A 115,343-nucleotide genomic window follows, 5' to 3' on the forward strand; every position below is an offset into this window, starting at 1 on the left:
CGTCGGGTCCTGCATCACCGCGTCGAGCCAGGCGGACGAGCTGTCGAAGCCGCTGCCCTCGCGCGACATCGACGGCGCGAGGTCGAAGCGGAAGCCGTCCACCTTGCAGACCTCGACCCAGTAGCGCAGCGAATCCATCACCATCTGCATCACCCGCGGATGGGCGACGTTGACGGTGTTCCCGGTGCCGGTGGTGTCGGAATAATACCGCTTGTCTTCGGCGAGCATGTAGTAGCTGGCGTTGTCGATCCCCCGGAAGGAGAGCGTCGGGCCGAGCTGGTTGCCCTCGGCGGTGTGGTTGTAGACCACGTCGAGGATGACCTCGATGCCCGCCTCGTGCAGGCGCCGCACCATGTGCTTGAACTCGTGGTGGCCGGACCCGCGCGAGATGTAGCGCGCGGCGGGCGCGAAGAAGTTCAGCGTGTTGTAGCCCCAGTAGTTATGGAGTCCCTGCTCCAGGAGATGCCGGTCGTCGGGGAAATAGTGGATCGGCATCAGCTCGATCGTCGTGACGCCGAGCCGGGCGAGGTAGTCGATCACCTGCGGGTCGGCGAGACCGGCGAAGGTGCCGCGCATGTGGTCCGGCACGTCCGGATGCATCGCGGTCATGCCCTTGACGTGCGCCTCGTAGATGATGGTGTCCGTCCACGGCACCTGGGGCGCGACGTGGTTGCCCCACGTGAAGGCCTCGTCGACGACGATCGACTTCGGCATCGCCGGACCGGAATCGCGCCGGTCGAACGAGAGGTCCTCGCGGGTGGAGCCGACGCGGTAGCCGAACATGGAGTCCTGCCAGCGCAGCTCCCCCTTGAGCGCCCGCGCGTAGGGGTCGATCAGGAGCTTGTTGGGATTGAAGCGGTGTCCGGCCGACGGCTCGTACGGACCGTGGACACGGTAGCCGTAGAGCTGGCCCGGCCGCACGTCCGGCAGGTAGCAGTGCCAGATGTCGTGGGTGTGCTCCGGCATGTCGATGCGGTCCGTCTCCCGACGTCCGGACCGCTCATAAAGGCAAAGCTCCACCTTGGTGGCATTGGCTGAAAAGAGGGCGAAGTTGGTGCCCGACCCGTCCCACGTCGCCCCGAGCGGCCCGGGGGACCCCGCTTCAATTCGCATTCATGCCCGACCTAATGTGGAACGAAGATCAGCGCGCCGAGCGGCGGCAACGTCAGCTCGGCCGAAAATTGTCGTCCATGGAATGCATGCTCCTGGACGTCGATCGCCCCGGCGTTGCCGACGTTCGACCCGCCGTAGACAGAGGAGTCTGTGTTCATCGCCTCGCGCCACTTGCCTCCGTGAGGGAATCCCACGCGATAATTATAACGTACAACCGGAGTAAAGTTCAGCACAACGACGACGGGCGACCGATCTGCTGCATAACGCACGTAACAATAGACCGAGGACATGTTGTCGGACGCGTCGATCCACTCGAACCCGTCCGGATCGCAGTCCCGCTCGTGGAGCGCGGACGTCGTCTTATAGAGTGTGTTGAGGTCGCGGATGAGGTCCTGGACGCCCTTGTGCAGCGGGTCGACGAGGAGATGCCAGTCGAGCGACTGGTCGTGGTTCCACTCCCGCTCCTGCGCGAACTCGCCGCCCATGAAGAGGAGCTTCTTGCCCGGGTGGGACCACATGAACGCGTAGTAGGCCCGGAGGTTGGCGAACTTCTGCCAGCGGTCGCCGGGCATCTTGCCCAGCATCGAGCCCTTGCCGTGCACCACCTCGTCGTGGCTGAGCGGCAGGATGAAGTCCTCCGAGTAGGCGTAGTGGAGGCCGAAGGTGATGGCGTCGTGATGCCAGCGGCGGTGGATCGGCTCCTCCTGCATGTAATGCAGGGTGTCGTGCATCCAGCCCATGTTCCACTTGAAATTGAAGCCGAGCCCGCCGTCCTTCACCGGGCGTGAGACCTGCGGGAAGGCTGTCGACTCCTCGGCCGCCATCATCGCCCCCTCGCCGACCTCGGCGACGCGTTCGTTGAGCGAGCGCAGGAAGTCGATGGATTCGAGGTTCTCCCGCCCGCCGTAGCGGTTGGGGACCCAGTCGTCGCCGCGCGAGTAGTCGCGGTAGAGCATCGACGCCACCGCATCCACGCGCAGGCCGTCGACGTGGTAGCGGTCGATCCAGAAGAGGCCGTTCGCCTCCAGGAAGTTCGCCACCTCGTTGCGGCCGAGGTTGTAGATCAGCGTGTTCCAGTCCTTGTGGAAGCCTTCGCGCGGGTCGGAGTGCTCGTAGAGCGCCGTGCCGTCGAACTGGCCGAGCCCGTGCTGGTCGGTCGGGAAGTGGGCCGGCACCCAGTCGATGATGACGCCGATCCCCTCCCTGTGCGCCCGGTCGACGAAGCGCGCGAAGCCCTCCGGCGTGCCGAAGCGCGAGGTCGGCGCGTAGAGGCCGATGGGCTGGTAGCCCCACGAGCCGGAGAACGGGTGCTCGGAGATGGGCAGCAGCTCGACGTGGGTGAAGCCGAGCGACTTCACGTACGGGATCAGCTCGTCCGCGAGCGCGTCGTAGCCGAGGTAGGTGTTGCCGTCGCCGCGCCGCCAGGAGCCGAGATGCACCTCGTAGATGGAGATCGGCGCCGAGCGGTCGTTGGCCCCGGCCCGGGTCGAGATCCACGCCCCGTCCGTCCAGTCGTGCTCGACGAGGCCATGGACGACCGACGACGTGTCCGGCGGCACCTCGGTCGCGAAGGCGAGCGGGTCCATCTTCAGCGGCAGCACGTTCCCGTGCGCGCCGATGATCTCGTACTTGTAGTAGAGGCCGCGCGAGATGCCGGGAATGAAGATCTCCCAGACGCCGACCTCCGCCCGCAGGCGCATGACGTGTCGGCGCCCGTCCCAGCCGTTGAAGTCGCCCACGACCGAGACGCGCTTGGCGTTCGGCGCCCAGACGCCGAAGTAGACGCCCTCGACGCCGTTCATGGTGGTGGGGTGGGAGCCGAGGCGCTCGTAGAGCTTCTGGTGGCGCCCCTCGGCCATCAGGTAGACGTCGAGCTCGCCGAGGACCGCGTCGAAGCGGTACGGGTCGTCGGCGGTCCACTCGTGGGCCCCGGAGCGCAGCTTCAGGCGGTATTCGAACGGCTTGGCCTTGTCGAGGACGACCGCGAACAGCCCGTCGGGATGGGTCTTGTCCATGGCCGCGACGGTCTTTCCCTTCGTATCGACGAGGCTGACGGCCTCGGCGTGCGGCGCGAAGGTGCGGACATAGAGGCGGCTGCCGTCTTCCGACGGATGCATCCCCAGAATCGAGAAGGGATCGGAGTGCCGCCCGGTGACGATCGCTTCCGCCGCCGCGGGCATGAGGTCGTCGCGCAGACGGGTATCACTCATCGGGTTTCTCCCCTTGGTTGCTGCCGACCTCCGGAGATTCCGGCGCAGCGTCGGCCCAGGCCGTCACACCGCGGGCATCGGCCAGAACGTCGAGCACTCCATTAAGGGGAATGCGGACCCATGCCGGTCGGTTCGCCAATTCATAGCCGACCTCGTAAATTGCCTTCTGCAGCGTGAAGAGGTCGAGGAGCGCTGCGGTCAGCGGCCCGTCCGGGGCGTTGTCGCCGAGCGTCTCCAGATAGGCGGCGATGAAGTCGCGCCGCGTGTTGTCGCGCCAGGCGAGGGCCTTCGCCTGCGCCTGGGCGGCATTCACCTCGTGCGTGTCGCGCCAGCGCTGCAGCGCCATCGCGGCCGCGTAGTCGAACGAGCGCAGCATCCCGGCCGCGTCGCGCAGCGGCGAGGACTTCTGGCGCCGCTCCTCGAGCGGGCGGGTCGGCTCGCCCTCGAAGTCGATGATGACGAGGTCCCCGCGCGACACCAGCACCTGGCCGAGGTGGTAGTCGCCGTGGATCCGCGTCTTGCTGCCGGACGGCGGGGCCTGGCGCACCGCCGCGAACCGGGCGGCGATCTCGTCCCGCTTCCCGAGCAGCGCGTCGGCGTCGCCGGCGACGTCCTCGGCGAGCCGGGCCTTGGCCGCGGCGAGCTTGGCGAACAGCTCGTCCGCCTCGCGCGTCGCATCGTCCGCCCACTTCGACAGGTCATCGGCGCCGATCGGCTCGGGCCGGAACGCCTCGGACGAGGCGTCCTGCATGAGGGCGAGGTGCAGCTCGGCGGTGCGGCGACCGGCGAGGTCGCCGATGTTCAGCGGGAAGGTGAGGACCGGCTCCTCGGTCTCGGTGGCGGTCTCCGCCTCGATGAGGTCGGCCCCCTCCAGGTAGCGCTCCAGCGCGTCGAGCACCGCGCCCCAGGCGTCGCCCTGGTTCGGCACGAAGTCGAACGCGGCGGCGAGCACGGCCGGCGCCCCCTCGTCCTCCAGCGTGATGGTGCCGACGAGGGCCGGCGTGTTCGGGTAGTGCGCCACGTCGGTCAGGTGGCGGGCGATCTCGACGTCCGGCTGCTCGCCTTCGCGCAGCCGGCGGTAGATCTTCATGATGATCTGGTCGCCGAAGACGATCGACACGTTGGACTGCTCCACCCCCAGCGGGCGCGGCTGGTCCAGCTCCTCGATCTCCTGCAGCATCGGCGAGCCGCGGAAGGTGACGGTCCGGCCGCCGTAGGTGCGCGTCTCGTCCCGCTTCATCATGTCGACCAGCTCGGCGGCGAGGCGCTCGTCGTAGGTCCCGTCGATCAACGCGCCGAGCTTCGGACCGGAGCGCACCTTGGCGAGCGTATAGGAGAGCTTCGGCGCGCCCGGCCGCAGGTTCTCCTCGCCCCAGCGGATCGAGAGCGGCGCGAAATAGCGCTGCGTCCCGGACGGGACGTCCACCCTGAACTCGGCGAGGGCGAACGAACCGGACGAATCCAGCGTCGCCAGCGGCTGGAGCGCGACGGAGCGCACGCGCTCGTCCTTGGCCGCGAACCAGCGCTGCAGCGGGAGGAAGGCGGGCAGCGTCTGTTTCTCGAGCTGCGAGCGCTCGCGCCCCTCGAGCGCATCGCCGATCCGGCCCGACCGCGTCGTCAGCGTGATGAAGTCCGGCAGCGGCTCTGGCATCGGGTCGTGCCAGGTCGGCGCCTCCTCCGCGCCGGCGAGCGCGAACCAGAAGAAGCCGTAGGCCGGCAGGGTCAGCATGTAGGGAAGGTCGCCGACGGGCGGGAACGGGGTGCGGCCGGTCAGCTCGATCGGCACCCTGGTGCGGTGGGCGGAGAGGTCGAGCTCCACCGCCTGGGCCGTGCGCGACAGGTTGGCGACGACGAGGATCACCTCGTCCTCGAACTCACGCAGATAGGCGATGACCTTGCGGTTGCGCGGATAGATGAAGGAGATCGTGCCGCGCCCGAACGCCGGATGCTGCTTGCGCACCATGATGATGCGTCGCATCCAGTTGAGGAGCGAGGACGGGTCGTGCTCCTGCGCCTCCACGTTGATCGCCTGATAGCCGTAGACCGGGTCCATGATCGGCGGCAGGTAGAGCTGCTGCGGGTTGGCGCGGGAGAAGCCGCCGTTGCGGTCCGCCGACCACTGCATCGGCGTGCGCACGCCGTCGCGGTCGCCGAGATAGTAGTTGTCCCCCATGCCGATCTCGTCGCCGTAATAGAGCACAGGGGTCCCAGGCATCGACAGAAGAAAGGCATTCATCAGCTCGATCTTGCGCCGATCATTTTGCAAGAGCGGGGCCAGACGGCGGCGAATACCGAGGTTGATCCGGGCGCGCGCGTCCGCCGCGTAGGTCCGCCAGAGGTAGTCGCGCTCCTCCGCGGTCACCATCTCGAGCGTCAGCTCGTCATGATTGCGCAGGAAGATCGCCCACTGGCACTCGTCCGGGATCTCGGGCGTCTGGCGGATGATGTCGGTGATCGGGTGCCGGTCCTCCTGCGCCAGCGCCATGTACATGCGCGGCATCAGCGGGAAGTGGAACCCCATGTGGCACTCGTCGCCGTCGCCGAAATAGGGCCGCGTGTCCTCCGGCCACTGGTTGGCCTCGGCCAGCAGCATCCGGTCCGAGTAGCGGGTGTCGAGCGCGGCGCGGATCTTCTTCAGGACGTCGTGCGTCTCGGGCAGGTTCTCGTTGTTGGTGCCCTCGCGCTCGACGAGGTACGGGATCGCGTCGAGCCGCAGCCCGTCGACGCCCATGTCGAGCCACTGGTTCATCACCTTCAGCACCTCGTCCAACACCTTCGGATTGTCGAAGTTGAGGTCGGGCTGGTGGCTGTAGAACCGGTGCCAGAAATACATCTCGGCTTCCGGGTCCCAGGTCCAGTTGGACTTCTCGGTGTCCAGGAAGATGATGCGCGTCAGCTCGTACTTGTCGTCCGTGTCGGACCACACGTACATGTCCCGCTCCTCCGGCGTCGCGTCCTTCCTGCGCGCCGCCTGGAACCACGGGTGCTGGTCCGAGGTGTGGTTGATGACGAGCTCGGTGACCACCCGAAGCCCGCGCGCGTGCGCCTCCCGCACGAAGATCTGGAACGCCTCGACGTCGCCGTACTGCGGGTTGACGGTCTCGTAGTCGGCGATGTCGTAGCCGTCGTCGCGCAGCGGGGACGGGTAGAAGGGCAGCAGCCAGATCGCCGTCACGCCCAGCGCCTGGACGTAGTCGAGCTTCTCCATCAGGCCGCGGAAGTCGCCGTACCCGTTGTTGTCGGCGTCGTAGAAGGCCTTGATGTGCAGCTGATAGATGATCGCGTCCTTGTACCAGTCGGTCACGGAGCGATCGATCAGGCCGTCCTTCAGCGTGCCGTCCTCGGGGATGTCCTGTTCGGTGACGGGGGCAACGGCGTCCATAGCGAAATGGGTGCTCCTGGTGTCTACCGCTCGGCAATGCGCCGGCGACGTCCGATGGTCATGGTCTTCGGGCCTGCACATGATGCTAGCGCAGGCGTGGTGGGCGTCGAGCCCAATCGCGGTCCTGCGGGTCTCCGCGGCGCCCTTTTTGCGGGGCGGGGCGCGTCAGCGAACGGCCCGCAGCGCCTCAATATCGCAGCTCGTGATCGCGGCGACGTTGGCCTCGATCAACGCGACCGGCCAATCCCACCAGCGAATGTCGAGCAGGGCCGCGACCGTCGCGTCGTCGAACCGGCGCCGGGCGACGGCCCCGGGGTTGCCGGTGACGACCGAGTAGGCCGGCACGTCGCGCGTCACCACCGCCCGCGCGCCGATGATGGCGCCGTCGCCGATGGTCACGCCCGGCATCACCATCGCCTCCATCCCGAACCACACGTCGTTGCCGACGATCGTGTCGCCCTTCGGCTGCGCCTGCTCGAACATGGCCCGGATGTCCTCGGCGGTGGTCGCCGACGACATCATGAAGTTCTGGAACGGGTACGTCGAGATGCCGCCCATCGCGTGGTTGGCCGAGCTCGTGACGAACCGGACCCCGTGCGCGATCTGGCAGAACCTGCCGATGACCAGCCGCTCGGGGCTGAGCGGAAAGAGGAACGGGGCGAGGTAGGCCGCATGGTCGTCGAGCGGCTCCAGATGCCCGAAATAGGTGAAGTCGCCGATCTCCATGCGCGGGTGCGAGATCGCGCGATTGAGATGCACGACGGTGCGCACCGCCGTCCCGTCGGGCATCACCATCGGGTGGGTCTGCGTCGGGTCGAGGGGTCTCGACATCGTTCGGCGCTCCGGGGTCAGAGGACCCCGTTCGGGTCATGCAGGCGCCAGATGTAGTACGGACGCTGCTGCGGATCGATATGCACGTGCTGGATCTTGCCGGTCCACGTGAAATCGTACTCCGCGACGAGGTCCGTCACCTGGATCGAGGCGTGGTCGGGCAGGCCGAACTCCCACAGCGGCACCTCGAACTCGGCGCCGTGGGCGTGGTGCGGGTCGAGGTTGATCGCGAACAGCAGGAAGGACGACCGGTCCTTCGTCCGCTTGCCGTAGTAGATGATGTTGTCGTTCCACATGTTGTAGAATGCGAGGTTGGTGAACTCCTGCAGCGCCGCGTGGTTCTTGCGCAGGTGGTTCATCAGCCAGACATCGTGGCGGATGTGCCCCGGCCGGTCCCAGTCCCATGCCCGCAGCTCGTACTTCTCGGAGTTGAGGTATTCCTCCTTGCCGGGAACGGGCGTCCCCTCGCACAGCTCGAACCCGTTGTAGACGCCGTAGACGCCCGCCAGCGAGGCGGCCAGCACCAGCCGCACCTGGAAGCCCGGCCGGCCGGAGGTCTGCAGGTAGACCGGGTTGATGTCCGGCGTGTTGACGAAGAAGTTCACGCGCATCGTGTCCTTCTTCACCGTGGTGGTGAGCTCGGTCATGTACTCGGTGAGCTCGGCCTTCGTGTTGCGCCACGTGAAGTACGAGTAGGACTGCGTGAAGCCGATCTTGGCGAGGCGATGCATCACCTTCGGCCGCGTGAAGGCCTCGGCGAGGAAGATCGCGTCCGGATGGTCCTTCTGGACCTCGGCGATCAGCCACTCCCAGAAGGTGAAGGCCTTGGTGTGCGGGTTGTCGACCCGGAAGATCTTCACGCCGTGTGCGATCCAGAAGAGGAAGATGTCCTTCTGCGCGTGCCACAGGGCCGGGATCGGCTCGTCGCCGTCGTAGAAGCGGACGTTGACGATGTCCTCGTACTTCTTCGGCGGGTTCTCGGCGAACTTGATGGAGCCGTCCGGGCGCCAGTCGAACCAGTCCGGGTGCGACTGGATCCACGGGTGGTCGGGCGAACATTGCACCGCGTAGTCGAGCGCGATTTCCAGCCCGTGCTCGGCGGCGGCTTCGACGAGGCGCTCGAAGTCCTCGAAGGTGCCGAGCTCGGGGTGGAGCGCATCGTGCCCGCCCTCCGCCGAGCCGATGGCGTACGGGCTGCCGGGGTCGCCCGGCTCGGCCTTGAGGGAGTTGTTGCGCCCCTTGCGGTTGGTCTTCCCGATAGGGTGGATCGGCGTGAAGTAGAGGACGTCGAAGCCGAGCCCCTGGACGTAGGGAAGCCGCGCGATGACGTCGTCGAAGGTGCCGTGGCGCGTGGCATCGCCCGACATGGAGCGCGGCATCACCTCGTACCACGCGGCGAAGGCGGCGGCCCTGCGGTCCACCGTCAGCGGCAGGATCTTGTAGTGCGAGAGGTTGGCGCGGTGGCCGGCGTGCTGCATCAGCGCCGCCGTGTCGTCGGTCATCAGGACGGCGAAGCGCTCGTTGTCGGAGGCATCGCTCATCCGCTCGGCGAGCGCCTTCAGCGCCGACTGCTGCCCGGCGGTTCCCCGCCCGCATCCGACGGACCTCGCGATCAGCCTGGCGCCCTCCTCCATCTCGAGCGCGAGCGGAAGGCCGGCGTTGTGCTTCTTGGCCGTGTCGGAGCGCCAGGTCTCCCATTCGTCCCGCCAGGCGATGATGCTGTACTCGTGCGCGGCGTTGTCGGTCGGGGTGAAGTGGCCGCGCCAACGGTCGTTGACGAGGAAGCGCAGCGGTGCCTCGGACCAGTTGTCGACGCCCTTGCGCCGCCACAGGATCGCGCAGGCGACCTTGTCGTGCCCGTCGCCGAAGACGTCGGCCTCGACGATGAACGGCTGACCGACGACGGTCTTGGCCGCGAAGCGGCCGCCGTCGATCTCCGGGTCCACGCCCTCGATGGCCACACGGTCGACGGCGATCTCGGCAATGCCGTCATCCAGGGGCAGGACGGGCTCGGCATCGCTCGCCAGACGGGCCGATACCGATGGGGCCTTGGTTGCAACGCTGGTGTCGGTCATGTCGCTCTCGATCTCGGGCGGCCGGGTCCGCCCCATCACGGGGTGAGGCCTGCCGCCTGGCTCCAATGATCGCGCGTTATCTCACGAAACCGGCGTCCCCCTCATGACATGGCTCCACGCCTTACGGATCCACGACATAGGGGCCTCGCGCGGCCTTTCGCGCCCCATAAGGTATGGGCCAGCCGCAACCGGCGGCAACCCTCCCCGGCCACCTTTACGCGCGCCTCCACGCGCGCCGGCCCCACAGACACGCCCCGCAGAGGCGTCCTCGTCGCGCCGACCGGTCAGCGCTCCGCCGCGTGGTAGAGGGCGGCGAACACCACGGCCCAGATCACGTGCCCGATCAGCGCGACCCAGGTGATCCCGGTCCACGCCAGGAAGGCCGGATTCCCGTTGACGAGGTGCGCCATGACGTAGAGCGCGAACACCCACAGCGCGACGCCGTAGACCACCGCGACGACGATTGAGGGCACCCAGGGCGTCACCGCCCGCGCGATCGGCCGCGCGATGAAGACGTAGCCGATGGGATAGAACAGGACCCCGGTCGCCCAGTGGAGGATCGTCCCGCCGGTCGCCGCGCCCTCGAACGGGCCGAAGAGGGTCCGCAGCGTCTGCGTCGCGAGCGGCTCCGGTGCCAGCCTCGCGAAACCCAACGTCGGCGTAAGCCATTGTCCGAAGAGATCGAACGCGGCCGTCGCGACGACGCCACAGATCAGAAGGATGAAAAGTTTGACCGGAGACATCCTGCTCGATGCCGGGGAACTGGCGATCGTCATGGCTCGCACTCCCTTTGCCTTGCCGTGGCACGTTGACTGCACCCGACGCAAAGCTGGCCCCAATTCGGCGAGCGCATAATAAATTCTTCGGGCGCAGTCCGCACGATCGCGTGTGCGGTGCCCGTGTCATCCCTGCGCAACGATCCCATGTTGCAGCCCATATCGCCACGACGGAAAGGAACGCCCTATGAGCGAGGCACCCGAACGCTACCTTGCGGACCAGAGTGCCGTGGTGACCGGCGCGAGCTCGGGGCTCGGCCGCGCCTGCTCCGTCGCCCTCGCCAAGCGGGGCGCCTCCGTCGCGGTCAACTTCTACCACGACGCTGACGGAGCGGCCGAAACGGTGCGCCTGTGCGAGGACGCCGGCGGCAAGGCCTTCCCCATCCAGGGCGACGTCTCCAGCGAGGACGACGTCAAGGCGATGTTCGCCAAAGCGGTGGAGACCTACGGCACGGTCGACATTCTCGTCGCCAATGCCGGACTGCAGATGGACGCCACGTTCACGGAGATGACGCGCAAGGACTGGGACACCGTCATCGCCGTCAACCTCACCGGCGCGTTCCTGTGCATGCAGGAGGCGGTACGCCAGTTCCGCCGGCAGGGGATGCGAAAGTCCCGCGCCCTCGGCAAGATCATCGCCATGAGCTCGGTGCACGACGTCATCCCCTGGGCGGGCCACGTCAACTACGCCGCCTCCAAGGGCGGCCTGTCGCTCCTCATGAAGAGCGCGGCGCAGGAGCTGGCGGTCGAGAAGATCCGCGTCAACGCCATCTCCCCCGGCGCGATCGCCACCGCGATCAACAAGTCCGTCTGGTCGGACCCGGCGCAGATGAAGGAGCTGATGAAGCTGATGCCCTACGGCCGCATCGGTCATCCGGACGATATCGGCGAGGCGGCGGCATGGATGGCCTCCGACTACGCCGACTACATGACCGGCAACACGATGGTGATCGACGGCGGCATGGAACTCTACCCCGAATTCCGCGACAACGGCTGACCCGTCCCCCCTTCCGCCGCTCCGAGGGAGCGGCCGCCGACCCGCTTCCCCGGCCCCCGCCACGGCCGCCCAGCACAGGACCCCAGGACGCGAACATGGATGCACGCCCGGCCGAGCTGACGGCCACGGACTTCCCGGCGATCGAGGACTACGCCGCGGTCGGCAACCTCGAGACCGTGGCGATGATCGGCTGCAACGGCGCGGTCGAGCTCTTCTGCTACCCGCACTTCGACTCGCCCGCGATATTCGCCGCCGCGCTCGACCGCAACGCCGGCAGCTTCGTGCTGCGCCCGACCTTCGCGCGGCGCGGCGTCCAGCGCTACATCGAGAACACCAACGTCCTCGTCACCCGCTACGAGAAGCACGACGCCGTCGTCGAGGTGACGGACTTCATGCCGATCGGCGACCCCGCCGACGCCAACCAGCTGGTCCGCATCGCGACGGTCCTCGAGGGCGAGGCGGAGATCGCGGCCTCCTGCAAGCCGGCGTTCGACTACGCCCGCGGCCCGACCGCGGCGCACAAGTCCGGCGACCACATCGTCTTCGAGGACGGTGGCGTGACCCTGCCGATGCGCCTCGCCGCGACGCATCCGCTGTCGCTGGACGGTGTGGAGGCGACCGCATCGGCCCGGCTCGGGGCGGGCGAGCGTATGGTTCTCGTCCTCGTGATGGACGACGCCAAGCAGCACCTCCTCAACGACGGCGGCGTCGACCGCGCGCTGGAGGAGACCCTCGACTACTGGCGGGGCTGGACGGCGAAGTCGGACTACGACGGGCCGTGGAAGGGCATGGTGATGCGCTCCGCGCTCGCCCTGAAGCTGATGTTCTCCGACCGCCACGGCGCCATCGTCGCGGCCCCGACCTTCGGCCTCCCCGAGGCCATCGGCGGCGAGCGCAACTGGGACTACCGCTACTGCTGGGTGCGGGACTCGGCGTTCACCATCTACGCGATGCTGCGCCTCGGCTTCTACGACGAGGCGGAGAACTACCGCACCTGGATCCGCGACCGCATCGAGGAACGCGAGCACGAGACGATCGCGCTGATGTACCGGGTCGACGGCACCACCAACCTCGACGAGACCACGCTCGACCACCTCTCCGGCCACCGCGGCTCGCAGCCGGTCCGCATCGGCAACGCCGCCTACCGGCAGACCCAGCTCGACATCTTCGGCGAGGTCGTCGACACGCTCTACCTGTCGCAGAAGTTCATCGCGCCGATGGACGAGCGGCTCTGGCGCGACGTCAGCCGCCTCGTCGACGCGGCGGCGAGCACATGGCACCACCCCGGCTCCGGCTTCTGGGAGATGCGCGGCGAGCCCACCCGCTTTCTCGACGCGCACCTCATGTCGTGGGTGGCGCTCGACCGGGCGATCCGCCTCGCCGACCGCACCGGCCTGCCGCAGAACCCCGCCTGGCGCGAGAACCGCTCGCGCATCGTCGACACCATCGAGACCCAGTTCTGGAACCCCAAGGTCGGCGCCTATACGCAGACCCTGGGCGGCGACAAGGTCGACGCGACCGCGCTGCTGATGCCGCTGATGAAGTACACCTCGACGATGTCGGAGCGGTTCCAGTCGACCCTGCACGTGATCGAGAAGCGGCTGGTCTTCGGCCCGCGCGTGCGCCGCTACGAACCGATCGGGGAGGAGCAGGAAGGGCTCGACGGTCCCGCCGAAGGGTCCTTCGTCGCCTGCTCCTTCTGGTACATCGAGGCGCTCGCCCGCTCCGCCCGCGTCGAGGAGGCGAAGACGCGGTTCGAGGAGATGCTCGCCATGGCCTCGCCGACCGGGCTCTTCGCGGAGGAGGTGGACGCGATGGGCCGCCACCTCGGCAACACGCCGCAGGCCCTCTCCCACCTCGCGATGATCAGTGCGGCCGTCGCGCTCGATCGCGCGATTACGAATGGCGGCGAGGCGTTCTGACCGTCGCTGCCATGGCGCGCGTATGCTAGGAGTGGGGACGATCGCACCCCCGGCGGCGCGGTCAGCCTGTCCGCATCGAGGGAGTGCCGCGCCAGCCCGGCCAGCGCCCCTCTTGCCCGTCCGCACCACGTTCGCCGCGCCAGCCCCGTCGCGCCACCAGGGAGACCCGTCATGGACATCAGTCCCGCCCACAACCAGTCACTCGAGGACCTCGCGCGCGAGAACGTCCTGCATCCGTTCACGTCGCCGAAGGGCCTGCTGGAGACGGGTCCGACCGTCATGCTCGAGGGCAAGGGCGCGCGGCTGACGGACGCCAAGGGCAAGGTCTACCTCGACGGCCTCGCCGGACTCTGGTGCGTCAACGCCGGCTACGGGCGGATCGAGATCGCCGAGGCGATCTTCGAGCAGGCCAAGAAGCTGCCCTACTACCACCAGTTCTCGGCGATGGGCACCGAGCCCGGCATCTACACCGCCGACAAGGTGAAGCGCCTCGCCCCGGGCAGGATGGCCCGCGTGCTGTTCGGCTGCTCCGGTTCGGACGCCAACGACACGCAGGTCAAGATCGCCTGGTATTACAACAACCTGAAGGGGCGCCCGCAGAAGAAGAAGATCCTCGCCCGCAACCGCGCCTACCATGGCGTCACTGTCGCGGCAGGGTCGCTGACGGGCCTCGCCTACGTCCACGACGCGTTCGACCTGCCGGTGCTGCCGGTCATCCGCCTCACCTGCCCGCACTACTACCACGAGCAGCAGCCGGGCGAGTCCGAGGACGCCTTCTGCGACCGCCTCGTCGAGGAGCTGAAGACCACCATCGAGCGGGAAGGCGCCGAGACCATCGCCGCCTTCATCGCCGAGCCGGTGATGGGTGCGGGCGGCGTCGTCTTCCCGCCGAAGGGCTATTTCGAGAAGGTCTCCAAGGTCCTGAAGGACAACGACATTCTCTTCATCGCCGACGAGGTCATCTGCGGCTTCGGCCGCCTCGGCACGCCGTTCGGGGCCGACTACTTCGGCTTCGAGCCGGACATGATCTCCGTGGCGAAGGGCATCACCTCCGGCTACCAGCCGCTCTCGGCGGTGCTGGTCGGCGAAGAGGTGTGGGAGACGATCCGCGACGCGTCGGCCCACCTCGGCGTCTTCGGCCATGGCTACACCTACACGGCGCACCCGATCGCCTGCGCCGCGGCCAACGCCAACCTCGACATCATGGAGCGCGAGAAGCTCTTCGACAACGCAGCCGAGACCGGCGCCTACCTGCAGGAGAAGCTGCGCCAGCGCTTCGCCGGCGACCCGCACGTCGGCGAGATCCGCGGCGCCGGCATGATCGCCGCGGTGGAGCTCTCCGCCGACCCCGCGACGCGCAAGACGTTCGACCCCTCCAAGGGCGTCGGCAAGGCGGTCGCGGCCGAGGCAATGAGCCGCGGACTTATTGTGCGTCCGATGATGAACGACGCGCTCGCGATGTCGCCGCCGCTCATCATCACCCGCGCGGATGTGGACGAGATGGTGGATAACCTGGCCGCCTCGATCGACGCCAAGCGCGACATGATCGCAGCCGCCGCGAAGGCCTGACGCGAGAACATGTCCGCCCGGCGGCCTGCCGCCCGGGCGGACACTCCGCACAGGGGCTAGTCCGCGCAGGGACGGTCCGCCGCCCTCGTCGAGATGGAGACCGCGCGGAACCCGCGTTCCCGATCCGGCAGCCCGCCGCACCGCGAGGCCTTGCCTCCGCGGCAGGGCCGGCGGCAAATGCGTCGACCGCCGCCGGCATGCGGCGGAGGGCGAAGGCCATGTGGGCGATGCTCGGATGCCTGGATCCGTGCCGGTCGGCTGGATCGGGGTGACCCGAAGGCCGAAGGGACGCGGTTGTAGCCGATCACGTCGTCCGCGTGATCCAATAGAACCGCGCTGTGCTAGCGCAGCATACCCTTCACCAGGTTGCTGGCCCGGCCGATGTCGAGTTGGTCCGGATAGCGTTTCTTGAGCGCGGTAATCGTCCGCCCGACGTCGCGCAGGCCCGCTGCGCCGATGTCGTTGACCACCTGCGCACAGGCGCTCCGGAGGGTCGGTTCGTCCATCAGCGGCGGCATAAACTCGCGGATCGTCTCGATCTCCGCCTTGGTCTGCCGAACGGTTTCCAGATCGCCGGCCTTGCGGTCCGCCACGATCTGCTCCTCGCGCTGCTTGATCATCTTGGCGAGGAGCGCGGCGATCTCCGCCTGCGTGATCTTCTCGCCGTTGCCGACACAGTGCGCCTGGTCGCGGTCACGAATGGCCGCCTGCATCAGGCGCAGCGTACAAAGTCGTCGCCGCTCATCGTGATGAGCGGCTTCTTTTACGGCGGCTTGCAGTTGTTCTCGTACGTTCATGATCACACCCTGCTGACACGGTCGCTGCGCGTTCTGTGGCGCTTAACACCCTTGAACATCAGCGCCAAGCACGCAACTGGTTCCTTACAATTGCGCCGATCGTTCGCGCAGCACTGCGACCTTCACGCATCGCTGCCATGTCTTCCTGTCGTGCGGCTGACTAAAATGGCGAATTTTCCCAATTTGCCAAGCCTACCTTACCGCGTGTTCACCTTTCCGACCCTTACATATGGTTAACGCCCGAAATGCCGGGGTGTTCAACCGATCCCGTCACGTTTACATCCTGTGGAACCAGAACAGGGAAAAGTGTGGATGGACGGTTGGGTCGAACCGAAGCCTACGGCATGTCTCGCATTGGCCGACGGGCTCGTGTTGCGCGGCATGGGAGCAGGCGCCGTCGGGACGGCGGTCGGCGAAGTGTGCTTCAATACGGCAATGACGGGGTATCAGGAGATCCTGACCGATCCGTCGTACGCCGGGCAGATCGTCACCTTCACCTTCCCCCATATAGGTAACGTCGGCGCCAATGACGACGATATCGAGACGGTTGCGGAGGAGGCGCGGAGCGCAGCGCAGGGTTGCGTCCTGCGCGCGGCTATCACGCGGCCGCAGAGCTGGCGCGCCCGCGAAGGCTTCGACGCCTGGCTGGAGAAGCGCGGCATCGTCGCGATCACCGGCGTCGATACCCGCGCGCTGACGTCGCATATCCGCGAAGGCGGCATGGTCAACGCCGTGATCGCCCACAACCCGGAGGGCGTGTTCGACGAGCCGGCCCTCGTCGAGATGGCGCGAAAGGCCCCGGACATGGCCGGCGCGGAGATCGCCACCACGGTGTCGACCCGCCACGCCGCGCCCTGGCACGGCGGCGCATGGACCTGGCCGGGCTTCTACGGCGAGATCAAGGGCGACGGGCCGCGCATCGTCGCGCTCGATTACGGCATCAAGGGCAACATCCTGCGCCTCCTCGCGGAGCGCGGCGCCAATGTGACCGTGGTCCCGGCGAACGCGACGGCGGAAGAAATCCTCGCGCTCGACCCTGACGGTCTCTTCCTCTCCAACGGCCCCGGCGACCCGGGCGCGACGGGGAAGATCGTCGGCGAGACGCTGAAGACGCTCATCGACCGGCGCCTGCCGACCTTCGGCATCTGCCTCGGCCATCAGCTCCTCGGCCACGCCATCGGCGCCAAGACGAAGAAGATGCGCCACGGCCATCACGGCGCGAACCACCCGGTGCTCGACATCGACACCGGCGCGGTCTCGATCGTGTCCATGAACCACGGCTTCACGGTGGATGCGGCGACGCTGCCGAAGAACGCGCGCGAGACACACCGCTCGCTGTTCGACGGCTCGAACTGCGGCCTCGCGATGACCGACCGCCCGGTCTTCTCGGTGCAGTACCACCCCGAGGCGTCGCCCGGCCCGCACGACAGCTACAACCTGTTCGACCGCTTCTTCGCGATGATCGCCGAAGAAAAGGCGCAGACCGCCCTGTGAGCGGCCCGCTCGTGATGGTCGAGGACGCCCTCGCGGCGGACCTCGAGGCGATCGCGGCGCTCAACAACGCCGCGGTCCCCAACGTCAACGCGCTGACGCCGGACGAAATGGCGGCGATCGCCGCCATGGGCGCGCTGCGGATCACGCGAACCGCGGGCGCCGTCTCCGGCCTGGTCCTCACCATCCCCGAGGGCCGGCCGTACGACAGCGCGAACTACCGCTGGTTCAGCGGGCAGTTCGACACCTTCCTCTACGTCGACCGCGTCGTCGTGGCGCCGGAGGCCCGCGGCCTCGGCGTCGGCCGCGCCCTCTACATGGACACGTTCGCCCGCACCCAGTCGCTCGGCCGGCCGCGCGTGTGCGCCGAAGTCAACGTCGAGCCGCCGAACCCGGGGTCGATGGCCTTCCACGCGGCGATGGGCTTCAACGTCCTCCTCGACCGCTTCAACGAGAGCGCCGGCAAGACGGTCCGGATGATGGAACGCCCCGTCTGACACGCCGCGCGGACCGGGGCGAGACCCCGCCCGCGCCGCACCCGCACACGCCGCGCACTTGACAGCGGCGGGCCCCGCGGTGCGCCGTCTCCCTTGCGCCCGCGACAGAACGGGCGAGAGGAGACGCCATGAAGATCACCGCCGTCCGCAGCCACCGGCTCGGCTACCAACTGCCTGAAACGCTCGGCTACTCGCAGCAGATGTACGACCGACGGTCGGCGCATCTGGTCGAGGTCTCGACCGACGAGGGCATCACCGGCTGGGGCGAGTGCTTCGGCCCCGGCCCGGTCGCCATCGCCAACCAGACCATCGTCGAGCAGGTGATCGCCCCGCTCATCGTCGGCCGCAACCCGATGGACCGGGAGGTGCTCTGGCACGAGGTCTACAACCGGCTGCGCGACCACGGGCAGAAGGGCATGCCGCTGCAGGCGCTCTCCGGCGTGGACATCGCGCTCTGGGACCTCGCCGGAAAGGCTACGGGACAGTCGATCGCGACCATGCTCGGCGGACGCTTCCGCGAGAGCGTCCCGGTCTACGGCTACGGCATGATGCTGCGCCCGGACACGACCGACCTGCCCGCCCGCTTCGCCGAGGAGGCCGCCGCCATCGAGGCCGCCGGCTTCACCGCCACCAAGATGAAGATCGGCCTCGGCGTCGCGCAGGATATCCGCCTGGTGGAGGCGGTCCGCGGCGCGCTGCGCGACGAGACCCGGCTGATGGTGGACGCCAACCACGCCTACCACGTCACCCAGGCCTTCGCGGTGGGACGAGCGCTGGAGCAGCTCGGCGTCTACTGGTTCGAGGAGCCGGTCGCGCCGGAGGACCTCGACGGCTACCGGGAGCTGCGCGCCGGCCTCTCGGTCAACATCGCCGGCGGCGAGGCGGAGTTCACGCGCTGGGGCTGGCGCGCCCTCCTCGAGAAGCGGTGCGTGTCCATCGCGCAGCCGGAGGTATGCGGCCTCGGCGGCATCTCCGAGTTCATGAAGGTGCTGACCCTGTGCCAGACGCACATGGTGCCGGTCGTCAACCACGTCTGGGGTTCCGCGGTCTCGGTCGCGGCGAACCTGCAGCTCCTCGCCGCGCAGCCGCCGCTCCCCGGCGGGCTCCATCCCGACGAGCCGATGCTCGAGTACGACACCACCCACAACGCCTTCATGACCGACCTGCCACTGGAAGGGCTCGGCGTCACGGAAAGCGTGGCTGCGACCGGCCGCGCCGCGATTCCCGACCGGCCCGGCCACGGCGTCGTGCCGGACCCGGAGGTGCTGGAGCGCTACCGCCTCCGCTAGCCGCCACCCGGACACCCGGCACGAAAAAAGGCCGCCGGCATAAGCGGCGGCCAGTTCGGTCGGATCAGAGCGAGACAGAACGGAACGGACGTCAGATGCGCGTGCCGCGCGGCGCGTGGGCGATGCGCTTCTGCATCTGGTTCCAGCGGTGGCGGCCGGCGATCTCGCGCAGCAGTGCGAAGATCTGCGGATCGCCCACGGTGCCGTTGGACGCGGCGAGCGTGAATTCGGCGCACAGCTCGCGGCCCTTGTCGGCGGTCCCGCGGCAGCATTCCTCGACGCTCTGAAGGTAGAAGGCGGAGCGTTCGGCGAGACCTTCCAGCGAGGCGCGGATGTCCTCAAGGTCCATGTCGGTCTCGATGACGACGTGGAAGCCGGTGACGCTGCGCGGCAGGGTACGGATGGCGTCGACGGGGGTCTCGGCGGTCAGGTTCTTGGCGATGACGTTCATCGGACTAGGGTCCTTTCGATGGATGCTGGGGGGCGAGACGGCGCGGCGCCTCGCCGACCGCGCCGGTTATTCGGCGGCGGTCCGGAGGGCGTGACCCTCGTCTTTGAACTGATCGGACTCGGTGGACTCGCCCATGGCGGTGGTCGACGACTGACCGCCCGAGAGGGTCATCGACACGAGGTCGAAGTAGCCGGTGCCCGCCTCGCGCTGGTGGCGCGTCGCGGTGTAGCCGTCGGCCTCGGCCGCGAACTCGGCCTGCTGCAGCTCGGAGTAGGCGCCCATGCCCCGCTTTGCGTAGCCGCGCGCCAGCTCGAACATCGAGTAGTTGATGGCGTGGAAGCCGGCGAGCGTGACGAACTGGAACTTGTAGCCCATCGCCGCGATCTCGCGCTGGAACGTCTCGATGGTCTGCCTGTCGATGTTCGCCAGCCAGTTGAACGACGGCGAGCAGTTGTAGGCCAGCATCTTGCCCGGGAACTCCCTGTGGAGCGCCTCGGCGAACTTGCGCGCCCCCTCGAGGTCAGGCTTGGACGTCTCCCACCAGAGGAGGTCGGCCTTGTCGGCGAAGGCGAGGCCGCGCTTGATGCAGTGCTCGAGGCCCATGCCGGCCTTCAGGCGATAGAAGCCCTCCGGCGTGCGCCCGGCGTCGAAGTCGATGAACTCGTGGTCGCGCTCGTCGATGTCCGACGTGATGAGGCGGGCCGATTCGGCGTCGGTGCGGGCCATGATGAAGGTCGGCACGCCGGCGACGTCCGCCGCGAGACGCGCCGCGGAGAGGTTGCGCTCGTGCGCCTTCGTCGGGATGAGCACCTTGCCGCCGAGGTGGCCGCACTTCTTCTCCGAGGCGAGCTGGTCCTCGAAGTGGACGCCGGCGGCACCCGCCTCGATGTACGCCTTCATGATCTCGTAGCAGTTGAGCGGGCCACCGAAGCCGGCCTCAGCGTCCGCGACGATGGGCGCGAACCAGTCGATCCTTGCGCCGCCCTCGGCATGCTCGATCTGGTCGGCGCGCTGCAGGGCGCGGTTGATGCGCTTGGCGAGCTCGGGTCCGGCGTTGGCCGGGTAGAGCGACTGATCCGGGTAGGTCTGCGCGGCCGTGTTGCCGTCGGCGGCGACCTGCCAACCGGAGAGGTAGATCGCCTTGAGGCCCGCGCGGACCTGCTGCACCGCCTGGTTGCCGGTCACCGCGCCGAGCGAGTTCACGTAGTCGAGTTCGTGAAGGTCGCGCCAGAGGCGGTTCGCGCCGCGCTCGGCCAGCGAATACTTGATCTCGACGGAACCGCGGAGGCGCATGACCTCCTCGGGGGTGTACGCGCGGTTGATCCCGTCGAAGCGGCCATCGGGGGCGGAAGGAACGAGATCGGCAAAGGTGGTCATGGCGTCTTCCTACAAACAGTCAGCGATGTGTGGCTCTGCGCTACGACGCGCGCAGTTGCATTGTAAAAACGCCGAATTGTCATTGAGGTCCAGAGCCTCAGAGCTATGGTAGGGTTGTGTTGTATCAGTTAAGATCGACACATGATGTAATGTTGTAAGGTTTGTCATGTCCGACATCGAGGCGAGGCGGAAGCTCTTTCTCGGGCCGCAGATCCGCAAGCTGCGCCGCTCGCTGAAGCTGACCCAGGCGCAGATGGCGGAGGGGCTCGAGATCTCGGCGAGCTACCTGACGCTGATCGAGCGCAACCAGCGGCCGCTGACGGCGCAGCTCATCCTGCGCCTCGCCGACGCCTACGACATCGACGTTCGCACCCTCGCCCCCTCCACCGACGGCGCGACGCTCCTCGGCCTGCAGGAGGTCGCGGCGGACCCGCACCTTGCCGGCGCCGACCTGTCGCAGCAGGAGCTGCAGGAGATGGCGGAGATGTTTCCGCGCGTGGCGGACGCGATGGTGCGCCTCCACGAGGGGCTGCGCGGCGCGCGGGAGGACGCCGAGGCGCTCGCCGAGTCGGCGGCCGACCGCGCCCACCCCGGCCTCGGCAGCAGCGCCGTGGAGGAGACGCGCGAGGCGCTGCAGGCGCGCGACAACTACTTCCCGGAGCTGGAACAGGTGGCCGTGGACTTCGCCGCCCGGGCCAGGATGCGGCTCGACCTGCCGCAGGTGCTGACGACGAGCCTCGTCAACCACCTGAAGGACGCGCACAACGTCGACACGGTGATCATGCCCTACGACGTGATGCACGGCCTGCTGCGCCGCTTCGACCGCCACCGCAACCGGCTGATGCTGTCGGAGCTGCTCGGCCCGACGAGCCGCACCTTCCAGGTGGCGCATCTCGTCGGCCAGCTCGAGGCGGGGGAACTGATCCGCGCGATGTCGAACGACCCGCGCTGCACCTCCGACTCCTCGCGCGGAATCCTGCGGCTGACGCTGAGCAACTACCTCGCGGGCGCGATCATGTTCCCCTACGACCGCTTCCTCGAGGCAGCGGAGCGGCTTCGCTACGACGTCGAGGTCCTCGCCTCGCGCTTCGGCGCCTCGTTCGAGCAGGTGGCGCACCGCCTGACGACGCTGCGGCGGCCGGGCGCCAAGGGCATCCCCTTCTTCATGATCCGCGTGGACCGGGCGGGCAACATCTCGAAACGCTTCGGCGGCGGCGTCTTCCCGTTCGCGCGGTCGGGCGGCACGTGCCCGCGCTGGCGCCTCTACGAGGCGTTCCGCACGCCGGGGCGGATTGTCGTGGACCTCGTCTCGCTGCCGGAGGGGCAGAGCTTCGTCACCGTGGGCCGGACCACGGAGCGGGCGAGCGTCGGCGCGCACAACCCGGGCCAGGAGCTGGTGGTGGGGCTCGGCGCCGAGGTGACGCACGCGAGCCGGCTGGTCTATGCGGACGGTCTCGACGTCAGCGCCAAGGGCCTCGTGGCCACGGCGTCGCCGATCGGCGTCAACTGTCGGCTCTGCCCGCGCGAGAACTGCAACTGGCGCGCCTTCCCGCCGCTGACGGGCCGTCTGGTGGTGGACCCGACGCGACGCTCGGTCACCCCGTACCACTTCGTGAAGGACTGAACCCGGACCGCATGGCCGCCTCGGCGCAGCCGGGGAGTGTCCGCGACGGCATGCGCAGGCGGGCACCCGACGCGCGGCGGCGGGGTGCGGACGAGGGGCGAGCGGCGCGCGAACCGGGCATCGACGCAGCCGAAGTCGGCGGACTCGAGGATGGGGACGCCCCGCCTTCCGGGCAGGGCGTTTTCGCGGCGTCGCGGCCGAGGTGCGAAGGGGTCAGACCTCCAGCGTGTCGATCCCGCCGTGGGCCGCGCTCCAGGCGAGCGGTGCGCCGAGGAAGTTCTCCACCTCACGGAGGGCCGCGGTGTCGAGGGCCTTGTCGTCGTGGGCGACCTTCATGACGTCGCTCCAGCGGGCGAGGGCGTGGAGCGTCACGCCATGCTTGCCCAGCGCATCGCCGGAGTTGGGGAAGATGTCGTGGTGGAAGATCACGAAGCAGTGGGCGACCTCGGCGCCCGCCGTGCGCAGCGCCTCGGCGAAGCGGACCTTGCTGCCGCCGTCGGTGGCGAGATCCTCGACCAGCAGCGTCCGCTGACCGTCGCGGAAGGCGCCTTCGATCTGGGCGCCGCGGCCGAACCCCTTGGGCGCCTTGCGAACGTACTGCATGGGCAGGCCCATCAGGTCCGCCATCCAGGCCGCGAACGGAATGCCCGCCGTCTCGCCGCCGGCGACGGCGTCGAAGCGCTCGAGGCCGACGTCACGGGCGAGAGAGCCGACCCCGAGCTGCATGAGCGTGGCGCGCAGGCGCGGGTAGCCGATGAGCTTGCGGCAGTCGACGTAGACGGGCGACTTCAGGCCGGAGGTGTAGGTGAAGGGCTCGGAGGGGCGCAGATGGACGGCCTCCACCTCCAGGAGAGCGCGGGCGGTGATGCGCGCGACGTCCTCGCGGGGCAGGATGGTGGCGGCGGTCATTCAGAAGACTTTCTCTTGGACGTCGAGGGCCGGCGAGTTCTCCACGCGCCAGGTCACCTCGAAGCCGGGGTTGAAGAGGGTGATCGGCCCGTCGGCGGTGTCGATCGGATCGAGCGGGACCGGCGCGCCGCGCGTCAGCGTGACCGTGCCGGGGTTCGGCGGCAGGCCGTAGAAGGCGGCCCCGCGCAGGGAGACGAACTCCTCCAGCCTGTCCAGCGCGCCCGCGGCCTCGAACAGGTGGGCGAGGATCGCGAGGGCGAGCGGAGCGGTGAAGCAGCCCGCCGCGCCGCAGGGGCCGAGCTTGCGGGGGTCGGTGTGCGGCGCGCTGTCGGAGCCGAAGAAGAAGGCGGGGTTGTCGCCGGTCGCCGCGGCGACCAGCGCCTCGCGGTCCTCCCGGCGCTTGACGATGGGGAGGCAGTAGTTGTGCGGGCGGATGCCGCCGGCGAGGAGGTCGTTGCGGTCGATGACGAGGTGGTGGGCGGTGATCGTGGCGCCCATGTTGCCCGCCGCCTTGACGAAGTCGATGGCGGTGCGGGTGGAGACGTGCTCCAACACGATCTTCAGCTCCGGCACGCGCTCGCGCATCGGCGCGAGGACGCGCTCCAGGAACACGGCCTCGCGGTCGAAGATGTCCACCTCGTGGTCGGTGACCTCGCCGTGGATGCACAGGACGATGCCGCGCTCGGCCATCCGCTCCAGCACGGGGGTCAGGCCGTCGATGTCGTTGACGCCGGAGGCCGAGTTGGTCGTCGCATGCGCGGGGTAGAGCTTCGCCGCGGTGCAGAGGCCCGCGACCTCGTCGATGGTGGCCGGCGTCGTGTCGTCGGTGAGGTAGAGCGTCATCAGCGGGCCGAACTCGGCGCCGGGCACGCTCTTCTCGACCGCGGTCATGATGCGGTCGCGGTAGGACCGCACCATCGCGGCGTCGACCACCGGGGGGACCAGGTTCGGCATGATGATCGCGCGGGCGAAGTCCAGCGAGCCCCGGGCGACGGCCTCCAGGATGGCACCGTCGCGCAGGTGCAGGTGGAAGTCGTCGGGGCGGCGCAGGGTGATGGTGTCGGTCATGGCTCTGTTGCGGATCAGGCGCGGCGGGTGAGGTCGCGCGCGGCGATGCCCTTGGTTGTGCAGTGCGTGGCGATGGCGTCGATGAGATGGATCATGGCGAGCGGGCGCGTGAAGGTCGCCGAGCCGACGGCGACGGCGGAGGCGCCGGCGGCCATGTAGTCGAGCGCGTCCTGAAGCGTCGCGATGCCGCCGCAGCCGATGACCGGCACCTTCGGCAGCGCCTGCGCCACCTGGTAGGTGCAGCGCAGGTTGACCGGTTTCAGCGGCGTGCCGGAGAGGCCGCCGGTGACGTTGGCGAGCGCGGGCCGCCCGTCGCGACGGAAGGCGATCCCCGTCAGCGTGTTGGCGACGATGAGCGCGTCGGCCCCCGCCTCGACCGCGGCCGAGGCGATGGCGGCGACGTCCTCCGCGTTGGGCGAGAGCTTGGCCCAGAGCGGCAGGGCCGTGTCGCGGCAGGCGGCGACCACCTCGGCCGTCATCGCGGTATCGAGGGCGAAGGAGCGGCCGCCCTCCTCCAGATTGGGGCAGGAGAGGTTGAGCTCGATCGCGTCGACTCCCTGCCCTTCCAGCGTGCGCACCAGCTCGGCGAAGCCGGCCGCCGTGTCGGCCGAGATGGAGACGATCAGGGGCGTGCCCCAGCCCTTGTAGGCGGGCAGCGTCTCGTCGAGGAACGCCTCGACACCGTCGGAGGGAATGCCGACGGCGTTGAGGAGACCGCCGCCGGTCTCGGTCAGGCGATTGGGCGGATGGCCGGGGCGGTAGCCCGGCATCAGCGTCTTGGGCACCAGTCCGCCGAGACGGCCGAGGTCGTAGACGCGCCCGTAGGAGGCGGCGAAGGTGCCCGAGGCGGGGATCACCGGATTGCGCAGGGTGACCGAGCCGATCGGCACCGTGAGGTCGGGCATCGAAGCGGACATCAGAACGCCACCTCCTCGAGGGGGAAGATCGGTCCGTCGCACACCAGGTGGTAGCGGTCGTCGCGGAACTTCTTGATGCACGACTTGCAGGCGCCGATGCCGCAGGGCATCGCGACCTGGAGCGCGGCGTACCCGGTGACGCCCCCGGCCTCGCACCAGGCCTGCACCCTGGCCATCACGTGGTCGAACGCGCCGGCGGCGACGACGCCGGGGTGCCTCGCCTCGAGCGCCTCGATCACGGCATCGCCATTCAGCGCGGTGAGGTCCGCGTAGGGCTCGAACATCGCCATGAGGGCGGCGTCCTGTTCCCCGGCGGTGACGGGGCCGGCGGGCTGCTCGGGCGCGCGGGTCACGAAGAGGACGCGGGTCGCCTCGCCGGCGGCGTGCCGCTCCCGGCAGAGGGCGAGCATGGTGCCGAAGTGGGCCCCTTCCACGACGACCGTGACCTCCGGCCCCAGCGGCGGGAAGGGGTCGCCCAGCGGGCCGAGGAGGTGGAGCTTCTCACCCGGCTCGGCCGCGGCGATGAGGCGGGTACCCTCGCCCTGGTAGCCGAAGGCGATCTCCAGCGGCTCGGTGCCGATGATGCTCATCGGGCGCGCCAGCAGCGGCGCGCCGTCCCGGTTGGAACTCACCATCATGAACTGGCCGGCGCGGGTGCCGTCGAAGGCATGGGGCGTGTCGAACGTCATGACGGTGACGCCGGAACCTTCGGTGATCGAACGGACGGTGACGTCGCCGGCGAAGACGGGCGGTCCGGACGGGGCCGGGCGGGGCGTGTTCGTTGCGGGGGTGGTCCCGCTGGTGTCGACCGCAGTCATGACGAGGCTCCGAGAAAACCGGAGAGGAAGGCCGCGATATTGTCGGTCAGCGGTTCGGAGAGGTAGCCGCCCTCCTGGATGATGGCGGTCGGCAGCCCCGCCCTCCCCATGAGCTCGCCTGCGCGGCCGATCCCCTCGGTGGTGACGCTCATTCCGCCTAGCGGGTCGCTCGCATGGATGTCGAGTCCTAACGACAGCACGAGGCTGTCCGCGCCGAAGCGGGCGATGTGGCCGAGCGCCACGCGGATGGCACCGAGCCACGCCTCGTCGTCGGCGCCGACCGGCAGCGGGAGGTTGATGTTGGCCCCTTCCCCGGCGCCCGCCCCCGTCTCGTGGGCGTACCCCCAGAACCAGGGATAGAAGCTCGACGGGTCGGTGTGGATCGAGACGAACAGGATGTCGCCGCGGTCGTAGGTGATCGCCTGCGTGCCGTTGCCGTGGTGGACGTCGATGTCGAGGATCGCCGGGCGGGCGCCCCTTGCGATCATCACCTCCGCGGCGATGGCGGCGTTGTTGAGGAAGCAGTGCCCGCCGGCCACCTCCCGCGAGGCATGGTGCCCCGGCGGACGGGCCAGCGCATAGGCGGAGGCGCCGGTTGCCGCGACCTCGGCGGCGGCGACCGCGGCATCGGCGGCGCGGGCGACGGCGGGCCACGTGCCCGGGCCGATCGGCACGGCGAGGTCGCCGAGGTGCCACCCGGTGCGGCCGACGATACCCGTCGGGTAGGTCGGGCCGGGCAGGAGCGGGTGGGTGTTCGGGAGGACCTCCTCGCCGGCGCCCGGAAGCTTCGACCAGGCGGCGTAGGCGGTCTCGAGGAACTCGAGGTAGCGGATCGAGTGGACCGTGGAGCGGGTGCCGGCCGGGGCGGCGGGCGGCTCCTCGGCCTTGAGGTCGAGGCGGGCGAGACCGGCGAGCAGACGCTCGGCACGTTCGGCGCGTTCCTCGTTCTGCGCGATTCGACCGCGCAGCATGAATGTCTTCGGAGCGTGTTGCGCGGTCTCGGCCGCGTAGAAAGTGCGCATGAGATTTCCAAGCCGGGGCTGGACGAAAGGCCGCGTCGTCGCGCCACCTGCGCCATCATCCCCGACTGGCCGCGCTCAGGCAAGGTTGCGCGGCTCTCTTACCACCACTCCAGCGCCCGTCCGCCGGCTTCAGACCTTGAAGCGCAGCGCCCACCCGGTGCCGACATTCTGCTCCACGGCCTCCAGCGTGCCGCCGAGTTGCATGACGAGCGCGCGAACGATCCCCCCGCCCGAGCCGTGGCTGCCGCGCGTCTCCGCCTTGGCCCCCTCCTTGCCGACGCCGTTGTCGCGCACGGTGAGCTCGCGCGTGCCGTCCGGGAGCGTGTGCAGCGAGACGCGGACCTCGCCCGCGCGCCCGTCCGGGAAGCCGTGCTTCAGCGCGTTGGTGAGCAGCTCGTTGGTGACGAGGGCGATGGGCGAGCCGATCGCGACCGGCACCTCCACCGCCTCGAGCTGGCAGGAGATGGAGACGCCCTCCGGCGCCAGCGCATCGTCGAGCCCCTCGCAGACGCGGCGCACGAGGTCGTCGGCCCGCAGCGAAGAGGTCTCGCGGTGGGCGTCGAGCACGTCGTGCATGGCGGCGATCGACATCAGCCGGCGCTCGAAGCCCGATATCTCCTCGTCCGCCCCCTCGTCGTGGACGTTGCGGCGCGCGGTGCGCACCAGCGACATGAGCAGCGCCAGGTTGTTCTTCACGCGGTGGATCAGCTCGCGCTGCGCGTCCACCTCACCGCCCTCGGAATCCGGCGGCGGATGGCTGCGCGCCGAGAGTTCGAGCGCCGGCGCGGCGGACGCGAACGCATCGCTGGTGACGAGCAGATAGCGCGAGGGCAGTACCGGGGGCCGCGCGACGAGGATCGGACGCGCCCGGAGCGTGACGGCGGCGCCCTCCTTCCCGTCCTTCGGCGTCAGCGAGAAGCTCCGCCATTCGGTGGCGGCCGCGGCGGCGGCGAGGGTGAGGCGGACGTCCTCGGCATCCTCGGCCCACAGCTCCGCGAACGGCGCGTCGAGCGCGGCCTGGCCGAAGGTCAGGCGCGCACTCTCGTTGGCGTAGGCGATGTCACCCTCGGCGCTGAGGACGAGGACCCCGAGGTCGATCTCCCGCAGGATGTCGGAGGCGATGTCGGCCACGGCGGCGCCGTTCCGGCGCGGAGCCGGCCGGGCGAACAGCGGCGCCTCGTGGGCGTAGGGGAGATGGGCCACCCCGGTCACGAGACGTCCCCCCGGGCGGTGCGGCGGCCGATCACGTCGCGGCCGAAGCCCGTGACAGATGGGCGCAGTGCGCTTCCGGAGCGCATTTCGGAGCGAAGACGGTACTTTGCGGACATGATACGCTGCCCTAAACACGACGCGTTCCGAAACCGGCGCGACACGAACTCAGACACAACACCCTCGCGCCCGACGCGGACTTGAGGACCCTCACGACCGACATTCACGCCGGTCGCCGACGTGTCTATCAAAAGGGGCTGGCGCGTGGCTGAGGCCGGACGGAACCGTCCTCGACCGTGCGCCCGATCGAGACGGTGAGGCTCCGCGACCCCCGGCGCGGCATTGAAGCGGTACGGAGTTGTCTATGGTCGGGATCGCTGTTCGAGGCGCCGTCGTGGCGGCCATCGCGGTCTTCATCGTCGTCGGAGCGATCTACATCCGCACCAAGGGCGAGACGGTCCCGCCGCTCCTCGACGCCGACGGCAACGTCATCGAGAACTCCGGGGACTACACCCAGGTGCCCGGCTTCTTCGACAACGCCGGCCCGCACCAGCTCGTGCGCTACGACCTCCCCGTGCCCAAGACGACGCCGCCGCTGGCGGACGGGGTCGATTCGCTCTCCTTCGTCGACCTCTGGGCGCCGGGCGAGTTCAAGCTGAACGTCCCGCCGGACCAGCGTCTCGGCACGCCGTCGAAGGATTCCTTCGACAGCGGCGTGACGGCCGAGGACATGATGAACTTCTTCCTCGACATGTCGGACATGCGCTCGATGCAGGCGATGACCGGCAGCGTCCGCCGGGAGCTCGACGGCAAGCGGGTGCGCATCGCCGGCTTCGCCAGCCCGGTCGGCTTCGAGGAGGAGGAGCGTCAGTTCCTGCTGGTGCCCGAGCTCGGCGCGTGTGTCCACGTCCCGCCGCCCCCGCCGAACCAGATCGTCTACGTCGACAGCAAGGAGCTGGCGCCGGAGATCGGCGACATGGTGTGGGTCACCGGCACGCTGCGCGCCGACCCGGTCGCCACGATCCTCGCCGACGTCGGCTACCGCCTCGAGGACGTTACCGTCGAGCCCTATCGCTGACCCTGTCCGGGAGCTCGCACCCGCCCGCCCTCTGTTGACTTCACCGCGCGTTTCCTTGCCGTTTGCCGGCAACAACGATCAGAGGAAACGTCCCATGGTGAAGGTCATCGCCGTCCTGACGGCACAAGAGGGCCATGAAGAGAAGCTGTTCGAGGCCCTCAAGTCCGTGATCGAGCCGACGCGGGCCGAGCCGGGCTGCTTCCACTACGACCTATACCGCGACCCCAAGACGCCGACGCGGTTCGTGTTCGACGAGGCCTGGGAGAGCGCCGAGCACCTCGCCGCGCACGCCCGGTCGGCGCACCTGACGGCGATGCGCGAGGCGACGAAGGACATCCTCGCCTCACGCGAGGTCTTCGTTCTGGACCGCGCCAGCTAAGCCGGCCGTCGACAGAGGGGCCGCGATGGTGTCAGCTTCCGGCCTGCCCCGATGAGCGACCGGATCTGACATGGACGTCAACACGCTTCCCCTCTGTTCCGACACGATGCTGGAGGGGTTGCGCCCCTGGATCGAGTGCGAAAGCCCCACCTACGACCCGGTCTCCGTGTCGCGGATGGTGGGGATCGCCTGCGACCGGCTGCGCGCCCTCGGCGCCCGGGTGGAGCACATTCCCGGGCCGCCGGGGCTCGGCGACTGCGCGCGGGCGGTGTTCCCGCACCCGCGTCCCGAAGCGCCGGGCGTCCTGGTGATGGCCCATCTCGACACGGTGCACCCCATCGGCACGCTGGAGAAGCTGCCCTTCCGCCGCAAGGGCGACTTCGCCACCGGTCCCGGCCTCTGCGACATGAAGGGCGGGACCTACGCGGCCTTCGAGGCGGCGCGCGCGCTCGCCGAGGTGGGCCACGAGACGCCGCTGCCGATCCACGTGCTGCTCACCTCGGACGAGGAGATCGGCACGCCCGGCACCCGCGCCCTGATCGAGGCGGAGGCGAGGAAGCACAAGTACGTCCTCGTCCCCGAGCCCGGCCTGATGGGCCGGTCGAGCGTCGTCACGGGCCGCTATGCCATCGCCCGCTACCACCTGACCGCGCACGGCGTCGCGAGCCATGCCGGGATCCGCCTCAGCAAGGGCCGCTCGGCGATCCGCGAGATGGCGGCACGCATCCTCGAGATCGAGGCGATGACGGACGAGGACTGCACCTACTCGGTCGGCGTCGTCCACGGCGGCAAGTGGGTGAACTGCGTTTCGACCGTGTGCCGCGGCGAGGCGCTGTCGATGGCCAAGCGCCAGGACGACCTCGACCGCGGCGTCGCGCGCATGCTGGGCCTCAACCAGCGCGACGAGGACGGCAGCGGCTTCGAGGTGGCGCTCAGCGTGGTGCGGCCGGTGTGGGAGCCGAACGCCGGCACGCTGGACCTCTACGAGCGCACCCGGCGCATCGCCGCCACCATGGGCGTCACCCTCGAGCATGGGAGCGCGGGCGGCGGCTCGGACGCCAACTTCACCGGCGCGCTGGGGATCCCCACCCTCGACGGCCTCGGCCTCGACGGCGAGCTCGTCCATACGCTGCACGAGTATATCGAGGTGGAGAGCCTCGCATACCGCGCCCGCCTGATGGCGGGGCTGATGGCCGAGCTGTCGTGAGGCGGCGTCGGAGCCCCGCGCGGGCGGACGATTGACGTCCGCCGCGGCGCCCGGCGGGCGGCATGTCGGCCGGGGCCTCGACGGCGGGCCGGTTTTCGGCGATTGAGCATGACGGCGCGGCGCCGGACCGTTCCGTCTCCGGGACGGCAGGCGCGCGCCCGGCCGGGGCGATACCGCCGGCGGCCGCTCGAGTGGCGAAGGACAACGGGCGCGGGCCATGGGCCGAACCGATCGCGCCCGAGGACGGGTGATGACGGCGCGCATCGAAGCGGACTACCTGATCGAGACCGCCTACCCCCTCGAGGAGGCGGCACGTGCCCTTGCCCGCGAGCAGTCCTGCGGCGGTTTCGCGGCGCCGCTGCCGGGGCTCGGCGATCCGGCCGCCCGAGAGGCGCGCGCCGCCGCGCGGATCGAGGCGCTGGAGGACCTCGGGCCGGTCGACGGCCCGTCGCTGCCCCACGCCGGGCGCCGGCGGGATCCGCACCGCAGGGCGCACCTCACGCTCTCCTGGCCGCTGGACAATGTCGGCGCCTCGCTCCCCAACCTGATGACGACGGTGGCGGGCAACCTCTTCGAACGCCCCGAATGCTCGGGCCTGAAGCTGACGGCGCTGCGCCTGCCGCGCGCGTTCGCCGCCGCCTACCCGGGACCGGCGTTCGGCGTGACGGGGACGCGGCGGCTCGCCGGCGTCGAGGGCCGGCCGCTGATCGGCGCGATCGTCAAGCCCTCGGTCGGCTACAGCCCGGCGGAGACGGCGGCGCTCGCCACGATCCTGTGCGATGCCGGCGTGGACTTCATCAAGGACGACGCGCTGCAGGCGGACGGACCGGCCTGCCCGTTCGAGGAGCGGGTGCGCGCGGTGCTCGACGCCGTGGACGACCACGCCCAGCGCACGGGCAAGCGGGTGATGGTCGCCTTCAACCTCACCGGCTCCGTCGACGAGATGCGTGCGCGCCACGACCTCGTGCTGGAGCTCGGCGGCACGTGCCTCATGGTCAGCCTGAACGCGGTGGGTCTCCCGGGGATGGAGGCGCTACGGCGGCACAGCCAGCTTCCGATCCACGGCGACCGCGCGGGCTGGGGGCTGTTCGACCGCCACCCGCTGCTCGGGATCTCGTTCCCGGCGTGGCAGGTGTTCTGGCGCCTGCTCGGCTGCGACCAGCTCCACGTCAACGGGTTCGGCAACGCCCTCGCCGAGCCGGACACCAGCGTCGTGCAGTCCGCGCGGGCGTGCGCGGCGCCGCTCTACCCGGAGAAGCCGCTGACGGCGATGCCGGTGCTGTCGGCCGGGCTGACCGCCCGCCAGGTGCCGGCGACCTGGGCCTCGCTCCAGTCGAAGGACCTCATCTACGCGGCCGGCGGCGGGATCATGACCCACCCGGACGGCCCCGGCGCCGGGGTGAGCGCGCTGCGGGAGGCGTGGGAGGCGGCCATCTCGGGCACGCCGCTCGCGGTCTACGCGCGCACGCGCCCCGCCCTCGCCGCAGCGATCGCGGCGGCGTCGCGGTAGGGGCGTTCGCCGGCTCCCGACGCCGTTCGCGACGACGAGCGCGGCAACACGGGCTTTCGGGAACGGCTCAGCGCGACGTCGCCGTAAGCGTGGCGTCGGAGGCGTCCGGATGCTCGTCGCTGTCGGCGACTTCGACGGGCTCGTTCTCGTCCTGGCCGGCGACGACGCAGAGGATACGGGCCGTCCGGTCGGTGGCGGAGGCGTAGTGATGGGCGCGGCGGCTGTCGAGATAGACGCTGTCGCCGGTGTGCAGTGTGATGGGGTCGGCGTCCTCGAGGTCGACCCGGACGGTGCCCTTCAGGACGAGCACGAATTCCTCGCCCGTGTGGCCGACGAGGCGGGGGAGCTCGCCCTTGCGCGACGGCTTCAGCGTGGCGAAGGTCGGCGTCATGCGCTTCTCCGCCACCTGGGCGAAGAGCACCTCGTGGAGTGCGTCGCCGACCATCCGGTAGCCGACCTCGCCCCGGCGGCTGACGGCGACTTCGCCTTCCTTCAACCGGGGCTCGTTCGACTCGATCAGGTCCGTCACATCGACGTTGAGGCCTTTGGCGAGTTTGTGGAAGACATCGTAGGTCGGCGTCATTCGGCCGCGTTCGATCTTCGAGATCGTCGAGATGGCAAGCCCTGATCGCTCGGCAACCTGCTGAATCGTCAGGCCTTTCGCCTTCCGGACCGTTTTCGCGCGCGCGGCGAGCGATGCGCTTGCCCCGTCCATTGTGTCCAATGTCTCGTCGATCACAACGTCACTCATCAGACTGATAATAGACACACCATACAACACATACAATTACTCGGCTCTACGGCACCAGGAAAATTCCAGATAAACATACATTAACGGACAAATATTAGCCTTTCGATAATCGCACTCCTCCTTTCGAATAAGCCCGCATCCACCAACAGGTTGCACAGTCACCTTGCGGCAGTTTCACGGCGCATGCATCGAAGCCTGTCCGAATGTTAACATTCGAGATCTCGAAAATTTGATGCTGATCATTGTCTTTTTACCCGCGGATGAATAGTGGAGCGCGACGCCCAGCCGCATTCTTGCCGCAGTTCGGTGGGCGCCGGGCGTGATGCGATTTTCGCCGATTGCCCCTTCGGATGGGATCGCATCGGCAGTAAGAGCGGGCAACGACGAACGATAAGAGGACCTGCACCATGGCCAAGCCCGTCATCATCTGCGTGGCGATTACCGGCAGCCTGCCCAAGAAGGTGGACAATCCCGCGGTGCCGATCAGCGTCTCGGAGCAGGTCGAAAGCACCCACGAGGCGTTCGAGGCCGGCGCCACCATCGTCCACGCCCACGTGCGCAACGACGACGAGTCGCCGACGTCCGACCCGGAGCGGTTCGGCCGCCTGAAGGAGGGCCTCGCCGCGCACTGCCCCGGCATGATCGTGCAGTTCTCGACCGGCGGCCGGTCCGGTGCGGGCAAGACGCGTGGCGGGATGCTGCCGCTGCGGCCCGACATGGCCTCGCTCTCGGTCGGCTCCAACAACTTCCCGACCCGCGTCTACGAGAACCCGCCCGACCTCGTCGAGTGGCTCGCCGCGGAGATGGTCACCTACGACATCAAGCCGGAAATCGAAGCCTTCGACCTCAGCCACATCTTCAAGGCCAAGGAGATGTTCGACAGGGGGCAGATCGCCAAGACGCCCTACGTCCAGTTCGTGATGGGCGTGAAGAACGCGATGCCGGTCGACCGCGAGGTGTTCGACTTCTACGTCAGGACGGTCCACCGCTTCTTCGGCGAGGACGCGCCCTGGTGCGCCGCCGGTATCGGCGCCAACCAGATCGTACTCAACGAGTGGGCGATCTCCTCCGGCGGCCACGCGCGCACCGGGATGGAGGACAACATCCGCCTCGACCGCGAGACGCTGGCGCCCTCGAATGCGGCGCTGGTGAAGCGCGCCGTCGACCTCGCCGAGCGCTACGAGCGCCCCATCGCCTCCTGGCAGGAGGCCCGCGCGCTGCTCGGCTTGCGCGCGGCGGCCTGACCGGGCGGACCGGCCGCGCCCTCCCCGCTGCGGGCCTCGCACCGCTGCGCAAGGCGGGCCGCCACCAAAAGGAAAGGCCCCGACGCCACACCGGGCGCCGGGGCAAGTTGAGGCAGTGGATGCCGGTCGCAGCGCGCCCTCGGGGCGCCGCGACCGTCGGTGGTGCAGCCCATGAAAGGGCTGGTGTTGCCGCGCGGCCGGAGCCGGCGCGGCGAACCTCAGTTGGCGGGGCGGATCACCCGGACCCGGGCGTTGTCCCCGCTGAGACCCGACACGCCGCTGACCGACGGCACGCGCACGGTGCCTCCGCGCGTCGAAAGGCCGGTGGACGGCAGGTTGGAGCCTTCCACCCGCGGTTCGGACAGGTCCGTGTTCTCCGGCCGCGGGACGATCGCCGCCCCCTCGATCGGCTGGTTGAGGACCGTCGGCGGCGCGGAGGTGGTGACCGGAGCGGACGAGCGGGTGCGCGGCCGGGCGACCGTCGCCACCGGCGCGGGCCCGTAGGACGTCGGCGCGACGACGGTCGGATCCACCACCTGCTGCGGCAGGATCGTCTCGCCCGCCTTGCCGATGCGCGGATCCGGCTCAGGCGGATCGCCGAACGGATTCCAGCGCTGCGACAGGAAGTAGCCGTTGACCGTCATGCCGTAGGCCAGGAAGACGAGGGTGCGCATGTCGGTCTGCTTGTCGCAGACGCGCAGGCGCCACGTGATCGCGCCCCGCTGGGCCGAGAAGACCCGCGCCTCGGTTGCGATGCGCTGCCACGCGTAGACGCAGTTCGCCCCGTTGCGCGAGCGGCCGGTGGCATACGAGAACGGACCGTAACGGTTCTGCACGTAGAGGCCGGACATTTCCATCGCGATGCCGGGGAACTGCTGGCGCAACTCGTTGCGGATGTCGTGCAGGTCGATGATGTCGGTCTTCAGCGTCTCGATGCCGGCCTCGGCGCCCATCGGGCCGTAGGCGCGCACGATGATGACGTTCTGGCCCGGGATGCCGGTGTCGTTCTCCAGAAGGATGTCCTGGGCGAGGCCGTTCCGGTACCGGTTTTCCAGCACCGCGATGATCTCGGGTCCGCCGGGCGGGGGCGTGATGAATGCCTCGCTGAGGTCGATCTGATTGCTGAGTGACGCGCTGCGCACGACGCCACCCTGTGGATTGTAGGAGCACCCGCCAACGACCGCAGCCGCGAGGACGACGATCGCCTGATGCACCTTTCGCGAAACCACGAACATTGCATCCAGCCTCATTATCATTATCCGCCCGTCGGCAACGTCGTCGCCGCGCGCGGTGTTGAACCGATTCGCTGCGAATCGGCGCCTGATCCGAGGCTGCAGAAAAGACGTTGAGCGTGTGTTAACCTTGACGCTGGTTAACGTTAATTCGCGGAAGATCCCCATGTGATCCGCCCAGGGTTAACCATGGCGGCGGGACCCGCTCGATTCTTGGTAGGGAGTCGAACGGCAGCTATGGTATACGCGAACCGGTTTGCGGCAGAATGGTGGATAACTCTGTAGACGTGGCGCGACCCCGTGTAATCACCGGCCATGCGGTCCGGCCGGCCCGGCCCGGCCTCCGGCAGCTTCGCTTTCGACTGTCGACCCGCCGAGTGAACAAATCAAATCAATGAGCATAATCATGTTGCGTCATAACGACTCATTGGTTGAACAACAGTTGGCTAAAGTTTGTCAATTGTTGAGCCGCGACGCGCGTCTGGGGATCGGTCGATGAGATTGCTCACACTTTTGCTGTGGTTCCTGATGGTGGCGATCATCATCTTCCTGGCCACGCAGCCTGTGAGTCTCACGACACACTTCGTGACGTCGATGATCGTCATCATCATCATCGCCATCCTGAAGATGTTCGATCGCCGCGGGGCGCTGCGGGCGGTGGTGCTTGCGCTCGGCACCGCAGTGGTTCTGCGTTACGTGTACTGGCGCACCTCCTCGACGATTCCGCCCATCGACGAGCTCGCCAACTTCATCCCCGGGATTATTCTTTACGCCGCCGAGATGTACTCGGTGTTCATGCTGTTCGTGTCGCTGTTCACGATCGCGGACCCGCTGAACCGGCCGCGCCGGACGCTGGCGCCCGATTCGATCCGCCCGACGGTCGACATCTTCATCCCGAGCTACAACGAATCGCCGGAGCTCCTCGCCACGACGATCTCCGCGGCGCGGCAAATCGACTACCCCGAAGACCGCTTCACCGTGTACCTGCTCGACGACGGCGGCACGGACCAGCGCATCGATTCGCCGAACCCGCAGCTCGCCGCCCAGGCGGCGGAGCGGCGGCGCACCCTGCAGCAGCTCTGCCGCGACCTCGGCGTCAACTACCTGACGCGCGCCCAGAACGTCCACGCCAAGGCCGGCAACCTCAACAACGGCCTCGCCCACTCCACCGGCGAGTTCGTCGTCGTGCTGGACGCCGACCACGCCCCGTCGCGCGACTTCCTCAACGAGACGATCGGCTATTTTGCCGCGGACCCGCGCCTGTTCCTCGTCCAGACGCCGCACTTCTTCATCAATCCGGACCCGCTCGAGCACAACCTCGAGACCTGGAACCGGATGCCGTCCGAGAACGAGATGTTCTACGGCGTCATCCAGAAGGGGCTCGACAAGTGGAACGCCTCGTTCTTCTGCGGCTCGGCGGCGGTCCTGCGGCGCGAGGCGCTCGAGGAGTCGGGCGGCTTCTCGGGCCTGTCGATCACCGAGGATGCGGAGACCGCGCTCGGCCTCCACGCCCGCGGCTGGAACTCGGCCTACGTCGACCGGCCGATGATCGCCGGCCTGCAGCCGGAGACGTTCGCGAGCTTCATCGGCCAGCGCTCGCGCTGGTGCCAGGGCATGCTGCAGATCCTGATGCTCAACAACCCGCTGCTAAAGCGCGGCCTCTCCATCCCGCAGCGGATCTGCTACCTGTCCTCGATCCTCTACTGGCTGTTCCCGTTCTCGCGGCTGGCGTTCCTGTTCTCGCCCCTCGCCTACCTCTTCTTCGGCCTGTCGATCTTCGACGCGTCCGGGGCGGAGTTCGCCGCGTACACGACGACGTACATCGTCGTGAACATCCTGATGCAGAACTACAACTGGAGCCGTGTGCGGTGGCCGTTCATCTCGGAGCTCTACGAGACGATCCAGTCGATCTACCTCGGCCGCGCGCTGATCGCCGTGATCCTCAAGCCGAGGGCGCCCAGCTTCAAGGTGACCACCAAGGGTGAGACCACCCGGTTCAGCCGGATCTCCGAGCTGGGCGGCCCGTTCTACGTCATCTTCTTCATCCTGACGGCCGGCCTCGTGGCGATGGTCTGGCGGCTCATCGCGGTCCCGTCGGACTCCGGCGTGTCGCTGGTCGTCGGCGGGTGGAACCTCTTCAACATGCTGCTGATGGGCGCCGCGCTCGGCGTCGTCGCGGAACGGCGGCAGCTTCGTTCCTCGCAGCGCGTCTCGATCGAGCGCCCGGCCGAGATCATCTACGGCGACCGGGTGATCCCGGCACGAATCGACGACGTGTCGGTCAACGGCGCGCGCATCCTGGTGCCGGCCAACGCGCTGCGCTCGATCCGCGCCGGCGAGCAGATCACCATGCGCTTCCAGACGATGGCGCCGCTTCCGACCAACGAGCTGCCGCTCACGGTGCGCTCGGTGGTGCGCGACGACGGCGGCATGTCGCTCGGCTCGGAGTTCGCGGTGGAGGACCCACGGCAGTACAAGCTCGTCGCCGACCTCGTCTTCGCAAACTCGGATGAGTGGATCCGCTTCCAGGCCTCGCGCCGGAAGAACATCGGCGTGGTGCGCGGCGTCATCGCCTTCGTGCGCGTCGCGCTCTTCCAGACCGTGCGCGGCCTCTCCTACCTCTTCCGCAAGCCGCCGAAGAATGCCCGCCGGCAGAACCTCGACGGCGGGTCGGACATGCCCGCACCGCCCCCGCACAACTTCTCGGGGGCCGATCCCAGCGCCGTCGTGTCAGGGACCGGGTCCACCGCGGCCCTGCAGGGCGCACCGGTAACGCGGTCGGTGAACCCGACCCCTTACCGTTGAGGTCCAAGCCGATGCGCCACAAGCGACTCCTGACAGCTTCGGCCGCCGCCCTCCTCCTCGGAGTGAGTGTGTCCTGGGCCCAGACGCCGACGTTCCCGCTCAACAACCAGGGCGGGCTCAGGACGACGCCGACCCAGCAGCAGGGCATCGCCGAGCAGTCCGCCGCACCGCTCTCGCCGGAGAATCCGGCGACCGGCGCCGCGCGCAACAGCCTCGCCCCGCCGCGCAACACGCCGGCGCCGTTCGACATCAACAACGACGGCCGCACGCCCAGCACGGCGCTGCCGGACGACACGCCCACCGCGATCATCCAGCCGTCGACCACCGTCTCCCCCCTCGCCCCCGGCACCCGCGCCACCGCGGTGCCGATCGACGCGGTCAGCGAGCAGGAGCGGCAGAACCTCGCGGCCCTCATCCGCCAGCCGACCAACGAGGTGCGCGAGCTGCGCGTCGTCCTCGAGAACAACGCCGACTACACCGACGCGATGGTCGACCGGCCGATCGTGCCCGAGCGCACGCTCCGCCTCGAGGGCGAGCTCGATTCGCGCACCTGGGACGTCTACCTGACGGCGGCCGAGGCCTCGCGCGGGGGCACCCTCTCGCTCGCCTTCAACAACTCGGTGCTGGTGCTGCCCGAGGGGTCGCGCCTGCGCCTCTATCTCAACGGCCGCGAGATCATGGAGACGGCGATCGACTCGCCGGACCGCACCAAGGTCATCACGATGCCGATCACGACCGGCCTCCTGCGGCCGGGCGAGAACAGCTTCCGCATCGAAGCGGAGATGCGCCACCGGATCGACTGCTCGGTGAACGCGACCTACGAGCTGTGGACGCGGATCGACACGCGCCTGACCGGCTTCTCCGGACAGGGGCTCGACAAGGCGGTGTCGGGGCTGCCGGACCTTCCGGCCATCGGCGTCGGCACCAACGGCGCGACGCGGCTCCGCGTCATCATGGACGAGCCGTCCAACCCGGCTCAGATCGACCGCCTCCTCCAGGTGGTGCAGACCGTCGCGCTGCGCGGCCGGTTCGGCCAGCCCCTCGTCGAGGTGGTGCCGCCCGGCACCGATCTGGAGCCGGTGGTCGGCACCCTCAACATCGCCATGGGTCCGGCCTCGACCGTCTCCAGCGTCCTGTCGAACGCGCCCGCCTCGGTGAATTCGGTGCCGACGGTGGAACTCGTCAACGGCTCGATCGGCCCGACCATCGTCATCTCCGGCCCTACCCCGCGCGAGGTCGACACGGCGCTCGCCGAGTTCGTCGGAACGCCGTCCATCAGCCGGGACTGGGACCGCGAGGCGAACGGCCCGCTGATCGACGGCGCGACCTCCATCACGCTCGCCGACCTCGGGTTCGAGACGATCGACTTCACCGGGCGCCGCTTCCGCGCCGGCTTCAACGTGACGCTGCCGCCGGACTTCTACGCCGCCGCCTACGGCGAGGCCGAGATGCTGCTCGACGCGGCCTACTCGGCCTCCATCGACCCCAACAGCCAGCTTGTCATCTACGTGAACGGCGTGTCCTCCACGTCGGTGAACTTCGCGTCCGCCGACCGGCGCGTCTTCCGCGACTACCCGGTCCAGCTCGGCATGCAGTCCTTCAAGCCGGGAGTGAACCGGATCGAGATGGTCGCCGAGCTGCGCTCCGACGACGACACCGCGTGCCTTCCCGGCGCCACCGCCCCGTCGGGCGAGCGCTTCGCCATCATGTCCTCGACCCGGCTCAACTTCCCGGACTTCGCGCGGATCGGGCAGCTCCCGAACCTCGCCTCGTTCGCGGCGAACGGCTTCCCGTACGAGATGGGCAACGAGCCGGTGCGCATCCTCGTCGGCGGCCGCGCGCTCGACACCATCGGCGCGGCCGGCACGCTCATGAGCCGGATCGCCATCGGCCGCGGCGCTCCGCTGACGACGTCGGTGGTCGACCAGGTCGAGCCGTACCGCGACCGCAACCTCCTCGTCATCGGCCCGCTCCCGGACGTGCCTACGACGGTGCTGGAGGCGACGGGCGCGGAAAACATCATCCCCGCCGTCTGGGACACCCCGTCCGGGATCGGCGGAGGCAACGAGGAGCCGCAGGGCCTTGAGCAGTACGACGAGGTGCTGCGGCGCCTGCGCAGCCAGCTCCGCCAGGAGGACGCGCAGCTCAACCGCGCGGCGAACCTCAGCGACCCGTCCTCGCCGACGCCCGAACGGCAGCGCGCGGGCAACCAGAACTGGTTCGACAATCTCGGCGACCGGGGCGGCTTCTCGAGCTCGATCAGCGAGCTGCTGCGTCCGATCCGCAACGCGTTCAACCTGAACTTCGACTTCGATTTCTCGTTCATGAACGCCGCGCGGAACGAGATCCCGGCCGGCTCCATCCCCGCCGGCGCCTCGCTCCTGATGGTGCAGAACAACGCGCCGGGCAACGAGAACGCGGCCTGGACACTGGTGACGGCGCCGAGCCCGAGCCTCCTGTCCACGTCCATCGCCTCGCTCACCACGCCGGACGTGTGGGACAAGATCAGCGGCCGCGCGACCGCCTACACCCTGGAGACGAACGAGGTCGACACCGTCCGCGCGGCCCGCGTCAGCTACATCGCGACCATGCCGCTGTCCTTCACCAACATGCGGCTGATCGCGGCGAACTGGTTCTCGATTAACAATGGCGTCTATGCCATCGCGGTCGTGATCGCGGCGTTCTTCCTCGGCCTCATCACCTGGGCCCTGGTCCGCCCGATGGGCCGCAACAACTGACCCCCGGTGGAAGTCAGCGTCCCCGGCGGCGCGGCTTTCCCCTTGAGGCGAAACACGTTTTCGAGGGCGCCGCCCGGCGGCCGCCGCCACACCGCCCTGCGGCGGAACAGCGCACCCGGCGCCCCGGCCACTCGGCGTCGGGCGGCGGGCCGCAGCGTCCGCCGCCGCCGGTCTCTGTGGTTCGCGGGCGCGCCAAGAACCGATCGTTAACCCTGTTCCTTCAGGGTTGCGCCAAATATCAGACCCAGGCACGAATCAATCTGTGGTCGGCAAGGCAGTTGGACGACGACGGACGCGTCGCGAGGGCGTATGGTCAAACACGCTACACATCATCGGGACATCGAGCCCCCGTTTGCCTTGCGCGCCCCGCAACATGACCCGCTTCATGGCGTGGCGAACCGATTGTTGTCCGGGTTAAGACCCAAACGCCCCAATGCACACTGGACGACAGCGCCGGCTTTCAAGCCGATCGCCTTGGGAACCGCCGTCGCCCTCGCCTTCGGCTTCGTGTTCGACATCGGCCCCTGGGACGCCGTCACCGGCCGGTTCAACGGCAGCGCCGACGCGCAGGAGGCCCCGCAGCGGGCCGGCTCCTTCGCCGAACCGTCCGAGGCGGACCGCGCGGCGCTGCGCTACTTCGCCCGCGAAGGCTCGACCGAGCGGCTCGACGCCGAGCTGCGCCGCCTGCGCGCGCTCTACCCCGGCTGGACCCCGCCGCGCGATCTCCTCGACCCGGACGGCGAAGACGTCGAGCTGCAGCGCCTCTACGACCTCGTCGGCGACCAGCAGTTCGACGAGGCCCGCCGCGTCATCGCCGACCGCCAGCGCCGTGACCCGACCTTCGTGACGCCGCCGCGGCTCGCCGCCCTCCTCGCCCTCGGCGAGGCCCGCGAGAACCTGCGCACCGCGTCGAACGCCGGCAACTACGCGCAGGTCCTGCAGGTCGCCGAGCAGAACGAGCAGATCCTCACCTGCGACGACCCGGATTCGATCTGGCGCGTGGCCGAGGCCTTCGCCAAGACAGGCCGACCGCAGCGCGCCTACGACGCCTACCTCTACGTCATCAACACCTGCGACGACCCGGGCGCGCGCTCGGCCTCGCTGCAGAAGGCGTCGGAGCAGCTCGACAGCTCCTACGTCTCGCGCCTCTTCGACCTGGTGAAGCCCGGCCAGAACGGGCAGCTGTCGTCGATGGGCACGGCCCAGCTCAACATCATCCGCGGGATAGTCGCGCGGGCCGGCCAGGAGAACGCGGAAGGGTCGGTCGTCCCGCAGGACTGGATCAACACCCTCGCCGACTATGCACGCACCGGGGCCAACCTCGAAGACGCGATGCTGATCGGCTACTACCTCTACCGACAGGGCGATCCGGCCGACGCGGCCCAGTGGTTCCGCTTCGCGCTCGACAGCGGCCTCGGCTCCGACGCGGCGGAAGGCTACATCATCGCGCTGCGGGCGACGGGCAACCGCGAGGACGCCTTCCTCGCCCGCGAGGTCGCCTTCCAGTGGCGCGAGCAGACGCCCGAGCTGATGGAGGCCTACCTCGACGCGGTGTCGACCCTGCTCACAGCAGACGAGGCCGGCGAAACCTCGATCGAGGACGTCGAGCAGACGGTCGTCGACCGCTTCGCGCCGGTCGTGATCGAGCAGCGCGACGCCAACGGCGCGCAGGCCCTCGGCTGGTACGCGTTCAACACCTGCCAGTTCATCATCGCCGAGGAGTGGTTCATCTCCTCCGCGAACTGGGTGCCGACCGAGGCGGCGATGTTCGGTCTCGCCCTCTCGCGCCTGCGCCTCGGCGACCTGAAGGGCTTCCAGGAAGTGGTCGACGAGTGGGGCCCGCTCTACGACTCGGTCAACAACCTGGCGACCGGCCGCAACCAGACCAATCCGAGGGCCCCGTTCTCAGGCGCGACCGACGACCCGTCGGTCGAGGTCGGCGTCGACTCGCTGGTCTGCGACCCGAAGGAGCGCCGCCGCCTGCGCGCGATGATCGTGGAGCAGCAGAACCCGACCAACGACCTGTCGTTCATCCAGGCCGGTTCGCTGACCGCCGCGCAGTTCCGCCCGATGGCGCGTCGTCCCGAGGGGGCCGTGCGGCCGGAGATCCCCCGCCGTTCGGTGGTCATCCGTCCGGACAGCCGGCCCGGGCAAAGCGTGCTGCAGAACGTGCAGCTCCAGCTCCCGCTGCCGACGCCCACACAGCAGCAGGCCGCGCCGAACCCGGTTCCGCCGACCCCGACACCGACCTACCCGCCCGTCGACACCACGGCACGGCCGCAACCCGTGACGCCGCGCCTCGCCGCCGAGCCGTCCGTGACCCCGGCGCCGAGCGCCCGCCCGATCGACCTCGGCACGACGACGACGAGGCCGGTGACGGCGCGGCCCGTGGCCACCACCGCCGCGCCGGTACGCACCGCGACGCCATCGACCGCGCGGCCTCTGACGACGGGCGGCGACACCGTGACCCGCCGCGTGCGCCAGGGCACCACGACGACGAACCGCACGACGGACGAGCGGGTGATGGAGATCGTCAACCGGCCGTCGACGAGCCGCTCGCGCTCCGGCGGCGGATCGGGCGGGACGGCGACGCAGCGTGCCCTCAACAGCAAGGATTACGAGCGCTGCGTGGCGAACACCGACGTCGGCATCCGCAACGGCACGCTGTCGGCGCAGGACGCCTCGGCGCGCGGCTTCTGCCTGCTGCAGCTCAAGCGCCCGGTGGAGGCCGCGCAGGCCTTCCAGCTCGCCAAGATCGGCTCGCGCGTCGGCACCTCGCAGCGCGGCGACGCGGTGTACGGGTCGGCCCTCGCCTACATCGCCGGCAACTTCACCAAGGAAGCGGCGGTGGCGGCGACCCAGGCGCCGCAGTCGCGCCCGCGCCGGACCGAGCTACAGACCGCGATCCTGACCCAGCGCGCGCTCGCCGCGAACCGCGACGGCCGCTACACCGAGGCGCTCTACTTCCTCGACCAGCGCAACCGCATCGCGCCGCTCCAGAAGGACCTGATGCTGCTGCAGGGCTTCGCCTACCGCGAGGTCGGCAACTACAAGGCGGCGGACCAGATCTTCAAGGCGCTGGACAAGGCCGGGTCCACCAAGGACATCCGCGGCGGCATCATCGCCCTCGCCGAGGGCCAGCACCGCCCCATCGGCGGCACGATCATCCGCTACTGACCGCGGGCGACCTGCAATTCGGCGACCTGCATGTCAAAGAGCCGGGCCCGGCGCCCGGCTCTTTTCGTTTCGGCCGCCGCTCAGACGAGGAGCGTGCCTCGGGCGATGACCACCGCCTCGCCCGACAGGCTGACCCGCTTCAGCGCACCGCCCGCGACCTCGGCCGAGATCGTGATGTCGGAGGCGCGGCCCATCTCGACGCCCTGCCGGATCGCCACGGCGTGGGTGCCGTCGGGCGGCGTCTCGGCGGCGAGCACCATCGCCGCCAGCGCCACCGCGGCCGAGCCCGTCGCCGGATCCTCCTCGATCCCCGAGAACGGCGCGAACATGCGGGCGCGGTAGCCGTCCGCCCCCTTGGCGACGAGGTAAAGCGAGCGCGGCGCGTCGCCGAGGACGCCGACGTGCCCGGTCATGAACCGCGCGTCCGCCAGCGCGGCGACGCGGCGCACCGGGATCGCGGTGAACCACGGCCCGCTGGTGATCCTGGCCGGTCGGTAGGTGTCGGTGACGATGTCGGCGGGGTCCAGATTGACGAGCCTCGCCAGATCCTCGACCGCGATGTCCAGCGGCTCCGCGCGCGGCAGGACAGGCGCGTCGAACGTCGCCCGGCGCACGTCGCCACCCGTGATCGTCACGTCGACGCGCCCCGCCGGCAGCGTCAGCGCGAGCTGGGAGGCCCCGGTCTTGAGCGCCTGCGCGACGGAACCGCCGACGGTCGGATGACCGGCGAAGGGCATTTCGTCGCGCGGGGTGAAGATGCGCGCGGGAACCGCATCTCCCTGCGGGGCATGGAGGAAGATGGTCTCCGACAGGTTGAATTCAGCGGCGATCGCCTGCATTCGGTCGGTCGAGAGGCCGTCGGCCTCGTGCACCACGGCAAGCGGGTTCCCGGCGAGCGGCGTTCCGGTGAAGACATCGAGGATTTCATACGGACGCATATTCGTTCCCTGGTCAATTTCGTTATTCCTTTAGCACCCCACTCGCGGAGAGCTTCGATGATCCGGACGACCCTCGCAGTTGTGATGAGCCTCGGAGTCGCCAGCACGGCCCTCGCGGCGCAGTGCGGCAACGGACCCTCCGGGTTCAATGCCTGGCTCGCCGATTTCAAGGTGGAAGCGGTGCAGCGGGGGATCCGCAAATCGGCGGTGGACCGTTCGCTGAACGGGGTCACCTACTCGAAGCGGGTCATCGGCTACGACCGGAACCAGAAGTCGTTCAAGCTCTCGTTCGACCAGTTCTGGGCGCGCCGGGTGAACAACGCGATGATCAACCGCGCCCGCTCCTACATCAGCAACAACCGCCGCATGATGGACCGGATCGAGAAGCGCTACGGCGTGCCGCCGGCGATCGTCGTCTCGGTCTGGGCGCTGGAGACCGGCTTCGGCGCCAACAACGGCAACCTGCCGATCATGCAGTCCCTGGCGACGCTCGCCTACGACTGCCGCCGCTCCGACTTCTTCACGCGCGAGCTTCTGGCCGCGCTGCAGATCGTCGACCGCGGCGACATGCGCCCCGAGCAGATGCGCGGCGCGTGGGCCGGCGAGATCGGCCAGACACAGTTTCTCGCCGAACGCTACGTGAACTACGCGGTGGACTTCGACGGTGACGGGCGGCGCGACCTGATGCGCTCGGTGCCGGACGTCCTCGCCTCGACCGCGAACTGGTTCGCGCAGAACGGCTGGCAGCGCGGGCAGCCCTGGGGGCCGGGGACGGCGAACTACAACGTGATCGGCAAGTGGAACCGCGCCGACGTCTACAAGCGCACCATCGCGAAGCTCGCCGAAGAGATCGCGCGGTGACCCTGCCCCGCCGGTCGCTGCGGCGCACGGCGGGCAAGGCGGCCTCCGCCGCCCTCGTCGGCGGCGCGGCGATGCTCGCCGCCGCCATGGTGTCGCCGGCGGGCGCGCAACCGTGCCTCTGCCTCACCTGCGTGCTCGGTACCGGAGAGGCGTTCCGGGCCGGCAGCGTCTCGATGATGCCGGCCATCGCACCCAACGCGTGCCTGGTGGTGAGCACCACCGCCCTCGCGCCCGGGGACATCGAGCCCGGCGACATCGTCGCCTACCGCCGCGGCGGGACGGACCCGACGCTCTACCTGACGCGCATCGTGGCGACCGGCGGCCAGACCGTCCGGCTCCGGGGCGGCCGCGTCAGCATCGACGGCACGGCGGTGAAGACCGAGGACATCGCCCCGCTGGTCTCCCCCCACGTCGTCGCCGCGGAACGGTGCCCCCTGCCCGAGGGCGACGCATGCCGCGTGCGGCGACTGCGCGAGACGCTGCCGAACGGCGCCTCCTACGAGGTGCTCGACCTCCTGGTGGGCGGGATGTTCGACGACACGCCGGCGATCGAGGTGCCGGAGGGGCAGTTCTTCGGCCTCGCCGACAACCGCGACAACGGCATCGACAGCCGGATGCAGAACGGCGGCCCCGGCTTCATCACCCTCGAGGAGATCGTCGGTCGCGTCACGCCTGCGAGCGCCGTCAAGTAGCCGCGACGGGGGCGGGAGCGCCGGCCCGTATCAGCGGGAGGCCGGCGCGTGCTCGGCGTGGAAGTGGTCGTAGACGCGCTTCGCGACGCTCTCGGAGATGCCGTCGACCGCGACGAGGTCGTCGATCCCCGCCTTCGCCACGGCCTTCGCGGTCCCGAAGTGCTTCAGCAGCGCGCGCTTGCGGGCGGAGCCGATGCCGGGGATGTCGTCCAGCGGGTTCGCCGTCAGAGCCTTCTTGCGTTTGGCGCGGTGGGCGCCGATCGCGAACCGGTGCGCCTCGTCCCGCAGGCGCTGGATGAAGTAGAGCACCGGGTCACGCGGCGGCAGACGGAACGGCTGCTGGCCCCGGATGTGGAACTCCTCGCGACCCGCGTCGCGGTCGACGCCCTTGGCGACTCCCACCAGCGGGACGTCGGTGATGCCGAGCTCGCCCAGCACCGCGTGCGCCGCGGCGAGCTGGCCCGCCCCGCCGTCGATCAGGACGAGGTCGGGCCACGGGCCGAGGCTCTCGTCGTCCACCGTCTCGTGGCCGGCAGTCTCGCCGTCCGGCGCCTCGCGGCTCCCGGCCGGCTCCTCCCGCGGCGCCTCCTTGAGGAGGCGCGAGAAGCGGCGGGTCAGCACCTCGCGCATCATGCCGAAGTCGTCGCCCGGGGTGATCTCCTCGGACTTGATGTTGAACTTCCTGTAGTGCGGCTTGGAGAAGCCCTCCGGCCCGGCGACGATCATCCCGCCGACCGCGTTGGTGCCCATGATGTGCGAGTTGTCGTAGACCTCGACGCGGCGCGGCGGGTGCTCCAGCCCGAACGTCTCGCCGAGGCCGGCGAGGAGCTTGCTCTGGCTCGACTTGTCGGCGAGGCGCCGGCCGAGCGCCTCGCGCGCGTTGGCGAGCGCGTGCTCGACAAGCTCGCGCTTGGCGCCGCGCTGCGGCACCGCCACCTCCACCTTCCGCCCGGCCCGCTCGGTGAAGGCCATCGCCAGCAGGTCGCGGTCCGGCACCTCGTGGGACAGGAAGATCGCCCGGGGGACGGGCTTGTCGTCGTAGAACTGGGCGACGAACGCCTCCAGCACATCTGCCGCCTCGAGCCCCTCGTCACGCGGGTAGTAGGCGCGGTTGCCCCAGTTCTGTCCGGTGCGGAAGAAGAAGACCTGCACGCACGTCTCCCCGCCCTCCTGATGGACGGCGAAGACGTCGGCCTCCTCGACCCCTTGCGTGTTGATGCCCTGGTGGCTGTCGACGTGGCTGAGGGCTGCGAGACGGTCGCGGATGCGGGCGGCGCGCTCGAACTCCAGCGCCTCGGCGGCGGCTTCCATCTCCGCGCCCAGCCGCTTGCGAATGGACTGGCTCTTGCCGGAGAGGAACGCCTTGGCCTCGCCGACCAGCGCGCCATAGTCCTCGAGGCCGATCTCCCTGGTGCAGGGCGCCGAGCAGCGCTTGATCTGGTAGAGCAGGCACGGCCTCGTCCGCTGCTCGTATACCGCGTCGGTGCAGGAGCGGATCAGGAAGGCCTTCTGCAGCGCATTGATCGTCCGGTCGACCGCGCCGGCGGAGGCGAACGGGCCGTAATAGTCGCCCTTTCGCGAGTGCGCGCCGCGGTGCTTGATGATCTGCGGCGCCTCGTGGTCACCGGTCAGCAGGATGTAGGGGAACGACTTGTCGTCCCGCAGCAGCACGTTGTAGCGCGGGCGGAACCGCTTGATGAGGTTCGCCTCGAGGAGCAGTGCCTCGGTCTCGGTGTTGGTGGTGACGAACTCCATCGCGACGGTGCGATTGACCATCGACATCAGCCGCGAGGAGAGGCCCGTCGGCCGGGAATAGCTGACGACGCGCTTCTTCAGGCTCCGCGCCTTGCCGACGTAGAGGACATCGCCGTTGTCGTCGAGCATGCGGTAGACGCCCGGCCCGTTGGGCAGGCGCTTCACCGTCTCGGCGATCAGCTCGAAGCCGGTCTTCTGGATCTGCGTGCGGCGGAAGCGGACTTCCTCCGGACCGCCGGCCGCGCGGCGCTCGCTGCCGGACTGCGGCACATTGCGCACCCGCGTCGGCAGGTCGACCTCGACCAGCGCGTCGGTGAAGGCCTCGGAAGTGTCCAGGTCCGTATCGCTCATTCGCCCGCCTTCACGGAGACGACCTCGGCCCCGATCGCGTCGCGCAGCATGGCCGGGGCGACGGAGAAGACGCTGTCCGGCCGGCCCGCGGCGCACCATACCACGTCGTGCGCGAGCAGCGCCTCGTCCATCACGACGGGGAGCGCGGTCAGGTGGCCGATCGGGGCGACGCCGCCGATGGCGAAGCCGGTGACGTCGCGCACGCGGCGGGCGTCGCAACGGGCAAGCTCGCGTCCCGTGCGGGCGCTGACGGCGGGAAGGTCCGCATTGTGCGCGCCGGAGACGAGGACCAGCACGAGGCCGTCTCCGTTCGCGAACACGAGGGACTTCACGATCTGCGCCACGTCGCAGCCGCAGGCGGCGGCCGCATCCGCGGCGGTGCGCGTCGAGGCGTCCATGCGGCGGATCTCGATATCGAGCCCGAGGCGCTCGGCGTCTGCGGCGACACGGTCGATGGACGCCTTCGGGGCGGACGAGGCGTCGGACGTCGGATTGGCAGTTTCGCTCATGGCCCCAATCTGGCGTCCCGCCGGCCACCCTGCAATCGCCGCGAGCGGTGAAGTGCGGAACGATCACCGCTGATCCGACTTTTCAAGCCAACGTGAAGTGACGGCCCGAAGGAGCATCCATGGACCTCAGGATCGACGGCAGGTCGGCGCTGGTGACCGGCGGAAGCGGCGGCATCGGCTCGGCGGCGGCGCAGATGCTGGCCGAAGCCGGCGTGACGGTCTGGCTGAGCGATATCGACAAGAAGGCCGTGACGGCGGCGGCTAAGGCCATCGGCGCGACGCCCGTCGCGGCGGACCTCTCGACGACCGGAGGGGCGGCGGCGCTCCACGAGGCGACCGGCCCGGTGGACATCCTCGTTCACGCCGCCGGCGTCACCGGGGCCAAGGGCGACCCGCTGCGGATGACCGACGACGACTGGGACGAGGTGCACCAGATCGACTTCATGTCCGCCGTGCGTGTCGCCCGTCTGTACGGCCCGGCGATGATCGACAAGGGCTGGGGCCGGATGGTCTTCGTCACCTCGGAGAACGCCGCCCAGCCCTACCCGGACGAGACGGTCTACAACGTCGCCAAGATCGGCCTCGCCAGCTTCGCCAAGTCGATCGCGATGGCGCACGCGGGCAAGGGCCTCCTCGCCAACTGCGTGGCGCCGGCGTTCATCGAGACGCCGATGACCGACGGGATGATGGAGAAGGAGGCGCAAAAGCGCGGCGTCGGCAAGGATGAGGCGATCGAGGCCTTCCTCGACGAGCAGAGACCCTACCTTGGATTGAAGCGCCGGGGCCGACCGGAAGAAGTGGCGCCGGTGATCGCGCTGCTCTGCTCGGAGCTGGCAAGCTTTGTTTCCGGAGCCAACTGGCGGGTGGACGGCGGTTCAGTCGGTAGCATCGAAATATAATCGGGTGCCATCAAACACACACCAAATACAATCTATGATTGACATTTGGCGCCTCTTTTTGTTTTCTGGTGTCACACGGTGACTGCAACAAAAGGCGGATGATCCGATGATGGCTGAGAATATCGAGCGGCACGAAAAATTCCGGGACGCCGCCGTCCGGCGCGTCCGCAACGTGGAGACGACGCTGCGCCGCATCCGCAATCTCTCCAATCCGAATTCCTACGCCTACACGGAGGAGGAGATCGAGCGGATCTTCAGCCACCTGCAGACCGTGCTGGACAGCACGCGCGAAAGCTTCATCCGCCCGCTCGACCGCGGCGAATTCAGGTTCTGAACCGCAGCCGGGCGCGGCGGCCCCGCCGCGCCCGGCTGCAATACCGACGTCGCCGGGCGGCACCCAGCGGCCCGGACGGGCAAGTCGCCCGCCGCCCGCGCCACACCCACGACCCTGGCTACAGCCTTCGAGCGGGCGACGATTCACCCGATGGCTCCGCGCGCCGGACAGCCCCGGGCACAGTCGCCCCCGATGCACGGCCGGCACCGGGGCTGCGACCTCCGCTCATCACGTGATCCGCCGACGCATGGTTACGCGCGGCAGGAATTCAAGTGCCGGAGCGGCAGCGGAACGAGCAGGAACGTGCTCGAGCCGCTCGGCCGCGCACGATCGGTCCGCCGCGACGCGTCGCTCACGTGTCGCGACGTCTCGAAAACGCCAGGGAAACCAAGGCTTATCCTTGAGTTGGCCGAAAAATCGCGGGGCGATCAGGCCTGCTGTGACCGTCATCACAACGCCCGCTCCGGGCACCTCCCATCTTCCGGTTACGGATCGGAGGAACATCGTATGAAGACGCTCATCGCTGCCATCGTCGCCATGGCCATCAGCCTGATGGCCGTGGTCGCACAAGTCGCCGCGTATGCGGCGCCGCTCCCGTCGCAGGGCATCATGTCGGCTTTCGCGAAGGCCACCAGCATCGCCCAGGCCGACCGCCGCGCCCTCGCGGCAGACGCGGCCATCGCTCTCGGCGCGCACGACCTCGGCCTCGTCTTCACCGCCAGCGCCGCGGGCGTGAAGTAAGAGACGGCGTGAGCCACGCCGGCTCGCGCCCCCTGACGACCGGCGCCTTCGAGGCCGCCGGCGATGCGGGCCGCCGCCCGCGCACGAAAAAGCCCCCTTGCGGGGGCTTGCCCCGGCAGAGCCGCTCTCGCGCTCCGGCGGTCGCCGGCAACGGCGCACCGGAGACGTCCCGTCGTTACTGCGCGGTCTCGGGCTTGGCCTCGTCCGACTCACGGACCTCGGTCTCGAGAGTCGCGATCTCCTTGCGCAGCTGCTCGATCCGCGAACGCCACTCCTCGGCCGACTTCTCCAGCGTCCCGATCTCGGCCTGCAGACCGTCGCGCCTGGCCCCCAGCTCCTCCATGTCGGTAACGTCGGACTGCAGCGACGCGAGCTGGTCCATCCCCTTGGCAATCTCGTCGAGCAGCGACGAACGGTCCGATTCGAGCGACGAAATGGCGCTGCTCAGCTCCTCGCGCCGGCTCGTCAGCGACGAAAGGGTCTCCTCCTCCGCGGCCTGATCGTTCTTCAGCGCCTCCAGCGCATCGTCGAGCTCGGAGCGCGTGCCGGTGAGGTCGCTGACGACCTTCTCCATGGTCTCGCGCTGCGTCGAAAGCTCCGATACCTCGGACTGGAGCGCCTCCTGCGCCTTGCGCGCGTCGGCGAGGGACGCCTCGACGTCGCCCACCTGGGTGTTGAGATCGGCGAGGCGCGCTTCCATCTCGTCGGCGCTTCCGGCCGCTTCCTCGCGCTCCTCGGTCAGCGCGGTGACGGTGGTGCGGAGCATCTCGACCTGCTTCGTCAGATCGGCCTCGGAGGATTCGAGGTCGGCGAGGGCCTTCTCGGCGGCCTCCTGCGAGGACTTGGCGTCGCTCACCAGGGCGGTCGTCGACTCCAGGCTGTCGTTGGCGGCCTCGAGGTCGCTGCGGACGTTCTCCAGCTCGCCGAGCGAGGCCTTGCGCTGGTCGCCGAGGTCGGCGATCTCGGCCCGCAGCGCCTCGGCGTCGGCCCGTGCCTCGTCCAGCTCTTCGACGACGGCGTCACGGGACGCGATCGCCTTTTCGGCTTCGTCCTGGACGGAGGCGAGGTCGCTCTTGGCGCTCTCGATGTCGGCGGTCAGGCCGTCATGCTCGGCGGTCGCCGCCTCGATCTCCTTTTTCAGCGCCGCGAGGTCCTCCTTCGCGGCTTCGACGTCGGACGTCGCCTTGTCCCGCGCCTCGGTCGTCTCGGCGGCCTCGGTTTCCAGCGCCGTGAGGCTGTCCTTCATCGCGGAGACCTTCGCGGTCACGTCCTCGAGCGCGCCGTCGGCGGTAGTCGCCGCGCTCTGCGCCCGCTCCAGCTGGCTGGTCAGCTTGTCGATGGTGGCCGCCAGCTCCTGCTGCCGGGCCTCGCGTTCGGCGAGCGTCGTCTCGGCGTCGCCGATGTTGCTCGTCAGAGTCTCCTGCTGCGCGGTCAGCTCGGAGACGGTGGAGGCGAGCGTGTCACGCTCCTTGCCGGCCGCCTCGATCGCCGCCTTCACTTCGGCGAGCGCGCCGGACTCGGACCGCAGCGCCTCGAGGTCCGAGGTGAGCCGGGACTGCTCGGTCTCGGCATTGCTCCGCGCGGAGGCGAGCTCCGCCTTCAATTCCTCGGTCTGGTTCCAGTAGTAGATGCCGGCACCAAGGCTCACAATCGTGATGAGAATGAGAACGACGACGGCAGGGCTGCGGACGGTCATACGAGAGAGCTCCTTTCGGCCAGCATGATTCGGTTATCGACCACGATGGAACATCTTGTCGATCCGTCTGCCCATATGATTCTCACATAGAGAACAGATGTCGGTCTCGCGGCTTTCAACCCAGAGTATCCCGCCGGTTGTACTGCCTCGTATTTCATCAACCTGTCATTCAACCGTAGTCCGCGTGTCAAACACCGCCGGTACCCGAGCCTGCCGAACCAATTCGTTTTGCGGGAGCGCGCGGTGCAACAGGTCCTCGAAGGCCAATACTCCGACCTCGGTCGGCTTCTTCAGATGATTCAGGAGCTTGGGCTCGAGATGCGCGAGCTCGAGCTCGGCAGCTTCGAGGACGATCGCTTCACCGTCGCGGGCGGCGACCTCGGCTTCGTCTACGGCAGCGACGGCGCCGACCGCATCGTCGGCAACCGCGGCGACGACTACCTCGCCGGCGGTCCGGGCGATGACGTCCTCGACGGTCGCTTCGGCAACGATCTCGTCCTCGGCGGGTCCGGGAACGATACCGTGCGCGGCTACGACGGCGACGACATTCTCTCCGGCGGCCATGGCGACGACCTCGTCGTCGGCGGCGACGGCGACGACACGATCAGCGGCGAGACCGGCAACGACCGCCTGCGCGCGGGCGCCGGAGACGATGCCATCGCCGTCGGCACCGGCCGCAACTTCGTCAACGGCGGCGCCGGCGAGGACAGGCTCACCGTCGAGGGTCTCCTCTCCGACTACGTCTTCACCGAGCGCAACGGCATGGTGATCATGCAGGCGAAGGACGGCTCGTCGCGTCACCTCGTCAGCAACGTCGAGACCATCGAGGACGCCTCGGGCAACGCCGTCACCGACGCGGAGGCGACCGGCACCGTCACGCTGCAGCTCCTCCACGCCTCCGACCTCGAAGGCAACGCGGACGCGGTCGACGCGGCGCCGAACTTTGCCACCATCGTCGACTACCTGCGCGGCGAGGTGGAGACGACGCTCGTGCTCTCGTCCGGCGACAACTACATCCCGAGCCCGTTCTCCAACGCCGCCGGCTCCGCGAGCCCCGAGATCCAGGCCCAGCTCAGCGCCATCCTCACCGACGTCATGTCGGCGGTCACGGGCGAGACCCTCGCCGGCCTCGAAAGCGCCAAGGGCCGCTTCGACATCGCGATCATGAACGCGATCGGCTTCGACGCGTCCGCGCTCGGCAACCACGAGTTCGACTTCGGCCAGGCCCAGCTCGCCGACATCGTCGGCGCCGACGCGAGCTGGACGGGCGCCCTCTTCCCGTACCTCTCCGCCAACCTCGAATTCGAGGACGAGAGCGTCCTCGCCCCGCTCCTCGACGCGGACGGCGTCGCGGCGGGCGAATCCGGCAACGGCGTCATCGCGCCCTACGCCATCCTGGAGGAGAACGGCGAACAGTTCGGCGTGATCGGCGCGACGACGCAGCTCCTCGAGCAGGTCTCGTCCACCTTCGGCGACCCGGACAACGCCAACGACGACGTGGTCGCCGCGCCGGGCTTCGACGACATGGAGGCGCTGGCGGCCGTCATCCAGCCGATCGTCGACGAGTTGGAGGCCCAGGGCGTCAACAAGATCATCCTGACCTCGCACCTGCAGCAGTTCGCACTGGAGAACGAGCTCGCCACCCTTCTCGACGGCGTCGACATCTACCTCGCCGGCGGGTCCGACACGATCGTCGCGGACGAGACCGACCGTCTCGCCGACGGCGACGAGGCGGCGGCCAACTACCCGGTCATCACCCGGGACGCCGGCGGCAACGACGTCGCCATCATGTCGACCGACGGGCAGTACTCCTACGTCGGCCGTCTCGTGGTCGAATTCGACGCGGGCGGCAACCTCATCGTCGAGTCGATCGACGAGGCCGTGTCCGGCGCGTACGTCACCGACGAGCAGGGCGTCCTCGACGTGACCGGCGCCGCCACTCTGGAAGAGGCGATCGCGGGTTCCGAGGCCGGCACGCAGGTCCACGCGCTGACGCAGACCATCAACGACGCGGTCCTCGTCTCCTCGGGGCAGAACTTCTTCGCCGACCTCGCGGTCGACCTCAACGGCGAGCGCGAGCCGGGCGTGCGCACCGAGGAGACCAACCTCGGCAACCTCACCGCCGATGCCAACCTCGCCTATGCGCAGGACATCAGCGGCGAGGACGTGCTCGTCTCGATCAAGAACGGCGGCGGCATCCGCGCGCCGATCCCGCTCGGCGACGGCCTCGTGTCGGAGCTGGAGATCGAGCAGGCGCTCGCCTTCAACAACTCCCTCTCGCTGGTCTCGGCGACCGCCGGCGAGCTGGTCGACCTCCTCGAGCACGGCGTCGCCGCGAGCGCGTACGACGAGGACGGCATACCGACCAACGCGCAGGGCCAGTTCCCGCAGGTCGCCGGCGTGCGCTTCTCCTTCGATCCGTCGCAGCCCGAGGGCGCGCGCGTCATGGACGTGGTCATCGAGGGTGCCGGCGCGGGCGGCGAGGACGTGCAGATCCTGAACGACGGCGTCCTCACCGCGGCGGCCGAGAGCCTCGGCGCGATCCGCATCGTGACGCTGAACTTCATGGCGAGCGGCGGCGACGGCTATCCGTTCGACACGCTGTCCGATCCTGAGCGCGTCGACCTCTTCGACGACCAGGTGATCGCCGACGGCCTCGCCCAGTTCACCAACGTCGGCACCGAGCAGGACGCGCTGGCGGAGTACCTCGCCGCCAACTACGGCGTCGACGACGATCCGACCAACGACTTCGCCATCGCCGACACCGCGGCGGAGTTCGACACGCGCATCGTCAACCTCGCTGTTCCCGGCTCGATCGACCTCGATCTCGCCGCCTGAGACCGGCCGGCGGATATCGCGGCGCGAGGGGGGCTCCGGCCCCCCTTTTTCATGCGGTGCCCGGCGAGCGCGTCGTTAACCACGGTGCTGCTAGCACAGCCCGGAAAAGCATGATGAAACTCATGCAGATGCAAACGAGGAAGGCTCGCATGTCGGTGAACCGCACGTCGATTGGGCTCGCGCTGTGCGCGGCGCTCGGCGCTTATGGCCCTGCGCTGGGTCAGGACGCCGCCCCTGCCGCGACCCTGCAGCTCCTGCACGCCTCGGACCTGGAGGGCAACGCCGGGGCCGTGAAGAACGCGCCGAACTTCGCCGCCATCGTCGAGGCCCTGCGTCCGCAACAGGAGGCGACCCTCGTCATCTCGGCGGGCGACAACTTCATCCCGAGCCCGTTCTCCAACGCCGCCGGCGCCCAGGACGAGGAGGTCCGGGCCAAGCTGAGCGCCGCCCTCGATGCCGCGATGAAGACCGCCGGCATCGACGCCAGCGGCCTCGAGACCGGGACCGGCCGGTACGACATCGCGATCATGAACATCATCGGCTTCGACGCCTCGGCGCTCGGCAACCACGAGTTCGACTTCGGCCCGGAGACGCTCGTCTCCATCATCGGCAAGAGCGACACCTGGACCGGCGCGCTGTTCCCGCTCCTGTCCGCCAACCTCGAGGTCGGCGCCGACAGCCCGCTCGCCGCGATCCACAGCGACGCGGGGGACGCCGGCGACGGCATCGTGGCGCCCTACACCGTCCTCGAGGCGGGCGGTGAGACGTACGGCATCATCGGCGCGACGACCCCGCTCCTCGCCACCATCTCCTCCCCCGGCCCGGGCATCACGACGACGCCGACCAGCGACGACATGGCCGCGCTCGCGGCGGTGATCCAGCCCGTCGTCGACAAGCTGACGGCGGACGGCGTCAACAAGATCATCCTGACCTCGCACCTGCAGCAGATCTCGCTGGAGGAGAAGCTCTCGACGCTGCTCGACGGCGTCGACATCTTCATCGCCGGCGGCTCCGACACGCGCCTCGCCAACGAGAACCTGCGCCTGCGCGAGAAGGACGAGGCGCTGGGTCCCTACCCGATTCTCGGCAAGGACGCGGGCGGCAACGACGTCGCCATCGTCTCGACCGACGGGCAATACACCTACGTCGGCCGGCTGGTCGTCGGCTTCGACGCGGACGGCAAGCTTCTGCCGGCGACGATCGACCCCGAGGTGTCGGGCGCCTACGCCACCGACGACGAGGGCGTGCTGGCGGTGACAGGCGCGGCGGATCTCGCCGCGGCGCTCGCCGGCTCCAAGGCCGGGGCGGCGGTCCACGACCTCGTCACGGCGATCTCCGACGCGGTCCTGACGACCTCCGGGTCCACCTACTTCGCGGACCTCGCCGTCGACCTCAACGGCAACCGCGAGCCGGGCGTGCGGACCGAGGAGACCAACCTCGGCAACCTGACGGCCGACGCCAACCTCGCCGTGGCGAACGAGCTGTCCGGCGACAAGGTTCTGGTCTCGCTGAAGAACGGCGGCGGCATCCGCGCCTCGATCCCGCTCGGCAACGGCAAGATCTCCGAGCTGCAGATCCAGGACGCGCTCGCCTTCAACAACCCGCTCTCGCTCGTCACGCTGACCCCCGAGCAGCTGGTCGCAACGCTCGAGTACGGCGTCGCCGCCAGCACCTACGAGGACGACGGCACGCCCACCAACGCGCAGGGCCGCTTCCCGCAGGTCGGCGGCATGTCGTTCGCGTTCGATCCGACGGAAGAGGCCGGCAGCCGCGTGATGGAGGTGACGCTGCTGGGTGCGGCGGCGGACGGCTCGGACGTGACCATCTATGCCGACGGCGAGCTGACCCCGGCCTCGGCCGAGTTCGAGGACGGGATCCGCGCGGTCACGCTGAGCTTCCTGCTCGACGGCGGCGACGGCTACCCCTACCCGAGCTTCGTGGAGGAGAACGCCGGGTTCGCCGACGTCGTCGACCTGATGAAGCCGGACGTGATCGCCGCCGGCGCCGCCCAGTTCACCAACGTCGGGACCGAGCAGGACGCGCTGGCGGAATACCTCGCCACCTTCACCGCCCCGGTCGACCTCCCCGACACGAGCGGCATCGAGGACACCCGCATCCGCAACACGCTCTTCGTCCAGTAACGAAACAGGCGGGCGGGTCGACCCGCCCGCCTGTCCGGATGCCGTTCCGGGCGCGCGTGACGCGGCGCCCGGCAGGACGGCGGCGCTATTCGGCCGCGTCCCGCTGCAGCGCCTCGGCGATCATCGCCCGCGTCTCCGGCACGCCGTAGAGGGCCACGAAGGAGCCGAAGCGCGGCCCCTGCTGCTGGCCCAGCAGCACCTGATAGAGCGCGCCGAACCAGTCGCGAAGCTGCTCGAAGTGCGCCTTGCCGATCTCGTAGACGACGTTCTGGATGTCCTCGGCGCTGGCGCCTTCCATCCCCTCGAGCTGGGCCGACAGCTCCTCCAGCGCCTGCCGCTCCGTCGCGGTCGGGGCGCGGAAGGACTTGGACGGCGCCACGAAGTCCGCGTAGTAGCGGATCGCGTAGCCGACGAGCTTGTCGAGCTCGGGCTCGGTCTCGGGCGTCGCGCCCGGCACGTAGCGCGAGATGAACCCCCACAGCACGTCCCGGTTCTGCGAGTGCGACGCCGAGACGAGATTGAGGAGCATGGCGAAGGAGATCGGCGTCCCGCTGGCGGTCGCCGGGGCCCCCTTGATGTGCCAGACCGGGTTCTCCAGCCGCTTCGCCTCGTCCTCCTCGGCATACTTCGAGGCGAAGGTGAAGTACTCGTCCACCGCCTTCGGGATGATGTCGAAGTAGAGGCGCTTGGCCGTCTTCGGCTTCTGGAACATGAAGAGCGCGAGGCTCTCCGGCGAGGCGTACGTCAGCCACTCCTCGACCGCGAGGCCGTTGCCCTTGGTCTTGGAGATCTTCTCGCCCTTCTCGTCCAGGAAGAGCTCGTAGTTGAAGCCGGCCGGCGGGTTGCCGCCGATGGCCCGGCAGATCTTCGAGGACTGCGTCACCGAATCGATGAGGTCCTTGCCGGCCATCTCGTAGTCGACGCCGAGCGCGTACCAGCGCATCGCCCAGTCGGCCTTCCACTGCAGCTTGGCGTGGCCGCCGGTGACGGGCGTCTCGAACGTCTTCCCGTCCGCGTCCTTCCAGGTGATGGTTCCGGCGTCGACGTCGCGGGCGATGACCGGAACCTGCTCGACGACGCGGGTCTCCGGGTTGACCGGCAGGAAGGGCGAGTAGGTGGCACGGCGCTCCGGCCCGAGGGTCGGCAGCATGATCTCCATCACCTTGTCGTAGGCGCGGAGCGTCGCCAGCAGCGCCTCGTCGAAGGCGCCGGAGCGGTACATCTCGGTCGCCGACACGAACTCGTATTCGAACCCGAAGTCGTCGAGGAACGAGCGCAGGCGCGCATTGTTGTGGTGCGCGAAGCTCTCGTGCGTCCCGAACGGGTCCGGCACCTCGGTCAGCGGACGGCCGAGGAAGGGGGCCATCCTGTCCTGGTTCGGCAGGGTCGGCGGGATCTTGCGCATCCCGTCCATGTCGTCCGAGAAGGCGATGAGGCGGGTCGGGATCCTGCCGCCGGTCAGCGCCTCGAAGGCACGGCGCACCATCGTGGTGCGCGCGACCTCGCCGAAGGTGCCGATGTGGGGCAGGCCGGAGGGACCGTAGCCGGTCTCGAAGATGGCAGGGCGCGTCTCGTCGCCGAGCCGGGCGACGACCTTCCTGGCCTCCTCGAAGGGCCAGGCCCGGGCGTTCTGGGCGGCTTCGCTCACGCGGGGTCTCCATGGTCGGCGAGGCGCGGCCAGCGGGCGGCCTCCTCGGAAGTGATGGCCGCCACCTCATCGCGCGCGGCCTTGCTCAGCTCGAACAGGTCGTAGGCTTTCTCCGCCTCCGGTTTGCTCGGTCGGTTGAGCCGGTCGTTTTTGCTCCAGAAGGTGGTCAACATGTTCACTTCGTCATCCGAGAGATCGAGTAGGGGCGCCAAGGCCGCCGCGGTACCGGCCGGATCGGCCAGCATGTCGGGCTGGAAGACCTCGACTGCACGGCCTTTAAGCCGATCCCTGTGCCGACGCCAAGCCGCCTGACACTCAACCCAGCGCTGCGCGACCGCCCCTTCGTGGCCCTCGAGCTTCCAGTGGGGCATCGCCGCGGAGGCCCGAACCGCCTGCAGCGGGGGGCGATAGAGGAAGATGTAGCGCGCGTCCGGCCACAGTGCGTCGATGGACGGGATCGCCGCCGCCTGCTTGTGATCGGGCGTCTTGTCGATCCACGCCTCGTCGTCCGGGTCGCCGGTCTCGCTGTAGAGCCGGTTCACCGAGCGCTTGAACTCGCCGATGAACCGCGCCGCCTGCTCGGCCTCCATCACGATCGAGTTGCCGCCGACGCGGCCGGTCGCGACACGCACGAGACCCGGGTGGAAGTGGTAGAGGAAGTGCCCCTCGAGCCTGTATCGGCCGAAACGCTTCAGCCGGGCCAGCCCCATCGCCATCGCGGTGGTTCCGGACCGGGGCGAACCGAGGATGAAGACGGGCAAAACGGGCCTTTCTGGGCGGTCGGCGGCGGGCAACGCCGAGGGCCGGCAGCTGTAGCATGCGGCCGACCAAGATGCTAAGGGGCAGCGAATACTCGAAATGAACCGGACGGAACATGGATCAGCCGATTTCCCATCACGAAGCCCTCGTGTTCGCCATGGTCACGATGTCCGCCGTCGACCGCACGATGACGGACGCCGAACTCCGGCGCATCGGTGAGATCGTCGAGACGGTGCCGGTGTTCCGCGGTTTCGATTCGGAGCGCCTCGTCCATCTCGCCGAGACCTGCGGCGAGATCCTGCAGGAGGACGACGGCCTCGACACGGTCCTCGACCTGATCGCGACCTGCGTTCCCAAGCACCTCCACGAGACGGCGTACGCGCTGGCGGTCGAGGTGGCGGCGGCCGATCTTCGCATCCAGCAGGAGGAGCTCCGCTTCCTCGCCATGCTGCGCGACCGTCTCGGCCTGGAGAAGCTGATCGTCGCCGCGCTGGAGCGTGGCGCCCGCGCCCGCCACCGCACCCTGCAGGGCAGCTGAGCGCCCGCCGGCCCTGACGGGTCCACCCGGGCGGCCGCAGCGTGCCGCCCGCCCCCTCCCGGCTGACGAAGCCGCGAGCGCCGCGACCCGGCGCTCAGTTCATCGACACGCGCGCGTTCGGCATGTCGAGCGAGAAGGCGGGGATGTCGACGTGGAGCATCGACCCGTCGTCCCGCTCCATCTCGTAGTGGCCAACCATGAAGCCGGACGAGGTCGTCAGCGGGCAACCCGAGGTGTAGGTGAAGCTGTCGCCCGGGTCCAACATCGGCTGCTCGCCCACCACGCCGGAGCCGTCGACCTCCTGCACCTCGCCCTTGGCGTTGGTGATCGTCCAGTGCCTGCGGCGCAGGCGAACGCTGTCGTCACCACGGTTGTGGATCGTCACCGTATAGGCCCACACGTACCGGTGCACCTCGGGCGCCGAGTGCTCGGGCAGGTAGGTCGGCTCGACTTCGACGTCGATGAATGCGGTCGTGGCTTTGTACATAACAAACGTCGCGAGTCCCGAAACGGCGAATGCCGCTCCTCCTTCCGTGGCTGCCCAGCCAGATACTTAGCAGCGTCACGCGTGCTGAAAAGGATTCTTTTCGGCGCTCTCTCAATGCAATGTCGGCTGGCTATAGTTTTCCCTGATTGTGTTTTGCGTTAGGCGTTAACAGAGCGAAAGATACTATGTATGACACGCGAATTCGCAGGATCATCGATCCGCCGCTGAACTGGATCGCGCGTCGCCTGCGTCCCCTGCCGGTGACTGCGAACCAGATCACCGTGGCGGCCCTCGTCTTCGGGCTCGCCTCGGCCGTCGCCGTGGCGTTCGGAGCCTTCGGTCCGGCGCTGGTCGCACTGGCAGCCAGCCGGATCGCCGACGGGCTCGACGGCGCGGTGGCGCGCCAGCACGGCGTCACCCGGCTCGGCGGCTACCTCGACATCGTCTTCGACTTCTTCTTCTACGGCGCGATCCCGCTGGCCTTCGCCATCGCCGACCCGAGCCGCAACGCGCTGGCGGCGGCGGTGCTCCTCGCGAGCTTCTACGCCAACGGCGCCACCTTCCTCGGCTTCGCCGCCGTCGCGGCGGAGATGCGCCTCACCACCGACATCCAGGGCAGGAAGTCGATCTACTATTTCGCGGGATTGGCCGAAGGCGCGGAGACGATAGCTGTTTTCTGCCTGATGATGGTCTTCCCCGCGGCCTTCGTCTGGCTCGCCTTCCTCTTCGCGGCGGTGTGCTTCGTCTCGGCCGGCGCCCGGGTCCTCGCGGTGAACGACATGCTGCGCCACCTGCCGCCCATGCCCCCGGTGGCCGGCGCGCCGCCGGCCGGGCCGGTCAGCGGTCCGACGTCGTCCAGCGCGGACTGATCCACGGCTCGCCGTTGTCGGCGGGGAGCGGCGGCCGCCCGAGGATCATGTCGGCGGCCTTCTCGCCGACCATGATGGACGGCGCGTTGAGGTTGCCGTTGGTGATGCGCGGAAAGATCGAGGAATCCACCACGCGCAGCCCGTCGACGCCGATGACCCGGCACTGCGGGTCGACCACCGCGCCCGGATCGTCCGCGCGGCCCATCCGGCAGGTGCCGCAGGGGTGGTAGGCGCTCTCGGCGTGCTCGCGGATGAAGCCGTCGATCTCGTCGTCGCTCCGGACGTCCGCCCCGGGCTGGATCTCCTTGCCGCGGTAGGGGTCGAACGCGCGCTGGGCGAAGATCTCGCGGGTCAGGCGCACGCAGTGGCGGAAGTCGTGCCAGTCCGTCTCGGTGGACATGTAGTTGAAGACGATGCGCGGCGCCTCGCCGGGGTCGGCGCTCCTCAGGGTGACGGCGCCCCGGGAGGGCGAGCGCATCGGCCCGACGTGGGCCTGGAAGCCGTGCCCCTCCGCCGCGACCTTGCCGTCGTAGCGCACGGCGATGGGAAGGAAGTGGTACTGGATGTCCGGGTACTCGACGCCGGGCGCCGAGCGCAGGAACGCCGCGCTCTCGAACTGGTTCGACGCGCCCAGCCCCGTCTTGAAGAAGAGCCACTCGGCCCCCGCGAGCGCCTTCCCGAAGAGGTTCCAGTGCCTGTAGAGCGTGATCGGCTGGGTGCAGGCCTGCTGGATGTAGACCTCCAGGTGGTCCTGCAGGTTCTGCCCGACGCCGGGCCGGTCGGCCAGCACCGCGATGCCGTGCTCGACGAGGTGCGCTGCCGGCCCCACGCCGGACAGCATCAGGAGCTTGGGGGAGTTGATGCTCGAGGCGGCGAGGATCACCTCCCGGCGCGCCCGCACGACCTCGATGCCGCCACCGCGCCCGATCTCGACCCCGACCGCCCGGCCGTCCGCGAAGACGACGCGGCGGGCGAGGCCGCGTTCGAGCGTCAGGTTCTTCCGCTTCAGCGCCGGCCTGAGGTAGGCGTTGGCGACCGACCAGCGGCGGCCGTGCCAGACCGTCTGCTCCATCGGGCCGAAGCCTTCCTGCTTCCGGCCGTTGTAGTCGGCGGTGAACTCGAACCCGGCCTGCTGCCCCGCTTCGACGAAGGCGTGAAAGAGCGGGTTCCGGCGCGGGCCGCGCGTGACGTGGAGCGGTCCGGAGGTGCCCCGCCAGTCCGGGTCGCCGCCGTGGCCGCCGTCGTGCCAGTGCTCCATCCGCTTGTAGTAGGGCAGGACGTCCGCGTAGCCCCAGCCCGCGGCGCCCTCTTCTTCCCAGTGGTCGAAGTCCCTGGCGTGGCCGCGGACGTAGACCATCCCGTTGACCGAGGACGACCCGCCGAGAACCTTGCCGCGCGGCGTGGCGAGGCGGCGCCCGCCGAGATGGGGCTCGGGCTCGGAGACGAAGCCCCAGTCGTAGCGGGACATGTTCATCGGATAGGAAAGCGCGGCCGGCATCTGGATCAGCGGCCCCGCGTCGGTGCCGCCGTACTCTATGACGGCGACGGAGCGGGTGCCGTCCTCGGAGAGGCGCGCGGCGAGGGCTGCGCCGGCCGATCCGGACCCGACGATGACGAAATCGGCTTCCATGGCATTCCTCCGTCGCGGAACGGTGTCTCTCGGTCTTGCACGGATTGCCGGGGTCCGGGCGGGTCAAGGGCGCGCGCAGCGCGGGCGAAGCCTTCACCCTTGACGCGCCCGGACCCCGGCGGAGGCTGGCACCAGGTGTCCGGATCGGTTGGCTCCTTCAGCCAATCGAACCGGACGCCTGCCCGTCGGCGAGACGGGGGGAGCGCGAGGGGGGAACGCCCTCGCCGCTGAGCCTCAACGCGTCACGCGGTCGCCGACGACGCGGGGCTCCGTCAGTGCCGCCGACGACGCGAGGCGCCGTCAGTAGGGGCTTTCCACGCGCCCCATCCCGACATGGACGGTCTTCAGCTGCGAGTAGAACTCGACGGCCGCGCGCCCGTTCTCGCGGCCGACGCCGGACGCCTTCACCCCGCCGAACGGCTCCTCGACGGGCGTGAGGTTGTAGGTGTTGATCCAGGCGATCCCGGCCTGGAGCGCGGCGGCGACCCTGTGCCCGCGGGCGAGGTCGCGGGTGAAGACGCCCGCCGCCAGTCCGTAGGGCGTCGCGTTCGCGCGCTCGACGGCCTCCTCCTCCGTCTCGAACGTGAGGAGGGAGAGGACCGGTCCGAAGATCTCCTCGCGGGCGATGGTCATCGCGTCGGTCACGCCGTCGAACACGGTCGGCTCGACGAAGGCGCCCTTCTCGAACGCCTCGCCCTGCGGGGCGCGCCCGCCGATCGCGATCCGCGCACCTTCGCGGCGTCCAATGTCGATATAGTTCATCACCTTGTCCCGCTGGGCGTAGGAGACGAGGGGCCCCATGTGCGTCGCGGGGTCGGTCGGATCCCCGAGGCGGATGGCGCGCGTGCGCTCGACGAGACGGTCCAGGAAGCGCGCCTTGATGCCCGCCTGGACGAAGACGCGGGTGCAGTTCGAGCAGATCTGCCCGGCCGAGTAGAAGTTGCCGAGCATGGCGCCGCCAACGGCATCCTCGAGATCGGCATCGTCGAACACCAGGAGCGGCGACTTGCCGCCGAGCTCCATGGTGACGTGGCGCATCCCCGCCGCGGCTGAGGCGTAGACCTTCGCGCCCGTCGGCACCGAGCCGGTGAGGGAGACCTTGGCGGTGGCGGGATGGGTGGCGAGCGCCGCGCCGGCCTCTCCCATCCCCTGGACGACGTTGAAGAGCCCGGTCGGGGCGCCGGCCTCGATGAAGATCTCGGCGACCTTGAGGGCGCACAGCGGCGTCAGCTCGGACGGCTTGAACACCATGGCGTTGCCGCAGGCGAGCGCCGGCGCGGCCTTCCAGCAGGCGATCTGGGTGGGATAGTTCCAGGCGCCGATGCCGACGCAGACGCCGAGCGGCTCGCGCACCGTATAGGCGAAGTCCCCGCCGAGGGGGACGCTCTCGCCGTGGAGGCCGGGCGCGAGCGTGCCGAACCACTCGAGCGCGTCCGCGCCCGAGGCGGCGTCGGCGACGAGCGTCTCCTGGATGGGCTTGGCGGTGTCGAGGGTCTCGAGCGCCGAGAGTTCCTCGTTGCGGGCGCGGATGATGTCGGCGGCGCGGCGCAGGACGCGCCCGCGCTCGGCCGGCGACGTCGCGGCCCAGACCCTCTGGGCGCGCACGGCCGAGGCCATGGCCGCCTCAATGACGGCGGGCGTCGCCGCGTGGACGCGGGCGATCACCTCGCCGGTGGCGGCGAAGACGTTGTCGATGGGGGTGCCGGCCTCGTCCTCGAGGTAGGCGCCGTCGACGAAATGGCTGGCGGTCGGTTGAGCGCGCATCAGTCCCCCCTCGGGTAGCGCTGGCGGTCTTCGAGGTCGTTGAGGTCGTGCTTGTTGCGCATGTACCGCTCGGACGCCTTCTTCAGCGGCTGGAAGTCCCACGGGTACTCCGCGCCCACGCGCAGCGCCTCGTAGACGACGAGGCGCCGGGCCTGGGAGGCGCGCACCTCCGCGTCGAAGGCCTCCATGTCCCACCGTTCGGCGACGGCGGCGGCCATCCGCGCGGCTGTCGCGGCGTGCGCCGGGTCGGCGGCGAGGTTGGTCAGCTCGTGCGGGTCCGCCGCGAGATCGTAGAGCTGCGGCGGATCGATCTCGCAGTGGAGGTACTTGAAGCGCCCGTCGACGAGGCCCACCAGCGGCGCCTCGGAGGCTTCGGCGGCGTACTCCATCGGCACCGGCCCGCGTGGCGCGCCGCCGGCGACGGGAACGAGGCTCGTCCCGTCGGTCCAGGGCGCAACCTCGGTGAGGTCGATGCCGGCGAGGTCCGCGAGGGTGGCGTTGACGTCGATGGTCGAGACGGGCGTGTCGATGCGGCCGGCCGGCATGCCCGGCGCGGCGATCATCAGGGGGACGCGGGCCGACCCCTCGAAGAAGCTCATCTTGAACCAGAGGCCGCGCTCGCCGAGCATGTCGCCGTGGTCGGACAGGAAGAGGACGATGGTGTCGTCAGCCTGATCCGTCGCCTCGAGGGCGGTCATGATCTCCCCGACCTTCTCGTCGATGTAGGAGACGTTGGCGAAGTAGGCGCGGCGCGACCGGCGGATATCGTCGGCCGTGATCTCGTAGTTGCGCCAGTCGTTGGCGTCGAAGATGCGCCGGGAGTGGCGGTCGTGCACCTCGTAGGGGAGCGCGGCGACCGTCGGCTCGAGGTGCTCGCAGTCCTCGTAGAGGTCCCAGTGCCTGCGGCGGGCGACGTAGGGATCGTGCGGATGGGTGAAGGAGACGGTCAGCATCCACGGCCGCTCGTCGTTGCGGCGGCCGAGGTCGTAGACCTTGCGTGTCGCCTCGTAGGCGACCTCGTCGTCGTATTCGAGCTGGTTGGAGATCTCGCCGATCCCGGCGCCGGTGACCGAGCCGAGGTTGTGGTACCACCAGTTGATCCGCTCGCCGGGCTTGCGGTAGTCCGGCGTCCAGCCGAAGTCGGCGGGGTAGATGTCCGTCGTGAGCCGCTCCTCGAACCCGTGGAGCTGGTCCGGGCCGACGAAATGCATCTTGCCCGACAGCGTGGTGGCGTAGCCGGCGCGGCGCAGGTGGTGCGCGTAGGTCGGCGTGTCCGAGGCGAACTCGGCGGCGTTGTCGTAGACGCGGGTGCGGTGCGGCAGCTGGCCGGCCATGAAGCTCGCCCGCCCCGGCGCGCACAGCGGCGAGCCGGTGTAGGCGTTGGCGAAGCGCGTCGACCGCGCCGCGAGCCGGGCGAGGTTCGGCGTCCTCAGGAAATCGGCCGGGCCGTCCGGAAACAGCGTCCCGTTCAGCTGATCGGCCATGAGGATCAGGACGTTGGGCTTTCGGCTCATCGCTTGGTCCTGTCGAGGCAGAGATCGAGGTAGTCCGACACCATGGCGATGGCGTCGGTGCGGCTGGGCGCACGCTCCTGGAGGGCGGCGCGGATGTAGAGCCCGTCGATCATCGAGGCGATCCCCTGGGCGATGGTGCGGGCCTCGTCCCCGGACACCAGGCTGCGCAGCGCATGGACGAGGTTGGAGTCGAGCCGCCGGGCGTAGATCGCGAGGAGGCGCGAGGCGTCCGGCGACCGGTGGGCGTGGACGTAGAAGTTCAGCCACGCGACGATGACGGACGGCTCGAACTGCTCCAGCGTGAAGCAGGCCTCGAAGATCGCGGCGAGGCGTTCGCGCGGGGTGCGGGCCGCTCGGGTGCGACCGCGCACGGAGGTGCCGAAGTCGGTCAGGATACGCCGCATGGCGGCGAGCAGGATCTGCTCCTTGGAGCCGAAATAATGGTGCGCCAGGGCGGGCGAGACGCCGGCGCGGCGGGCGATGCGGCTGACGGTGACGTCGAGCGATCCCATGGCGCCGACCTCGACGATGGCGGCGCGGATGAGCGCATCGCGGCGCACGGGCTCCATTCCGATCTTCGGCATGGGCTGCCTCTGCCTCCGAGGGGTACTGTTTACATCTCCGGGCTACTGGTTTTTATTTGACTGGTCAATCAACATCCCGACCGATACCCGCGACAGGAGAGATGCTCATGCGACGCACCGCCCTCCCCGCCCTGGTCCTTGCGGCCAGCACCGCCCTCGTCATGCCGGCCATGGTTGCCCCGGCCCTGGCCCAGGACTGCGAGGACATCACCTTCTCCGACGTCGGCTGGACCGACATCACCGCCACCACGGCGCTGACGAAGACGGTGCTGGAGGGGCTCGGCTACGACGTCGACGTGAAGGTGCTGTCGGTGCCGGTGACCTACGCCTCGCTGGAGAAGGGTGACGTCGACGTCTTCCTCGGCAACTGGATGCCGACGATGGAGGGCGACATCGCCGCCTACCGCGACAAGGGCACGGTCGAGACCGTGCGCGCCAACCTCGAGGGCGCGAAGTACACGCTGGCGACGAACGCGGCCGGCGCGGAGCTCGGCATCAGGACCTTCGCCGACATCGCCAAGCACGCCGAGGAGCTGGACGGCGAGATCTACGGCATCGAGCCCGGCAACGACGGCAACCGGCTGATCCTCGACATGATCGACCAGGACGCGTTCGGCCTTAAGGACTTCGAGGTGCGCGAGTCCTCCGAGCAGGGGATGCTGGCGCAGGTGGCGCGGGCGACGAAGCGGGACCAGCCGATCGTGTTCCTGGGCTGGGAGCCGCACCCGATGAACGCCAATTTCGAGCTGACCTACCTCGAGGGCGGCGACGACTTCTTCGGCCCCGACCTCGGCGGCGCGACCGTCTACACCAACGTGCGGGCCGGGTTCATGCAGGAGTGCCCGAACGTCGGCAAGCTCCTTGAAAACCTCGGGTTCTCGCTGGCGATGGAGAACGAGGTGATGGCGCTGATCCTCGACGAGGGCGAGGAGGCGGACGACGCCGCCGAAGCCTACCTGACGGAGCACCCCGACGTCCTGCCGGAGTGGCTCGACGGCGTGACGACGCTGAGCGGCGAGCCCGGTCTGGACGCGGTCAAGGAAGAGCTCGGCCTCTGACCCGGGCGCTTCAAGCCTCCGCTTGCAGGTCGCAGCCCTCGTGAAGGGCGGTGCGCAGCGCCGGACGAAGCCTTTGCCCTTGACGAGGGCCGGGCCCGGCGCAGGCTGGCCCGAGGGGATCGGGCCTGCCGGCAGCGGAACGGGCGTCAGGGCCGAACCTCTTGCCGCCGCCGAGGCGGAGGGAAGCGCGAGGGGAGGAACAGCCCTCGCCTTCGCGGCACGGCGCTTGCCCCACGGGGCGGAGGCTCTTCGCGCCCCCACCCTTTAGGACCCATCCGGAGGGCATTTTGGAATTCATCGAGGACTACAAGATTCCGGTCGGCGACGCCGCCGAGGCGGTGTTCGACTGGCTCCAGTCCCATGGCGGCTGGTTCTTCGACGGCCTCGCCGACGCCATGGAATGGCTCATCGACTGGCTGCTCTGGGCGCTGCAGTCGCCCCCGCCGATCGTCATCATCGCCCTCGGCGGGGCGATCGCGTACCTGATCCAGCGGCGCTGGTCGATCACGCTGTTCGTGGTTCTCGGCTTCCTCTTCATCCTGAACCAGGGCTACTGGGAGGAGATGACCGAGAGCCTGACCCTGGTGATCTCGGCCTGCATCGTGTGCATGGCGGTGGGAGTGCCGATCGGCATCGTCGCGGCGCACCGGCCGCGGCTCTACAACGTCCTGCAGCCGGTCCTCGACCTCATGCAAACGCTGCCGACCTTCGTCTACCTGATCCCGGCGATCGTGTTCTTCGGCATCGGCATGGTGCCGGGCCTCATCGCGACGGTGATCTTCGTGGTCCCGGCGCCGATCCGGCTGACCCAGCTCGGCATCGCGGCGACGCCGCGGCCGCTGCTGGAGGCGGCGGATGCGTTCGGGGCGACGGCCTGGCAGAAGCTCGTCAAGGTGGAGCTCCCCTACGCGCTGCCGCAGATCATGGCCGGCCTCAACCAGACCATCATGCTCTCCCTCTCGATGGTGGTGATCGCCGCGCTGGTGGGCGCCGACGGCCTCGGCGTACCGGTGGTGCGCGCGCTGAACCAGGTGAACACCTCGCTTGGCTTCGAGTCCGGCTTCATCATCGTGGTGGTCGCGATCATGCTCGACCGCGTCCTTCGCATCACGAGGCACCGCTGATGAGCGCTCCCAGGACCCCCGCTGTCATTTTCGAGGACGTCAACATCGTCTTCGGCGACGCGCCGGCCGACGCGCTCCCGCTGATGGACGAAGGCCGGACGCGGTCGGAGATCCAGGAGGCCACGGGCCAGGTGCTCGGCGTCCACGCGTGCTCGCTCGAGGTGGGCGAGGGCGAGATCCTCGTCCTGATGGGCCTCTCCGGCTCCGGCAAGTCCACTTTGCTGCGGGCGGTGAACCGCTTGAACCCGATCGTGCGCGGCCGCGTCCTGGTGCACGATGGTGCGCAAATGACGGACGTCACTGCTGCCGATAAGAAAATCTTACGTCGTTTGCGCCGCGAGCGTATCGCCATGGTTTTTCAGCAGTTCGGACTGCTGCCATGGCGGGACGTTTCGGAGAACGTCGCCTTCGGGCTGGAACTGTCGGGCCTCACGAAGGCCGAACGGGAGGCAAGGGCGCGGGCGCAGCTCGACCTCGTCGGCCTCTCCGACTGGGCGGACCGGCGCGTCGGCGAGCTGTCGGGCGGGATGCAGCAGCGGGTCGGCCTCGCCCGCGCGTTCGCGACCGAGGCGCCTATCCTCCTGATGGACGAGCCTTTTTCGGCGCTCGACCCGCTGATCCGCGCGCGCCTTCAGGACGAGCTGCTCGACCTTCAGCGGAACCTGAAGCGCACCATCATCTTCGTCAGCCACGACCTCGACGAGGCGTTCAAGATCGGCGACCGGATCGCGATCATGGAGGGCGGGCGGATCGTCCAGTGCGGCACGCCGGCGGAGATCATCCGGGCACCGGCCAACGACTATGTGGCTGATTTCGTGGCCCACATGAACCCGCTCGGCGTCCTCACCGCCGCCGACGTGCTGGCGCGCGCGGGTGTAGGTGCGGACGCAGGCGAGGGCCCGCCGCCGGACGGCGCACCGAGCGTCGGCCCCCAAGCGACGGTCCAGGACGTGATGCAGTTTCTGGGGTCGCAGGAGACCGTTCGTGTGGTAGAGGACGGCCGACAGCTGGGGACGATCTCGGCGGCGGACGTCGTCGCGGCGCTGGCGGCTGGCAGCGGTGCGCCGGGTGTGTCAGGCTCCTGACGGCTGCACAGGCCTGCCTCCCGCGGGCGACTTTCGCGTGCGCCCGGCTCCCCCCTTGTAGTTAAGCATAAGAACTGCTACGTATGTGGTGTGGTCGGGATCGCGGCCGCGCATTGCCTCAGGGCTTTAGCATGAAATGCGTCGTGGACCGGCGCCCCCGACAGGCCAGTGAAAACGGCCGACACACCCCTTACACCGGTATTAACCGAAGAAACGCGCCCGGCATGCGCCTCGGCGCACGGAAGTAACGTTTGACGACATTCACGGACCTCGGCCTGGCCGAGCCCATCCTTCGCGCCATTGAAGCGCAAGGTTATTCACAGCCCACCCCCATTCAATCGAAGGTCATCCCCGCCATGATGGCGGATCGCGATGTCCTCGGCACCGCGCAGACGGGAACCGGCAAGACGGCCGCGTTCACGCTGCCGATCATCCATCGCCTCATCGGCCGTGGCCGCCCCGAACCCCGGAAGGTTCGTGCCCTCATTCTGGCCCCCACGCGTGAGCTGGCGGCGCAGATCGAGGAGAACGTGCGCGCCTACGCCGCCAACACCCGCCTCTCCAGCGCCGTCGTCGTCGGCGGCGTCAAGCCGGGTCCGCAGGAGCGCAAGCTCGCCCGCGGCGTCGACATCCTGATCGCCACCCCCGGCCGTCTGGAAGACCACCTGCGCAACCGCGTCATGACGCTTGACGCGGTCGAGGTCGCCGTCCTCGACGAAGCCGACCAGATGCTGGACCTCGGCTTCATCCCGGCGATCCGCCGCCTCTTCCGGGCCCTGCCGTCCGACCGGCAGACGGCGCTCCTGTCGGCCACCATGCCGCCGGAGATCCGCCGCCTCGCAGCGGACTTCCTCAGCAACCCGGACGAAATCGCCGTCGCCCCGGTCTCGCGGCCGGTCGAGGCGATCGACCAGTCGGTCCGCCACATGGACACCAGCGAGAAGCGTGACGCCCTCGCCGCACTCCTGGCGGAAAGCGACGTGGAGCGTGCCATCGTGTTCACCCGCACCAAGCGCGGGGCGGACAAGGTGAGCCGCAACCTCGAGATCGCCGGCTGCGCCGCGGTCGCGATCCATGGCAACAAGAGCCAGAACCAGCGCCAGCGCGCGCTGGACGCATTTCGCGACGGCAGCGCCAAGGTGCTGGTCGCAACCGACATCGCCGCCCGCGGCATCGACGTCTCCGGCGTCAGCCACGTGGTGAACTACGAGCTGCCGAACGTGCCGGAAGCCTATGTGCACCGCATCGGCCGCACCGCGCGCGCCGGTCGTTCCGGCATCGCGGTGTCGCTGTGCGCGCCGGACGAGCTGAAGCTCCTGCGCGATATCGAACGCCTGATCGGCCGGCGTCTCGCCGCCGAGAATGCCCCCACTTCGACGGCCGAGCACGTCAATGCGGTTCCGGCCGCAAAGCGGACTCGGTCGCGCCGCCGCAAGCCGTCGGCCTCGTCGGACACACAACACCGCCGTTCGGCTCCGGCCGATCGGTCCCGCACCGGCAACCGCCGGGCGGCATCTTCAACTTCGCGGCCCAAGTCCACCACTGTGCCGCAACAGACGATCTAGGAGACAACCATGGCCACCGGTTCGGTCAAATGGTTCAACAGCACCAAGGGCTACGGCTTCATCGCGCCTGACGAGGGCGGCCAGGACGTGTTCGTGCACATCAGCGCCGTCGAGCGGGCTGGCATGCGCGATCTCGCGGAAGGACAGAAGGTCTCGTACGAGATCGAAGTCGATCGCCGTCGCAACAAGTCCTCGGCTGTGAACCTGCGCGCCCTCTAAGGCACGCGACCATCACATCTACCCGGCCGGGCCCGCCCGGCCCACGAACTCGAAAAGCCGCCTCCGGGCGGCTTTTCTTGTTGCGCCACCCGCTTGGACGGCCCAGGTTCTCGGCCCATAAACGCTGCAAGAAACAAACCTGGAGGATCCGCCATGGCCCCTGCCTACACCGGCGTCTGGCCCGTCGCCCCGACCCCCTTCAACGCCGACGGCACCCTCGACGTCGAAGGCATGCGCCGCGTGATCGACTGCATCGTCGACCAGGGCGCCGACGGCGTCTGCATCCTCGCCAACTTCTCCGAGCAGTTCCTCCTCACCGACGAGGAGCGCGAGACGCTGATGCGGGTCTCGCTGGAGCACATGGACGGGCGCATCCCCGTCATCGTCACCTGTTCGCACTATTCGACCGACATCGTGGTCTCCCGCGTGACGCTCGCCAAGTCGCTCGGCGCGGCGATGGTCATGCTGATGCCGCCCTACCACGGGGCCCTCCTCAAGGGCACCGAGGCGCAGACCTACGAGCAGTTCGCCCGCGTCGGCGAGATCGGCCTGCCGATCATGATCCAGGACGCGCCGCTGTCCGGCGTGGAGATGACGGTGCCCTTCCTGGTGCGCCTCGCCCGGGAGATCGAGGCGGTCCAGTACTTCAAGATCGAGACCCCGCAGGCCGCCGGCAAGCTGCGCGGCCTCATCGAGCAGGGCGGCGACGCCATCGTGGGCCCCTTCGACGGCGAGGAGGGGATCACGCTGATGGCCGACCTCGACGCCGGCGCCACCGGCTCGATGACCTCCGCCACGCTCCCCGATCTCGTGAAGCCGGTGCTGGCCGCGCACGCGGCCGGCGACCGGGCGAAGGCGGCGGCGCTCTACCGGGAGATCCTCCCCCTCATCAACTACGAGAACCGCCAGTGCGGCCTCAGGGCGTGCAAGACGGTGATGATGGAGGGCGGGGTGATCGGCTCGGACGTGGTGCGCCACCCGATGCCGCAGCTCCATCCGGCGACCCGCGCCGGCCTGCTGGAGCTCGCCCGCGAGCTGAACCCGCTCGCCCTCACCTGGGGCCGCTGATCCCGACCGCCGCCAGGCCCGCGCGGCTCCCCGCCGGCCTCCGCGCCGACATCGCCAACGACCCGGCCGGCGCGGCGCGCGATGGCGGTGAGGCTATCGGCGGATGAGAACCGTCGCGAGCGGCAGGCCGGGGCCGACGAACCGCAAGGTCTGGACCGTCTCGAGGAGCTCGCGCCGGCTCGTCAGTCCCGCCTTGGCGGCGATGGCGACCACCTCGGCTTCCGCGGCGAGGGCCTGGGCGTCCGGCCGCTCGACGATCGGCGGCAGGTTGATCAGGACGACGTCGAACCGGTGATAGAGGGCGTCGATGAGCGCGCCCATGGAGCTGGCGCGGTAGAGCGAGGGGTCCGTCTGCCGGCCGGCCGCGAGGAAGTTGAGCGGGGTGTAGCGGTCGATCTGCAACGCCGCGTCCACCTCGCCGCCCATCATCACGAGGTCGGAGACGCCGAACTCGTTGTGGCCGCCGAGGCGGTTGTGGATCGACGGCCGCGAGAAGTTGGCGTCCATCAGCACGGTGACGTCGCCGGCGATCGCGCAGGCCTGGCCGAGCGCGGTGAGCAGATCGGCATGGCCGACGCCGTCGTCCGGCGCGGTCATCGCGACGATGGTCGGCTCCCGCCCGCCCGCACGCAGGACGAGCGCGGCGCGCAGGTGCGTGATCGCCTCGGCGAAGGCGGCATTGCGGCGGCGCACCCGAAAGCCCGAGAAGAGCCGGCTCGTGGACGGCACCGGCGGCACGGTGGCGAGCGGCGCGATGCCGACGGTTCGGGTGACGTCGCTGCGGGTGCGCAGGCGCTGGTCCACCAGCGCGATGCCGAGGACCAGCGCGAACGCCACCGCACCAGACAGGATCCCCCCGCCGGCCACTACCAGGATGCGCTTCGGCCCTGACGGCGCCGTCGGCGCGACCGCCGCGGCGACGATGCGCCCGTCCGGCCGCTCCAGCCCGGCGGTGCCCTGCACCTCGCGGTAGCGGTTGAGGAGCACCTCGTAGACGCGCTGGGCGGCGTCGACCTCGCGCTCCAGCCGGCGCAGCGCGATCTCCGCCTCGCGCTGCTCGTTGAGGCGGTCGCGCATCGCCTCGATCTGCCCCTCCAGGGTGGCGACGCGCTCGGTCTGGACGTTCGCGGTCGTCCCCAGCGACTCGACGATCTTGCGCGTCTCGGAGGCGATGGTGCCGCGGATCGCCTGCAGCGCCTCCTCGGCCTGGATGAGGCGCGGATGCGTCGGGCGGTACATCGCCGACAGCTCGGAGACGGTACGCTCCTGGATGGCCTCCTGCCCCCGCAGCTCCTGGATCAGCGGCGAGGCGACCACCTCGGGGATGGCCTCGGCCGCGGCGCCGCGCAGATCGGACGCCGCGCGGGCCTGGGCGAGGGCCGACTGGGCGCGGATCAGCTCCTCGTTCATCTGCGCGATCTGCTCGGACAGCATCGTCGTGCCCGCGCTCTCGGTGATCCGGTTCGTCGCGCGGAACTCCTCCACCGCGCGCTCGCGCTCGTCGAGGTTGGTGCGCAGCTCGTCGAGCCGCTCGGAGACCTGGGCGATCGTCTCGTTCGCCTGGTCGCGCTGGGCGTCGATGTCGAGCTGGAGGTACTGGCGCATCACGGCGTTGACGACGTCCGCCGCGAACCGCGGATCGCGGCCCGAAAAGCTGACCTCGACCACGTAGGAGCGGCCGGTCGGCTGAACCCGCAGGTGCTTCTGCAACTCGCTGACCATCTCGGCCTGTGCGGCCCCGCCGTCGGCCGCAGTGGCGCCCGAAGTGGCGGCGGCGGTGCCGGGCTGCCGCGACTCGAGCTCCTGCGCCACCCGCTCCAGCACGGTGGAGGACTGGATCACCTGGACCTCGGTCTCGGTCACCGTCTCGGGCGGGATGTAGCCGGAGTTGGTCTGGCGCTGGGCCAGGATGTCGTCGCGCCCCGGGTCGATCTCGACCAGGCCGGCGGCCGTGTAGACGTTGGGCAGCCGCCCCGCGAGCGTCGCGGCGGCGACGACGCCGGCCGCCATCACCGTCATGACGAGCCACTTGTACTGCCAGAACGCCTCGGCGAGCCAGATGATGGGGGCGAGCGGATTGGGACCCGCGGCCGAGCTGCCATTGCTGGCGGTCTCGGCCGCCGTCATGTCTTGCACGCTAGGCGGCCTCGGCGGCGGCTGCGAGACGGGCGCCGGCCCGCCGCCGGGCCAGCTCGCCGCGCACCGTGTACGCCATGATGGCCGCCGTCACGACATAGCCGAGCCCGGCGCCGAACAGCGTCGCGTCGGCGCTGACGAACTTCGCGAGGAGGGTCACGCCGGTCAGCGTCACGACCGAGCCGATCATGACCGCGAAGGAATCGGCACGGTAGCGGCCGAGCGTCGTCAGCATGAGTGCGAGGATCACCATCGGGACCTGCAGGGCGTTGATCAGTGTCCACACTCGCACCACGGGCAGCATGTTCTCATACTTGCCAGCGTAGATGTACGTTTCGAACAGCGGCCACGCCACCGAAACGACCGCTAGGTTCACAACATAAACGCCAACGAGGACAAGGCCCGAGACGGCGCAGAACCGCACGAGACCGCGATAGTCGCCCGCGTTGCGCATCGTCGCGACGAACGGACGCGCGAAGGCCTTCCAGGCGAGGACGAGCATCACCAGGTGCCGCAGGACGAGGTTGCCGGCGAAGATGCCCGCCAGCACGGCCGGCCCGTAGAACGCGCTGATGATGAAGACGAAGGCGCGGTTCTGCATCTCCGACGCGGCGACGGCAACGACGGTCCAGCGGCTGTCGCGCCAGATCTCCCGGTAGCCGGACAGCATGCGGCGGAAGCGGATGGCCGGCGGGCGGTCGAGCATCGCGAGCCCGACCACCGCCGCCACCACCGCCGGCAGCGACAGGCCGAGGAAGACCGGCACGAGCCGGACCGCGTCGGCGAAGACCAGCCCCGCGACCGCGCCGAGGGCGAGGACGGCGTAGGCCGAGTCCATCGCCAGGGCGGCGCCGAACTTGGCGCGGCTCTGGGCGAGGTAGCGGACCGCGTAGTAGGTCAGGAACGTCAGCGCGAAGACCGCCTGCGCCGGCGCCAGCCAGACGACAGCCCCGTAGGCGAGGCTGACCCCGATGAGGAAGAGGCACGCCGCGGCGGCGACGAAGAGGCCGGTGAAGGTCGCAACCTGGCGTTCCAGCACGAAGCGGCGCCGACTTCCCGGCTCGTAGGGGATGCGCACCGACAGCGGCAGGCCGATCATGGCATCCTGGAAGCCGACCATCACCATCACCAGCGCCTGCCAAAGGACGAAGGTGCCGTAGTCCTCCGCGCTGGCGAAGCGCACGAGCACGAGCTGCAGGACGAGGTTGAACGCCGCCACGACCACCTGGTCGATCAGGGGAAGGGCGTAGCGCTTCATCCGCGGCCGCGGGCCGGCGTGGCCGAGCCGGGAACGTAGCGCGATCGAGGGCATGTCACGATGGGCATCGGCTGGTTTGCATGCACCGGATCGGACCGAACCGCAAGTTCGGTCCGGGGTTCCGGGGCGCCGCGCGGACGGGCCGCCAGGGACGGCCCCGGCGGCGGTCGAGGGACCTCCTCACGCCTGCGGCGGGGATGCATCCAAGTGCCGCATACGAACGTATTTATCGTGACTGGACCGGGTCTTGGCGGTTGATTGAACCTCTTCGGGGATGAACTATTGGTAGAGCGGTGGCCTCGGGTGAGGGAGACAGCGTGACGACCGGGACCTGGCTCGACGACCTCTCGCCAAGCCAAGCGACGCAGCGGGCGCAGCAGACAGCGCTCGGCGACATGATCGTCCTCTGGGGCGGCCGGCTCCTCATGGCCGGCTTCTTCTTCGTCATCTTCGTCGGCCTTCACCCTCTGTCGCGCGATGTCGGCGAGAACGCCGGCGGCAATGCGGAGCGGCAGGTCTCCTTCCTCGCCCTCGCCGCCCTCGCCACGCCGCTCGTCCTGATGCGGTGGGAGCGGGCGATCCAGATCGTGCTGCGGAGCTGGCCCCTCCTCGTGGTGTTCGCCGCGATGGCCATGACGACCCTCTGGTCGACCTATCCGGGCGTGACGGTCCGCCGGATGATCCTGGTGATCATCGTCTACATCGTGGCGGTCGGCCTCGCGTCCGCGCTGCGCACGCCGCGCGACTACCTGACGGCCCTCGCCTTCGGGTACGCGGCGATCCTGCTGATCGACCTCGCGCTGTCGGTCGCGATGCCCGGCTTCGCCTACACCCCGCTCGGCCTTGCCGGCATCCACGGGCAGAAGAACGTCGCCGGCATGGCGGGGCTGATGTTCCTCGCCTGCTTCTCGTCGATCCTCGTCGGCGCACGCCAGCCGATCGGCTTCTGGGTGTCGGTGGCGCTGCTGCTGCTGAGCTTCCTGTTCCTCGGCCTCACCAACTCGAAGACGTCGCTGGCGGTGGGACTGCTCGCGACGGTGTTCGCCGCCCCGGTCCTCGCGCTCGGCCACCGCGGCTTCGTCTACGCGACGCTGCTGCCGCTGTTCTTCGTGGTGATGGCCGGGCTTGTCATCTTCGCCACCGGTGCCTTCGACCTGACCGGCGCCGACTGGGCGCAGATCACCACCGGCGACCCGACCTTCACCGGACGCGACGAGATCTGGAGCGCCTCCCTCAAGGAAATCGCCAAGGCCCCCTGGCTCGGCCATGGCTGGGGCGCGGTCTGGTCGATGCTGCCGCTCTCACACCCGCTGTCGCAGCATATCGGCTTCTGGACGGACACCTACGAGACGCTGCTGATCATCAACCAGTCGCACAACGGCTACCTGGATATCCTGATGCACGGCGGCATCTTCCTGCTGACCGTCGTGTTGCTGTTCCTGGCGAAACAGATCCGCGACGTCGTCGTCGCGTTCAAATGGCAGGACCGCTGGTATGTTGCCGGAAATGTCTTTTTCGGCACATTTCTGCTCAGTCTGCTGATCAACAACATGATGGAGGCGACGCTCTTCTTCCCGGACGGGTTGCTGGGGCAGTTCCTCATCCTTCTCACCGTCGCGCATACCGGGTGGAGGCTCTCCTGGAACCGACAAGCACTTGCACGGACTCGATAAAGTGACTAGGCGATCGGCCGAATGGACCGCGTGCCAGGACCGTTCCCGCGCAAACCCGTAGGATTCGAAGGCGTCTCGTTGTGGCGAAATCCGGTCTTTTTCCTGGCACCCATCGGGCAGGACGACCATGAGCATCCGGTCTGACGACCTCCCGCCCGACACCCGGTCGGAGACCGGCGCGGCGGACCGGCCGGGGGACACCGTCCCCGGGGCCCCGGCCGACCCGGCACCCGCGGACACGATCGCCCGGCCCGAACCGAAGGGCCCGCCCGCCCGGCACGAGATCCTGGCCGTCAAGAACATCGACCGCGCGCTGCGGATCGCCGATCCGGTGCTGTTCTTCCTGTGCGGGGTGTTCGTCTCCAACACCATGCTCGGCCACCATGACCAGATCGAGCATCTGGTGGTCGCCGTGGCCTCGTCGGTGCTGCTCGCGCAGTTCCTGCGGCAGAGCAGGATCTACGAGACGCCGGCCCACGTCTTCCGCATCAACACTCTCGTCCGGCTCGGACGCTCGCTGATCTTCGCGTGCGTCGCGATCATCGCCGTCGCCTTCCTCCTTCAGGCCCGGGACTATACGCGCGACTGGATCGTCCTTTGGATGCTGACCGCCGGCGTGACGATGACCCTCTGCCGGCTCGGCGTGCTGCTGGTCGCCCGGCGCGCCCTCGCCAAGGGGCACCTGCAGCAGAAGATCGCCGTCTACGGCGGCGACGCGAAGGGCGCCGCGGTGATCGAGCACCTCTGCAACGCGGGCGACCTGCAGTACAAGGTCGTCGGCTTCTACGACGAGCGCGCCACCCGCGTCCCCACCGTGATCAACGGAGTCCGCAACCTGGGCGGGATGGACAAGCTCCTGGAGGCGGTGAAGTTCGGCCAGGTGGACGAGGTGATCCTCGCCCTCCCGCTCGCCCCGGCCGGCCGCATGAGCGAGCTCCTCAACCGCCTCGCCTACTACGACGTCACCGTCTACTACGCGCCCGAGCCGGCGCTCTGGCAGTACTTCGACCGGCCGTACGAGAACCTCGCCGGCGCGCCGATGCTGCGCGCGCTCGCCTCGCCGATCGACGGGTGGAGCGCGGTCGCGAAGTTCGTCGAGGACCGCATCGTCGCGGCGATCCTCCTCGCCGTCCTGTCGCCGATCCTCCTGGCGGCGGCGGCGGCCATCTGGCTCGACACCGGGCGGCCGATCATCTTTCGCCAGCCGCGCCGCGGCTGGAATGGCGCGCTGTTCGACATCTACAAGTTCCGCACCATGCGCACCGACATGGCCGACCGCGAGGGCGCCCGCCAGGCCACCCGGGACGACCCGCGCGTGACCCGCGTCGGTCGCTTCCTGCGGCGCACGTCGATCGACGAGCTGCCGCAGCTCATCAACGTGCTGAAGGGGGACATGAGCCTCGTCGGACCGCGCCCGCACGCGCTCGGCACCAAGGCCGAGGGCAAGCCGTTCGAGGAGGCGGTCGCCAACTACATGCGCCGCTACCGGGTGAAGCCGGGCATCACCGGCTGGGCCCAGGTCAACGGCTGGCGCGGTGAGACCGACACGAACCAGAAGCTCCACGGCCGCGTCCGGTACGACATCGAGTACATCGAGAACTGGAGCTTCTGGCTCGACCTCTACATCCTTGTGATCACGCCCATTTCGCTGATCTTCCGGTCCAAGAACGCCTACTGAGGCGCCGCCATCGTCACGCGGCTGGGCATAAACCCTGCGCCGCCGCTTCGGGCAGCCGGCCGTTAACCGGTTGCTAACCATACCGCCACAACGCTCGCCCGGTTGTTGGGTGGGACCGTCGATGCGCCGCTTCCTCGTAATCGCAGCCTTGACGCTGCTCTCGGCGTGCGCGGCGCGCGAGGGCGATCCGTGCGTCGGCGCGCCGCCCTGCCCGGTCTACAAGACCCCCGAGGAGGCGGCCCGAGCGCCTGCCTGCGGTTCCTGCCAGCCGGCCGGTGTCCCCGCCGCGCCCGCGACGCCCGTCGCCGGCCAGTACCCGATACCGCGCGGCTTCCAGCCATGGGCGGAGGGGTTCCAGGACCAGCTCCGCTTCGTCGTCGGCGACGAGCTGAAGGTCACCCTCCCCTTCTACCCGGACGAGGAGGACCAGACGACGGCCGTCGCTCCGGACGGCAACATCTATGTCGGGCTGATCGGCTCGGTGAAAGCGGTGAACCGCACCGCGGGCGAGGTGGAGGCGGACCTCAAGAGCCGCTACTCGCGCTACCTGCGCTTCCCCGATGTCGGCGTCGTGCCGACGAGCTTCTCCAACCGTCTGGTCTTCGTGGGCGGCGAGGTCGACAAGCCGGGCGCCCTGCCGCTGCGCGGGCCGACGGGTGTGCTGGAGGCGGTGTTCGAGGCGGGCGGCTTCAAGGACACGGCCTACATGAAGAACGTGATCCTCATCCGCCGCGGCCCGAACAACCTGCCGATGATGCGCTTCCTCGACCTCAAGTCCTTCGCCCAGGACGGAACGCCCACCGAGAACACGTTGTTGCGCCCGTTCGACATCATATTCGTGCCGAAGAGCCCGATCGCCAAGGTCAACCAGTTCGTCGAGCAATATATCGAGGGCGTCATTCCCTTCAATCAGAGCTTCAACTACCTTATCTTCCAGCAGAGTTAAGGAGTCAGGACACCTCGCGTTGCGCCTCACGATCTTCATCCCGACGCGCAACCGGCCCGAACCGCTGGCGCGTGCCCTCGCCAGCCTCGAGAGGCTCACGGTGCCGCCCGACTGCGAGATCGACGTGCTGGTGGCCGACAACGCGGCCGAGCCGAACGCGGCGCCGGTGGTCGATGCGGCGGCGCTCCCCTTCTCCTACCGCACGGTCCACGCCGGCACTCCGGGCGTCGCCAGCGTGCGCAACTTCGGGATCGCGGCGGCCGAGGGCGAGCTGATCGCCTTCCTCGACGACGACTGCGAGGCCGAGCCCGGATGGATCGCCGCGCGCGTGGCGACCCTGCGCGCGACCGGTGCGGACGCGGCGTTCGGCCCGCGCCTCGCGAAGATCGACGGACCCGCCACGCCCGACGCCGCGCTGATCGCCAGCACCTACGCGCGCGACCTTGACCTCCCCGACGGGACCGACGTGACCGACCGCAACGCGTATCTTCCGCTGCCGGGCTCGGTGTTCGTCGCCGCGCGCTGCCTCACCGACCGCCCCGGCCCGTTCGACCTGCGGCTCGACTCCATCGGCGCGGAGGACGTGCTCCTCTTCCGCCAGCTCCAGTTGGAGGGGCGACGCTTCGTCTGGTCGCCGGGAGGGCGGGTGACGGAGTACATTCCCGTCTCGCGCGCCAACGCTCGCTTTGTGATGACGCGGCGCTACGTGGCGGGCCAGCACCGCTGCATGGTGCCGATGATGCTGGTGCCGCCCCGGCGCGGCGAAATGCTGGAGCACATGGCGAAGGGAGCGGCGGCGACGGCGGTCGTGGGTCCGATCGCCCTGGCCGGGCGGCTGGCGACGGGCCGCTGGCCGCGGCGTGCGACGGGACTTTTGATGAGCGGTCTCGGGAAATTGACGTGGTGGCGGAAGGATCGTCCGGCACTCTACGGTCACTCGCACCGATGACGGACGGAAGGTTCTGGGCTAACAAGCGCACGTGTGGGTAGATTTTCGCTCCGCAGGTTGCGGCCGATGGGGTCCAACGAGGACAAGGGATGAGCGCTGACGACAACGACGTGGCCGATGGCTCCGAAGGTGAGCGGCGGCGTCGTCGGGGGCGTGCGGCGCAGCCCGTCGAGACGTTCGATCCGGGCGCGAGCTACGACTTCGGCTACGGCAACTGGTCCGTCAGCTACGGACGGCTGGACCCGCCGGAGATCACCGTCGCGGAGAAGCCGCAGCGCCCGGCCGCGGACGCGGAACGTGTCGCGGGTGGCGCCGATGCGTCAGCGCCCCCGGGAGCCGGGCTCCAGCCCGAGAGCGAGGGAGAGACCCGGGACGGGGACCCATCCGAGAGCGCGCGGTCGCCCGGCGAACCGGAGCTGACGCGGGCCGGGCCCACGCCCCAGGCATCCCCCACGCCCACATCCACCGTCTCCGGGGACGCACCTGTGCCCCTCGCGCCGGGCGGACAGGACGAGATCCCGCCTTCGGCGGCCCCGGCCCTGCCGGACGACACGCCCGTCGTGGACGATCCGGCTTCGCGGGAGGATCCGGCATCCGCAGCCGCCAGCGTGCCCGACGCGGCCCCGCCGGTGGCCGACACGAGCCCCGATCCGGAGGAGCCGCCGAAGGGGCGCGTGAGCCTGAGGCAACGCCTCCTCGGCTACCGCCCGTCCGACGCGGATGCCCCGCCAACTGCGGCCGAGGCGGCCGAGGCGGGTTCGAAGGCCGAACCCGCTGCCCAGTCCTTGCTCGAGGAAGGGCCGCCGGCGGAAGAGCTCCCGGTTCCGCCGCCCGGCGACGCCCCCTCGAAGGCTCCCGCGTCCGATACGGCGGGCTCGCCGCCTGAACACGAGGCACGGCTCGCGTCCGACGGGACGGGCGGCGCCCCGTCCGACGAGCGAGACCGGACCGCTGAAACGGTCGGCACCGAAACCGAGGCCGACGAGCACCCGGCATCCGCCGAGACCCCGGCGGACGGGGCGTCGGCCGTCGAGACTGCGCCGAGCGCTGCCACCCGCCTCGACACCGCCGGTGACGCGACGGCCCCGGCCGGCGAGAGCGCAGCCGAAGCGCCGCTGCCCGATGGCGAACCGCACGACTTCGCCGATACAGCGGCCGCCGCTGAGGCGGACGCCGAGCCCCCGCGCCGGAGCGGGCCCGACGACGCAGCCGCGCCGGCCGGGACCGAGCCCCAGGACGGGTCGCTTGGCGATGACCCCGCAACGCCCGCGCCCCCGCGGACAGGCAGTGAAGAAGACGACGGCACGTCGGTCGACCCGGTCGTCGCGACTGGGCTGGCCGACGAGGCGCCCGGCGCTGCGGTCACGCCGGAACGGGACGGCGAGGCGGCGGGCGGGTCGGCGGCGCCCTCGACGGTCGCAGCGGATGCGTCCGGCGAGGCCCCCGGCGCCCCGGCGTTCGATGCATGTCCGGGCGCGCGCGACGGCGGGCCGCCCGAGGCCCCCGGGACCGCGACGGACCCCGAGCCGGTCGACGATGCGCCGGAGGGGCCCGCACTTGCCGAGACGGTCGTGGCCGCGACGTCGCGGAACGAGCCGGTCGATGCCGAGTGGGTGCCGGACCCGCGGCGCTGGACGGAGACGCCGGACCGCGCCGAAGACACGCCCCGCACCGCGAGCGCCGAACCGCTCGACGACCCGCACGCGGAAGAGGGCGATCCGGCGGGCGGCATCCGTGACCGTGGCGCCCCGCCCCCGCCGCGCCACGACCGGCTGCGGCGCGGCGGCACTGCCCCGCGCCCGAGCGCCCGTGCGGACCGCCGGGAACGGGCGGTCCCGCCGCCCCCCGCCTCGCGCCGCAGCGGCTACCCCGGCACCGGCACCATCGACGCGCCCGCCCCTGCCACCGCCTTCTCCGAGCAGGCCGCAGGCGAGCACAACCGCCGTGCCCAACGCATCGAGGGTGGCGGCAGCGTGATCATCGGCGACCGCCTGTTCGACCTCGTCGACTGGTCCGCCCTCGGCATCTCGATCCGCTCCGACGAGCAGCTCTACCGGGTCGGCGACATCGAGGTGCTGGAGCTCGAGATCGACCTCGGCGACTACGCGGTGAACCTCGACCTGATGGCCGAGGTGGTGAACCGGACCTCGCAGCGCACCGGCTGGCGCTTCCGCGATCCGACCGAGATCCAGCGCCAGGTCCTGCGCGCCCTGTTCCACGCCTCGACCTCGGGCCGCCCATTCACCGCGCCGCGCCCGCCGGGCGCCGCCGACCGGGCCGATGCCGCGCCCGCCGGCCCGCCGCCGCCCGCGCGCCGCCGCGCCGGCTTCAGCCTCATCGGCGCGCTGATGTCGCTGCCGTTCAACGCGGCGGTGATCGCGCTGATCTCCGTGCTCGCGATCTTCGCCATGCGCCAAGAGGCGCCCGTTGCGCCCGCGCCGCCGCCGGTCCTCGCCGAAGCGCCGCCGATCGAGGCCGAGGCGGCCGCCGTCGCGGTCGAGAGCATCCCGCTCAAGTCCAATGCGACGACGCTGGTGCTCGAATGGGCCGGCGACCCCGGCCAGTCCTTCGCCAAGGGCCAGACGATCCTGACGGTGTCCGGCGGCGGCGAGGAGGCCGAGCCGCTCGACATCGTCAGCCCCTGCGACTGCTACCTCGCGCGCGTCCTCGCCCAGGGCGGCGAGCTGGTGCACCTGGGCGAGGACATCGCCCTCCTCTACCGCCGCTCGGCGAAGGGCTACGTGCAGGCGACGTTCGCCCGCGGCCAGGCACCCAATGTCGGAACGCGCGTGACCGTGGACCTTCCCTACGCGGACGGCTCGGTCGAGGGGACGGTGCAGAGCGTCGGACGGATCGGCCGGGCCGAGTCGGCCATCGGCCTCCCCGCCTCGCAGCTCACCAGCGCCGACAGCGTCTACGCCCGCATCGTCACCTCCCCGCCGCTGCCGCCGGCGCTCGCAGGGAGCTCCGTCATCGTGACCTACAGGCCGCCCGATCGCTGACCGCCGGGCCGGCCGCGGCACCGGCGGGGGAGCATGCTCCTGCGTCTTTTTCCGCCCGGCGGGCCGTCAGCGGCATTGACGCCGCGCGCAACTGGGCACACCACAGCCGAGCCGGCGCCGTCCGACGTTCGGCCCCGCCTTCGGAACTCCATTGACTCTCGACGCAACGACCATCGCCGTCTTCGCCCTCGCCGTCGCGCTGCTGGGCCTATCGAAGGGCGGTCTCGCCGGGCTCGGCATGATGGCCATGCCGATGCTGCTCCTCGTCATGCCGCCGGCGGCGGCCGCCGGGCTGATGCTGCCCATCCTGATCACCCAGGATACGCTGACCGTCTGGATCTATCGCGGCAAGTGGGACTGGTGGAATCTCAAGATCCTGCTGCCGGGGGCGCTCATCGGGATCCTCGTCGGCTTCGTCTCCTTCGCGATCATGCCGGAGCGGCTGCTCCTCTTCATCCTCGGCGCGGTGACCTTCTCGTTCGCGCTGCGCGGTCTCGTCTTCAGCAAGGCGCCGGCGAAGGTCGCGCACCCCGCGGTGGGTGTCTTCCTCGGCGCGGTCTCCGGCTTCACCTCGACGATCCTGCATCAGGGCGGGCCGCCGTTTCAGATCTACATGCTGCCCCAGCGCCTGCCGCGCGACGTCTTCATCGGTACCAGCGTGATCTTCTTCGCGGCCCTCAACCTCATGAAGCTGCCGGGCTTCATCGCCCTCGGCCAGCTCACCTCGCACAATCTCACCATCGCGCTCGCCGCGGCACCGTGGGCCCTGTTCATGACCTGGATCGGCTCCAAAATCGTCAGACGGATCGCGGTCGAACGCTTCTACGTGATCATCCACTGGCTTCTCGCGCTCGTCGGCGCGAAGCTGCTTGCCGATGCGCTGTTCTGAGCGCCAGGCATAGAAGACTAGGGAAGGAGGACCCATGCGCGTACTCATCATCGGCGGCGGTGGCTTCATCGGCCAGAAGATCGCCAAGGCGCTGGCCGAGAAAGGCACGCTGAACGGCAAGCAGATCACCCACCTCGAGCTCGCCGACATCACCGCGCCGCCGACCGTGGTCGCCCCCTTCGGCGTCTCGCACCACGCCGTCGACATCTCCGACAAGGCGAAGTGCGACGCGCTGTTCCAGTGCCAGCCGGACGTCGTCTTCCACCTCGCCGCGATCGTCTCCGGCCAGGCCGAGGCGGAGTTCGACACCGGCATGCGCGTCAATCTCGCCGGCACGCTCAACGTCTTCGAGGCGGCGCGCGCGCTCGGCACCAAGCCGGTCGTGGTGTTCTCCTCGTCCTGCGCGGTCTACGGCGGCGAGATCCCCGACCAGATCGAGGACTGGACGACCCTCAACCCGCAGACCTCCTACGGCGCCCAGAAGGCGATCGGCGAGCTCCTCTGCACCGACTACTCCCGCAAGGGCTTCATCGACGGCCGCGCGCCGCGCCTGCCGACCATCACCATCCGTCCGGGCAAGCCCAACGCGGCGGCCTCGTCCTTCATGTCCTCGATCTTCCGCGAGCCGCTGCAGGGGCAGACGGCGGTGTGCCCGGTCCAGCCGGACTATGCGGTGTGGTACCTGTCGCCGCGCAAGGTGGTCGAAAACCTCATCAAGTGCGCCGAGATCCCGGCCGAGAAGTTCGGCGAGAACCGCGCCTTCGCGCTGCCGGGCCGCGTCGCCACCATCGGCGAGATGGTCGAGGCGATGCGCAAGGTGGCGGGCGACGAGCCGGTGAACCGCATCAAGTGGGAGCCTGACCCGGTGATCCTGTCCATCGTGATGGGCTGGCGGCCGCACATCAACCCGCAGAAGGCGCTGGCGCTGGGCCTCACCACGGACGACTCCTTCGAGGACAACGTGCGCTACTTCCTCGAGGACGACATCCAGGTGCCGGCCACCTGACCGCGGCGCCGCGCCGGACCCCGGCGCGGCACACTATATGAGGGCGCGGCCGGGTCGTCCGGCAGGAGTTCTCGTATGCGTCGTCTGTTCCGGATCGAAACGCTGTTCGCGCTCGGCAAATGGGCCGTGTCGCTGGCGCTCGCCTTCTTCCTCACATCGCTCGGCAGCCTCGTCATCGCCGACCTGCCGCAGGTGGAGAGGCCGCCGCAGCTCGAGGAGTTCGTTGACGCCGACGCTTCGGCGAAGCTTCAGGCGGACGAGGCAGAGCTCCGCCAGCGGCTGCAGGAGCTCTCCACGCAGTCCGAGGCCGGCGCGCTGAAGCTGCAGGCGGCCGAGGCGGACTCGGCGGCCGAACGCGAGACCTTCCGCGCCTGGATCGAGGCGCGGCGGGCGACCGGGGACGGCGTGCCGGAGCAGGACGTCGTGGTGCGCACCCGCCGCCTGGAGGAGATCCGCCGCACCGAGCGCCAGGTGCGCGCCGACCTCGACGCCACGAACGCCGAGCTGGCCGACGCCCGCTCCCGCCTCGGCGCGCTGACGGACCAGCGCTCCGCCCTGCTCGCCGCCGCGCACGGGCCCTTCGAGCGCGCGATCTTCGTGCGTCAGGCCCGCGTCTTCGGAATGCGGCTCGCGCTGACGCTGCCGCTCCTCGTCATCGCGCTCTGGGCGCTTCGCACGCGCCGCGCCTCGCCGCGCTGGCCGCTGTGGCGCGGCTTCGTCCTCTTCGCCGCGTTCGCCTTCTTCGTCGAGCTGGTGCCGTACCTGCCGAGCTACGGCGGGTACATCCACTACGGCGTCGGCGTCGTCATGACGCTCGTGCTCGGGGCCTGGCTGGTGCGCGCGGCGCGGCGGCACCGCGAGCGGCGGGCCGAGATCGTCGAGCGCTCGGAGGACGAGCGGCGCCGCGCCATCGCCTACGACGAGGCGGTGATCAAGGTCGAGAAGGGGACCTGCCCCTCCTGCGACAACACCCTGCGCACCACCGACGGGGCACCGGTCAACTTCTGCATCCATTGCGGCCTGAAGCTCTACGAGCCGTGCCCGAGCTGCGGGACACGGCGCCTCGTCTTCTTCCCGTTCTGCATGAGCTGCGGGACCCACGTCGGCCCGGACACGCCGGATGCGCACACGGCGTAGTCAGGCCGGCGCGCCGCAGCGCAAATAATCCGCGGACGGTGGGAACAGGATCCGCGAACCGTCGTTTGCACCTCCACGATAGACGCGGAGGGAGCGAACATGCTGAAGCATGTCATGTCTGCGGCGGCGGTCGTCTGTCTGTTGTCGGGCGCCGCGCTCGCGCAGGAATCCAGCGACCGGATCAAGGTCGATAAGACCCAGACCAAGCACGACGAAGGCGTGTTGAAGGAGACCGGCAACGCGGTCGGCTCCGCCTTCGAGAAGACGGGCGACGCGGTCGGCAACGCCACCGAGAAAGCGATGGGCACGGTCGGCAACGTCGCCAGGAGCGGCGAGCAGCTCGACCGCGAGGCCAAGCCGAGATAGGCCGGCGGCACGCCCGAGGAGAACGTCGACCGGGCGGGGCCTGCCGCCGCCCGGTTGATCAGGCCGCCGTCAGGTGAGCGGCGTCAGGACCGGCTTGCCGTCGAACCAGGCCTTCAGGTTGCGGGTGACGAGGTCGCCCATCATCCAGCGCGTCTTCGTCGTGGCCGAGCCCTGGTGCGGCGACAGCACGACGTTGTCGAGCTTCAGGAGAGCCTCGGGCACCGACGGCTCCTTCTCGAACACGTCGAGCGCGGCACCTGCGATCCGCTTCTGCTGCAGCGCCTCGATGAGCGCCGCCTCGTCCGCCGTCGTGCCGCGGCCGACGTTGACGAAGAAGCCTTCCGGCCCCAGCGCGTCGAAGATCTCGGCGTTGAACAGCTTCGAGGTCGCCGCGCCGCCGGGCATCACGTTGACGAGCCAGTCGACGTCCCGCGCCATCTCGACGAGCGAGCCGTAGTGCGGGTACGGGACGAAGTCCTGCCTGGTGCGGCCGAAGTAGACGACCTGCATCTTGAACGCCTGGCAGCGCTGGGCGATCTCCTTGCCGACGCGCCCGAGACCGGCGATGCCGACCGTCTTGCCCGTCAGCTCCGCCGTCAGCCCGTAGGGACCGGAGCCGGCCCACTTGCCCTCGCGGGTGTAGCGGTCGGCCTGCGGCAGGTGCCGCGCGAGCGCGATCATCAGGCCCAGCGTGATCTCCGCCATCGCGTCGTTGAGGACGTTCGGCGTGTAGGTCACCTTGATGCCGCGCGACTTGCAGTAGTCGATGTCGATGCCGTCGTAGCCGACACCGAAGGAGGAGATCATCTCCAGCTTCGGCAGCCGGTCCAGCACGTCGTTCCTGACGCCGATGCCGCCGTTGGTGATCGCCCCGCGGATCGACGGGCCGACGTCGGCGAGGAGCTTGTCCTTGTCCGCCGCGTCATGCAGCCGGTGAACGATGAAGCCGTCTTCCAGCGCGTCGTGGACCGACTGCTGCATCGGGGAAATGATGAGGATCTCTGGTTTCACGCCGCAACCACCGTCTGCTTCTGCTCGCCGAGGCCGTCGATTCCGAGGGTCATCACGTCGCCTTCCTTCAGCCACTGCGGCGGCTTCATGCCCATGGCCACGCCCGGAGGCGTACCGGTGGAGATGATGTCGCCCGGCTTCAGGGTCATGAAGCGCGACAGGTAGGAGATCACCTGCGGGACGTTGAAGATCAGCGTGTTGGTATTGCCGGTCTGGCGCCGCTCGCCGTTCACGTCGAGCCACATGTCGAGGTTGTGCGGGTCCGGCAGTTCGTCGGTGGTGACGAGCCAGGGGCCGATGGGGCCGAACGTGTCGTGGCTCTTGCCCTTGGTCCACTGGCCCTCGAGCTTCGTCTGGAAGGTGCGCTCGGAGACGTCGTTCATGACGGCGTAGCCGGCGACGTAGTTCAGCGCGTCCTCCTCGGACACGTATTTCGCCGTGTCGCCCATCACGACCGCGAGCTCGACCTCCCAGTCGAGCGCGTCGGAGCCGCGCGGCATCTCGACGTCGTCGTATGGACCGCAGATCGCGGTCACCGCCTTGGCGAAGATGATCGGCTGGTTCGGAGGCGTGGCGCCCGTCTCGGCCGCGTGGTCCGAGTAGTTGAGACCAATGCAGATGCACTTGCCGGGATGGCCGATGCACGCGCCGATGCGGCCGGGCTTCTCCACCATCGGCAGCCCTTCGATGTCGAGCCCGCGGAGCTGCTCCAGCATCAGGGGCGACAGGGTGGCTGCGGAGATATCGGCGATGTGATCCGACAGGTCGCGCACCGTGCCGTCGGCGTGCATCAGGCCGGGTTTCTCAAATCCCGGCAGTCCATAGCGCAGTAGTTTCAAGGACGCGTCCTCCTCCGAACGGGCTGGCACGCTTCGAGGCGCGCCTTACCGCGGTCTTACCTTGCCACAGCGTAAAATGACAGAGATGCGCATGCGTTATGTCGCGTCCGGGTTGTACTACGCGCCATGGTTGAAACCGCGACTCTGGAAGCGCCGTCGCCGGACGCCGGCGGCGGCGGCGTGCGCATTCGACCGGCGTCCGCGGTCCGGCGGACGCTATGCCGGGCCGGCGGCGCTCAGGAAGCAGGCCTCAGGACGCGGTCCAGCCGCCGTCGATCACCATCGCCTGGCCGGTCACGAAGGCCGACTCGTCGGACGCGAGGTAGAGCGCCATGGCCGCGATCTCCTCGGCCCTGGCAATGCGGCCCATCGGCTGGCGCGCGATGAACGACTTCATCGCCCCCTCGTAGTCGCCCGTCGCCCGCAGCCGCTCGTGCAGCGACGGGGAATCCACCGTGCCCGGGCAGATCGCGTTGACGCGGATGCCCTTCGTCACGAAGTCCACCGCGACCGACTTGGTGAGGCCGATGATGCCGGCCTTCGACGCGCCGTAGACGCAGCGGTTCGGCACGCCGATGATCGACGAGGCCGCCGACGCGATGTTGACGATGGTGCCGCCGCCGCGCTCGATCATGCCCGGGATCGCCGCGCGCATCGCCCAGAAGATGGACTTCACGTTGAGGTCGAAGGCGAAGTCGAAGTCGTCGTCCGTCGCCTCGAGGATCGTTCCAGCGTGCACCACGCCGGCGCAGTTGAACAGGATGTCCGGCTGGACGCGCGCGACCGCCTCCTCGAGCTGGGCCCGGTCCATGACGTCCAGCGCGAAGGTCTCGACGCCGTCCGGCAGGCCCTTCAGCCCCTCGGCGTTGCGGTCGGTGGCGAACACGGTAGCCCCTTCGCGCGCGAAGGCCTCGACCGTGGCGCGGCCGATGCCCTGAGCGGAGGCGGTGCAAAGGCAGCGTTTTCCGGAGAGTCGCATGGGAGTCCTGATGGGTTGGAGCGACTAGGCCGCAACGGGCAGATAGTCGGGGTTGGTCCAGAAGGTGAGACGGTTGCCGGCCGGATCCGTCACGGACAGCTCGAGATAGCCCCAGGGCTGCATCTGCGGCGGACCGGGCCGCGCGAAGCCGTAGGGCCTCGCCGCGAGCTCGGCATGGAGCGCGTGCACGTCGTCGGTGCGCACGCGGATGTGCGTTCCCGGCGTCGCGTCGCCGTGGTGCTGGCTGAGGTGCATCACCGCGTCGCCGCGCGCGATGCCCATGTAGAGGGGCAATCCCTCCTCGAAGCGGTGCTCGAACGTCACGTGGAAGTCGAGCCATTCGACGTAGAAGGCCCGCGTCGCCGGTTCGTCATAGAAGCGCAGGACCGGCGTCGTCTCCTGCAGGCCGCTGCTCATTCCGGCGGCCTGGCGAAGGAGAAGTCGATCATCACGTGCTCGGCGTAGGCCGGGCGCTCGGTGAGGCGCTGATAGTAGGCGGCGACGGCCGGAAGGTCGGGCCGCTCGATCTCCATCTCGTAGTAGCGGTAGAGCAGCAGGCCGAAGTTGATGTCGGCGATGGAGAGCCGGTCGCCGGCGAGGAACGGACGCTCGGCGAGGAACGGCTCGGCGGCGGCAAGGCCCTTGTGGATCCTCGAGCCGATCTCGCGGATCTTGCCCCAGTCGCGGTCCGCCGTGCGGGTGCGCACCAGCGCGATGAACATCTGCAGCAGCGGGTTCTCGATGTAGCGGGCGGCCCACTCGGCCCACATGTCGGCCGAAAGCTCCTCCTGCCCGCTGGTCGGCCACAGCCGGCGCTCGGGGTCGTGCAGGGCCAGCCAGCGCACGATCGCCGCCGATTCCCACATCACGCGGCCGTCGTCGGTCTCGATCGTCGGCACGAGGCCGTGCGGGTTCTTGGCGAGATACTCGGGCGTGTCGTTGCCACCGAAGGCACCGCCGACGTCGACGCGCTTATACTCGATGCCGAGCTCGGCGATGGTCCACATCACACGCTGCACGTTGGCCGACGTGGCCCGACCCAGAACCGTAATCATTGGCGCCCCCATTTTTTGGAGGGTGTTATGCCGCGACTAGGGATGTCATGCCAGCGCGCTTTACAACAACGGCAAGCAATCCCGCTCGGGACGCGACCCAGGCCCGCGGCAACCGATGGCCGCGACCGGGCGTTCGCACTGGATGAACTGGACTGCACAATGCGCGCGCTGATCTTCCGCAACCTCGCCGAACTGCGCCAGAACTACTGGTTCTGGCCGTCCCTCCTGACCGCCGTCGCCTTCGCCCTCGGCCTGCTGCTCCCCTTCATCGACCAGGCGCTCGGCCCCGGCTGGATGCAGGCCGTGCCGTTCCTGCGGCCGACCGGGGTGGACGGAGCGCGCGCCATCCTCACCACCCTCGCCGGCGCGACCCTTGGCGTCGCGGGCGTCGCCTTCTCGATCACCATCGTCGCGGTGAACTTCGCGAGCTCGAACTACGGGCCGCGGCTGATCGGCAACTTCATGGGCGACCGGGTGAACCAGGTGGTGCTCGGCGTGCTGGTCTCGACCTTCGTCTACTGCATCACCGTGCTGTCGACGGTCCACGCCCAGAACCAGACCTTCGACGGCGACGCGGGGGCGTTCGTGCCCCAGCTCTCGGTCCTTTTCGCGCTCGCGCTGACGCTCGTCTCGGTGGGCGCGCTCATCGGCTACATCCACCACGTGCCCGAGAGCATCAACATCATGAACCTCGTCGCCCGGATCGGCATGAAGCTGCGCGAGAGCATCCTGCGCACGCTCGACGAGGAGGCGGCCTGGCGCCGGGAGAACGTGACGGTGGACGTCTCGGCCTGGCGCAAGAACCCGCCGGACAGCGGCTCCACCCTGCGGGCCGACATGGCGGGTTACCTGCAGCAGATCGACATCGCCGGCCTCGCCGCGCTCGCCGACGAGGCGGAGGGGCAGATCGTCATCCACCGCGCGCCGGGCGACTTCATGACGGTGGACGAGCCGCTCCTCACCATCCACCCCGAGCAGGACGAAGCGTGGATGGAGAGCCTCAGGGCGCACGTCAGCCTCGGCTCGAACCGGACGGAGATGCAGGACGTGATGTTCCTCTCCGACCAGCTCGTCGAGGTGCTGATCCGTGCGCTGTCGCCGGGCGTCAACGATCCCAACACCGCGATCCTGTGCCTCGACTGGCTGCGCGCCGGCCTCTCGGCGTTCGCCAACCGCGAGCCGTGGCAGCCGGCGGACGCGGAGGGGCGCATCCTCTATACCCGCGCCACCTTCGAGACGATGCTGACCCGCTCCTTCGGCGACATGCGCCAGCACATCGCCGCGGACCGGAGCGTGACGCTGCACGCCATCGGCGTGCTGACCGACCTCGCGATCGTCGCCGCGACGCCGTCGATGCTGGCGGCGGTCACCGGCGAGCTCGACCGGCTGGCGACCGCCGCGGCGGAGCGGCTGCCGGAGTCCGTCGGGCGGGGCGAAGCCGAGCGCGCACTGGCGCTCGCCCGGTCGCGCATCGAATCGCGCGACCGGCAGCCCATCGGCATCGGCACCGCGCGCGAACCGCTGTAGCGGTCGCGCCCGGGGTCAGGTCACGAGGGTGGGGCCGCGGCGCAGGATCGCCTCGGCCTCGGCGACGGTGCGGCGGACGATCTCCCCGGCCGTCGGCGCGTCCGAGATGAGCCCTGCCGCCTCGCCGACGAAGACGCCGACCGCCTCGGGGTCGCCGGCCGCGAGGGCGGCCCCGTAGGCTTCCCGTTCGGCGGACGCGGCGGCGCGATGCTCGTCCGGCCGTCCCTCCCAGCGGGAGACGAACGCGTTGTTGAGGACACGGGCGGTGTATTGCGACGGCCACTCGTAGCCGCGGGCGATGTCGGTCGCGCGCTGGCGGATCGTGTCGTCGCCGCTCGCCGCTATCGCTGCGGCGTGGTGGCGCGGGTGCGACAGCGCCTCGGCGCTCGCCCAGAAGCGCGAGCCCATCAGCACGCCGTCGGCGCCCAGCGCCAGCGCCGCGGCGAGGCCCCGCCCGTCGGCGATGCCGCCCGCGGCGAGGAGAAGCATCTCCGTCCCCAGGGTGTCGCGCACCTCGGGCACCAGGGTCATCGTCCCGCGAACGGCGCCGTGGCCACCCGCTTCGGAGCCCTGCGCCACGACGATGTCGGCCCCCGCCTCCGCGGCGATCACCGCCCCCGCACGCGTCTGCACCTGGCAGATGAGGAGCGCGCCCGCCTCCCGCACCGCGGCGACGTAGGGGCGCGGATCGCCGAAGGAGAGCATCATCGCGGCCGGCCGGTGCGCCAGCGCCGCATGCAGGGCGCGGTCGTCGGTGTCGAGCCGCCATGTGATGAAGCCGCAGCCGACGCGGGTGTTGCCGGCGGAGCGGAACTCGGCCTCCACGAAGGCCGGGTCGGCGTAGCCGCCGCCGATGAGGCCGAGGCCGCCGGCCTCGGTCACGGCCGCGGCGAGGCGTCCGCCGGTGGCGAAGGCCATCGGGGCGCACAGGATCGGCGCCTCGATGCCGAGGCGCCCTGTCAGTCGGGTCGAGATCAAGGCTGGGTCGGTCCGCGCTGCGTCAGCCGGTGAAGCCCTGGCGGCCGGCGTTGGCCTCGGCGTCCTCGCGCGACTTGAACCCGCTGGGTGCAGCGCCGACGATCTGACCGTTGGAGGCGAGGCGCCGCCACCGCCAGTGGCCGCCCTTGTCCTCGTAGAACTCCCACTTGTCCTTGGCGTTCTTGCCGCGCTTGGCGTTCTTCTCGCAGTCGGCCTTGTCCTTGTAGCCTTCGCTCGCCGCGCCGACCACGGCGCCGGTCTCGTCGACCATGCGCCAGCGCCATTCGCCCGCCTTGTCCTGGTAGAGTTCGATCTGGTCTTTCTTCGCCTTCGTTGCCATGGCCGCCCTCACCTGCTTCGCCGCGTTCCGCGGTCTCGATTGACCATTGTTCGACAGATTTCCCGCCGAAAATGGTGGTTCGTTGCTGCTCAGCGGCTAAACCTAAATCGTTTGATCAATTTCGCGAAGAAATTTCCCGACGGATCCGGCTCTTTTTTCTGTTCCCGTCGCGGCTTGCGGCCCCGTGCCTTTTTGGCCTTACGCTTCGCGACCGCCTGCCGGACCGCCGAAATCCGCTCCAGAACGCGGTCGGCATGGTCGGCGATCTCGTCGGCAGGCATCAGCTTGTCGGCGATGTCTTCGCGGACCACGACCTTCGGCTCCGACAGCGCGAGGCCGTACGCCTCGGCGAACCACGCGGCCTCGGTGCGGCAGGGCCCGCGCACGGCGTCGAGGGCCGCGCGCGAGAAGGCGAAGCGCGGGCCGGCGATCTCGCTGAGGAGCTGCTTCTTGGCGCGGCGGACATTGGCGTCGACGCGGATGCCGCGCTCGGCCAGCGCCGGGTTGACGATATCGGCCACCAGCGCCGCGTTCATGGAGATCGACTCGTTGGAGCGCTCGATGACGAGACCCTCCGCGGCCCCGGGATGGCCGATCGCCTCCAGCATGTCCTCCTGGACGCTGCGGCCGTCCGCGATCACCGCGTCGTAGGACCGCACGATCATAGCGTCCCGGCCGAACACCTCGGCGTAACGCTCGACGCCGACGCGCAGCTCCCCGTCGTAGCCGCGCTCCTCGATCAAGGCGGTGGTGTCGGTGCCGAGCTTGATCTCGTTTTGTCCGCGGGAGATCGTGTAGCTCAGCGGGTGGCGGATATAGACCAGCACGCTGACCGCAAAGTCCGGGAACAGGCGGTCGACGATGGACTTCAGCAGCGCGACGTTGCGAGCGGAGTGCGTCAGCAGCGCCTCGCTGGAGAACATGTACGTGCCGGACTTGACGGTCGCCGCTTCCGCCGCGGCGCGCTCCATCAGAGTGAAGTCCGACGCCTCCTGCGCGCGGACGCCGGCGAGGTCCGCCTCGCCGGGGAAGCCGTTGCGGCGCGTCGCCCGGATGACGCGGCTGACCGCGCCATGGTTGCGGCTGATGGAGGCGTAGTGGACACCGTGGGCGGCGAGCCGTTCGCGCGAGGCGGCGAAGGTCGTTTGCGCCGAGGTCGACCCGGTCTTGATCGAGCCGACGTGTAGGACGAGCTGACGCATGTACTCCTCTGGTGCCGCGCCCTGCGGCAGGGCCGATGGCACGGCCGCACGCTGGTCGTTCGTTTGTCTCATTCCTAGAGCAGCTTGCGTGCCGACGGGTCAACCGCACGCAGCGACTGACCGCATCCCGGCGACGCCTCGACCGGACGGCGACGGCCGGGCCTGTCAGGCATCCGGGCCGCACGCATTGCGCGCGCCGCCCGTCTGCCGCGTCGTCACATCGTCGCGCCGATCTGCCAGGGCACGAACTCGTGGTCGCCGAGGCCCTGCGACTCGGACTTCGTCGCCTCGCCCGACGCCACCGCCAGGATGCGCTCGTAGATGTACCGGCCGACGTCCTCGACCGACGCTTCGCCGGACAGGATGACGCCCGCGTCGACGTCCATGTCCTCGTCCATCTTCTTCGCGAGCTCGGAGGTGGTCGCGACCTTGATCGTCGGCGCCGGCTTGGAGCCGAACGCGGAGCCGCGCCCCGTGGTGAAGACCACCACGTTGCAGCCGGACGCGATCTGGCCCGTCACGGACGCCGGGTCGTAGCCGGGCGAATCCATGAAGGCGAAGCCCGGCGTCGTCACCGGCTCGGCGTACTCGTAGACGCCGGTCAGCGGCGTGGTGCCGCCCTTCGCCGCCGCGCCGAGCGACTTCTCGAGGATGGTCGTCAGGCCGCCGCGCTTGTTGCCGGGCGAGGGGTTGTTGTCCATCGAGCCCTTGTTGCGGGCGACGTAGTCCTCCCACCAGCGGATCCGCTCGATGAGCTTGTCGCCGACCGGCTGGGAGGCGGCACGCTCGGCGAGGAGGTGCTCGGCGCCGTAGATCTCCGGCGTCTCCGCCAGCACGCCGGTGCCGCCCTGGCCGACCAGCAGGTCGCAGGCGTAGCCGAGCGCCGGGTTGGCGGTGATGCCGGACCACGCGTCCGAGCCGCCGCACTGAAGCGCCACCATCAGCTCCGACGCCGGGACCGGCTCGCGCTTGATGTCGTTGACGAGCGGCAGCATCGCCTCGACCTTGGCGATGCCCATGTCGACCGTCCGGCGCAGGCCGGCGACGTCCTGGATGTTCATCGTCGCGAAGGTCGGCCCCTGCTTCAGGCCGTAAGCCTCCAGCAGCCAGTCGATCTGGTTCATCTCGCAGCCGAGGCCGACCATGATCACGCCGCCGAGGTTCGGATGGCGCGCATAGCCCCACATCACGCGCTGCAGCGCCGCGAAGCCCTCGCCGGAGCCGGCCATGCCGCAGCCCGTGCCGTGCGCGAAGGCGACGACACCGTCGACGTTCGGATAGGCGGCGAGCTTCTCGGGCGTGAAGTGGGCGGCGATCTTGTGCGCGGCCGTCGCCGAGCAGTTCACGCTCGTCAGGAGGCCGATGTAGTTGCGCGTGCCGACACGCCCGGTGGCGCGGCGGTAGCCCATGAACGTGTCCCGCACCGCCGGCACCGGCGCCGGGCGCAGGTTGGTGCCGAACCTGTACTCGACGTCCGTCGCGCGGAATTCGAGGTTGTGGTCGTGGACGTGCTCGCCGGGCTGGATATCGGTCTTGGCGTAGCCGATGACCTGGGCGTACTTGCGGACCGGCTCGCCCTGATGAATGAGCCGCGTCGCGATCTTGTGGCCACGCGGGATCAGCGCGCGCGTCGTCACGCCCTCGACCACCTGGCCGGCCTCGAGGGGACGCGTCGCGGTGACGACATCGTCGGATGCGTCGAGCCGCACGGCAATCTCTGCAGACATAGGGGACGCCACCATCTTCAGTTTAGAACGGTTGAACTACTCTTCGCCCACAACCGCGTCAAACGGCTGCGCAAGGCCCTGCGGCCACTGACGGATTTTCCATGGAGCGGCGGCGACGGCGGGTCCGCCCGCGCTGCGCGGCTCGCTTCCGTGCCGGCGGCCCGACAGCCGCAGCCGACGGGTGCGCGGGACGGTGCCGCCTGCGCAGGGCCAAGGCGACGCGATGTTGCGGCCATCCCGCAGGCGGTGCAAGAGACACCCGCACCGGCACCTCGCTGCTGGCATGGCCGTTCAGAATAGTGCAGTGAGACACTGACCCTCTTGACGGCCTCGACCTGACCCTCGGAACGTAACCGCTGAGTTGATGACAGATCGCCCCATCCTCCTGACCGGCAGCGCAGGTTTCGTCGGCAAGATCATTGCCCCCATGCTGCGCGCGGCGTTCCCGGACACCCCTGTGATCGAAGTGGTGCGGGGACCGGAGACGAAGCCGGGGACGGTGGCCTGCGACCTCAGCGTCAAGGAGCAGACGTTCGAGCTGATGCGCGACACGGCGCCGGGGATCGTCGTGCACCTCGCGGCCTACTCCTCGGTCGGCCTCTCGCGGCAGAACGCCGAGGCCGTGTGGCGGGACAACGTGACCGCGTCCGTCTGGGTGGCGCGTGCGATCGACCAGTACGCGCCCGACGCGCTGGTGCTCGCCGCGAGCTCCGCCGAGGTCTACGGCCGCGCCCTCAACGACGGGACCGTCGACGAGACGACCCGCCCGCGGCCGAACGGCCCCTATGCCTGCTCCAAGGTCGTGGCCGAACACACCTTCATGTCGATGCTGCCGGAGACGGCCAGGCTGATCGTCGCGCGCCCGTTCAACCATATCGGCGTCGGGCAGACGGAGACGTTCGCCATCGCCTCCTTCGCGGCACAACTCGCCAGGATGGAGGCCGGCCTCGTGCCGCCGGTGATGAAGGTGGGCAACCTCAGCGCCGCGCGCGACATCATGGACGTGCGCGACGTGGCGGCGACCTACGTCGCGCTCCTGAAGCTCGCCGACAGGCTGCCGCAGCGCTCCATCCTGAACATCGCCCGCGGCGAGGCGACGAAGATGGAGACCCTCCTCGACAAGCTGCGCGCGATGGCGAGCGTGCCCGTCAGGGTCGAGGTCGATCCGGCGCGGCTGAGGCCGAACGAGATCGCCGTCGCCACCGCCTCGACCGAGCGTCTGCGCAAGCTGATGCCATGGCCGCCGGAGCGCTCCATCGACGACACCTTGCGGGCCGTCCTCGACGACAAGCGCCGCGTCGTCAGGGAGAAGGAAGTGCCGCTGGCGACGCCCTCATAGGCCGCCCTTATCCCGGCGCGCGACGGGTGCAGCGGCGCTTGTCGGCCGGGGAAAAACAATGCCGTAAAAGCGATTTGCCTTCGAAGCGACAAATCAGTTCGGCATCTAAAGCTTTCCCGCTAGTAACGTCACATGCTATCGGCGGGACCGCCGCGAGCGGTGCGGTTGACGGCTTGCCGCCAAGGAGACAATGCGATGCGTATCGACGCCATTCCCATCGGGAAAAACCCTCCCGAGGACATCAATGTCATCATCGAGGTGCCCGTGGGCGGCGAGCCGATCAAGTACGAGCTCGACAAGGCGTCCGGCACCCTCTGGGTCGACCGCTTCCTCTACACGCCGATGCGCTATCCGGTGAACTACGGCTTCGTGCCGCACACGCTGTCGGAAGACGGCGACCCGATCGACGTGATGATCGCCTCGACCCGTCCGATCATCCCGGGCGCGGTGATGAAGGCCCGCCCGATCGGCGTCCTCAAGATGGAGGACGATGGCGGCATGGACGAGAAGATCATCGCCGTGCCGGTGACAAAGCTCACCCGCCGCTACGAGAAGCTGTTGTCGTACAAGGACATGCCCTCGATCACGCTGGAGCAGATCCAGCACTTCTTCGAGCACTACAAGGACCTCGAGCCCGGCAAGTGGGTGAAGATCCACGGCTGGGGCGACGTTGACGAGGCCAAGCAGCTCATCGTCGAGGCGATCGAGCGCGCGAAGGCCGCCGGCGACACCTACGTCGCCGCCGAATAGGCGGACGGCCCGCCTCGCCCACCGGCCCGTCGGACCGGGAGGCAGAACGAAGACGGAGCGGAGGGGATGTCGCTGAGGCGCCCTCCGCAGACGACCCGCGCACGGCCGGCCGCGTTTGCCGATCGGTCCGCGGGGCGGTAACGATGCCCCCGGCCGCGGGGGCTCCCCTCGCACCATCGGGTTGGGCGAGGCGACCGGCGGATGCCGTCGTCGGCAGCCGCCCGACAACGTCGGCGTGAGAGGGGTATGATCAATATCCAGCAGGCCGGGGACGCCGAGTCGCCGGTGCTCCGCATCATCCAGGCCGGTGACGGCGCCCCCTTCGTCGAAGGGCCCGGCCGGGTCTTCATCTATCACATCGGCATCAAGACCAACGGCGAGATCGCCAAGCTGGTCCGGGCGCATGACAAGGGCGGCACGATCGTGCTCGACCGCTCGACCGAGGCGTTTGCCGTCATGCCGCAGACGACCACCGATCTCCTCGAGGCGCTCCCGAAGGGCTGCCGCATCGTGGTCCTTTGCCAGAACCACGACTACGTCCGCGCCGTGCGCGCGCTCGGCGACGAGCGGCTGACCGCCATCTTCATGCACAGCTTCGTCCGCACGCTCTACAACACCCAGCGCCGGACCCGGCTGGACGACCTGATCGCCCGCCGCCGGCCCGATGCGTCGCCCGGGAAGCTGTTCACCTGCCTCCTCAACCGGCCGCGCACGCCCAAGATCGTCGTGTTCGGCTGGCTGAAGGCGAACGGCTATCTCGAGGCCGGCAACGTCAGCTTCCGCGGCGACCCCGCCGCGCGCGACGGCGGCCGGCTCGACGAGATGATCGCCATGGCGCGCTTCCAGTTCCCCTCCTTCGCGGCGGAGATCGACACCGCCCTCTCCGCCGAGTGGCCCTACGTCAACTTCGAGGAGCTGGAGAAGGAGAGCTTCATCTACAGCGTCGCGATCCCGGCCTACGACACGCCCGTCTCTCTCGTTGTCGAGACCGAGATGGCGCAGAACTTCGAGCGCTACACCGAGAAGTCGCTCAAGGTCCTTATGGCCGGGCATCGGGCGGTGATCGCCGGCAACGCCGGTGTCGTGGGGCTGCTGGAGGACCTCGGCTTCACGCTTCCCGGCTTCGGGACCACCTACGACAGCATCACCGACCAGGACGTGCGCCTGCGCATGGCGCTCGCCGAATTCGACCGGTACATGAAGATGACCGAGGCCGAGCGCCGCGACTTCGTCGAGGGGACCTGGGAGGTCTGCCTCGAGAACATGCGCGTCTTCACCGAGCGCGCATCGGCGGTGATGGCCCGCTCCTTCCGCGAGCTCGCCGCCGCCTGCGAGCGCAGCCGCTGGTCCTCCCCGCCGGAAGCGGCCGTGCCGGAGCCGTCCGCCTGGCTCCGCGCCTCCCGCAGCGCCGCCTGACGCGGCGGTCGGAGCCGGCGGCGCTCGGAGGTCATTTCACCTGAGGGCAAAGCGCGCTAGCCTCGGCACCGTTCGCGGCGCGCAGGGTGATGACGACATGACGGGTTCGGGTGGCTGGCGGTCTCGATCGCCGGTGGAGTTGGTGTGCGAGAAGAAGCCGGCCGTCGGCAGCACCGGGATGGTGGTGACCAACCACCCGCTGGGATCGGCCGCGGCGGCGGAGATGCTGGCAGCGGGCGGCAACGCCGTCGACGCGGCGGTGGCGGCGCTGCTGGCGCTCACCGTGGTCGAGCCGATGATGGTCGGCATCGCCGGCGGCGGCCTGTCGCACATCCGCCTTCCGAACGGCGAGCACATCGTCGTCGACGCCCTCGCAGCGGCCCCGGCCGACACGCACGCGCAGACCTTCGAGCCGGTGTCGGACGAGCCGGCCCGGCGGATGGAGACGGTCGGGAACCGCAGCGCGATCGGCGCGGGCGCGGTGGCGGTGCCGGCCAACCTCCTCGGCTGGCACTCGATGCAGACGCGCTTCGGCAACCTCCCCTTCGCGGACGTGGTCGAGCCGGCGATCCGCCTCGCTGCGGGTGGCTTCCGCGTCACGCACTATCTCGCCGGTGCGATCGCCGAAAACGCGCCGCTGATGATGGGCGACCGCGCCATGTCGGACCTCTTCCTCCCCGGCGGCCGGCCCCTCGCGTTCGGCGACCGCCTCGTCCAGGGCGCGTACGCCGACAGCCTGAGGCTGATCGCGAGGGACGGGGCGGCGGCGCTCCACGGCGGTCCGCTGGGCGTCGCGCTCTGCGCGCGGATCCACCAGGGCGCGGACGACGACGGCTACCTCACCGTCGCCGACCTCGCCGCCGCGCGGGCCATCGACCGGGCGCCGATCGTCGGCCATTACCGCGGCTACGAGATCGTCGGACCGCCGCCGCCGGCCTCCTCCGGCGTCCACATCACCGAAATGCTCAACATCCTGGAGGGATTCGACGTCGCGGGCCTCGGTTTCGGCACGCCCGATGCGCTGCACCTCCTCGCCCAGGTGCTGGCCATCGGGTTCGCCGACCGGCGCCTGTCGAGCGGCGATCCGGAGTTCGTCGACGTCCCGGTGGAGCGGCTCACCTCGAAGGCCTACGCGGCGGAGCGGCGGGCGGAGATCGGCCACGTCCTGCCCGCCGAGCCGGCCGTCCAGGGGTCCGCCGACACGACGCACGTGACCATCGCCGACCGCGACGGGATGATCGTCTCGGCGACGCACACGATCAACGGGCTCTTCGGGGCGAAGTTCGTGGTGCCGGAGGCCGGGTTCATCCCGAACAATTACATGATGAACTTCGACCCGCACCCGGGCCGCGCCCTGTCGGTGGCACCGGGCAAGCGGGTGCCGACGTCAATGGCGCCGATGATCGCCACCCGTGCCGGCCGGCCCGCGTTCGCGCTCGGCCTGCCGGGGGCGCTGCGGATCTTCCCCTCGGCGATGCAGGCCATCGTCAACCTGATCGACCACGGGATGACCCTGCAGGAGGCGGTCGAGGCGCCGCGCCTCTTCACCGAGGGGCACGTCGTGGAGATCGAGAGGGGCTACGCCGGGGCGATGGCCGCGCTCGAGGCGATGGGCCACGAGGTGGCCATCGTCCCGCATGTCGCCGGCGGCATGAACGCGATCGCGTTCGGCGACGACGGGATGATGACCGGCGCCGCCTGCTGGCGCGCGGACGGGACGGTGATGGCGACCGGCGGCGGCCTTGCCCGCCCGGGAGTGCGCTTCCACACCGGCCTCACCCCCGACACCGACCCCGCCGAAGGCCCGACGACCTGAGCCCCGGGGGGACGCCACGTCCCGTGGCGGCGTGACCAGATTTTCGGCGAACCGCCGCGGGCCACGCCCCTGGCGGGACCGGTGACGGGGCCGCCGCCGTTCGGGCTGCGAGGGACCCGAGACCGATGGCATTTAGGCAATCGGACCAACGTCTCCTCCCACATCTGCTCATTTAGAGGTTGAGGGCTTGGCGTGGGGGCCATGCATTATTGCTCCCGCGAAATGCACAATACTGGCGCAGACGTTTTGGCCCCAGCGACAGAATTTCTTTGTGTATCGATCGATGATCGGTCTAGTAAATTAATCGCAGTGCCATTTTCGAGGTTTGTGCACCTCATCAGAATGCACTCATCGGCAAAACTTCAAGTTTAAATGCTTGATGGCATCCTGCTTCTTTTATAGAGTTCTTCCCATCCGCTCCCGCAGACTTTTCATGGGGCGGATGGCCGCCGGTCACCTGGAAATGCACGGCGGAACGAGGGGTCGGAGGCGGGCTGTCCTTCGATCGACCGCAATTCCGCGGGCGCCGCCCGGGCCGACGTCAGAGGTGATCGTGCGCAAGATTGACATCGCCATGGGCCTGGTCGCCCTTTTCTGCACCCTAACGTTGAATTCAGGTCGGGCGCAAACGCTGTCGAACGCCGAGATCCGCCTCGAAGTCGCGAGCCTGAAGCAGGAACTCGCGGCGCTCCCCGCGTCGCCCGCGCCGCGGCGCGTCGTCAACGGGATCCGCGATCAGGTCGGGTCGATCGTCACGGCGTCGTTCGGCAGCTACATGACCTTCCTGCGCCGCTCCTTCAATCCAAGGCGCAACGTCTTCGACGACCAGAACAATATCTTCGACTTCGCCCGTGGGACGCTGGGCTACCGGCCGCGCGGCAACGCCCTCCTGGGCGCCCTCTTCCGCCCGGATTTCGCAGCCGGACTGAGCCGGAGCGAAGCGGCACAGACGCGCCGGTTCGTGCGCCGCCGCCTCCTCGAGGTCGGAGCGAACGAGCACCGCATCCACTTCGTGCTGGGCAAAATCTACAACTTGCGCAACCCGAACGACGGTCCGCTGCCGGGGCCACCCCAAAGTCCCAACTGAGCAGCCGCGCCGCGCCGTGCCCCGGCGGCGACGTCGGGACAGACGGACGGGCACGCCGTGCCCGCGCGGCCGAGCAGCGATCCCCCTCCCAAGCGATTGCAGGTGGTGCAAGTCGTGCAGAACTCGATCGTCCTGCCGCGGACCGAAGCGGCGCCGAAGTCCCGAAGCGACTCGGCCTTCCTGCGAGCCAAGCGAGGCCTCGACGTCGCGGTCGCCACGGCCGCCCTCGTGCCGCTCGCGGCGCTCCTCGTCACGATCTGGGCCATCAACCTGCGCCTCAATCCGGGCCCGCTGTTCTTCACGCAGCGGCGGATGGGACAGGACGGGCGCCCGTTCACGATCTACAAGTTCCGCACGATGCTGCCGGCCGCGCAGATCGAGCGGGGCTTCGACGATCCCGTCGAGGTCGACCGGATCACGCCCTTCGGCGCGCTGATGCGCCGGACGCGGGTCGACGAGCTGCCCCAGGTGCTCAACATCCTCCTCGGCCAGATGAGCCTGATCGGGCCGCGGCCCGACAGCTACAGCCACGCCGTCCGGTTCGCCGACCTCGTCCCCGGCTACCGCGAGCGCCACCGTGTTCGCCCCGGCCTGACGGGCCTCGCGCAGGTCAGCGTGGGCTACGCCGAGGGGCTCGACGCGACCGCGCGCAAGGTCGCCGCGGATCTCACCTACATCCGGGACATGTCCCCCCTCCTCGACCTCAGGATCGCGCTCATCACCGTCTGGGTCGTCCTCTCGGGCCACGGCGCGCGATGACCGCCCGCGGCGACCCGTCCCGGCCCCTTGGATCCGCCGCTCCGGCGCCCGGCTCCCATGACGTCCCCGCGCGGTCATCGGCGCGCGCAGCCTGCCCCGCCGGGCGACGCGCCCGATGAACCTTCACGGCCAGCCGCACGCCTACGGCACCACCGGCGAGTACGGCACCGAGGCGGCGCGCACCGGCGTCAGCCTGCGGTGGCTCGCCGCCACCGCCTGGCGCGGGCGCTGGATCATGCTGGCCGCGACGGTGGTGGGCGCGGTCCTCGGTCTCATCGTCGTCTCACAGATGACGCCGACCTATACCGCCACGGCGCGGATGCTCTTCACCGGCAACGACCGCAACGTCGCCGGCATCCGCGAGGTCGTCCTGTCGGACACCGTCGGCAAGCAGCTCAACAACGAGATCGAGATCCTCACCTCGACGCGCCTCCTGGGCGAGGTGGTCGACCGGCTCGACGTGGTCGCCTACCTCGACGCCCGGGGCAGGTCGGCGTCCTCCTTCCGCCTCGCCGACCTCCTCGACTGGCGGACCTACGTCTCGGCCGACACCCTGTCCGGCATCGGCATCCTCGGTCCGCCGCCTCCCTCCGCGCTGGCGGAGCCGAAGGAGGCGGAGCGGCGCAAGAGGCTGCGCGCCGTCGAAACCCTTCGCGCCGGACTGAAGCTCGCCCCGGTTCCCGACTCGCGGGTGATCCAGATCTCATTCACCAGCGACGACGCCTCGGTCGCCGCGCACATCGTCAACGCGATCACCCGCGCCTACATCGAGGGGCAGCTCACCGCCGAGGTGGAGGCGACCCGGCAGGCGTCGGAGTGGCTGGGCGACCGGATCCACGACCTCAGGGTGCGCGTCGAGAATGCGGAGCTGAAGGTCGAGGCGGCACGGGCCAAGCTCGCCGCCGAGGCCGGGCAGACCGCCGAGATCACGACCCAGCAGCTCCGCGCCACGAACGCCGCGCTGGCTGCCGTCCGCGCCGAGCGCGCGCAGGTCCACGTGCGCTACCGCGCCGTCTCCACCGCCTTCGCCAACGCCGACACCGACCTCGGCTCGGTCGGCATCTTCCGCGACGCTCCGGTCATCCAGTCGCTGCGGGCCAAGGAGAGCGACCTCCTCGACCGCGACGCCGCGCTCGAGGCGTTCGCGCGCGACAATCCCAACCGCGTGCGCATCAGGGCCGAGCTCGACCGGGTCCGCGCGTCGATCAGGGACGAGGCGCAGCGCATCGTGGCCGCCCTCGCCAGCGACCTCGAGGTGGTACGCGAGCGCGAGGCCGCGCTGCAGGAGCAGGTCGCCGACCTCGAGACGATCGGCCAGGCCCAGCGCCGCGGCGAGGTCGAGCTGCGCCAGTTCGAGCGCGAAGCGCAGGCGAGCCGCGTCCTCTACGAGAACTTCCTCGCCCGCCTCGAGGAGACGCAGCAGCAGGAAACCCTGATCTCCCCCGACGCCCGGGTCCTCTCCCCCGCCGAGACGCCGACCGCGCCGCGCGGCGCAGGCAAGAAACGCGTCATGATCCTCGCGACCCTGCTCGGCGCAGCCGCGGGGATCGGCATCGTCTTCCTGCTCGACAGGCTCAACGACACCTTCCGCAGCATCCGGCAGGTGGAGGACGCGACCGGGCTGCCGGTACTGGCGGCGCTCCCCAGCATCGGCAACGGGATGCAGCGCACGGAGGTCATCCAGCAGCTCTACGACCGGCCGAACGGGCGCCTGGCGGAGGCCGTGCGCAACCTTCGCACCTCGCTCCTGTTCGGCTCCGCGAACGCCGCGCCGAAGGTGATCGTCTTCACCTCGTCGGTCCCCGGCGAGGGCAAGTCGACGAGCTCGCTGCTGCTGGCGCTGACCAGCCAGCAGATGGGCCGGTCCGCGATCATCGTCGACTGCGACATGCGCCTCCAGGCCCTCTCGGCGCTGGTGAAGCACGACGAGAACCGGCCGGGCCTGCTCGCGGTGCTCCAGGGCACGGCAACGGTCGACGAGGCGGTCGACGTCGACCCGCACACCGGCCTGATGATCCTCGCGGTGCGGCCCGGGGAGACCGACCGGACGCTCAGCGCCGCCGACATCGTCGCCTCGCGCTATTTCGCCGACCTCGTGAACCACCTCGCCAAGGTGTTCGACCTCGTCGTGCTGGACACGCCCCCGGTGCTCGCCGTCGCGGACGCCCGCATCGCCGCGAGCCTCGCCGACGCGATCGTCTACGCCGTCCGCTGGGACGACACCCCCGGCGAGGCGGTCATGGAGGGGCTTCGCGAGCTGCGCTCGGTGTACGCCCCCATCGCCGGCATCGCCCTGACGATGGTCGACGGCGAAGAGGTCGCGACGTCCGCCTACGAGGGATACGGGCCCTACCACACCCCCGCAGGAGATTATTTTTCCTGACGGCCCTTCCCGGTCGCGCCCCCGATGCCGGCAGCCGTCCGGCGCCGAAACCGCTGCTCCCCGGCGCGGCCCCGGCGCGCCGGGGCGCCCGCCGCGCGGCGTGCACCGGCGCCACAGACGGGGCCGACATGTTCCGGCGCGACCCCTCCAGTGCGGGCATGGTGGACCAACCTGTGATATTGGACACTTAGGGCCGGAACGTTTCGAACCACCTGTTTCACTCAATCCTCTGTGGGAGCGAGTTGAGCCGCACATGTCACCTGCACGCATACTGGTCGCAGTCTCAGTCCTGGTCGCCGCCACCTCCGCCATCGCCAACGTGGCGCCGGGACAGCTCGACCGTGAGCTCGGCGTCCCCGAGCCCGCGGAAAAGAGCATCGAGACCGCCACCCACGAGGTGCGCGAGCGCTGCTCCGTCGAGGTCATCCGCGTCTGGCGCGACTATCCGAAGACGTTCTCCACCCGGCGGGTGCGGATCTGCTGGCCCGGCCTCTGACACGCCCCGGAGCCTCCCGCCGGCCGGACTGACGCCGCCCGGCCCGACCGCGCGCCGAACAAATCGTCTTCCGTCGCCGGGGGAGCTATCCGGAACGCCCCCCGCTCCCTACATCGAAGGCGATGCAGGCCTTCGCCCACCTCCTCGACCGTCTCAGCTACGAGCCGCGCCGCAACGGCAAGATCGCGCTCATGGAGGCGTATTTCCGCGCCACGCCCGATCCGGAGCGGGGCTACGCCCTCGCCGCGCTCACCGACGACCTCAGCTTCCAGAACGCCAAGCCCGGGCTGATCCGCGCGCTGATCGCCGAGCGGACCGACCCGGTCCTCTTCGCCCTCTCGCGCGACTACGTGGGCGACCTCTCCGAGACGGTCGCGCTGATGTGGCCGCGCAAGCCTCCCGCCGAGTCGACGGGGCTGATCGGCCACAACAACCCGCCCGGCAGCCCCCTCCTCTCCGACGTGGTCGAGGCGCTGCAGACCGGGGGCAAGGCCGCGCTCCCGGGTCAGATCGCCCACTGGCTCGACCATCTCGACGAGAAGGGCCGCTGGGCGCTGCTCAAGCTCATCACCGGGGCGCTGCGGGTGGGCGTCAGCGCGCGGCTCGCCAAGACAGCAGTCGCCCGGCTCGGCGAGGTGGAGGTCAACGCGGTCGAGGAAGTGTGGCACGGCCTGAGCCTGCCCTACCTGCCGTTGTTCGACTGGCTGGAGGGGCGGGCGCCGGCGCCCTCCAACGTCGACCCCGCGCCCTTCCGCCCGCCGATGCTCGCCAACCCCACCGACCTCGATGAGCTGGAGCGCACGCAGGATCCGGCCGCGTTCCGGGCGGAATGGAAGTGGGACGGCATCCGCATCCAGGTCGCCGCGGGCCTCGAGCCGAACGGCCGGCGCGTCGCGCGGCTCTATTCGCGCTCGGGCGAGGACATCTCCGGCACCTTCCCCGACGTCATCGACGCGGTCGACTTCGAGGGCGCGCTCGACGGGGAGCTGCTGATCGCGCGGGACGGGGCGATCCAGTCCTTCAACGTGCTGCAGCAGCGGCTCAACCGGAAGACCGTCAGCGCCCGGATGCTGCGCGAGTTCCCGCCGCTGGTGAGGTGCTACGATATCCTGTCGGACGGCGCCGAGGACCTGCGGCCGCTCCCGTTCGCCGAGCGAAGGGAGCGGCTGGAGCGCTTCGTGTCGCGGCTCGGGCCGATGTTCGACCTGTCGCCGCAGGTGCCGTTCGCGACCTGGCGGGACGTTGCCGACGCGCGGTCCGACCCCGCCTCGGCCGGGGCCGGCGAGGCGGCAGCGGCCGTCGAGGGCGTCATGCTGAAGCGCGCCGACAGCGCCTACGTGCCCGGACGCCCCAAGGGACCGTGGTTCAAGTGGAAGCGGGATCCGCACATCGTCGACGCCGTGCTGATGTACGCCCAGCGCGGCTCCGGCAAGCGCTCGTCCTTCTACTCGGACTACACGTTCGGCGTCTGGACCACCGGCGAGGACGGGGACGTTCTGGTGCCCGTCGGCAAGGCCTACTTCGGCTTCACGGACGACGAGCTGAAGGAGATCGACAAGTACGTCCGCAACAACACGGTGAACCGCTTCGGGCCGGTGCGGGAGGTGGCGCACGAGCCGGACCGCGGCCTCGTCCTGGAGGTCGCGTTCGAGGGGCTCAACCGGTCGACGCGGCACAAGTCGGGCGTCGCGATGCGCTTCCCGCGGATCTCGCGCCTCAGGTGGGACAAGCCGCCGGCGGAGGCGGACCGCATCGATGTCCTGCACCGTCTCCTCGACGTCGCGGACACCGAGGCCTGACCGGGCGCAGCGGCAACCGGAAGGCCAGGGCCCGGGAGCGCCGGAGAATCGCGGTCCGCGCGCGGCCGAGCGTAGGAGGCGCTACGCCTCGTAGGCGTCGAGTGCGTCGAGCTCTTCCTGGATGACGCTCAGGATCGAGCGCAGCACCTTGGCCTGGTAGACGAGCTCGGTGCGGCGCTCGGCGATCTCCTCGGGCGTGCTGCTGCTCTCCAGCGGCCGCTCCTTGAGGTCGAACGGGATCGGGTTGTGCAGAAAATCCTGGACGTTCTGGAGCTGGTCGAGCTTCTCCTGCAGCATGTCCTGCAGGACCTGCTCGGTCGTGTCGTCCGGCTCGTCCTCCGGAACGATGGCCGGGCGGGCGGTCCGTTCGCGACGGGCGGGGCGTCCACCGGCGACGGGACGGCCCGACATGCCGCCCGACGCGCCGAAGCGGCGTTCCGTGTCCACTCCGTTGCCCCCGTGCGTCTCGTCTTCCGTCACGCTGCCAACCTCACCGTTCTGTCCCATACCGATCCTTGACTGACCCGCTCCGGACGACTCCGCTCCACATAGGAGCATTTTCCGCGCAGCATCAACTGAATCACGCCCCGCCCCAAGAATCCACTTGCCCGCAGGAGGGATCCTTGGGGCTCAACCTATAACGCCTGCACGTTCCGAGGGTGGACGAAATTGTTGTGCCCCCGAGTAACTTGCTTGCACACGCATGTTCACAACTCGGAGATCGCCTCTCTTCTCTAGCTCGCGAACCCTTCACTTGCGCTTTACCGATATTGCAAGGAACTTTGTCGCACGCTATCAGGGCTTCCGTCGAGCGGGGCGGGTCAGCGGGCGGCGCAATGCCAGTTTCTCTGTGCGCCGATGCAAGACGTGCACGCATCTACAAGATCGGGCCCGAATAGTTTTTTTGTGAATACCGATGAGTGTGCACGACATTTGCAACACCTCGGTGTCGGGTTGGACGACGGCTGAAACGAGGTGGACGAATGCCGAAACGAGCGCTCATGATCGGGCTGGACGGAGCGACGTTTACGCTGCTCGACCACTTCATCGCGAAGGGCGAGATGCCGTTCCTGGCCTCCATGATGGACAACGGCGTTCGGGCGATCCTCAAGTCGACGCGCAACCCGCTGACGCCGCCGGCATGGACCTCGATGGTCACCGGCCGCAGCCCGGAAGCGCACGGCATCTACGACTTCATGCGGCCCGACTTCACCGAGGACGGCGGCGTCTTCCTGAAGATCAACGACAACCGCGACAACCACTGCGAGTCGATCTGGTCGATCGCCAACCGCGCCGGCCTGCGCGCCACCAGTCTCAACTTCTTCGGCCACGCCCCGGCTCCCGAGGTCGACGGATACCTCATCTCCGGGTTCGTTCCCTGGCGCCACCTGCGCCACGGCATGTACCCGAAGTCGCTGCTCGACGACGTCAAGCAGATGGAGATGTTCGACTACAAGATGCTCGGCATGGACATCGGCGAGGAGAAGAAGTGCATCCAGGGCCTCAACCAGGGTGAGCAGGAGCCCTGGATCGACCTGCAGAACGACCGCGACAAGGCCTGGGCCGACCTCACCTGCCACATGATGAAGACCGACCGGACCGAACTGACGGCCGTGGTGCTCGACGGTCCGGACAAGATGCAGCACATCTTCTGGCGCTACCTCGACCCGGCCTACCTCGACCCCGACGCCAGCGAGTACGACCAGCAGCTCGCCGACCGCTGTCTCGACTTCTATCGCCGCCTCGACGTGAACCTGAAGAACATGGTCGAGGCCGCGGGGCCGGAGACGGACATCGTCATCACCTCCGACCACGGCTTCGGGCCGACCACCGAGGTCGTCTACCTCAACGAGTGGCTGGCCCGGAACGGCTACCTGTTCTGGCGCGACTCGGCCGAGGCGGACTCGAACAACCAGCTCACCACCGAGAAGTTCAAGGACCACCTCTCCATGGTGGACTGGAAGAAGACGGTGGCCTTCGCGCCGACGCCCTCCTCCAACGCGATCTTCGTCAAGCGGGACAACGGCTCCGGCTACGGCATCAAGGACGACGAGTACCTCGACTTCATCCTGAAGCTGAAGGCCGAGCTGCTGGCGGCGGTCGACCCGGCCGATGGCAAGCCGATCTTCCTCGGCGCCGAGACCAACAAGCTGCGCGGCACCACCTTCGTGGAGCCCTGCCCGGACATCACGGTGCGCCTGCGCGACGGCGGCTTCGTGTCCATCCTGAAGTCGAAGGAGGTCGTGTCGCAGCGCCTCAAGGCCGAGGGCACGCACCGCCCGGACGGCATCTTCGTGGCCTATGGGCCGAGCTTCAGGAAGGGTGAGCGTCTCGACGACCTCAACCTCCTCGACGTGGCCCCGCTGCTGCTCACGCTGCTCGACGTGCCGGTCCCGCGCGACATGGAAGGCAAGGTGCCGACCGCGGCCTTCGCCGAGGCGACCGAGGTGAAGACCGGCGCGGCGACCGTCGCGGCCATCGAGCGCAAGGACGACCGCGAGGGTCCGAGCGAGGAAGAGCGCGAGGCGCTCATGAACCAGCTCAAGATCCTGGGCTACATGGATTGATCTGGCGAGGCTCTTGCTTCGTCCGATCGCGGGTCGCAGGCTCCGTCTGATCGTGGGTCGCGGGCTCCGCCTGAACTGGGATCGCAGGCCTCGCCCGTCCGGGTTCGCCTCCGGGCGATGCCGGGCGGTCCCATCGGTCGGGCCGGCTGGAGTGCAGCAAATCTATGCCTGAGCTGGTCGCCACTGACGACGTCAAGCTGAACTACATGCAGGTCGGCACCGGGGACGACCTGGTGCTCCTGCACGGGCTCGGGGCGAACCTGTCGTTCTGGTACTTCGGCGCCGCGCGCGCCCTCGCCGAGAACCGCAACGTCCTGATGTTCGACATGCGCGGCCACGGCCGCAGCTCGATGCCGGACCACGGCTACGACCTCAGGACGCTCGCGGGCGACCTCGCCGCGCTGCTCGACCACCACGGGATCGAGCGGGCGGACATCGCCGGGCACAGCTTCGGCGGGATCGTCGCGCTCGCGTTCGCGATCCTCCATCCACACCGGGTGAAGAACCTCATCATCGCCGACAGCCACGTGCGCGGGGTGCAGTCGGCGACGCGGCTGAGGGACTGGCCGCACTGGCCGACCTGGCGGGCGGTGCTGGAGGCGAACGGGCTCGAGGACCCGCCGAGCGACGACTCCATCATCGACTACAAGCTGCTCGCCTCGCTGAGCCAGTACACCGGCGCGCCGGGCGGCGGCTCCGCCGGCGGCGCGCGGGCGGCCATGGCGCGGCCGCGCAAGCGCATCGCCCGGGCGCGGGAGATGGGCGAAAAGGGCCTCAACCGCTGGCAGACGCTCCTCGCCAACACCAGCGCCGGCAAGGACTTCGAGGACGAGACGCTGATCGACCCGGACAAGATCGGCGAGCTCTCGGTGCCGACGCTGCTGATGTTCGGCAAGCTGTCCCACTGTCTTCCCAGCGCCGACGGGCTCCTCACCCTGATGCCGGACGCGCGCCTCGTCGTGGTCCCCGGCGCGGGGCACTTCTTCCCGCTCGTGAAGCCCGCCTTCTTCGCGCGGGTGGTGGAGCTGTTCCTGGCGCGGCAGACGGCGGAGACGCCGGTGCGTCCGCGCGGCCGCAGGCGCCTGCGCGAGGCGAGGCGCCTGCGCGCCCTGACGGAGCTGCGTCCGTGACGAGCCTTCCCGAAGATCACGTCAGCGTCGTCATCGGCGGCACCAGCGGCATCGGCCGCGCCATCGCGATGGCGTTCGCCGGGCGCGGCGGAACGGTCGCCGTCGTCGGCCGCAACGAGGGGCGGCTCGACGCCACAGTCGCGGCCCTCCGCGAAGCGGGCGCGGCCCGTGCCGAGAGCTTTCGCGCCGACGCCAGCCGGCCGGAGGACATGGACGCCCTCGGCGCATGGTGCCGCGAGCGCCTCGGCCACGTCGACCTCCTGGCGGTCTCCATCGTCGCCACCACCGGCGGCGACGGCCTCCCCCCGCAGGTGAAGGACCTGACGCTCGCCGACTGGCAGAACACCATCGACGTGAACCTGCACGGCATCTTCCTGTCGAACCGCGCCATCATCCCGATGATGGTGGAGCGCGGCAGCGGGCAGGTGATCAACATCGGCTCCGCCCTGTCGCCGGCGGGGATGAAGGGGCAGCCGCACTCCTCGGCCTACTCGGCCTCGAAGTTCGCCGTCGCCGCCTTCTCCCAGCAGGTCGCGCGCGAGGTGGAGGAGGACGGCGTGCGCGTGACGGCGATCCTGCCGGGCGCGGTGAAGACGCCGCTCATCGCCGGCAGCGCCATCGACGCGGCGTTCGGCGGATCGATGACGCCCGAGAGCGTGGCGACGGCCGTGCTGGAGCTCACCGGCTTCCTCCACGACGCCAAGGTACTGGACCCCTACTTCATGCCGATGCGGGTACGCGGCGGCGGGCGAGCGGGACGTTAAGGATTGCTATGACCGAGTTGTTGAAGGGCCGCACGATCATCATCACCGGGGCGACCGGCGGGATCGGAAGCGCCTGCGCCCGCAGGTTCGTCGCGGAGGGGGCCGAGCTGATGCTCGTCGACCGCGACCCGGCCAGGCTGGCCGCGCTCGCCGGGGAACTCGGCAACGACCCGCTGACGATGGCCGCCGACGTGACCTCCGAGAACG

General features: G+C 69.5%; 93 protein-coding genes (2 of these 93 cut by a window edge). 53 read left to right on the forward strand and 40 right to left on the reverse strand.

Annotated elements, in window-relative coordinates:
- The 6 genes from glgX to DLJ53_RS00230 all read right to left on the reverse strand — a co-directional run.
- Positions 1–1,113: the 5' portion of a glycogen debranching protein GlgX gene (glgX, locus tag DLJ53_RS00205; RefSeq protein ID WP_111341194.1), read on the reverse strand. 972 nt of this gene lie to the left of the window's left edge; 1,113 of the gene's 2,085 nt are visible here — the first part of the coding sequence; the start codon lies at positions 1,111–1,113; its stop codon lies beyond the left edge, outside the window.
- Positions 1,114–1,124: 11 nt separating this feature from the next.
- Entirely contained in the window at positions 1,125–3,323 is a 2,199-nt protein-coding gene (gene glgB / locus DLJ53_RS00210; RefSeq protein ID WP_111341197.1) for a 1,4-alpha-glucan branching protein GlgB, read from the reverse strand.
- Positions 3,316–6,642 (reverse strand): maltose alpha-D-glucosyltransferase, encoded by a 3,327-nt coding sequence (gene treS / locus DLJ53_RS00215; protein ID WP_211100551.1) that lies wholly within the window; start codon positions 6,640–6,642, stop codon positions 3,316–3,318. Before treS ends, glgB begins: the two co-directional genes overlap by 8 nt.
- Positions 6,643–6,870: 228 nt before the next feature.
- The gene (locus tag DLJ53_RS00220) at positions 6,871–7,536 is read right to left on the reverse strand and encodes a CatB-related O-acetyltransferase (protein WP_111341203.1); all 666 of its coding nucleotides are present in this window, start codon (positions 7,534–7,536) and stop codon (positions 6,871–6,873) included.
- Positions 7,537–7,553: 17 nt separating this feature from the next.
- Complete coding sequence (locus DLJ53_RS00225; RefSeq protein WP_111343902.1) at positions 7,554–9,611, reverse strand: alpha-1,4-glucan--maltose-1-phosphate maltosyltransferase; 2,058 nt, start codon at positions 9,609–9,611, stop codon at positions 7,554–7,556.
- A gap of 284 nt (positions 9,612–9,895) precedes the next feature.
- Positions 9,896–10,387, reverse strand: a complete 492-nt coding sequence (locus tag DLJ53_RS00230; protein WP_211100525.1) for a hypothetical protein — start codon at positions 10,385–10,387, stop codon at positions 9,896–9,898.
- A 187-nt stretch (positions 10,388–10,574) separates the two neighbouring features.
- On the opposite strand from DLJ53_RS00230, the gene DLJ53_RS00235 reads away from it, so the two are divergent.
- The 3 genes from DLJ53_RS00235 (at position 10,575) to DLJ53_RS00245 (ending at position 14,875) form a co-directional block, all read left to right on the forward strand.
- Entirely contained in the window at positions 10,575–11,384 is an 810-nt protein-coding gene (locus DLJ53_RS00235) for a glucose 1-dehydrogenase (RefSeq protein WP_111341208.1), read from the forward strand.
- A gap of 95 nt (positions 11,385–11,479) precedes the next feature.
- Complete coding sequence (locus DLJ53_RS00240; RefSeq protein ID WP_162408735.1) at positions 11,480–13,306, forward strand: glycoside hydrolase family 15 protein; 1,827 nt, start codon at positions 11,480–11,482, stop codon at positions 13,304–13,306.
- Between the two features lie 171 nt (positions 13,307–13,477).
- A complete protein-coding gene (locus DLJ53_RS00245; protein WP_111341214.1) occupies positions 13,478–14,875 on the forward strand; it encodes an aminotransferase in 1,398 nt (465 codons plus the stop codon).
- 341 nt (positions 14,876–15,216) lie between these two features.
- Here the strand turns inward: DLJ53_RS00245 and DLJ53_RS00250 are convergent, their stop codons facing one another.
- Positions 15,217–15,672 carry a GatB/YqeY domain-containing protein gene (locus DLJ53_RS00250; protein ID WP_146619844.1) on the reverse strand — a complete coding sequence of 152 codons (456 nt, stop codon included), beginning with the start codon at positions 15,670–15,672 and terminating at the stop codon, positions 15,217–15,219.
- Between the two features lie 312 nt (positions 15,673–15,984).
- Here DLJ53_RS00250 and carA point away from each other — a divergent pair, with 312 nt between their 5' ends.
- The 3 genes from carA to DLJ53_RS00265 all read left to right on the forward strand — a co-directional run bounded on the left by carA (position 15,985) and on the right by DLJ53_RS00265 (position 18,949).
- On the forward strand, positions 15,985–17,166 hold the full coding sequence (gene carA, locus DLJ53_RS00255; RefSeq protein ID WP_111341219.1) for a glutamine-hydrolyzing carbamoyl-phosphate synthase small subunit: 1,182 nt from the start codon (positions 15,985–15,987) through the stop codon (positions 17,164–17,166).
- Positions 17,163–17,660 carry a GNAT family N-acetyltransferase gene (locus tag DLJ53_RS00260; RefSeq protein ID WP_111341221.1) on the forward strand — a complete coding sequence of 166 codons (498 nt, stop codon included), beginning with the start codon at positions 17,163–17,165 and terminating at the stop codon, positions 17,658–17,660. The genes carA and DLJ53_RS00260 overlap by 4 nt, the downstream gene beginning before the upstream one ends.
- Positions 17,661–17,788: 128 nt before the next feature.
- The gene (locus DLJ53_RS00265) at positions 17,789–18,949 is read left to right on the forward strand and encodes a mandelate racemase/muconate lactonizing enzyme family protein (protein ID WP_111341224.1); all 1,161 of its coding nucleotides are present in this window, start codon (positions 17,789–17,791) and stop codon (positions 18,947–18,949) included.
- A gap of 91 nt (positions 18,950–19,040) precedes the next feature.
- On the opposite strand, the gene DLJ53_RS00270 is transcribed toward DLJ53_RS00265, so the two are convergent.
- Positions 19,041–19,400: a hypothetical protein gene (locus DLJ53_RS00270; RefSeq protein ID WP_111341227.1), complete on the reverse strand. Its 360-nt coding sequence runs from the start codon at positions 19,398–19,400 to the stop codon at positions 19,041–19,043.
- A 66-nt stretch (positions 19,401–19,466) separates the two neighbouring features.
- Positions 19,467–20,777 carry an isocitrate lyase gene (aceA, locus tag DLJ53_RS00275; RefSeq protein WP_111341230.1) on the reverse strand — a complete coding sequence of 437 codons (1,311 nt, stop codon included), beginning with the start codon at positions 20,775–20,777 and terminating at the stop codon, positions 19,467–19,469.
- A gap of 166 nt (positions 20,778–20,943) precedes the next feature.
- Here aceA and DLJ53_RS00280 point away from each other — a divergent pair, with 166 nt between their 5' ends.
- Complete coding sequence (locus tag DLJ53_RS00280; RefSeq protein ID WP_111341233.1) at positions 20,944–22,401, forward strand: helix-turn-helix domain-containing protein; 1,458 nt, start codon at positions 20,944–20,946, stop codon at positions 22,399–22,401.
- 213 nt (positions 22,402–22,614) lie between these two features.
- On the opposite strand, the gene DLJ53_RS00285 is transcribed toward DLJ53_RS00280, so the two are convergent.
- From DLJ53_RS00285 to DLJ53_RS00310, 6 genes are all read right to left on the reverse strand, one after another.
- The gene (locus tag DLJ53_RS00285; protein WP_111341237.1) at positions 22,615–23,310 is read right to left on the reverse strand and encodes an orotate phosphoribosyltransferase; all 696 of its coding nucleotides are present in this window, start codon (positions 23,308–23,310) and stop codon (positions 22,615–22,617) included.
- Positions 23,311–24,378 (reverse strand): dihydroorotase, encoded by a 1,068-nt coding sequence (gene pyrC, locus DLJ53_RS00290; RefSeq protein ID WP_111341240.1) that lies wholly within the window; start codon positions 24,376–24,378, stop codon positions 23,311–23,313.
- Positions 24,379–24,392: 14 nt separating this feature from the next.
- The gene (locus DLJ53_RS00295; RefSeq protein WP_111341243.1) at positions 24,393–25,295 is read right to left on the reverse strand and encodes a dihydroorotate dehydrogenase; all 903 of its coding nucleotides are present in this window, start codon (positions 25,293–25,295) and stop codon (positions 24,393–24,395) included.
- Positions 25,295–26,113, reverse strand: coding sequence for an iron-sulfur cluster-binding protein (locus DLJ53_RS00300; protein ID WP_111341246.1), 819 nt, complete (start codon positions 26,111–26,113; stop codon positions 25,295–25,297). Before DLJ53_RS00300 ends, DLJ53_RS00295 begins: the two co-directional genes overlap by 1 nt.
- Positions 26,110–27,084, reverse strand: a complete 975-nt coding sequence (locus DLJ53_RS00305) for a histone deacetylase family protein (RefSeq protein ID WP_244934971.1) — start codon at positions 27,082–27,084, stop codon at positions 26,110–26,112. Before DLJ53_RS00305 ends, DLJ53_RS00300 begins: the two co-directional genes overlap by 4 nt.
- 180 nt (positions 27,085–27,264) lie before the next feature.
- Positions 27,265–28,347, reverse strand: coding sequence for a sensor histidine kinase (locus DLJ53_RS00310; protein ID WP_111341251.1), 1,083 nt, complete (start codon positions 28,345–28,347; stop codon positions 27,265–27,267).
- 361 nt (positions 28,348–28,708) lie between these two features.
- On the opposite strand from DLJ53_RS00310, the gene DLJ53_RS35700 reads away from it, so the two are divergent.
- From DLJ53_RS35700 to DLJ53_RS00330, 4 genes are all read left to right on the forward strand, one after another.
- The gene (locus tag DLJ53_RS35700; RefSeq protein ID WP_111341254.1) at positions 28,709–29,422 is read left to right on the forward strand and encodes a DUF3299 domain-containing protein; all 714 of its coding nucleotides are present in this window, start codon (positions 28,709–28,711) and stop codon (positions 29,420–29,422) included.
- A gap of 94 nt (positions 29,423–29,516) precedes the next feature.
- Complete coding sequence (locus DLJ53_RS00320; protein WP_111341257.1) at positions 29,517–29,801, forward strand: putative quinol monooxygenase; 285 nt, start codon at positions 29,517–29,519, stop codon at positions 29,799–29,801.
- A 70-nt stretch (positions 29,802–29,871) separates the two neighbouring features.
- Positions 29,872–31,008 carry a M20/M25/M40 family metallo-hydrolase gene (locus tag DLJ53_RS00325; protein ID WP_111341259.1) on the forward strand — a complete coding sequence of 379 codons (1,137 nt, stop codon included), beginning with the start codon at positions 29,872–29,874 and terminating at the stop codon, positions 31,006–31,008.
- 250 nt (positions 31,009–31,258) lie between these two features.
- Positions 31,259–32,518, forward strand: coding sequence for a RuBisCO large subunit C-terminal-like domain-containing protein (locus tag DLJ53_RS00330; protein WP_111341262.1), 1,260 nt, complete (start codon positions 31,259–31,261; stop codon positions 32,516–32,518).
- A 67-nt stretch (positions 32,519–32,585) separates the two neighbouring features.
- Here DLJ53_RS00330 and DLJ53_RS00335 read toward each other — a convergent pair whose 3' ends face one another.
- Complete coding sequence (locus DLJ53_RS00335; protein ID WP_111341265.1) at positions 32,586–33,269, reverse strand: helix-turn-helix domain-containing protein; 684 nt, start codon at positions 33,267–33,269, stop codon at positions 32,586–32,588.
- Positions 33,270–33,676: 407 nt separating this feature from the next.
- Here DLJ53_RS00335 and DLJ53_RS00340 point away from each other — a divergent pair, with 407 nt between their 5' ends.
- Positions 33,677–34,513, forward strand: coding sequence for a 3-oxoadipate:acetyl-CoA acetyltransferase (locus DLJ53_RS00340; protein WP_111341268.1), 837 nt, complete (start codon positions 33,677–33,679; stop codon positions 34,511–34,513).
- Positions 34,514–34,731: 218 nt separating this feature from the next.
- On the opposite strand, the gene bcsN is transcribed toward DLJ53_RS00340, so the two are convergent.
- Positions 34,732–35,763 carry a cellulose biosynthesis protein BcsN gene (bcsN, locus tag DLJ53_RS00345; RefSeq protein WP_162408739.1) on the reverse strand — a complete coding sequence of 344 codons (1,032 nt, stop codon included), beginning with the start codon at positions 35,761–35,763 and terminating at the stop codon, positions 34,732–34,734.
- A 477-nt stretch (positions 35,764–36,240) separates the two neighbouring features.
- Between bcsN and bcsA the strand changes: the two genes are divergently transcribed.
- The 3 genes from bcsA (at position 36,241) to DLJ53_RS00360 (ending at position 44,465) form a co-directional block, all read left to right on the forward strand.
- A complete protein-coding gene (gene bcsA / locus DLJ53_RS00350; protein ID WP_111341274.1) occupies positions 36,241–38,550 on the forward strand; it encodes a UDP-forming cellulose synthase catalytic subunit in 2,310 nt (769 codons plus the stop codon).
- Between the two features lie 11 nt (positions 38,551–38,561).
- Positions 38,562–41,288: a cellulose biosynthesis cyclic di-GMP-binding regulatory protein BcsB gene (locus tag DLJ53_RS00355; protein ID WP_111341277.1), complete on the forward strand. Its 2,727-nt coding sequence runs from the start codon at positions 38,562–38,564 to the stop codon at positions 41,286–41,288.
- Between the two features lie 474 nt (positions 41,289–41,762).
- The gene (locus tag DLJ53_RS00360) at positions 41,763–44,465 is read left to right on the forward strand and encodes a hypothetical protein (RefSeq protein WP_111341280.1); all 2,703 of its coding nucleotides are present in this window, start codon (positions 41,763–41,765) and stop codon (positions 44,463–44,465) included.
- Between the two features lie 80 nt (positions 44,466–44,545).
- Here the strand turns inward: DLJ53_RS00360 and DLJ53_RS00365 are convergent, their stop codons facing one another.
- A complete protein-coding gene (locus tag DLJ53_RS00365) occupies positions 44,546–45,403 on the reverse strand; it encodes a PhzF family phenazine biosynthesis protein (protein ID WP_111341283.1) in 858 nt (285 codons plus the stop codon).
- 57 nt (positions 45,404–45,460) lie between these two features.
- Here DLJ53_RS00365 and DLJ53_RS00370 point away from each other — a divergent pair, with 57 nt between their 5' ends.
- Positions 45,461–46,264, forward strand: a complete 804-nt coding sequence (locus tag DLJ53_RS00370; protein WP_111341286.1) for a lytic murein transglycosylase — start codon at positions 45,461–45,463, stop codon at positions 46,262–46,264.
- Complete coding sequence (lepB, locus tag DLJ53_RS00375) at positions 46,261–46,956, forward strand: signal peptidase I (RefSeq protein ID WP_111341288.1); 696 nt, start codon at positions 46,261–46,263, stop codon at positions 46,954–46,956. Before DLJ53_RS00370 ends, lepB begins: the two co-directional genes overlap by 4 nt.
- A 30-nt stretch (positions 46,957–46,986) precedes the next feature.
- Here the strand turns inward: lepB and uvrC are convergent, their stop codons facing one another.
- Positions 46,987–49,062, reverse strand: coding sequence for an excinuclease ABC subunit UvrC (gene uvrC / locus DLJ53_RS00380; RefSeq protein ID WP_111341291.1), 2,076 nt, complete (start codon positions 49,060–49,062; stop codon positions 46,987–46,989).
- On the reverse strand, positions 49,059–49,571 hold the full coding sequence (locus tag DLJ53_RS00385; RefSeq protein ID WP_111341294.1) for a YbaK/EbsC family protein: 513 nt from the start codon (positions 49,569–49,571) through the stop codon (positions 49,059–49,061). Before DLJ53_RS00385 ends, uvrC begins: the two co-directional genes overlap by 4 nt.
- A 119-nt stretch (positions 49,572–49,690) precedes the next feature.
- On the opposite strand from DLJ53_RS00385, the gene DLJ53_RS00390 reads away from it, so the two are divergent.
- The 3 genes from DLJ53_RS00390 to DLJ53_RS00400 all read left to right on the forward strand — a co-directional run bounded on the left by DLJ53_RS00390 (position 49,691) and on the right by DLJ53_RS00400 (position 51,545).
- Complete coding sequence (locus tag DLJ53_RS00390; protein ID WP_111341296.1) at positions 49,691–50,470, forward strand: SDR family NAD(P)-dependent oxidoreductase; 780 nt, start codon at positions 49,691–49,693, stop codon at positions 50,468–50,470.
- 106 nt (positions 50,471–50,576) lie between these two features.
- Positions 50,577–50,804 carry a hypothetical protein gene (locus DLJ53_RS00395; protein ID WP_111341299.1) on the forward strand — a complete coding sequence of 76 codons (228 nt, stop codon included), beginning with the start codon at positions 50,577–50,579 and terminating at the stop codon, positions 50,802–50,804.
- A 507-nt stretch (positions 50,805–51,311) separates the two neighbouring features.
- Complete coding sequence (locus DLJ53_RS00400) at positions 51,312–51,545, forward strand: hypothetical protein (protein WP_111341302.1); 234 nt, start codon at positions 51,312–51,314, stop codon at positions 51,543–51,545.
- 175 nt (positions 51,546–51,720) lie between these two features.
- Here the strand turns inward: DLJ53_RS00400 and DLJ53_RS00405 are convergent, their stop codons facing one another.
- Complete coding sequence (locus DLJ53_RS00405) at positions 51,721–53,241, reverse strand: hypothetical protein (protein ID WP_111341305.1); 1,521 nt, start codon at positions 53,239–53,241, stop codon at positions 51,721–51,723.
- Between the two features lie 243 nt (positions 53,242–53,484).
- On the opposite strand from DLJ53_RS00405, the gene DLJ53_RS00410 reads away from it, so the two are divergent.
- Together DLJ53_RS00410 and DLJ53_RS00415 are read left to right on the forward strand one after the other, a co-directional pair.
- On the forward strand, positions 53,485–56,079 hold the full coding sequence (locus tag DLJ53_RS00410; RefSeq protein ID WP_146619845.1) for a 5'-nucleotidase C-terminal domain-containing protein: 2,595 nt from the start codon (positions 53,485–53,487) through the stop codon (positions 56,077–56,079).
- A 149-nt stretch (positions 56,080–56,228) separates the two neighbouring features.
- Positions 56,229–58,220: a bifunctional metallophosphatase/5'-nucleotidase gene (locus DLJ53_RS00415; protein ID WP_146619846.1), complete on the forward strand. Its 1,992-nt coding sequence runs from the start codon at positions 56,229–56,231 to the stop codon at positions 58,218–58,220.
- Between the two features lie 85 nt (positions 58,221–58,305).
- On the opposite strand, the gene DLJ53_RS00420 is transcribed toward DLJ53_RS00415, so the two are convergent.
- Together DLJ53_RS00420 and DLJ53_RS00425 are read right to left on the reverse strand one after the other, a co-directional pair.
- Positions 58,306–59,868, reverse strand: a complete 1,563-nt coding sequence (locus DLJ53_RS00420; protein WP_244934972.1) for a lysine--tRNA ligase — start codon at positions 59,866–59,868, stop codon at positions 58,306–58,308.
- Positions 59,865–60,629, reverse strand: a complete 765-nt coding sequence (locus DLJ53_RS00425; RefSeq protein ID WP_146619847.1) for a sulfotransferase family protein — start codon at positions 60,627–60,629, stop codon at positions 59,865–59,867. The genes DLJ53_RS00420 and DLJ53_RS00425 overlap by 4 nt, the downstream gene beginning before the upstream one ends.
- A gap of 113 nt (positions 60,630–60,742) precedes the next feature.
- Between DLJ53_RS00425 and DLJ53_RS00430 the strand changes: the two genes are divergently transcribed.
- Positions 60,743–61,165 carry a tellurite resistance TerB family protein gene (locus DLJ53_RS00430; RefSeq protein ID WP_111341319.1) on the forward strand — a complete coding sequence of 141 codons (423 nt, stop codon included), beginning with the start codon at positions 60,743–60,745 and terminating at the stop codon, positions 61,163–61,165.
- 94 nt (positions 61,166–61,259) lie between these two features.
- On the opposite strand, the gene apaG is transcribed toward DLJ53_RS00430, so the two are convergent.
- Entirely contained in the window at positions 61,260–61,652 is a 393-nt protein-coding gene (gene apaG / locus DLJ53_RS00435) for a Co2+/Mg2+ efflux protein ApaG (protein WP_111341322.1), read from the reverse strand.
- A gap of 185 nt (positions 61,653–61,837) precedes the next feature.
- Here apaG and DLJ53_RS00440 point away from each other — a divergent pair, with 185 nt between their 5' ends.
- Positions 61,838–62,521: a CDP-alcohol phosphatidyltransferase family protein gene (locus tag DLJ53_RS00440; RefSeq protein WP_111341325.1), complete on the forward strand. Its 684-nt coding sequence runs from the start codon at positions 61,838–61,840 to the stop codon at positions 62,519–62,521.
- Here DLJ53_RS00440 and betA read toward each other — a convergent pair.
- From betA to betI, 4 genes are all read right to left on the reverse strand, one after another.
- Positions 62,490–64,151: a choline dehydrogenase gene (betA, locus tag DLJ53_RS00445; protein ID WP_111341328.1), complete on the reverse strand. Its 1,662-nt coding sequence runs from the start codon at positions 64,149–64,151 to the stop codon at positions 62,490–62,492. The genes DLJ53_RS00440 and betA overlap by 32 nt on opposite strands.
- A 300-nt stretch (positions 64,152–64,451) precedes the next feature.
- Positions 64,452–65,915, reverse strand: coding sequence for a betaine-aldehyde dehydrogenase (gene betB / locus DLJ53_RS00450; RefSeq protein WP_111341331.1), 1,464 nt, complete (start codon positions 65,913–65,915; stop codon positions 64,452–64,454).
- Positions 65,915–67,429, reverse strand: coding sequence for a choline-sulfatase (gene betC, locus DLJ53_RS00455; RefSeq protein ID WP_111341334.1), 1,515 nt, complete (start codon positions 67,427–67,429; stop codon positions 65,915–65,917). Before betC ends, betB begins: the two co-directional genes overlap by 1 nt.
- Positions 67,426–68,013 carry a transcriptional regulator BetI gene (gene betI, locus DLJ53_RS00460; protein WP_111341337.1) on the reverse strand — a complete coding sequence of 196 codons (588 nt, stop codon included), beginning with the start codon at positions 68,011–68,013 and terminating at the stop codon, positions 67,426–67,428. Before betI ends, betC begins: the two co-directional genes overlap by 4 nt.
- Positions 68,014–68,114: 101 nt before the next feature.
- Here betI and DLJ53_RS00465 point away from each other — a divergent pair, with 101 nt between their 5' ends.
- The 6 genes from DLJ53_RS00465 (at position 68,115) to DLJ53_RS00490 (ending at position 74,132) form a co-directional block, all read left to right on the forward strand.
- Positions 68,115–69,071 carry a choline ABC transporter substrate-binding protein gene (locus DLJ53_RS00465; protein ID WP_111341340.1) on the forward strand — a complete coding sequence of 319 codons (957 nt, stop codon included), beginning with the start codon at positions 68,115–68,117 and terminating at the stop codon, positions 69,069–69,071.
- Between the two features lie 287 nt (positions 69,072–69,358).
- Positions 69,359–70,195 (forward strand): choline ABC transporter permease subunit, encoded by an 837-nt coding sequence (gene choW, locus DLJ53_RS00470; protein ID WP_111341342.1) that lies wholly within the window; start codon positions 69,359–69,361, stop codon positions 70,193–70,195.
- On the forward strand, positions 70,195–71,280 hold the full coding sequence (gene choV / locus DLJ53_RS00475; protein WP_111341344.1) for a choline ABC transporter ATP-binding protein: 1,086 nt from the start codon (positions 70,195–70,197) through the stop codon (positions 71,278–71,280). The genes choW and choV overlap by 1 nt, the downstream gene beginning before the upstream one ends.
- 356 nt (positions 71,281–71,636) lie before the next feature.
- Complete coding sequence (locus DLJ53_RS00480) at positions 71,637–72,845, forward strand: DEAD/DEAH box helicase (RefSeq protein ID WP_244934973.1); 1,209 nt, start codon at positions 71,637–71,639, stop codon at positions 72,843–72,845.
- Between the two features lie 9 nt (positions 72,846–72,854).
- Positions 72,855–73,064 carry a cold-shock protein gene (locus DLJ53_RS00485; RefSeq protein ID WP_075222227.1) on the forward strand — a complete coding sequence of 70 codons (210 nt, stop codon included), beginning with the start codon at positions 72,855–72,857 and terminating at the stop codon, positions 73,062–73,064.
- 153 nt (positions 73,065–73,217) lie between these two features.
- Entirely contained in the window at positions 73,218–74,132 is a 915-nt protein-coding gene (locus tag DLJ53_RS00490; protein WP_111341348.1) for a dihydrodipicolinate synthase family protein, read from the forward strand.
- Between the two features lie 93 nt (positions 74,133–74,225).
- On the opposite strand, the gene DLJ53_RS00495 is transcribed toward DLJ53_RS00490, so the two are convergent.
- Positions 74,226–76,259: a GumC family protein gene (locus tag DLJ53_RS00495; RefSeq protein ID WP_244935019.1), complete on the reverse strand. Its 2,034-nt coding sequence runs from the start codon at positions 76,257–76,259 to the stop codon at positions 74,226–74,228.
- A gap of 10 nt (positions 76,260–76,269) precedes the next feature.
- On the reverse strand, positions 76,270–77,526 hold the full coding sequence (locus DLJ53_RS00500; protein WP_146619848.1) for an MATE family efflux transporter: 1,257 nt from the start codon (positions 77,524–77,526) through the stop codon (positions 76,270–76,272).
- A 317-nt stretch (positions 77,527–77,843) separates the two neighbouring features.
- On the opposite strand from DLJ53_RS00500, the gene DLJ53_RS00505 reads away from it, so the two are divergent.
- The 9 genes from DLJ53_RS00505 to DLJ53_RS00545 all read left to right on the forward strand — a co-directional run bounded on the left by DLJ53_RS00505 (position 77,844) and on the right by DLJ53_RS00545 (position 89,172).
- The gene (locus tag DLJ53_RS00505; RefSeq protein ID WP_111341358.1) at positions 77,844–79,199 is read left to right on the forward strand and encodes an O-antigen ligase family protein; all 1,356 of its coding nucleotides are present in this window, start codon (positions 77,844–77,846) and stop codon (positions 79,197–79,199) included.
- Between the two features lie 127 nt (positions 79,200–79,326).
- Entirely contained in the window at positions 79,327–80,877 is a 1,551-nt protein-coding gene (locus DLJ53_RS00510) for an undecaprenyl-phosphate glucose phosphotransferase (RefSeq protein WP_111341361.1), read from the forward strand.
- A gap of 121 nt (positions 80,878–80,998) precedes the next feature.
- Positions 80,999–81,823, forward strand: a complete 825-nt coding sequence (locus DLJ53_RS00515; RefSeq protein ID WP_111341364.1) for an SLBB domain-containing protein — start codon at positions 80,999–81,001, stop codon at positions 81,821–81,823.
- Positions 81,824–81,842: 19 nt separating this feature from the next.
- Positions 81,843–82,772 (forward strand): glycosyltransferase family 2 protein, encoded by a 930-nt coding sequence (locus tag DLJ53_RS00520; RefSeq protein ID WP_111341367.1) that lies wholly within the window; start codon positions 81,843–81,845, stop codon positions 82,770–82,772.
- 89 nt (positions 82,773–82,861) lie between these two features.
- Positions 82,862–85,774 (forward strand): PilZ domain-containing protein, encoded by a 2,913-nt coding sequence (locus tag DLJ53_RS00525; RefSeq protein WP_111341370.1) that lies wholly within the window; start codon positions 82,862–82,864, stop codon positions 85,772–85,774.
- 151 nt (positions 85,775–85,925) lie between these two features.
- Positions 85,926–86,663: a sulfite exporter TauE/SafE family protein gene (locus DLJ53_RS00530; protein WP_111341374.1), complete on the forward strand. Its 738-nt coding sequence runs from the start codon at positions 85,926–85,928 to the stop codon at positions 86,661–86,663.
- Positions 86,664–86,697: 34 nt separating this feature from the next.
- Positions 86,698–87,669: a D-erythronate dehydrogenase gene (denD, locus tag DLJ53_RS00535; protein ID WP_111341377.1), complete on the forward strand. Its 972-nt coding sequence runs from the start codon at positions 86,698–86,700 to the stop codon at positions 87,667–87,669.
- Positions 87,670–87,744: 75 nt separating this feature from the next.
- Positions 87,745–88,806, forward strand: coding sequence for a zinc ribbon domain-containing protein (locus DLJ53_RS00540; protein WP_111341380.1), 1,062 nt, complete (start codon positions 87,745–87,747; stop codon positions 88,804–88,806).
- A gap of 99 nt (positions 88,807–88,905) precedes the next feature.
- Complete coding sequence (locus DLJ53_RS00545; RefSeq protein WP_111341383.1) at positions 88,906–89,172, forward strand: hypothetical protein; 267 nt, start codon at positions 88,906–88,908, stop codon at positions 89,170–89,172.
- A 69-nt stretch (positions 89,173–89,241) separates the two neighbouring features.
- On the opposite strand, the gene DLJ53_RS00550 is transcribed toward DLJ53_RS00545, so the two are convergent.
- The 5 genes from DLJ53_RS00550 to DLJ53_RS00570 form a co-directional block, all read right to left on the reverse strand.
- Positions 89,242–90,183 carry a 2-hydroxyacid dehydrogenase gene (locus tag DLJ53_RS00550; protein WP_244934974.1) on the reverse strand — a complete coding sequence of 314 codons (942 nt, stop codon included), beginning with the start codon at positions 90,181–90,183 and terminating at the stop codon, positions 89,242–89,244.
- Positions 90,180–91,022 carry a fumarylacetoacetate hydrolase family protein gene (locus DLJ53_RS00555; protein ID WP_111341389.1) on the reverse strand — a complete coding sequence of 281 codons (843 nt, stop codon included), beginning with the start codon at positions 91,020–91,022 and terminating at the stop codon, positions 90,180–90,182. Before DLJ53_RS00555 ends, DLJ53_RS00550 begins: the two co-directional genes overlap by 4 nt.
- A 250-nt stretch (positions 91,023–91,272) precedes the next feature.
- Entirely contained in the window at positions 91,273–92,001 is a 729-nt protein-coding gene (locus DLJ53_RS00560; RefSeq protein WP_111341392.1) for an SDR family oxidoreductase, read from the reverse strand.
- 24 nt (positions 92,002–92,025) lie between these two features.
- Positions 92,026–92,418, reverse strand: a complete 393-nt coding sequence (locus DLJ53_RS00565; protein WP_111341395.1) for a glyoxalase superfamily protein — start codon at positions 92,416–92,418, stop codon at positions 92,026–92,028.
- Entirely contained in the window at positions 92,415–93,056 is a 642-nt protein-coding gene (locus DLJ53_RS00570; protein WP_162408743.1) for a glutathione S-transferase family protein, read from the reverse strand. Before DLJ53_RS00570 ends, DLJ53_RS00565 begins: the two co-directional genes overlap by 4 nt.
- A gap of 159 nt (positions 93,057–93,215) precedes the next feature.
- Here DLJ53_RS00570 and DLJ53_RS00575 point away from each other — a divergent pair, with 159 nt between their 5' ends.
- Entirely contained in the window at positions 93,216–94,583 is a 1,368-nt protein-coding gene (locus DLJ53_RS00575) for a DUF2254 domain-containing protein (RefSeq protein ID WP_162408745.1), read from the forward strand.
- A gap of 15 nt (positions 94,584–94,598) precedes the next feature.
- Here the strand turns inward: DLJ53_RS00575 and DLJ53_RS00580 are convergent, their stop codons facing one another.
- The 4 genes from DLJ53_RS00580 to DLJ53_RS00595 all read right to left on the reverse strand — a co-directional run bounded on the left by DLJ53_RS00580 (position 94,599) and on the right by DLJ53_RS00595 (position 98,830).
- Entirely contained in the window at positions 94,599–95,561 is a 963-nt protein-coding gene (locus DLJ53_RS00580) for an NAD(P)H-dependent flavin oxidoreductase (protein ID WP_111341404.1), read from the reverse strand.
- A 22-nt stretch (positions 95,562–95,583) separates the two neighbouring features.
- A complete protein-coding gene (locus DLJ53_RS00585; protein ID WP_111341407.1) occupies positions 95,584–95,901 on the reverse strand; it encodes a YegP family protein in 318 nt (105 codons plus the stop codon).
- Between the two features lie 89 nt (positions 95,902–95,990).
- Positions 95,991–97,103: a hypothetical protein gene (locus DLJ53_RS00590; protein WP_111341409.1), complete on the reverse strand. Its 1,113-nt coding sequence runs from the start codon at positions 97,101–97,103 to the stop codon at positions 95,991–95,993.
- A gap of 215 nt (positions 97,104–97,318) precedes the next feature.
- Positions 97,319–98,830 carry a UxaA family hydrolase gene (locus DLJ53_RS00595; RefSeq protein WP_211100526.1) on the reverse strand — a complete coding sequence of 504 codons (1,512 nt, stop codon included), beginning with the start codon at positions 98,828–98,830 and terminating at the stop codon, positions 97,319–97,321.
- Positions 98,831–99,194: 364 nt separating this feature from the next.
- Between DLJ53_RS00595 and DLJ53_RS00600 the strand changes: the two genes are divergently transcribed.
- From DLJ53_RS00600 to DLJ53_RS00640, 9 genes are all read left to right on the forward strand, one after another.
- On the forward strand, positions 99,195–100,169 hold the full coding sequence (locus tag DLJ53_RS00600) for an NAD-dependent epimerase/dehydratase family protein (protein ID WP_111341414.1): 975 nt from the start codon (positions 99,195–99,197) through the stop codon (positions 100,167–100,169).
- A 195-nt stretch (positions 100,170–100,364) separates the two neighbouring features.
- The gene (gene ppa / locus DLJ53_RS00605; RefSeq protein WP_111341417.1) at positions 100,365–100,919 is read left to right on the forward strand and encodes an inorganic diphosphatase; all 555 of its coding nucleotides are present in this window, start codon (positions 100,365–100,367) and stop codon (positions 100,917–100,919) included.
- Positions 100,920–101,165: 246 nt separating this feature from the next.
- Positions 101,166–102,335 carry a hypothetical protein gene (locus tag DLJ53_RS00610; RefSeq protein WP_111341418.1) on the forward strand — a complete coding sequence of 390 codons (1,170 nt, stop codon included), beginning with the start codon at positions 101,166–101,168 and terminating at the stop codon, positions 102,333–102,335.
- Between the two features lie 97 nt (positions 102,336–102,432).
- Entirely contained in the window at positions 102,433–104,151 is a 1,719-nt protein-coding gene (gene ggt / locus DLJ53_RS00615) for a gamma-glutamyltransferase (RefSeq protein ID WP_111341421.1), read from the forward strand.
- Positions 104,152–104,704: 553 nt separating this feature from the next.
- Entirely contained in the window at positions 104,705–105,238 is a 534-nt protein-coding gene (locus tag DLJ53_RS00620; protein ID WP_146619849.1) for a hypothetical protein, read from the forward strand.
- A gap of 102 nt (positions 105,239–105,340) precedes the next feature.
- The gene (locus tag DLJ53_RS00625) at positions 105,341–105,997 is read left to right on the forward strand and encodes a sugar transferase (protein ID WP_211100527.1); all 657 of its coding nucleotides are present in this window, start codon (positions 105,341–105,343) and stop codon (positions 105,995–105,997) included.
- 115 nt (positions 105,998–106,112) lie between these two features.
- Positions 106,113–108,380: a GumC family protein gene (locus DLJ53_RS00630; protein WP_111341427.1), complete on the forward strand. Its 2,268-nt coding sequence runs from the start codon at positions 106,113–106,115 to the stop codon at positions 108,378–108,380.
- Between the two features lie 253 nt (positions 108,381–108,633).
- Positions 108,634–108,876, forward strand: a complete 243-nt coding sequence (locus tag DLJ53_RS00635) for a hypothetical protein (RefSeq protein WP_111341430.1) — start codon at positions 108,634–108,636, stop codon at positions 108,874–108,876.
- Between the two features lie 122 nt (positions 108,877–108,998).
- Positions 108,999–110,675 carry a cisplatin damage response ATP-dependent DNA ligase gene (locus DLJ53_RS00640; protein ID WP_111341432.1) on the forward strand — a complete coding sequence of 559 codons (1,677 nt, stop codon included), beginning with the start codon at positions 108,999–109,001 and terminating at the stop codon, positions 110,673–110,675.
- Positions 110,676–110,756: 81 nt separating this feature from the next.
- On the opposite strand, the gene DLJ53_RS00645 is transcribed toward DLJ53_RS00640, so the two are convergent.
- Positions 110,757–111,182: a hypothetical protein gene (locus tag DLJ53_RS00645; RefSeq protein WP_111341435.1), complete on the reverse strand. Its 426-nt coding sequence runs from the start codon at positions 111,180–111,182 to the stop codon at positions 110,757–110,759.
- A 476-nt stretch (positions 111,183–111,658) separates the two neighbouring features.
- Here DLJ53_RS00645 and DLJ53_RS00650 point away from each other — a divergent pair, with 476 nt between their 5' ends.
- The 4 genes from DLJ53_RS00650 to DLJ53_RS00665 all read left to right on the forward strand — a co-directional run.
- On the forward strand, positions 111,659–113,242 hold the full coding sequence (locus tag DLJ53_RS00650; protein WP_111341438.1) for an alkaline phosphatase family protein: 1,584 nt from the start codon (positions 111,659–111,661) through the stop codon (positions 113,240–113,242).
- A gap of 164 nt (positions 113,243–113,406) precedes the next feature.
- On the forward strand, positions 113,407–114,372 hold the full coding sequence (locus DLJ53_RS00655; protein WP_111341440.1) for an alpha/beta fold hydrolase: 966 nt from the start codon (positions 113,407–113,409) through the stop codon (positions 114,370–114,372).
- A complete protein-coding gene (locus tag DLJ53_RS00660; RefSeq protein ID WP_111341443.1) occupies positions 114,369–115,136 on the forward strand; it encodes an SDR family NAD(P)-dependent oxidoreductase in 768 nt (255 codons plus the stop codon). Before DLJ53_RS00655 ends, DLJ53_RS00660 begins: the two co-directional genes overlap by 4 nt.
- Positions 115,137–115,144: 8 nt before the next feature.
- A protein-coding gene (locus tag DLJ53_RS00665; RefSeq protein ID WP_111341446.1) for an SDR family oxidoreductase crosses the window boundary here: on the forward strand, positions 115,145–115,343 show its 5' portion. 581 nt of this gene lie beyond the right edge of the window; only the first 199 of its 780 coding nucleotides appear in the window; the start codon lies at positions 115,145–115,147; its stop codon lies off the right edge, out of view.

The organism is Acuticoccus sediminis (assembly GCF_003258595.1).
Classification (GTDB): domain Bacteria; phylum Pseudomonadota; class Alphaproteobacteria; order Rhizobiales; family Amorphaceae; genus Acuticoccus; species Acuticoccus sediminis.

What these genes read in the sequence shown, in the direction of transcription:
- DLJ53_RS00440 (WP_111341325.1), top strand. Translation starts at nt 61,838, where the DNA reads ATGTATGACACGCGAATTCGCAGGATCATCGATCCGCCGCTGAACTGG.
- DLJ53_RS00285 (WP_111341237.1), bottom strand. Translation starts at nt 23,310, where the DNA reads ATGACCGCCGCCACCATCCTGCCCCGCGAGGACGTCGCGCGCATCACC.
- DLJ53_RS00655 (WP_111341440.1), top strand. Translation starts at nt 113,407, where the DNA reads ATGCCTGAGCTGGTCGCCACTGACGACGTCAAGCTGAACTACATGCAG.
- DLJ53_RS00340 (WP_111341268.1), top strand. Translation starts at nt 33,677, where the DNA reads ATGGCCAAGCCCGTCATCATCTGCGTGGCGATTACCGGCAGCCTGCCC.
- DLJ53_RS00510 (WP_111341361.1), top strand. Translation starts at nt 79,327, where the DNA reads ATGAGCATCCGGTCTGACGACCTCCCGCCCGACACCCGGTCGGAGACC.
- DLJ53_RS00525 (WP_111341370.1), top strand. Translation starts at nt 82,862, where the DNA reads ATGAGCGCTGACGACAACGACGTGGCCGATGGCTCCGAAGGTGAGCGG.
- DLJ53_RS00630 (WP_111341427.1), top strand. Translation starts at nt 106,113, where the DNA reads ATGAACCTTCACGGCCAGCCGCACGCCTACGGCACCACCGGCGAGTAC.
- DLJ53_RS00235 (WP_111341208.1), top strand. Translation starts at nt 10,575, where the DNA reads ATGAGCGAGGCACCCGAACGCTACCTTGCGGACCAGAGTGCCGTGGTG.
- DLJ53_RS00405 (WP_111341305.1), bottom strand. Translation starts at nt 53,241, where the DNA reads ATGACCGTCCGCAGCCCTGCCGTCGTCGTTCTCATTCTCATCACGATT.
- DLJ53_RS00370 (WP_111341286.1), top strand. Translation starts at nt 45,461, where the DNA reads ATGATCCGGACGACCCTCGCAGTTGTGATGAGCCTCGGAGTCGCCAGC.
- DLJ53_RS00480 (WP_244934973.1), top strand. Translation starts at nt 71,637, where the DNA reads ATGATGGCGGATCGCGATGTCCTCGGCACCGCGCAGACGGGAACCGGC.
- DLJ53_RS00305 (WP_244934971.1), bottom strand. Translation starts at nt 27,084, where the DNA reads ATGCTGCGCGGTCGAATCGCGCAGAACGAGGAACGCGCCGAACGTGCC.
- DLJ53_RS00585 (WP_111341407.1), bottom strand. Translation starts at nt 95,901, where the DNA reads ATGGCAACGAAGGCGAAGAAAGACCAGATCGAACTCTACCAGGACAAG.
- DLJ53_RS00295 (WP_111341243.1), bottom strand. Translation starts at nt 25,295, where the DNA reads ATGTCCGCTTCGATGCCCGACCTCACGGTGCCGATCGGCTCGGTCACC.
- choV (WP_111341344.1), top strand. Translation starts at nt 70,195, where the DNA reads ATGAGCGCTCCCAGGACCCCCGCTGTCATTTTCGAGGACGTCAACATC.
- DLJ53_RS00495 (WP_244935019.1), bottom strand. Translation starts at nt 76,259, where the DNA reads ATGACGGCGGCCGAGACCGCCAGCAATGGCAGCTCGGCCGCGGGTCCC.
- DLJ53_RS00300 (WP_111341246.1), bottom strand. Translation starts at nt 26,113, where the DNA reads ATGACTGCGGTCGACACCAGCGGGACCACCCCCGCAACGAACACGCCC.
- bcsN (WP_162408739.1), bottom strand. Translation starts at nt 35,763, where the DNA reads ATGAGGCTGGATGCAATGTTCGTGGTTTCGCGAAAGGTGCATCAGGCG.
- DLJ53_RS00545 (WP_111341383.1), top strand. Translation starts at nt 88,906, where the DNA reads ATGCTGAAGCATGTCATGTCTGCGGCGGCGGTCGTCTGTCTGTTGTCG.
- DLJ53_RS35700 (WP_111341254.1), top strand. Translation starts at nt 28,709, where the DNA reads ATGGTCGGGATCGCTGTTCGAGGCGCCGTCGTGGCGGCCATCGCGGTC.
- DLJ53_RS00400 (WP_111341302.1), top strand. Translation starts at nt 51,312, where the DNA reads ATGAAGACGCTCATCGCTGCCATCGTCGCCATGGCCATCAGCCTGATG.
- DLJ53_RS00465 (WP_111341340.1), top strand. Translation starts at nt 68,115, where the DNA reads ATGCTCATGCGACGCACCGCCCTCCCCGCCCTGGTCCTTGCGGCCAGC.
- apaG (WP_111341322.1), bottom strand. Translation starts at nt 61,652, where the DNA reads ATGTACAAAGCCACGACCGCATTCATCGACGTCGAAGTCGAGCCGACC.
- glgB (WP_111341197.1), bottom strand. Translation starts at nt 3,323, where the DNA reads ATGAGTGATACCCGTCTGCGCGACGACCTCATGCCCGCGGCGGCGGAA.
- DLJ53_RS00245 (WP_111341214.1), top strand. Translation starts at nt 13,478, where the DNA reads ATGGACATCAGTCCCGCCCACAACCAGTCACTCGAGGACCTCGCGCGC.
- DLJ53_RS00240 (WP_162408735.1), top strand. Translation starts at nt 11,480, where the DNA reads ATGGATGCACGCCCGGCCGAGCTGACGGCCACGGACTTCCCGGCGATC.
- bcsA (WP_111341274.1), top strand. Translation starts at nt 36,241, where the DNA reads ATGAGATTGCTCACACTTTTGCTGTGGTTCCTGATGGTGGCGATCATC.
- DLJ53_RS00560 (WP_111341392.1), bottom strand. Translation starts at nt 92,001, where the DNA reads ATGCGACTCTCCGGAAAACGCTGCCTTTGCACCGCCTCCGCTCAGGGC.
- pyrC (WP_111341240.1), bottom strand. Translation starts at nt 24,378, where the DNA reads ATGACCGACACCATCACCCTGCGCCGCCCCGACGACTTCCACCTGCAC.
- DLJ53_RS00430 (WP_111341319.1), top strand. Translation starts at nt 60,743, where the DNA reads ATGGATCAGCCGATTTCCCATCACGAAGCCCTCGTGTTCGCCATGGTC.
- betI (WP_111341337.1), bottom strand. Translation starts at nt 68,013, where the DNA reads ATGCCGAAGATCGGAATGGAGCCCGTGCGCCGCGATGCGCTCATCCGC.
- ggt (WP_111341421.1), top strand. Translation starts at nt 102,433, where the DNA reads ATGACGGGTTCGGGTGGCTGGCGGTCTCGATCGCCGGTGGAGTTGGTG.
- denD (WP_111341377.1), top strand. Translation starts at nt 86,698, where the DNA reads ATGCGCGTACTCATCATCGGCGGCGGTGGCTTCATCGGCCAGAAGATC.
- betA (WP_111341328.1), bottom strand. Translation starts at nt 64,151, where the DNA reads ATGGAAGCCGATTTCGTCATCGTCGGGTCCGGATCGGCCGGCGCAGCC.
- DLJ53_RS00650 (WP_111341438.1), top strand. Translation starts at nt 111,659, where the DNA reads ATGCCGAAACGAGCGCTCATGATCGGGCTGGACGGAGCGACGTTTACG.
- DLJ53_RS00250 (WP_146619844.1), bottom strand. Translation starts at nt 15,672, where the DNA reads ATGAACGTACGAGAACAACTGCAAGCCGCCGTAAAAGAAGCCGCTCAT.
- DLJ53_RS00500 (WP_146619848.1), bottom strand. Translation starts at nt 77,526, where the DNA reads ATGAAGCGCTACGCCCTTCCCCTGATCGACCAGGTGGTCGTGGCGGCG.
- DLJ53_RS00575 (WP_162408745.1), top strand. Translation starts at nt 93,216, where the DNA reads ATGCGCGCGCTGATCTTCCGCAACCTCGCCGAACTGCGCCAGAACTAC.
- DLJ53_RS00645 (WP_111341435.1), bottom strand. Translation starts at nt 111,182, where the DNA reads ATGGGACAGAACGGTGAGGTTGGCAGCGTGACGGAAGACGAGACGCAC.
- DLJ53_RS00335 (WP_111341265.1), bottom strand. Translation starts at nt 33,269, where the DNA reads ATGAGTGACGTTGTGATCGACGAGACATTGGACACAATGGACGGGGCA.
- DLJ53_RS00225 (WP_111343902.1), bottom strand. Translation starts at nt 9,611, where the DNA reads ATGACCGACACCAGCGTTGCAACCAAGGCCCCATCGGTATCGGCCCGT.
- DLJ53_RS00280 (WP_111341233.1), top strand. Translation starts at nt 20,944, where the DNA reads ATGTCCGACATCGAGGCGAGGCGGAAGCTCTTTCTCGGGCCGCAGATC.
- DLJ53_RS00415 (WP_146619846.1), top strand. Translation starts at nt 56,229, where the DNA reads ATGTCGGTGAACCGCACGTCGATTGGGCTCGCGCTGTGCGCGGCGCTC.
- uvrC (WP_111341291.1), bottom strand. Translation starts at nt 49,062, where the DNA reads ATGAGCGATACGGACCTGGACACTTCCGAGGCCTTCACCGACGCGCTG.
- DLJ53_RS00590 (WP_111341409.1), bottom strand. Translation starts at nt 97,103, where the DNA reads ATGCGTCAGCTCGTCCTACACGTCGGCTCGATCAAGACCGGGTCGACC.
- DLJ53_RS00320 (WP_111341257.1), top strand. Translation starts at nt 29,517, where the DNA reads ATGGTGAAGGTCATCGCCGTCCTGACGGCACAAGAGGGCCATGAAGAG.
- DLJ53_RS00330 (WP_111341262.1), top strand. Translation starts at nt 31,259, where the DNA reads ATGACGGCGCGCATCGAAGCGGACTACCTGATCGAGACCGCCTACCCC.
- DLJ53_RS00390 (WP_111341296.1), top strand. Translation starts at nt 49,691, where the DNA reads ATGGACCTCAGGATCGACGGCAGGTCGGCGCTGGTGACCGGCGGAAGC.
- DLJ53_RS00490 (WP_111341348.1), top strand. Translation starts at nt 73,218, where the DNA reads ATGGCCCCTGCCTACACCGGCGTCTGGCCCGTCGCCCCGACCCCCTTC.
- DLJ53_RS00610 (WP_111341418.1), top strand. Translation starts at nt 101,166, where the DNA reads ATGATCAATATCCAGCAGGCCGGGGACGCCGAGTCGCCGGTGCTCCGC.
- DLJ53_RS00485 (WP_075222227.1), top strand. Translation starts at nt 72,855, where the DNA reads ATGGCCACCGGTTCGGTCAAATGGTTCAACAGCACCAAGGGCTACGGC.
- DLJ53_RS00220 (WP_111341203.1), bottom strand. Translation starts at nt 7,536, where the DNA reads ATGTCGAGACCCCTCGACCCGACGCAGACCCACCCGATGGTGATGCCC.
- ppa (WP_111341417.1), top strand. Translation starts at nt 100,365, where the DNA reads ATGCGTATCGACGCCATTCCCATCGGGAAAAACCCTCCCGAGGACATC.
- DLJ53_RS00230 (WP_211100525.1), bottom strand. Translation starts at nt 10,387, where the DNA reads ATGACGATCGCCAGTTCCCCGGCATCGAGCAGGATGTCTCCGGTCAAA.
- DLJ53_RS00635 (WP_111341430.1), top strand. Translation starts at nt 108,634, where the DNA reads ATGTCACCTGCACGCATACTGGTCGCAGTCTCAGTCCTGGTCGCCGCC.
- DLJ53_RS00385 (WP_111341294.1), bottom strand. Translation starts at nt 49,571, where the DNA reads ATGAGCGAAACTGCCAATCCGACGTCCGACGCCTCGTCCGCCCCGAAG.
- DLJ53_RS00265 (WP_111341224.1), top strand. Translation starts at nt 17,789, where the DNA reads ATGAAGATCACCGCCGTCCGCAGCCACCGGCTCGGCTACCAACTGCCT.
- DLJ53_RS00355 (WP_111341277.1), top strand. Translation starts at nt 38,562, where the DNA reads ATGCGCCACAAGCGACTCCTGACAGCTTCGGCCGCCGCCCTCCTCCTC.
- DLJ53_RS00270 (WP_111341227.1), bottom strand. Translation starts at nt 19,400, where the DNA reads ATGAACGTCATCGCCAAGAACCTGACCGCCGAGACCCCCGTCGACGCC.
- aceA (WP_111341230.1), bottom strand. Translation starts at nt 20,777, where the DNA reads ATGACCACCTTTGCCGATCTCGTTCCTTCCGCCCCCGATGGCCGCTTC.
- DLJ53_RS00600 (WP_111341414.1), top strand. Translation starts at nt 99,195, where the DNA reads ATGACAGATCGCCCCATCCTCCTGACCGGCAGCGCAGGTTTCGTCGGC.
- DLJ53_RS00570 (WP_162408743.1), bottom strand. Translation starts at nt 93,056, where the DNA reads ATGATTACGGTTCTGGGTCGGGCCACGTCGGCCAACGTGCAGCGTGTG.
- DLJ53_RS00565 (WP_111341395.1), bottom strand. Translation starts at nt 92,418, where the DNA reads ATGAGCAGCGGCCTGCAGGAGACGACGCCGGTCCTGCGCTTCTATGAC.
- betC (WP_111341334.1), bottom strand. Translation starts at nt 67,429, where the DNA reads ATGAGCCGAAAGCCCAACGTCCTGATCCTCATGGCCGATCAGCTGAAC.
- DLJ53_RS00515 (WP_111341364.1), top strand. Translation starts at nt 80,999, where the DNA reads ATGCGCCGCTTCCTCGTAATCGCAGCCTTGACGCTGCTCTCGGCGTGC.
- DLJ53_RS00595 (WP_211100526.1), bottom strand. Translation starts at nt 98,830, where the DNA reads ATGTCTGCAGAGATTGCCGTGCGGCTCGACGCATCCGACGATGTCGTC.
- DLJ53_RS00540 (WP_111341380.1), top strand. Translation starts at nt 87,745, where the DNA reads ATGCGTCGTCTGTTCCGGATCGAAACGCTGTTCGCGCTCGGCAAATGG.
- DLJ53_RS00325 (WP_111341259.1), top strand. Translation starts at nt 29,872, where the DNA reads ATGGACGTCAACACGCTTCCCCTCTGTTCCGACACGATGCTGGAGGGG.
- betB (WP_111341331.1), bottom strand. Translation starts at nt 65,915, where the DNA reads ATGCGCGCTCAACCGACCGCCAGCCATTTCGTCGACGGCGCCTACCTC.
- DLJ53_RS00395 (WP_111341299.1), top strand. Translation starts at nt 50,577, where the DNA reads ATGATGGCTGAGAATATCGAGCGGCACGAAAAATTCCGGGACGCCGCC.
- DLJ53_RS00365 (WP_111341283.1), bottom strand. Translation starts at nt 45,403, where the DNA reads ATGCGTCCGTATGAAATCCTCGATGTCTTCACCGGAACGCCGCTCGCC.
- DLJ53_RS00640 (WP_111341432.1), top strand. Translation starts at nt 108,999, where the DNA reads ATGCAGGCCTTCGCCCACCTCCTCGACCGTCTCAGCTACGAGCCGCGC.
- carA (WP_111341219.1), top strand. Translation starts at nt 15,985, where the DNA reads ATGGACGGTTGGGTCGAACCGAAGCCTACGGCATGTCTCGCATTGGCC.